At 72.4% G+C, this 111,972-nt stretch carries 94 protein-coding genes and 3 pseudogenes (1 of these 97 only partly in view); 56 read left to right on the top strand and 41 right to left on the bottom strand.

All coding sequences use genetic code 11. The annotated features are described in order from the left end of the window. Nucleotides 1-61: 61 nt before the first annotated feature. Nucleotides 62-1,018, top strand: a complete 957-nt coding sequence (locus FRAQA3DRAFT_RS05220) for a D-alanine--D-alanine ligase (protein WP_009738017.1) — start codon at nucleotides 62-64, stop codon at nucleotides 1,016-1,018. Between the two features lie 114 nt (nucleotides 1,019-1,132). Here the strand turns inward: FRAQA3DRAFT_RS05220 and FRAQA3DRAFT_RS05215 are convergent, their stop codons facing one another. Then, nucleotides 1,133-1,648 (bottom strand): Hsp20/alpha crystallin family protein, encoded by a 516-nt coding sequence (locus FRAQA3DRAFT_RS05215; RefSeq protein ID WP_009738016.1) that lies wholly within the window; start codon nucleotides 1,646-1,648, stop codon nucleotides 1,133-1,135. Between the two features lie 274 nt (nucleotides 1,649-1,922). Between FRAQA3DRAFT_RS05215 and FRAQA3DRAFT_RS05210 the strand changes: the two genes are divergently transcribed. Together FRAQA3DRAFT_RS05210 and FRAQA3DRAFT_RS05205 are read left to right on the top strand one after the other, a co-directional pair. Continuing rightward, nucleotides 1,923-2,471 (top strand): hypothetical protein, encoded by a 549-nt coding sequence (locus FRAQA3DRAFT_RS05210; protein WP_009738015.1) that lies wholly within the window; start codon nucleotides 1,923-1,925, stop codon nucleotides 2,469-2,471. A 157-nt stretch (nucleotides 2,472-2,628) separates the two neighbouring features. Beyond that, entirely contained in the window at nucleotides 2,629-3,528 is a 900-nt protein-coding gene (locus FRAQA3DRAFT_RS05205; RefSeq protein ID WP_009738014.1) for an LLM class F420-dependent oxidoreductase, read from the top strand. Between the two features lie 111 nt (nucleotides 3,529-3,639). Here the strand turns inward: FRAQA3DRAFT_RS05205 and FRAQA3DRAFT_RS05200 are convergent, their stop codons facing one another. The 3 genes from FRAQA3DRAFT_RS05200 to FRAQA3DRAFT_RS05190 all read right to left on the bottom strand — a co-directional run bounded on the left by FRAQA3DRAFT_RS05200 (nucleotide 3,640) and on the right by FRAQA3DRAFT_RS05190 (nucleotide 8,679). Next, nucleotides 3,640-4,791, bottom strand: a complete 1,152-nt coding sequence (locus FRAQA3DRAFT_RS05200) for an acyl-CoA dehydrogenase family protein (protein WP_009738013.1) — start codon at nucleotides 4,789-4,791, stop codon at nucleotides 3,640-3,642. Between the two features lie 67 nt (nucleotides 4,792-4,858). Then, complete coding sequence (locus tag FRAQA3DRAFT_RS05195) at nucleotides 4,859-6,958, bottom strand: acetyl-CoA carboxylase biotin carboxylase subunit (protein ID WP_009738012.1); 2,100 nt, start codon at nucleotides 6,956-6,958, stop codon at nucleotides 4,859-4,861. A 38-nt stretch (nucleotides 6,959-6,996) separates the two neighbouring features. Continuing rightward, a complete protein-coding gene (locus FRAQA3DRAFT_RS05190) occupies nucleotides 6,997-8,679 on the bottom strand; it encodes a carboxyl transferase domain-containing protein (RefSeq protein ID WP_009738011.1) in 1,683 nt (560 codons plus the stop codon). A gap of 136 nt (nucleotides 8,680-8,815) precedes the next feature. On the opposite strand from FRAQA3DRAFT_RS05190, the gene FRAQA3DRAFT_RS35780 reads away from it, so the two are divergent. After that, nucleotides 8,816-9,817, top strand: a complete 1,002-nt coding sequence (locus tag FRAQA3DRAFT_RS35780) for a TetR/AcrR family transcriptional regulator (RefSeq protein WP_232291926.1) — start codon at nucleotides 8,816-8,818, stop codon at nucleotides 9,815-9,817. Here FRAQA3DRAFT_RS35780 and FRAQA3DRAFT_RS05180 read toward each other — a convergent pair. After that, nucleotides 9,768-10,637, bottom strand: coding sequence for a helix-turn-helix transcriptional regulator (locus tag FRAQA3DRAFT_RS05180; protein WP_009738009.1), 870 nt, complete (start codon nucleotides 10,635-10,637; stop codon nucleotides 9,768-9,770). The two genes, FRAQA3DRAFT_RS35780 and FRAQA3DRAFT_RS05180, sit on opposite strands and share 50 nt — an antisense overlap. 139 nt (nucleotides 10,638-10,776) lie before the next feature. On the opposite strand from FRAQA3DRAFT_RS05180, the gene FRAQA3DRAFT_RS05175 reads away from it, so the two are divergent. Together FRAQA3DRAFT_RS05175 and FRAQA3DRAFT_RS05170 are read left to right on the top strand one after the other, a co-directional pair. Next, entirely contained in the window at nucleotides 10,777-11,556 is a 780-nt protein-coding gene (locus FRAQA3DRAFT_RS05175) for an NAD(P)H-dependent oxidoreductase (RefSeq protein WP_009738008.1), read from the top strand. Between the two features lie 99 nt (nucleotides 11,557-11,655). Beyond that, a complete protein-coding gene (locus FRAQA3DRAFT_RS05170; RefSeq protein ID WP_009738007.1) occupies nucleotides 11,656-12,306 on the top strand; it encodes a pyridoxamine 5'-phosphate oxidase family protein in 651 nt (216 codons plus the stop codon). A gap of 92 nt (nucleotides 12,307-12,398) precedes the next feature. On the opposite strand, the gene FRAQA3DRAFT_RS05165 is transcribed toward FRAQA3DRAFT_RS05170, so the two are convergent. The 3 genes from FRAQA3DRAFT_RS05165 to FRAQA3DRAFT_RS05155 form a co-directional block, all read right to left on the bottom strand. After that, a complete protein-coding gene (locus FRAQA3DRAFT_RS05165) occupies nucleotides 12,399-13,040 on the bottom strand; it encodes a CoA transferase subunit B (RefSeq protein WP_009738006.1) in 642 nt (213 codons plus the stop codon). Further along, a complete protein-coding gene (locus FRAQA3DRAFT_RS05160) occupies nucleotides 13,037-13,783 on the bottom strand; it encodes a CoA transferase subunit A (protein WP_035922270.1) in 747 nt (248 codons plus the stop codon). The genes FRAQA3DRAFT_RS05165 and FRAQA3DRAFT_RS05160 overlap by 4 nt, the downstream gene beginning before the upstream one ends. Before the next feature lie 255 nt (nucleotides 13,784-14,038). Further along, nucleotides 14,039-15,046, bottom strand: a complete 1,008-nt coding sequence (locus tag FRAQA3DRAFT_RS05155) for an LLM class F420-dependent oxidoreductase (RefSeq protein WP_009738004.1) — start codon at nucleotides 15,044-15,046, stop codon at nucleotides 14,039-14,041. Nucleotides 15,047-15,339: 293 nt separating this feature from the next. On the opposite strand from FRAQA3DRAFT_RS05155, the gene FRAQA3DRAFT_RS05150 reads away from it, so the two are divergent. Together FRAQA3DRAFT_RS05150 and FRAQA3DRAFT_RS05145 are read left to right on the top strand one after the other, a co-directional pair. Beyond that, nucleotides 15,340-16,458 carry an acyl-CoA dehydrogenase family protein gene (locus FRAQA3DRAFT_RS05150; RefSeq protein WP_009738003.1) on the top strand — a complete coding sequence of 373 codons (1,119 nt, stop codon included), beginning with the start codon at nucleotides 15,340-15,342 and terminating at the stop codon, nucleotides 16,456-16,458. Between the two features lie 48 nt (nucleotides 16,459-16,506). Then, nucleotides 16,507-17,907 (top strand): acyl-CoA dehydrogenase family protein, encoded by a 1,401-nt coding sequence (locus FRAQA3DRAFT_RS05145; RefSeq protein WP_009738002.1) that lies wholly within the window; start codon nucleotides 16,507-16,509, stop codon nucleotides 17,905-17,907. Between the two features lie 33 nt (nucleotides 17,908-17,940). On the opposite strand, the gene FRAQA3DRAFT_RS05140 is transcribed toward FRAQA3DRAFT_RS05145, so the two are convergent. Then, complete coding sequence (locus FRAQA3DRAFT_RS05140; protein WP_009738001.1) at nucleotides 17,941-19,086, bottom strand: acyl-CoA dehydrogenase family protein; 1,146 nt, start codon at nucleotides 19,084-19,086, stop codon at nucleotides 17,941-17,943. 110 nt (nucleotides 19,087-19,196) lie between these two features. On the opposite strand from FRAQA3DRAFT_RS05140, the gene FRAQA3DRAFT_RS05135 reads away from it, so the two are divergent. Together FRAQA3DRAFT_RS05135 and FRAQA3DRAFT_RS05130 are read left to right on the top strand one after the other, a co-directional pair. Next, the gene (locus tag FRAQA3DRAFT_RS05135) at nucleotides 19,197-20,879 is read left to right on the top strand and encodes an AMP-binding protein (protein ID WP_009738000.1); all 1,683 of its coding nucleotides are present in this window, start codon (nucleotides 19,197-19,199) and stop codon (nucleotides 20,877-20,879) included. Between the two features lie 21 nt (nucleotides 20,880-20,900). After that, the gene (locus FRAQA3DRAFT_RS05130; RefSeq protein ID WP_009737999.1) at nucleotides 20,901-21,551 is read left to right on the top strand and encodes a cysteine hydrolase family protein; all 651 of its coding nucleotides are present in this window, start codon (nucleotides 20,901-20,903) and stop codon (nucleotides 21,549-21,551) included. A 1-nt stretch (nucleotide 21,552) separates the two neighbouring features. On the opposite strand, the gene FRAQA3DRAFT_RS05125 is transcribed toward FRAQA3DRAFT_RS05130, so the two are convergent. Further along, the gene (locus FRAQA3DRAFT_RS05125) at nucleotides 21,553-22,998 is read right to left on the bottom strand and encodes a DUF222 domain-containing protein (RefSeq protein WP_369809392.1); all 1,446 of its coding nucleotides are present in this window, start codon (nucleotides 22,996-22,998) and stop codon (nucleotides 21,553-21,555) included. Nucleotides 22,999-23,985: 987 nt separating this feature from the next. Then, a complete protein-coding gene (locus tag FRAQA3DRAFT_RS05120) occupies nucleotides 23,986-25,608 on the bottom strand; it encodes an FAD-dependent monooxygenase (RefSeq protein WP_198287031.1) in 1,623 nt (540 codons plus the stop codon). On the opposite strand from FRAQA3DRAFT_RS05120, the gene FRAQA3DRAFT_RS38420 reads away from it, so the two are divergent. The 4 genes from FRAQA3DRAFT_RS38420 (at nucleotide 25,595) to FRAQA3DRAFT_RS05105 (ending at nucleotide 28,406) form a co-directional block, all read left to right on the top strand. Then, nucleotides 25,595-25,798, top strand: coding sequence for a TetR family transcriptional regulator (locus tag FRAQA3DRAFT_RS38420; protein WP_198287030.1), 204 nt, complete (start codon nucleotides 25,595-25,597; stop codon nucleotides 25,796-25,798). The genes FRAQA3DRAFT_RS05120 and FRAQA3DRAFT_RS38420 overlap by 14 nt on opposite strands. 166 nt (nucleotides 25,799-25,964) lie before the next feature. Further along, complete coding sequence (locus FRAQA3DRAFT_RS35770) at nucleotides 25,965-26,252, top strand: hypothetical protein (RefSeq protein ID WP_063820782.1); 288 nt, start codon at nucleotides 25,965-25,967, stop codon at nucleotides 26,250-26,252. A gap of 541 nt (nucleotides 26,253-26,793) precedes the next feature. Further along, entirely contained in the window at nucleotides 26,794-27,525 is a 732-nt protein-coding gene (locus tag FRAQA3DRAFT_RS05110) for a hypothetical protein (RefSeq protein WP_009737996.1), read from the top strand. Nucleotides 27,526-27,779: 254 nt separating this feature from the next. Continuing rightward, nucleotides 27,780-28,406 (top strand): hypothetical protein, encoded by a 627-nt coding sequence (locus FRAQA3DRAFT_RS05105; protein ID WP_009737995.1) that lies wholly within the window; start codon nucleotides 27,780-27,782, stop codon nucleotides 28,404-28,406. Between the two features lie 90 nt (nucleotides 28,407-28,496). Here the strand turns inward: FRAQA3DRAFT_RS05105 and FRAQA3DRAFT_RS05100 are convergent, their stop codons facing one another. Both FRAQA3DRAFT_RS05100 and FRAQA3DRAFT_RS05095 read right to left on the bottom strand, forming a co-directional pair. Next, a complete protein-coding gene (locus tag FRAQA3DRAFT_RS05100) occupies nucleotides 28,497-29,249 on the bottom strand; it encodes an ABC transporter permease (protein WP_009737994.1) in 753 nt (250 codons plus the stop codon). Between the two features lies 1 nt (nucleotide 29,250). Further along, a complete protein-coding gene (locus FRAQA3DRAFT_RS05095; RefSeq protein ID WP_009737993.1) occupies nucleotides 29,251-30,207 on the bottom strand; it encodes an ABC transporter ATP-binding protein in 957 nt (318 codons plus the stop codon). Between the two features lie 108 nt (nucleotides 30,208-30,315). On the opposite strand from FRAQA3DRAFT_RS05095, the gene FRAQA3DRAFT_RS05090 reads away from it, so the two are divergent. From FRAQA3DRAFT_RS05090 to FRAQA3DRAFT_RS05075, 4 genes are all read left to right on the top strand, one after another. Continuing rightward, nucleotides 30,316-31,557, top strand: a complete 1,242-nt coding sequence (locus FRAQA3DRAFT_RS05090) for a sensor histidine kinase (protein ID WP_009737992.1) — start codon at nucleotides 30,316-30,318, stop codon at nucleotides 31,555-31,557. Next, nucleotides 31,554-32,195 (top strand): response regulator transcription factor, encoded by a 642-nt coding sequence (locus tag FRAQA3DRAFT_RS05085; protein ID WP_009737991.1) that lies wholly within the window; start codon nucleotides 31,554-31,556, stop codon nucleotides 32,193-32,195. The genes FRAQA3DRAFT_RS05090 and FRAQA3DRAFT_RS05085 overlap by 4 nt, the downstream gene beginning before the upstream one ends. Nucleotides 32,196-32,471: 276 nt before the next feature. Beyond that, a complete protein-coding gene (locus FRAQA3DRAFT_RS32445; protein WP_009737990.1) occupies nucleotides 32,472-34,145 on the top strand; it encodes a serine/threonine-protein kinase in 1,674 nt (557 codons plus the stop codon). Between the two features lie 254 nt (nucleotides 34,146-34,399). Next, entirely contained in the window at nucleotides 34,400-35,962 is a 1,563-nt protein-coding gene (locus FRAQA3DRAFT_RS05075; protein ID WP_232291925.1) for a DUF4277 domain-containing protein, read from the top strand. On the opposite strand, the gene FRAQA3DRAFT_RS05070 is transcribed toward FRAQA3DRAFT_RS05075, so the two are convergent. The 6 genes from FRAQA3DRAFT_RS05070 to FRAQA3DRAFT_RS05045 all read right to left on the bottom strand — a co-directional run bounded on the left by FRAQA3DRAFT_RS05070 (nucleotide 35,934) and on the right by FRAQA3DRAFT_RS05045 (nucleotide 42,942). Then, complete coding sequence (locus FRAQA3DRAFT_RS05070; protein ID WP_009737989.1) at nucleotides 35,934-36,854, bottom strand: SDR family NAD(P)-dependent oxidoreductase; 921 nt, start codon at nucleotides 36,852-36,854, stop codon at nucleotides 35,934-35,936. The two genes, FRAQA3DRAFT_RS05075 and FRAQA3DRAFT_RS05070, sit on opposite strands and share 29 nt — an antisense overlap. Before the next feature lie 31 nt (nucleotides 36,855-36,885). Further along, a complete protein-coding gene (locus FRAQA3DRAFT_RS05065; protein WP_009737988.1) occupies nucleotides 36,886-37,686 on the bottom strand; it encodes an enoyl-CoA hydratase/isomerase family protein in 801 nt (266 codons plus the stop codon). Between the two features lie 46 nt (nucleotides 37,687-37,732). Then, nucleotides 37,733-38,935: an ABC transporter substrate-binding protein gene (locus FRAQA3DRAFT_RS05060; RefSeq protein WP_232291924.1), complete on the bottom strand. Its 1,203-nt coding sequence runs from the start codon at nucleotides 38,933-38,935 to the stop codon at nucleotides 37,733-37,735. Nucleotides 38,936-38,987: 52 nt separating this feature from the next. Then, complete coding sequence (locus FRAQA3DRAFT_RS05055) at nucleotides 38,988-40,193, bottom strand: acyl-CoA dehydrogenase family protein (RefSeq protein WP_009737986.1); 1,206 nt, start codon at nucleotides 40,191-40,193, stop codon at nucleotides 38,988-38,990. A 212-nt stretch (nucleotides 40,194-40,405) separates the two neighbouring features. After that, complete coding sequence (locus FRAQA3DRAFT_RS05050; RefSeq protein ID WP_009737985.1) at nucleotides 40,406-41,575, bottom strand: acyl-CoA dehydrogenase family protein; 1,170 nt, start codon at nucleotides 41,573-41,575, stop codon at nucleotides 40,406-40,408. Nucleotides 41,576-41,739: 164 nt separating this feature from the next. Beyond that, nucleotides 41,740-42,942, bottom strand: coding sequence for an ABC transporter substrate-binding protein (locus tag FRAQA3DRAFT_RS05045; RefSeq protein ID WP_035922256.1), 1,203 nt, complete (start codon nucleotides 42,940-42,942; stop codon nucleotides 41,740-41,742). Between the two features lie 450 nt (nucleotides 42,943-43,392). Between FRAQA3DRAFT_RS05045 and FRAQA3DRAFT_RS05035 the strand changes: the two genes are divergently transcribed. Then, the gene (locus FRAQA3DRAFT_RS05035; RefSeq protein WP_009737983.1) at nucleotides 43,393-44,565 is read left to right on the top strand and encodes an amidohydrolase family protein; all 1,173 of its coding nucleotides are present in this window, start codon (nucleotides 43,393-43,395) and stop codon (nucleotides 44,563-44,565) included. Between the two features lie 139 nt (nucleotides 44,566-44,704). Here FRAQA3DRAFT_RS05035 and FRAQA3DRAFT_RS05030 read toward each other — a convergent pair whose 3' ends face one another. Both FRAQA3DRAFT_RS05030 and FRAQA3DRAFT_RS05025 read right to left on the bottom strand, forming a co-directional pair. After that, nucleotides 44,705-45,478 (bottom strand): acetoacetate decarboxylase family protein, encoded by a 774-nt coding sequence (locus tag FRAQA3DRAFT_RS05030; protein WP_009737982.1) that lies wholly within the window; start codon nucleotides 45,476-45,478, stop codon nucleotides 44,705-44,707. Nucleotides 45,479-45,571: 93 nt separating this feature from the next. Beyond that, nucleotides 45,572-46,783 (bottom strand): CaiB/BaiF CoA-transferase family protein, encoded by a 1,212-nt coding sequence (locus FRAQA3DRAFT_RS05025; protein ID WP_009737981.1) that lies wholly within the window; start codon nucleotides 46,781-46,783, stop codon nucleotides 45,572-45,574. Nucleotides 46,784-47,208: 425 nt separating this feature from the next. Here FRAQA3DRAFT_RS05025 and FRAQA3DRAFT_RS05020 point away from each other — a divergent pair, with 425 nt between their 5' ends. Then, nucleotides 47,209-49,941, top strand: a complete 2,733-nt coding sequence (locus FRAQA3DRAFT_RS05020; RefSeq protein WP_009737980.1) for a branched-chain amino acid ABC transporter permease/ATP-binding protein — start codon at nucleotides 47,209-47,211, stop codon at nucleotides 49,939-49,941. Next, nucleotides 49,938-50,753 carry an ABC transporter ATP-binding protein gene (locus FRAQA3DRAFT_RS05015; RefSeq protein ID WP_009737979.1) on the top strand — a complete coding sequence of 272 codons (816 nt, stop codon included), beginning with the start codon at nucleotides 49,938-49,940 and terminating at the stop codon, nucleotides 50,751-50,753. The genes FRAQA3DRAFT_RS05020 and FRAQA3DRAFT_RS05015 overlap by 4 nt, the downstream gene beginning before the upstream one ends. Before the next feature lie 44 nt (nucleotides 50,754-50,797). Here FRAQA3DRAFT_RS05015 and FRAQA3DRAFT_RS05010 read toward each other — a convergent pair whose 3' ends face one another. After that, nucleotides 50,798-51,553, bottom strand: coding sequence for a FadR/GntR family transcriptional regulator (locus FRAQA3DRAFT_RS05010; RefSeq protein WP_009737978.1), 756 nt, complete (start codon nucleotides 51,551-51,553; stop codon nucleotides 50,798-50,800). 1,253 nt (nucleotides 51,554-52,806) lie between these two features. On the opposite strand from FRAQA3DRAFT_RS05010, the gene FRAQA3DRAFT_RS31245 reads away from it, so the two are divergent. The 3 genes from FRAQA3DRAFT_RS31245 to FRAQA3DRAFT_RS04995 are packed head-to-tail and all read left to right on the top strand — an operon-like array spanning nucleotide 52,807 to nucleotide 54,548. Further along, nucleotides 52,807-53,424, top strand: coding sequence for a hypothetical protein (locus tag FRAQA3DRAFT_RS31245; protein ID WP_157467107.1), 618 nt, complete (start codon nucleotides 52,807-52,809; stop codon nucleotides 53,422-53,424). 3 nt (nucleotides 53,425-53,427) lie between these two features. Beyond that, nucleotides 53,428-53,868, top strand: coding sequence for a phage holin family protein (locus tag FRAQA3DRAFT_RS05000; protein ID WP_009737976.1), 441 nt, complete (start codon nucleotides 53,428-53,430; stop codon nucleotides 53,866-53,868). Further along, on the top strand, nucleotides 53,844-54,548 hold the full coding sequence (locus FRAQA3DRAFT_RS04995) for a DUF3618 domain-containing protein (RefSeq protein ID WP_009737975.1): 705 nt from the start codon (nucleotides 53,844-53,846) through the stop codon (nucleotides 54,546-54,548). The genes FRAQA3DRAFT_RS05000 and FRAQA3DRAFT_RS04995 overlap by 25 nt, the downstream gene beginning before the upstream one ends. A 115-nt stretch (nucleotides 54,549-54,663) precedes the next feature. Here the strand turns inward: FRAQA3DRAFT_RS04995 and FRAQA3DRAFT_RS04990 are convergent, their stop codons facing one another. Continuing rightward, complete coding sequence (locus FRAQA3DRAFT_RS04990; RefSeq protein ID WP_009737974.1) at nucleotides 54,664-55,362, bottom strand: hypothetical protein; 699 nt, start codon at nucleotides 55,360-55,362, stop codon at nucleotides 54,664-54,666. Between the two features lie 27 nt (nucleotides 55,363-55,389). Then, nucleotides 55,390-56,611: pseudogene (locus FRAQA3DRAFT_RS38415) on the bottom strand (hypothetical protein). 556 nt (nucleotides 56,612-57,167) lie between these two features. On the opposite strand from FRAQA3DRAFT_RS38415, the gene FRAQA3DRAFT_RS04980 reads away from it, so the two are divergent. From FRAQA3DRAFT_RS04980 to FRAQA3DRAFT_RS04945, 8 genes are all read left to right on the top strand, one after another. After that, nucleotides 57,168-57,485: a hypothetical protein gene (locus FRAQA3DRAFT_RS04980; protein ID WP_009737972.1), complete on the top strand. Its 318-nt coding sequence runs from the start codon at nucleotides 57,168-57,170 to the stop codon at nucleotides 57,483-57,485. A gap of 234 nt (nucleotides 57,486-57,719) precedes the next feature. Next, nucleotides 57,720-58,577: a hypothetical protein gene (locus FRAQA3DRAFT_RS04975; protein WP_009737971.1), complete on the top strand. Its 858-nt coding sequence runs from the start codon at nucleotides 57,720-57,722 to the stop codon at nucleotides 58,575-58,577. After that, nucleotides 58,577-59,524, top strand: a complete 948-nt coding sequence (locus tag FRAQA3DRAFT_RS04970; RefSeq protein WP_009737970.1) for an LLM class F420-dependent oxidoreductase — start codon at nucleotides 58,577-58,579, stop codon at nucleotides 59,522-59,524. The genes FRAQA3DRAFT_RS04975 and FRAQA3DRAFT_RS04970 overlap by 1 nt, the downstream gene beginning before the upstream one ends. After that, nucleotides 59,515-60,807, top strand: coding sequence for an iron-containing alcohol dehydrogenase (locus FRAQA3DRAFT_RS04965; RefSeq protein WP_009737969.1), 1,293 nt, complete (start codon nucleotides 59,515-59,517; stop codon nucleotides 60,805-60,807). The genes FRAQA3DRAFT_RS04970 and FRAQA3DRAFT_RS04965 overlap by 10 nt, the downstream gene beginning before the upstream one ends. Further along, nucleotides 60,804-62,264 carry an aldehyde dehydrogenase gene (locus FRAQA3DRAFT_RS04960; RefSeq protein ID WP_009737968.1) on the top strand — a complete coding sequence of 487 codons (1,461 nt, stop codon included), beginning with the start codon at nucleotides 60,804-60,806 and terminating at the stop codon, nucleotides 62,262-62,264. Before FRAQA3DRAFT_RS04965 ends, FRAQA3DRAFT_RS04960 begins: the two co-directional genes overlap by 4 nt. A gap of 125 nt (nucleotides 62,265-62,389) precedes the next feature. Beyond that, the gene (locus FRAQA3DRAFT_RS04955; RefSeq protein WP_009737967.1) at nucleotides 62,390-63,148 is read left to right on the top strand and encodes an SDR family NAD(P)-dependent oxidoreductase; all 759 of its coding nucleotides are present in this window, start codon (nucleotides 62,390-62,392) and stop codon (nucleotides 63,146-63,148) included. Continuing rightward, on the top strand, nucleotides 63,145-64,524 hold the full coding sequence (lhgO, locus tag FRAQA3DRAFT_RS04950; protein ID WP_009737966.1) for an L-2-hydroxyglutarate oxidase: 1,380 nt from the start codon (nucleotides 63,145-63,147) through the stop codon (nucleotides 64,522-64,524). The genes FRAQA3DRAFT_RS04955 and lhgO overlap by 4 nt, the downstream gene beginning before the upstream one ends. 67 nt (nucleotides 64,525-64,591) lie before the next feature. Then, nucleotides 64,592-65,452: an alpha/beta fold hydrolase gene (locus FRAQA3DRAFT_RS04945; protein WP_009737965.1), complete on the top strand. Its 861-nt coding sequence runs from the start codon at nucleotides 64,592-64,594 to the stop codon at nucleotides 65,450-65,452. Nucleotides 65,453-65,884: 432 nt separating this feature from the next. Here the strand turns inward: FRAQA3DRAFT_RS04945 and FRAQA3DRAFT_RS04940 are convergent, their stop codons facing one another. From FRAQA3DRAFT_RS04940 to FRAQA3DRAFT_RS04925, 4 genes are all read right to left on the bottom strand, one after another. Further along, nucleotides 65,885-66,766, bottom strand: a complete 882-nt coding sequence (locus FRAQA3DRAFT_RS04940; RefSeq protein WP_009737964.1) for a CoA ester lyase — start codon at nucleotides 66,764-66,766, stop codon at nucleotides 65,885-65,887. Next, nucleotides 66,756-67,355 carry a MaoC family dehydratase gene (locus FRAQA3DRAFT_RS04935; protein WP_009737963.1) on the bottom strand — a complete coding sequence of 200 codons (600 nt, stop codon included), beginning with the start codon at nucleotides 67,353-67,355 and terminating at the stop codon, nucleotides 66,756-66,758. Before FRAQA3DRAFT_RS04935 ends, FRAQA3DRAFT_RS04940 begins: the two co-directional genes overlap by 11 nt. Before the next feature lie 353 nt (nucleotides 67,356-67,708). Continuing rightward, on the bottom strand, nucleotides 67,709-68,470 hold the full coding sequence (locus FRAQA3DRAFT_RS04930; protein WP_009737962.1) for a 3-hydroxyacyl-CoA dehydrogenase: 762 nt from the start codon (nucleotides 68,468-68,470) through the stop codon (nucleotides 67,709-67,711). Between the two features lie 74 nt (nucleotides 68,471-68,544). After that, nucleotides 68,545-69,375, bottom strand: coding sequence for an SDR family NAD(P)-dependent oxidoreductase (locus FRAQA3DRAFT_RS04925; protein WP_009737961.1), 831 nt, complete (start codon nucleotides 69,373-69,375; stop codon nucleotides 68,545-68,547). Nucleotides 69,376-69,689: 314 nt separating this feature from the next. Between FRAQA3DRAFT_RS04925 and FRAQA3DRAFT_RS04920 the strand changes: the two genes are divergently transcribed. The 9 genes from FRAQA3DRAFT_RS04920 to FRAQA3DRAFT_RS04880 all read left to right on the top strand — a co-directional run bounded on the left by FRAQA3DRAFT_RS04920 (nucleotide 69,690) and on the right by FRAQA3DRAFT_RS04880 (nucleotide 76,817). Next, entirely contained in the window at nucleotides 69,690-70,082 is a 393-nt protein-coding gene (locus tag FRAQA3DRAFT_RS04920; protein WP_009737960.1) for a MaoC family dehydratase N-terminal domain-containing protein, read from the top strand. Beyond that, nucleotides 70,079-70,507, top strand: a complete 429-nt coding sequence (locus tag FRAQA3DRAFT_RS04915) for a MaoC/PaaZ C-terminal domain-containing protein (protein ID WP_009737959.1) — start codon at nucleotides 70,079-70,081, stop codon at nucleotides 70,505-70,507. Before FRAQA3DRAFT_RS04920 ends, FRAQA3DRAFT_RS04915 begins: the two co-directional genes overlap by 4 nt. Further along, nucleotides 70,507-71,301: an enoyl-CoA hydratase/isomerase family protein gene (locus FRAQA3DRAFT_RS04910; RefSeq protein ID WP_009737958.1), complete on the top strand. Its 795-nt coding sequence runs from the start codon at nucleotides 70,507-70,509 to the stop codon at nucleotides 71,299-71,301. Before FRAQA3DRAFT_RS04915 ends, FRAQA3DRAFT_RS04910 begins: the two co-directional genes overlap by 1 nt. Next, complete coding sequence (locus tag FRAQA3DRAFT_RS04905) at nucleotides 71,286-72,668, top strand: phenylacetate--CoA ligase family protein (protein WP_009737957.1); 1,383 nt, start codon at nucleotides 71,286-71,288, stop codon at nucleotides 72,666-72,668. The genes FRAQA3DRAFT_RS04910 and FRAQA3DRAFT_RS04905 overlap by 16 nt, the downstream gene beginning before the upstream one ends. A gap of 3 nt (nucleotides 72,669-72,671) precedes the next feature. Next, the gene (locus tag FRAQA3DRAFT_RS04900) at nucleotides 72,672-73,025 is read left to right on the top strand and encodes a hypothetical protein (protein WP_009737956.1); all 354 of its coding nucleotides are present in this window, start codon (nucleotides 72,672-72,674) and stop codon (nucleotides 73,023-73,025) included. Next, nucleotides 73,022-74,170 (top strand): TIGR03857 family LLM class F420-dependent oxidoreductase, encoded by a 1,149-nt coding sequence (locus tag FRAQA3DRAFT_RS04895; protein WP_009737955.1) that lies wholly within the window; start codon nucleotides 73,022-73,024, stop codon nucleotides 74,168-74,170. Before FRAQA3DRAFT_RS04900 ends, FRAQA3DRAFT_RS04895 begins: the two co-directional genes overlap by 4 nt. Before the next feature lie 149 nt (nucleotides 74,171-74,319). After that, on the top strand, nucleotides 74,320-75,480 hold the full coding sequence (locus FRAQA3DRAFT_RS04890) for an acyl-CoA dehydrogenase family protein (protein ID WP_009737954.1): 1,161 nt from the start codon (nucleotides 74,320-74,322) through the stop codon (nucleotides 75,478-75,480). 221 nt (nucleotides 75,481-75,701) lie between these two features. Beyond that, entirely contained in the window at nucleotides 75,702-76,427 is a 726-nt protein-coding gene (locus tag FRAQA3DRAFT_RS04885) for a Phenylacetic acid catabolic protein (protein WP_009737953.1), read from the top strand. Between the two features lie 78 nt (nucleotides 76,428-76,505). Next, nucleotides 76,506-76,817 (top strand): hypothetical protein, encoded by a 312-nt coding sequence (locus FRAQA3DRAFT_RS04880; protein ID WP_009737952.1) that lies wholly within the window; start codon nucleotides 76,506-76,508, stop codon nucleotides 76,815-76,817. A gap of 18 nt (nucleotides 76,818-76,835) precedes the next feature. Here FRAQA3DRAFT_RS04880 and FRAQA3DRAFT_RS04875 read toward each other — a convergent pair. Then, nucleotides 76,836-77,362, bottom strand: a pseudogene (locus FRAQA3DRAFT_RS04875) (hypothetical protein). Nucleotides 77,363-77,680: 318 nt separating this feature from the next. Next, nucleotides 77,681-79,009, bottom strand: coding sequence for an ABC transporter substrate-binding protein (locus tag FRAQA3DRAFT_RS04870; protein ID WP_157468002.1), 1,329 nt, complete (start codon nucleotides 79,007-79,009; stop codon nucleotides 77,681-77,683). A 372-nt stretch (nucleotides 79,010-79,381) separates the two neighbouring features. Here FRAQA3DRAFT_RS04870 and FRAQA3DRAFT_RS04865 point away from each other — a divergent pair, with 372 nt between their 5' ends. Further along, a complete protein-coding gene (locus FRAQA3DRAFT_RS04865) occupies nucleotides 79,382-80,554 on the top strand; it encodes an amidohydrolase family protein (RefSeq protein ID WP_035922238.1) in 1,173 nt (390 codons plus the stop codon). Between the two features lie 393 nt (nucleotides 80,555-80,947). On the opposite strand, the gene FRAQA3DRAFT_RS04860 is transcribed toward FRAQA3DRAFT_RS04865, so the two are convergent. From FRAQA3DRAFT_RS04860 to FRAQA3DRAFT_RS04830, 7 genes are all read right to left on the bottom strand, one after another. Next, the gene (locus FRAQA3DRAFT_RS04860) at nucleotides 80,948-81,295 is read right to left on the bottom strand and encodes a hypothetical protein (protein ID WP_009737949.1); all 348 of its coding nucleotides are present in this window, start codon (nucleotides 81,293-81,295) and stop codon (nucleotides 80,948-80,950) included. Next, nucleotides 81,292-82,422, bottom strand: coding sequence for a phosphotransferase family protein (locus FRAQA3DRAFT_RS04855; RefSeq protein WP_009737948.1), 1,131 nt, complete (start codon nucleotides 82,420-82,422; stop codon nucleotides 81,292-81,294). The genes FRAQA3DRAFT_RS04860 and FRAQA3DRAFT_RS04855 overlap by 4 nt, the downstream gene beginning before the upstream one ends. Continuing rightward, entirely contained in the window at nucleotides 82,422-83,639 is a 1,218-nt protein-coding gene (locus tag FRAQA3DRAFT_RS04850; RefSeq protein ID WP_009737947.1) for a CaiB/BaiF CoA-transferase family protein, read from the bottom strand. The genes FRAQA3DRAFT_RS04855 and FRAQA3DRAFT_RS04850 overlap by 1 nt, the downstream gene beginning before the upstream one ends. Nucleotides 83,640-83,812: 173 nt before the next feature. Further along, nucleotides 83,813-85,048 (bottom strand): acetyl-CoA C-acetyltransferase, encoded by a 1,236-nt coding sequence (locus FRAQA3DRAFT_RS04845; RefSeq protein ID WP_009737946.1) that lies wholly within the window; start codon nucleotides 85,046-85,048, stop codon nucleotides 83,813-83,815. Further along, nucleotides 85,045-85,863: an ABC transporter ATP-binding protein gene (locus FRAQA3DRAFT_RS04840; protein ID WP_009737945.1), complete on the bottom strand. Its 819-nt coding sequence runs from the start codon at nucleotides 85,861-85,863 to the stop codon at nucleotides 85,045-85,047. Before FRAQA3DRAFT_RS04840 ends, FRAQA3DRAFT_RS04845 begins: the two co-directional genes overlap by 4 nt. Beyond that, complete coding sequence (locus FRAQA3DRAFT_RS04835; RefSeq protein WP_009737944.1) at nucleotides 85,860-86,612, bottom strand: ABC transporter ATP-binding protein; 753 nt, start codon at nucleotides 86,610-86,612, stop codon at nucleotides 85,860-85,862. Before FRAQA3DRAFT_RS04835 ends, FRAQA3DRAFT_RS04840 begins: the two co-directional genes overlap by 4 nt. Beyond that, entirely contained in the window at nucleotides 86,609-89,032 is a 2,424-nt protein-coding gene (locus FRAQA3DRAFT_RS04830; RefSeq protein ID WP_009737943.1) for an ABC transporter permease, read from the bottom strand. Before FRAQA3DRAFT_RS04830 ends, FRAQA3DRAFT_RS04835 begins: the two co-directional genes overlap by 4 nt. Here FRAQA3DRAFT_RS04830 and FRAQA3DRAFT_RS34580 point away from each other — a divergent pair. Next, the gene (locus FRAQA3DRAFT_RS34580) at nucleotides 89,031-89,171 is read left to right on the top strand and encodes a hypothetical protein (protein WP_157467104.1); all 141 of its coding nucleotides are present in this window, start codon (nucleotides 89,031-89,033) and stop codon (nucleotides 89,169-89,171) included. The genes FRAQA3DRAFT_RS04830 and FRAQA3DRAFT_RS34580 overlap by 2 nt on opposite strands. A gap of 348 nt (nucleotides 89,172-89,519) precedes the next feature. Here FRAQA3DRAFT_RS34580 and FRAQA3DRAFT_RS04825 read toward each other — a convergent pair whose 3' ends face one another. Together FRAQA3DRAFT_RS04825 and FRAQA3DRAFT_RS04820 are read right to left on the bottom strand one after the other, a co-directional pair. Then, on the bottom strand, nucleotides 89,520-90,137 hold the full coding sequence (locus FRAQA3DRAFT_RS04825; protein WP_009737942.1) for a TetR/AcrR family transcriptional regulator: 618 nt from the start codon (nucleotides 90,135-90,137) through the stop codon (nucleotides 89,520-89,522). A 78-nt stretch (nucleotides 90,138-90,215) separates the two neighbouring features. Further along, complete coding sequence (locus FRAQA3DRAFT_RS04820) at nucleotides 90,216-91,880, bottom strand: long-chain-fatty-acid--CoA ligase (protein ID WP_009737941.1); 1,665 nt, start codon at nucleotides 91,878-91,880, stop codon at nucleotides 90,216-90,218. A 104-nt stretch (nucleotides 91,881-91,984) separates the two neighbouring features. Here FRAQA3DRAFT_RS04820 and FRAQA3DRAFT_RS04815 point away from each other — a divergent pair, with 104 nt between their 5' ends. From FRAQA3DRAFT_RS04815 to FRAQA3DRAFT_RS04805, 3 genes are all read left to right on the top strand, one after another. Next, on the top strand, nucleotides 91,985-92,935 hold the full coding sequence (locus FRAQA3DRAFT_RS04815; protein WP_009737940.1) for a hypothetical protein: 951 nt from the start codon (nucleotides 91,985-91,987) through the stop codon (nucleotides 92,933-92,935). Continuing rightward, entirely contained in the window at nucleotides 92,932-93,876 is a 945-nt protein-coding gene (locus tag FRAQA3DRAFT_RS04810) for a 3-hydroxyacyl-CoA dehydrogenase family protein (RefSeq protein ID WP_009737939.1), read from the top strand. The genes FRAQA3DRAFT_RS04815 and FRAQA3DRAFT_RS04810 overlap by 4 nt, the downstream gene beginning before the upstream one ends. A 72-nt stretch (nucleotides 93,877-93,948) precedes the next feature. Beyond that, on the top strand, nucleotides 93,949-94,743 hold the full coding sequence (locus FRAQA3DRAFT_RS04805) for an SDR family NAD(P)-dependent oxidoreductase (RefSeq protein WP_232291920.1): 795 nt from the start codon (nucleotides 93,949-93,951) through the stop codon (nucleotides 94,741-94,743). Nucleotides 94,744-94,803: 60 nt separating this feature from the next. Here the strand turns inward: FRAQA3DRAFT_RS04805 and FRAQA3DRAFT_RS04800 are convergent, their stop codons facing one another. Further along, on the bottom strand, nucleotides 94,804-95,979 hold the full coding sequence (locus FRAQA3DRAFT_RS04800) for a thiolase family protein (RefSeq protein ID WP_009737937.1): 1,176 nt from the start codon (nucleotides 95,977-95,979) through the stop codon (nucleotides 94,804-94,806). After that, complete coding sequence (locus FRAQA3DRAFT_RS04795) at nucleotides 95,976-96,446, bottom strand: Zn-ribbon domain-containing OB-fold protein (RefSeq protein WP_232291919.1); 471 nt, start codon at nucleotides 96,444-96,446, stop codon at nucleotides 95,976-95,978. The genes FRAQA3DRAFT_RS04800 and FRAQA3DRAFT_RS04795 overlap by 4 nt, the downstream gene beginning before the upstream one ends. Nucleotides 96,447-96,559: 113 nt before the next feature. Between FRAQA3DRAFT_RS04795 and FRAQA3DRAFT_RS04790 the strand changes: the two genes are divergently transcribed. The 10 genes and pseudogenes from FRAQA3DRAFT_RS04790 to FRAQA3DRAFT_RS04745 form a co-directional block, all read left to right on the top strand. Next, nucleotides 96,560-97,474: a DUF1028 domain-containing protein gene (locus FRAQA3DRAFT_RS04790; protein ID WP_009737935.1), complete on the top strand. Its 915-nt coding sequence runs from the start codon at nucleotides 96,560-96,562 to the stop codon at nucleotides 97,472-97,474. Nucleotides 97,475-97,658: 184 nt separating this feature from the next. After that, a complete protein-coding gene (locus FRAQA3DRAFT_RS04785) occupies nucleotides 97,659-98,867 on the top strand; it encodes a PLP-dependent aminotransferase family protein (protein ID WP_035920592.1) in 1,209 nt (402 codons plus the stop codon). A gap of 43 nt (nucleotides 98,868-98,910) precedes the next feature. Next, nucleotides 98,911-99,876 (top strand): D-alanine--D-alanine ligase, encoded by a 966-nt coding sequence (locus FRAQA3DRAFT_RS04780; protein ID WP_009737933.1) that lies wholly within the window; start codon nucleotides 98,911-98,913, stop codon nucleotides 99,874-99,876. A gap of 317 nt (nucleotides 99,877-100,193) precedes the next feature. Then, complete coding sequence (locus FRAQA3DRAFT_RS04775; protein ID WP_009737932.1) at nucleotides 100,194-100,901, top strand: TetR/AcrR family transcriptional regulator; 708 nt, start codon at nucleotides 100,194-100,196, stop codon at nucleotides 100,899-100,901. 61 nt (nucleotides 100,902-100,962) lie between these two features. Further along, on the top strand, nucleotides 100,963-102,147 hold the full coding sequence (locus FRAQA3DRAFT_RS04770) for an acyl-CoA dehydrogenase family protein (protein WP_009737931.1): 1,185 nt from the start codon (nucleotides 100,963-100,965) through the stop codon (nucleotides 102,145-102,147). Nucleotides 102,148-102,198: 51 nt separating this feature from the next. Beyond that, nucleotides 102,199-103,467 (top strand): acyl-CoA dehydrogenase family protein, encoded by a 1,269-nt coding sequence (locus FRAQA3DRAFT_RS04765; protein ID WP_009737930.1) that lies wholly within the window; start codon nucleotides 102,199-102,201, stop codon nucleotides 103,465-103,467. Further along, a complete protein-coding gene (locus FRAQA3DRAFT_RS04760; RefSeq protein ID WP_009737929.1) occupies nucleotides 103,464-105,944 on the top strand; it encodes a CaiB/BaiF CoA-transferase family protein in 2,481 nt (826 codons plus the stop codon). Before FRAQA3DRAFT_RS04765 ends, FRAQA3DRAFT_RS04760 begins: the two co-directional genes overlap by 4 nt. Before the next feature lie 117 nt (nucleotides 105,945-106,061). Next, a complete protein-coding gene (locus FRAQA3DRAFT_RS04755) occupies nucleotides 106,062-108,425 on the top strand; it encodes an acetyl-CoA acetyltransferase (RefSeq protein WP_009737928.1) in 2,364 nt (787 codons plus the stop codon). Nucleotides 108,426-108,515: 90 nt separating this feature from the next. Then, nucleotides 108,516-109,176: pseudogene (locus tag FRAQA3DRAFT_RS04750) on the top strand (SDR family NAD(P)-dependent oxidoreductase). A gap of 212 nt (nucleotides 109,177-109,388) precedes the next feature. Continuing rightward, a protein-coding gene (locus FRAQA3DRAFT_RS04745) for an FAD/NAD(P)-binding protein (protein ID WP_051054156.1) crosses the window boundary here: on the top strand, nucleotides 109,389-111,972 show its 5' portion. The gene runs 155 nt beyond the window's last position; 2,584 of the gene's 2,739 nt are visible here — the first part of the coding sequence; the start codon lies at nucleotides 109,389-109,391; the stop codon falls past the right edge of the window.

Below are 111,972 nucleotides of genomic sequence, written 5' to 3'. Positions count from 1 at the left end.
ACGGGCCGGCACCGCGACCGGGCGCATCCTTCTGACCGCCGACATTGTGAGGGACGTGACGATGACGGATCTGGACCGGGTGCTCGTCCTCGCCGGTGGCATCTCCCCCGAGCGGGAGGTGTCGCTGCGCTCCGGACGCCGGCTACAGGAGGCGCTGGTGCGCATCGGCGTCGACGCCGAGGTGCGCGACGCCGACGCCGACCTGATCGATGCCCTCACCGACGACGCCCCCGCCGTGGTCTTCCCGGTCCTGCACGGGGTGTCCGGCGAGGACGGGACCGTGCGGGAGGTGCTGGACCTGCTCGGCGTCCCCTACGTCGGGGCGACCCCGGACGCCTGCCGGGTCGCCTTCGACAAGCCGACCGCGAAGGCGGCCGTGGCCGCGGCCGGGCTGTCCACGCCGGCCTCGGTGACCCTGCCGAAAGAAGCCTTCCACGATCTCGGCGCGGGGCAGCTCATCGCCCGGATCGTGCAGCGGCTCGGGCTTGCTGTCGTGGTCAAGCCGCGGGCCGGCGGGTCGGCGTTCGGCGTCAGCTACGTGGCCGCCGCCGCCGACCTGCCCGCCGCGCTGATGACGTGCGTGGGATACCACGACTGGGCCCTGATCGAGCGGGCGGTCACCGGGGTGGAGGTCGCCGTCGGCGTGATCGACACCGCGGACGGGCCGGTGGCCCTGCCCGCCGTCGAGATCATGCCGGCCAGCGGGGTCTACGACTACGCCGCCCGCTACACCGCGGGCGAGACCCGGTTCGTCGTCCCGGCCCGGCTCGATCCGCGGGCCGCCGCCGCGGCGGCCGACGCGGCGCTGACCGCCCACCGCGTCCTGGGACTGCGTGATCTTTCTCGTACCGATCTGATCGTGGACCACGCCGGGACGGTCTGGTACCTGGAGACGAACATCGCGCCGGGGCTCACGGAGACGAGCACCTGGCCGATGGGACTCGCCGGGGCGGGCCTCGACTTCGCGGTGGCGTGCCGGGACCTCGCCGCCCACGCGATGACCCGCGCGGGGCGCTGATCCGGCGCGGGGCGCTGATCCGGCGCGGGGCGGACGGCGCTCGTGGTTCGCGCTCCGCGTGGGAGCGCGAACCACGGCAGGCGGCGGCGAGGTCCTCCACCCGCGGCTGTGGGCTCAGCGGCCAGCTTCGCCGCCAGTCCCGCCCGGACCGGCACCGCTGGCACCGCTGGTGACCTCGATGCGCCTGGGCTGCCGCTGCCTCGACTTGCCGAGGCGGATGGTCAGCACGCCGTCGGCGAGCCTGGCGTCCACCGAGTCCGGGTCCACCTCCTCGGGCAGCACGATGCGATGTTCGAAGCTGCCGACCTTGCGAGTCTGGCGGCGCAGTGTGCCCTTGCGTTCCCGCTCCTTGATCTCACCGGTGACCTGCAGCTCGTTGCCGCTCAGGTCGATGGAGACGTCCTCGCGGCGCACACCGGGAAGCTCGAGCTCGATGATGTAGGCGTCGTCGGTCTCCTCGATGTCGATCGGGGCTGCGGCGACGGCCAGCGGTCCGACCGATACGGCTTCCGGGCCGACGACGTCACCGAGCAGGCTGCCCAGCCGGGACCAGGTGTCCTCGATCTCCCGGAACGGATCCCAGCTGGCGGCTGTTGCCGGACGTCGGGTTCTCAGCGCGGGCAGTGTCATGAGGTGCCTCCGCAGGTCGACGCAGCATGAAGTCACTTAAGGTAATTGGATGGACACGTACGTCGAGGTGCCTACCCGACGGGCGTCGACCGAAAAGCGTCCACCCCAGGAATCTCCCGCGCCGGTTATCCCGGGCCCGGCCGGAGACACCTACCGCAGGACGGACCCGTGGCGGCGGGACGGACCCGGCCGCGGGCCGGGCTTGTGGCCGCAGGACGGGCTTGTGGCCGCAGGACGGGCTTGTGGCTGTGAGCCCGAACGAGGGAGGCGCGGCATGAGTGACGCCAGTACCGAGACCATCACCGGCGGCCGCGTGGCCGGGGCGCATGCCGGCCCGGATCCGCTCGGCATCTATCTGAACGACCACCTGGCCGGGTCCACCGCCGGGCTGCGGCTCGCCCGCCGTACGGCGACGGCCCACCGCGGAACACCGTCCGGTGACGCACTGGCGAGGGTGGCGTCGGAGATCGCCGAGGACCGCGACGCGCTGCTCGACCTGATGCGCGCGCTCGGCGTCCCCGAGCGGAAATACAAGATCGCCGCTGGTTGGGCTGCCGAGATGGCGGGCCGGATGAAGTCCAACGGTCGACTGGTGCGCCGCTCCTCGCTGAGCACCGTGATCGAGCTCGAGACGCTGCGGATCGGGGTGGCGGGCAAGTCGGCGGCCTGGCACACCCTGCGGGCCGTGGCCGACCGGTACGACCAGATCGACCAGGCCCGACTCGACGTGCTGCTCGACCGCGCCCGCAGGCAGGCGGAGGTGCTCGACGAGCTGCGGGTCACCGCCGCCCGGGCCGTGTTCGGCGGCGCCGACCGGACCTGACCAGGGAGACCAGCCTCCCCTGGCCCGACGAGCGCCCGCGGACCTGGCCGAACGCCGGGCCCGGACGCCGCGCGCCGGTGTGCCGGGCCGCGGCGTCCGGGTAGGAAATCCGCGTCCACACCGGGGATCGCCCACGCAAGCGCCGAGGGAGCGAACCATGACGGTAGACATCGACAAGGTCGGCGTCTGGACGCCCATCACGCGATGGCCAGACGACGCGGGCGCCCGGTCGGATGCCGCCGCCGAGCTGGACGAGCTCGGCTACGGCGCCGTCTGGATCGGCGGGGCGAAGGCGGACCTCGAGCTGCCGGAGGCGCTGCTGGCCGCCAGCCGGCACCTCGCCGCGGCCACCGGCATCCTCAACATCTGGAGCGAGCCGGCAGGGGTGGTCGCGGACAGCTACGCCCGGGTGGCGAGGTCCCATCCGAACCGGCTGCTGATCGGCATCGGTGCGGGCCACGGGCCGATCGTCGGCGAACGCCACTGGCACCCGTTGCGGGCCGTGGAGGGCTACCTCGACCGGCTGGACCTGCCCCAGTCCCGGATCCCGCGCGACGCCCGCGTGCTCGCCGCGCTCGGGCCGCGGATGCTGAACCTCGCCGCCGAGCGGACCGCCGGCGCGCACCCGTACCTGGTGACCCCCGAGCACACCTGGCGGGCCCGCGACCTGCTCGGTTTCGGTCCGCTGCTCGCCCCAGAGCAGAAGGCCGTCCTGACGTCGGACGCCGCCGAGGCCCGGGCGATCGCGCGCCGCGCGCTCGCCCTCTACCTGACGTTGCCCAACTACACGGACAATCTGCGCCGGCTCGGCTTCGTCGACGACGACCTCGCCGGGCTCGGCAGCAACCGCCTGGTCGACGCTCTGGTCGCGTGGGGCACCGTCGAGGCGATCCGGGGCAGGGTCGAGCAGCACCACAAGGCGGGCGCCGACCACGTCGCCGTCCAGATCCTCACGCCGCAGGCGCAGGGGCTGCCCCTGGCCCAGTGGCGGGAGCTCGCGGACGGGCTGGGCCTGCGGTCCCGACAGCCGGGATCACCGGGTGGTCGTCGGTACTGACCGGTCTCGAGGCGCGCCGCGGTTCACCCACCGGCGGGGTCGGCGCGCTGCTCCGGTACACCCTCCCGGTCCTGGCCTGAGTGCCCCCCGGCGGTGTGCACCGTGCGCCGCCTACAGGCCGAGGTCGCGGGCGATGAGCATCTTCTGCACCTCGCTGGTGCCCTCCCCGATCTCGAGGATCTTGGAGTCCCGCCAGTGCCGGGCCACCGGGTACTCGTTCATGAACCCGTACCCGCCGAAGATCTGGGTCGCCTCCCGGGCGTTGGTGACGGCCGCCTCCGAGGAGAACAGCTTCGCCATCGCGGCCTGCTTCTTGAACGGCTGGCCGGCGAGCATCCGGGAGGCGGCGTCGTAGTAGGCCGCCCGCGCGACGTACGTCCGCGTCTCCATCTCCGCGATCTTGAAGGCGATGGCCTGGTTGCGCCCGATCGGCGCGCCGAACGCCTCCCGCTCCTTGGCGTAGCGCACGCTCTCGTCGACGCAGGCCTGGGCGAGCCCCACCGCCAGCGCCGAGATGGCGATGCGCCCCTCGTCGAGGATGCTCAGGAAGTTCGCGTACCCGCGGCCCCGCGCGCCGAGCAGGTTCTCCGCCGGCACCCGCACGTCGTCGAACGTCAACGGGTGAGTGTCGGAGGCGTGCCAGCCGACCTTCGAGTAGGCGGGCTGCGCGGTGAAGCCCGCGGTCGGCACCGGCACCAGGATCGCCGAGATCTCCTTGCGCCCAGCGGCGGTCTGCCCGGTCACCGCGGTCACCGTCACCAGCCGGGTGATGTCGGTGCCCGAGTTGGTGATGAACGCCTTCGACCCGTTGATGACCCACTCGTCGCCGTCGAGGCTGGCGGTGGTGCGGGTGCCGCCCGCGTCGCTGCCGGCGCCGGGTTCGGTCAGGCCGAACGCGCCCAGCGCCCGCCCCGACGTCAGCAGCGGCAGCCACCGCTCCTTCTGCGCGTCGGAGCCGAACCGGTACACCGGCATCGCTCCCAGCCCGACCCCGGCCTCCAGGGTGATCGCCACCGACGAGTCCACCCGCGCCAGCTCCTCGATCGCCAGGCACAGGGTGAAGTAGTCCGCCCCCTGCCCGCCGACGGACTCCGGGAACGGCAGGCCGAACAGCCCCATCTGCGCCATCTGCGCGACGACCTCGTAGGGGAACGTCTTCGCCTCGTCGTGCGCCGCCGCCGCCGGCGCCACGACCTCGCGGGCGAACTGTTCGACGAGCTTGCGCAGCGACTCCTGGTCCTCGCTCAACCGGGTGTCGGGCATGATCTTCTCCTTCGGGGCTGCGGCTTCGGGGCTGCGGCTTCGGGGCTGCGGCTTCGGGGTGCGGGGTTCAGGTTGCGGCGGGGGCCGGGTCGACGACGGCGAGCACCGCGTCGAGGGTGACCTGCTCGCCGACGCCGACGAGGACGTCCTTGACCCTGCCTGCGACCGGGGCGCCGACGGTGTGCTCCATCTTCATCGCCTCGACGACGACCAGCGGCGCGCCGGCGGCCACCTCGTCACCCGCGGCGGCATGCACCGCGATGACGGTGCCGGGCATGGGGCTGCGGGCCTCGCCGCCGGCCTCCACCGTGGCGGTGGCCGAGCGGCGGCGGTGTTCGGACACGGGCCACGCGGCGCCGTCGACGCCCAGCCAGAGCGTGGCACCGTCGGCGACCACCCGCCACCGGCGGGCACGGCCAGCCAGGGTCACCACCAGCTCGCCGCCGGCCGACAGCCGGCCCCCCGACCCGCCCGCGCCCGCCCCGGCCCCCGGATTCACCCCAGTCCCCGGGCTCGTCCCGGTTCCCGCGCTCGCCCCAGTTCCCGGGCTCGCCTCAGCCCACTCGACCGCGGCCGGGATCGGCTCGCCGCCGTCGACGGCGACCAGCGCGTCCGCGGGGGTGCCCCGGATGGTGACGTCGACCGGTCCGGCGAGGCCCGCGGCCGTGATCGTCCAGTGCAGCGACGAATGCTCGCCGGGCCGCCACCCGCTGGGGACGTCCCAGGGGTCGACGAACGGCGTGTCCGGCGTCAGCTCCAGCAGGCGGGCCAGCGCGTACACGGCCGGGACGTCGGCCGCGCCCGGGGCGGCGGCGACGAGCGCGTCGAGGTCCCGCTCGATCAGCCCGGTGTCGAGCCGCCCGGCCCGGGTGTCCGGATGGTCGAGCAGGGCCCGCAGGAAGCCGATGTTGGTGGTCACGCCGAGCACGCAGGTGCGGGCCAGGGCCCGGTCGAGCCGGTCCAGCGCGGTGTCCCGGTCGGGCCCGTAGGCGATGACCTTGGCCAGCATCGGGTCGTAGGTGGACCCGACGGTGGCGCCCAGGCGCAGCCCCGAGTCGATCCGGACCGCGGGCCCCGACGGCTCGTCCAGCCGCAGGACCCGCCCGCCGGTCGGCAGGAAGCCGCGCGCGGCGTCCTCCGCGTACACCCGGGCCTCCACCGCGTGGCCGGTCAGCCGGATGTCGGCCTGGGTGTAGCCGAGTGGTTCCCCGGCCGCGACGCGCAGCTGTTCGGCGACGAGGTCGATCCCGGTCACCAGCTCGGTGACCGGATGTTCGACCTGCAGGCGGGTGTTCATCTCCAGGAAGAAGAACTCCTCCGGGTTCGCCGCGGCGACGAGGAACTCGACCGTGCCCGCCCCGACGTAGCCGACCGAGGCGGCCGTGGCGACCGCCGCCGCCCCCATCCGTTCCCGGGCCTGCGGGGTGAGAAGGACCGACGGGGCCTCCTCGATCACCTTCTGGTGACGCCGCTGCAGGCTGCACTCCCGCTCGCCGAGGTGCACGACGGTGCCGTGCGCGTCGGCGAGGACCTGGACCTCGATGTGGCGGGGCGTCTGCACGTACCGCTCGACGAACAGGGTGTCGTCGCCGAACGCCGCGGCGGCCTCCCGGCGCGCGCCGATGACCTCCGCGGCCAGCCGGGAGGCGTCGGTGACCACCCGCATGCCCTTGCCGCCACCGCCGGCGGACGGCTTGATCAGCACCGGATAGCCGACCTGGTCGGCCGCGGCGAGCAGATCGGCGTTGGTCATCGCCGGGTCGTCACGGCCCGGGACGACGGGGACCCCCGCCGCGGCGACCGCCCGCCGGGCGGTGATCTTGTCTCCCATCACCTCCACGGCCCGCGCGGGCGGCCCGATGAAGACGATCCCCGCCTCGGTGCAGGCGGCCGCGAACTCCGCGTTCTCCGACAGGAATCCGTACCCGGGATGGATGGCCTGCGCCCCGGTGGAGGTCGCCGCGGCCAGGACCGCGGGGATGTTCAGGTAGGACTCGCGGGCGGGCGCCGGCCCGATCCGCACGGCGACGTCGGCCTCCCGCACGTGGCGCGCGCCCGCGTCGGCGTCGGAGTAGACCGCGACCGATTCGATGCCGAGCTCGCGCAGGGTGCGGATCACCCGGACGGCGATCTCCCCGCGGTTGGCCACCAGCACTGTCGAGAACATGCTCGCCCTCCCTGTCGTCGCCTTCACCTCCGTCGCGGTCACATCCGGAAGATGCCGTAGCCGGGCGGGTCCATCGGCGCGTTGGCCGCGACCGACAGCGCGAGCCCGAGCACTGTGCGGGTGTCGCGCGGGTCGATCACCCCGTCGTCCCACAGCCGGGCGGTGGAGTAGTACGGGCTGCCCTGCCGTTCGTACCGGTCGCGGATCGGGGCGCGGAAGTCCTCCTCCGCCTCGGCCGGCCAGTCCTGCCCGCGGGCGGCGTACTGCTCCCGGCGGACGGTGGCGAGCACCGCCGCGGCCTGCTCCCCACCCATCACCGAGATCCGCGCGTTCGGCCACATCCACAGAAACCGCGGCGAGTACGCCCGCCCACACATCGAGTAGTTCCCCGCCCCGAACGACCCACCGATCACCACCGTGAACTTCGGCACCCGCGCACACGCCACCGCCGTCACCATCTTCGCCCCGTGCTTGGCGATCCCCCCCGCCTCGTACTCCCGCCCCACCATGAACCCCGAGATGTTCTGCAGGAACACCAACGGAATCCCCCGCTGATCACACAACTCGATGAAATGCGCCCCCTTGAGCGCCGACTCACCGAACAACACCCCGTTGTTCGCCACGATCCCCACCGGATGACCATGCAACCGCGCCGTCCCGGTCACCAACGTCGACCCGTACTCCCGCTTGAACTCCGCGAACCGACTCCCGTCCACGATCCGCGCGATCACCTCCCGCACGTCGTACGGCGTCCGCGAATCCGTCGGCACCGCCGCATAGAGGGTGTCCGGGTCGACCGCGGGCTGCTCCACCGCGGCGACCGGCCAGGGCCGCACGGCCCGCGGAGCCAGGCTCGCGACGATCCGGCGCACCGTCTGCAGGGCATCGGCGTCGTCGTCGGCCAGGTGGTCGACGACCCCGGAGGTCTTGGCGTGCAGCAGGCCACCGCCGAGGTCCTCGGCCGCGACCACCTCCCCGGTGGCGGCCTTGACCAGCGGCGGCCCACCCAGGAAGATCGTTCCCTGGTTGCGGACGATGACCGTCTCGTCGCTCATCGCCGGGACGTAGGCGCCACCCGCCGTCGACGAGCCGAGCACGGCCGCGATCTGGGCGATGCCGGCCTTGGACATCGTGGCCTGGTTGTAGAAGATCCGGCCGAAGTGCTCCCGGTCCGGGAAGACGTCGTCCTGCATGGGCAGGAAGGCTCCGCCCGAGTCGACGAGGTAGACGCAGGGCAGCCGGTTGTGCAGCGCCACCTCCTGCGCCCGCAGGTGCTTCTTCACCGTCATCGGGTAGTACGTCCCACCCTTGACGGTGGCGTCGTTCGCGACGACCACGCACTCTCGCCCCGCGATCCGGCCGATGCCGGTGACGATCCCCGCGGCCGGGGCGTCACCGTCGTACATCCCGTCCGCGGCCAGCGGCGACAGCTCCAGGAAGGGGCTGCCCGGGTCGAGCAGCACCTCGATGCGCTCGCGCGCCAGCAACTTGCCGCGCTCGACATGCCGGCGCCGGACGGGCTCGGGGCCGCCGAGAGCCGCCGTGGCAAGCCGCTCGCGCAGCTCGGCGACGAGTGCGGCGTGGGTATCGGCGTAGCCGCGCGCCGCGGGCGAGGCCGCGTCGACGGCGCTGCGCAGCGGCGGCCCGGCGAGATCCTCCGCCGTCGCTGCCCGTGCGCGCGCGGCAGCGGGGCCGTCGCCGACGTTAACAGTCGCTAACATGGATCCAGATGTTAGCGCGCACTAACACTCCCGTCGACTGTCCGGCCTGGCCGGGACGTCCGCCACCGCCCACGCACTTCCGGCCGCCGACCCGTGGACCATGCTTGGTAGCCTCTCCCCGGAGGAGGACCACATCGTGCCGTCGCGTGCCACCCGGGGGACGCCCCCGGCGGGTCTGGCCCCCACCTTCTCCGACGCCGCCGCTGCTGCCGGACCGCCCGCCCTCGCGCGGGCGCAGGACCCCGCTCCCGCGCCGGCCCCGGTCAAGCCCGCCCCGGCGCACCCTGCCACCATCCCGCCGGCCGACATCCCGCCGGCCACCATCCCGCCGGCCACCATCCCGCCGGCCGACATCCCGCCGGCCGACATCCCGCCGGCCGACATCCCGCCGGCCGACATCCCGCCGGCCGACATGGAGCCCGCCGCCGCCCCGACCTCGGCTTTCCCAGCCGAGCCAGCCTCAGCCGACCCAGCCTCAGCCGACCCAGCCTCAGCCGACCCAGCCTCAGCCGACCCAGCCTCAGCCGACCCAGCCCCGGGCTCAGCCGACCCGGCCCCGGCTGCGGCTTCGCCGGTCAGGCGGCCTCGGACCGGGCGCCGGGACGACCTGCTGCAGGCGGCGGCGCGGCTGTTTGCCGAGCGGGGGTTCCGCGGGGTCGGCATCGAGCAGATCGGCGCCGCCGTCGGCATCCGCGGGCCCGGCATCTACCGCCATTTCGCCAGCAAGGACGCGATGCTCACGGAGCTGCTCGTGGGCATCAGCGAGCATCTGCTCCACGGCGCCCAGACCGTGCTGAGCGCGGACCCGAGCGCCTTCGACGCCCTCGACCACCTCGTCCGCCGGCACGTCGAGTTCGCCGTCGGCAATCCCGACCTGATCGTCATCCACGACCGTGACCTGCACAGCCTGCCGGCACCGGACGAGCACGAGGTCCGGCGGCTGCAACGCGCCTACGTGGAGCTGTGGGTCGGCGTGCTGCGCCGCCTGCGCCCCGAGCTGACCGGCCCCGCCGCCCGCGTCCGCGCCCACGCGATCTTCGGCCTGATCAACTCGACCCCGCACAGCTCGGGCGTCCTCGATCCCGCGGTCAGGGCAACCACGCTGCACGCAATGGCGACGGCCGCAGCCGCGGCCTAGTCTGCGCGTCGCCGCTGTCCGCGCCCAGGCCCGCGAGCAGGCGCAGCCCGTCCTCGGCGGGGCCGTCGGGGGCCGCGGACAGCACCAGCAGCTCCATGCCTGATTCGTCGGGTAGTGCGAAGTTCTCCTGGTGTAGTTCCAGCAGTCCGACCAGCGGATGCCGGAACGCCTTGCGTCCATGTGTGCGGGCGCGCACGTCCGCGCGGGCCCAGAGGCGGCGGAAGCGCTCGCTGCCCATCGCCAGCTCGCCGATGAGCGAGGCCAGGCGGGGGTCCTCGGGGTACTTGCCGGCGGCCAGGCGCAGGTGCCCGACCACGTCGAGGGTGCAGTTCTCCCAGTCCGCGTAGAGGCCGCGCTCGGCCTCCTCGAGGAAGATGTGCCGGGCGGTGTTCAGGCCCGGCATCGGCCGGCCGAACAGGAGCCCGGCGAGGCGGTTCCCGGCGAGCACGTCCAGGCGATGATCCATGATCAGCGCAGGTGCGTCGGCGACCAGGTCGAGGACGCGCGCCAGCTCCGGCCGGACCCGCCCGCCCGGCGCCTTCGCGCGGCGGCGGCGCTGCCGGGCGAGCCGGTAGAGGTGCCCGCGTTCGGTCTCGTCGAGGCCGAGGACGCGGGCGAGCGCGTCGAGGACCTGCTCGGAGGGCTGGGTCGCGCGGCCCTGCTCCAGGCGTACGTAGTAGTCGACGCTGACTCCGGACAGGTGCGCGACCTCTTCGCGGCGCAGCCCTTCGACCCGGCGGCGCCTGTCGGTGGGGATACCGACGACCGTCGGGTCGACCCGGGAACGCCGGGTTCGCAGGAAGCCCGCAAGATCGTCCATGCCCCCGAGTATGGCCTCGGTGGCGCCCGTGAAGGTGGTCCTGCCATTCCCAGGAAGTCCCGTCCGACGGATGAGGCGCCCCTGAACGGCGGGCGCCGTGGCGCCCAGGATCGAAGGCACCCGATCCGAAGGAGTTCCCGTGAAGACGCTGATCGTCTACGCCCATCCGGAGCCGAAGTCGCTCAACGGCTCGTTGAAGGACCTCGCGGTGACCACCTTGGAGACCGCCGGGCACGAGGTACGGGTGAGCGATCTGTACGCGATGAACTGGAAGGCGGTCGTGGACGCCGCGGACTACGGCCCCGACGCCTCAAGCCCGCTGAAGGTCGCCCTGGACTCGGGCCGGGCCTTCGACGCCGGGACGCTCACCCCGGACGTCCTCGCCGAGCAGGAGAAGCTGCGGTGGGCCGACACGATCATCTTCCAGTTCCCGCTGTGGTGGTACACGATGCCCGCGATCCTCAAAGGCTGGGTGGACCGGGTGTTCACCTTCCACTTCGCGTACGGCGTCGGCGAGCACAGCGACACCAGGTACGGCGAGCGCTTCGGCGAAGGCACCCTCGCGGGCAGGAAGGCTCTGCTGTCGGTGACCGCCGGCGGCCCGCAGTCGCATTACGCCGCTCGCGGGATCAACGGCCCCATCGACGATCTGCTGTTCCCCATCCATCACGGCATCCTCTACTACCCGGGCGTCGAGGTGCTGCCGCCGTTCGTGCTGTACGGCACCGACCGGATGACCAGCGAGGACTTTCCGGACGTCGCCAGGGCCTGGGAGCGGCGCCTGCTCACCCTGGCCTCGACCGAGCCGATCGCGTTCCGGCGACAGAACCTCGGTGACTACGAGTTCCCCTCGCTGCATCTGAAGGAGGGACTGGAGCCCGCGGGCCGCACGGGTTTCGGGCTGCACGTGCGCGGCTGAGCGCGCCCTCGCCCTGGCTCTCGTCCACGAGGTCGTCCCGAACGAGGTCGTCCCGGAAATCCGGTGGGCGGGGCATCGCGGCGGTGCCAGGCTGCCTGCATGGAGACTCCGACGGCCGGATCCGCGCATCTCGCCCCCACCCGGGCACGGGACCGGATTCATCACGAGACCGACCGGATCCACGCCGTTCTCGACGAGGCACGGATCTGCCATGTCGGCGTGGTCGTCGACGGCTGGCCGCACGTCCTGCCGACCCTGCACGTCCGCCGCGGCGACACCCTCTACCTCCACGGCTCGGCGGGCGCCCGGGTGCTGGCCGCCGGTCGCATCGCCCGCCTGCCGATCTGCGTCACGGTGTCGCTGCTCGACGGGCTGGTACTCGCCCGCTCCGCCTTCCACCATTCGGTGAACTACCGGTCGGTGCTGGTCCGCGGGCTCGCCTCGCCCGTGCTCGACGAGGACGACAAGCGCGCCGTGCTCGCCGCGTTCGTCGACCGGACCGCACCGGGCCGCTCGGGCGCGTGCCGGCCGGCGAACCGCCGGGAGCTGGCCGCGACCGCCGTGCTCGCCGTCGCGCTCGACGACCCCGCCACGCAGGTGACGCTGAAGGCGCGGACGGGTGGGCCGGTGGACGACCCCGAGGACATGGCCCTGCCCCACTGGGCTGGCGTGATCCCGGTGCGTACGGTCGAGGGCGCGCCCGAGCCGACCGAGGACCTGGCCGACCCGAGTGCGCCGATCGGCGCATGAGGCGGCCCACCGCCATTGTCACGGGCGCCGCTGCCGTCGGTGCTGCGGTCGGTGCCGCGGTCGGTGCCGGCGGGGCGTCGGCACCGGACGGGTCAGTCGAGCTGGACGGTCAGGTCGGGGCCGGTGGCGGCGCGGACCTCGTCGACGGTGACGCCGGGTGCGAGTTCGCGCAGCACCAGGCCGTGGCCGGGTTCGACGTCGAGGACCGCGAGATCGGTGATGACCCGGTGCACGCAGCGCCGGCCCGTCAGCGGCAGGGAACACTCCCACACCAGCTTGTGACCGCCGTCGCGGGCGACGTGCTCCATCATCACGATGACCCGCCGCGCGCCGTGCACGAGGTCCATCGCGCCGCCCATCCCCTTGACCATCCGCCCCGGGATCATCCAGTTCGCGAGGTCCCCCTGCGCGGACACCTGCATCGCGCCGAGCACCGCGACGTCGACATGCCCGCCGCGGATCATCCCGAACGACGTCGCGGAGTCGAAGTACGACGCGCCCGCCAGGACCGTCACCGTCTCCTTGCCGGCGTTGACCAGGTCGGGGTCGACCTGGTCCGGGGCCGGGTAGGGACCGACGCCGAGGATGCCGTTCTCGCTGTGCAAAACCACCGTCACATCGGCCGGCAGATAGCCGGGCACCAGCGTCGGCAGCCCGATCCCGAGGTTGACGTACTGGCCGTCGACCAGCTCCCGCGCCACCCGCGCGGCCAGCCCCTGCCGCGTCAGCGTCATGCCGTCACCGTCCTGCGTTCGATCCGCTTCTCCGGGTCCGGCGCATGCACCACCCGCTGGACCAGGATCCCCGGGGTGTGGACCTGGCCCGGGTCGAGTTCGCCGGGTTCGACGAGCTCCTCCACCTCGGCGATCGTCACCCGGCCCGCCGCCGCGCACAGCGGGTTGAAGTTGGCCGCGCTCGCCCGGTAGACGAGGTTGCCGTGCCGGTCGCCGCGCCAGGCGTGCACCAGCCCGAAGTCGCAGACGATCCCCCGCTCCAGGACGTACTCGGTGCCGTCGAACACCCGGGTCTCCTTCGGCGGCGACGCGAGTGCCACGCGGCCGGAGGCGTCGTGGCGCAGCGGAACACCACCCTCGGCGACCTGCGTGCCCACCCCCGCCGGGGTGTAGAACGCCGGGATGCCCGCCCCGCCCGCGCGCAGCCGTTCGGCGAGCGTGCCCTGCGGCACCAGTTCGACCTCCAGCTCACCGGCCAGGAACTGCCGCTCGAACTCCTTGTTCTCCCCCACGTACGACCCCGTCGTGCGCCGGATCCGCCCGGCCCGCAGCAGCAGGCCGAGCCCCCAGTCGTCGACCCCGCAGTTGTTGCTCACGGTCTCCAACCGGCTGACCCCGGCCGCCAGCAGCGCGTCGATCAGGACGGTCGGGATGCCGCACAGCCCGAACCCCCCGACCGCCAGCGACGCCCCGTCGGGGATGTCGGCCACCGCCAGGGCCGCACTCGCGACCACCTTGTCCACCCGCGCACCCGCCTCCCGCAGCAGTGGGCGGCGCCACACCGGAACCGCCCGCACGTTAGCGTTCACTAACCCAGACGAAGTTAGCCACAACTAACATCTCCGTCCAGCCCTCACAGCCCGATCAGGCTCGGGCCACGGCCACGGCCACGGCGACGGCGACGGCCACGGCGACGGCGACGGCGACGGCCGGGCCGGGCCGGGCCGCTCCCGTAGCCCGGCCGGCCCACCGTGACCCGCCGCCGCGCGGGACCGTCGCTAGCCCTTCAGGCCGGCGAGGATGCGGGAGATCACCTCGGGGGTGATGGGGGCGGGCGAGTAGAAGCTCACCCGGTCGGCGATGTCGCCGACGCGCGCCCGGATCTGCTTCGGGATGTCCTCCGGGGTGCCGCGTGCCGTGAAGACCTCCAGGACCTCCTCGGTGACGAGCGAGCCGAGATCCTGCCACCGGCCGTCCCGGGTCAGCTCGTAGAGGTCACGCTGCAGGCCGCCCCAGCCGTGCAGCTCCAGAACCGCACTGTAGGCGGGGGTGGAGGCGTAGAAGGCGAAGTGCTGGCGCAGCTTCTTCTCCGACTCGGCCAGCTCCTCCTCGGTGTCGCCGGTGGCGATGAGGGTGGGGAAGGTCAGTTCGACGTCCGAGCGCTTGCGCCCGGCCCGCGCCAGGCCCCGCTCCAGCGCCGGCAGGGTCACCTCGCGCACGAACCGCTCCGACGACAGTCCGTGCAGCAGGATCCCGTCGGAGACCTCGCCGGCGACCTCGGTCATGCGCGGCCCGAGGGCGGCGAGCTGGATGCGCGGCGTCCCGTACGGGTTGGGCCCGGGGTTGAAGAACGGCGTCATCAGCGTGTGCTGGTAGAACTCGCCCTGGAAGTCCAGGCGCTCGCCGTCGTTCCAGCACCGCCAGATCGCCTGGATCGCCAGCACGATCTCCCGCATGCGCCTGGCCGGCTCGGACCACACGGCGCTGAAACGCTTCTCGATGTGCGGCTTGACCTGCGATCCGAGCCCGAGGACGAACCGGCCCCGGCTGATGGTGTGCAGGTCGTTGGCGACCATCGCCAGGTGCATGGGGCTGCGCGGGAAGGCCACGGCGACACCAGTGCGGATCATGACGCGCTCGGTCGCCTGCGCCGCGAGGACCACGGGCAGGAACGGGTCGTGCGCGGTCTCCGGGACGTACAGCGCGTCGTAGCCCAGGGACTCGAGTTCGCGTGATCGGCTGGCGATGTCGTCAAGATCGGCCCACAGACCAACGTCGACCTTCACGTCCACTCCCTAAGTTGGATCAGATAGATGATTTGAGTAAGCTACCTTAATAGTCGCTATCGTGGCAGCGGCACGAACGGTCGGCTGCGTCACGGGCGGCCCGACGGCGGCTCCACGGCTCCACGGCCCCACGGCCCCACGGCCCCACGGCTCCACGGTGGCCCGGTCGCCCGGTCGCCCGGTCGCCCGGCTGCCCCGGCGGGCCGGCCCATGCCGCGAGCGCCGTCGGGCCGAACGGCGTTTGCTGGTCGAGGGCATGCCACCGGTGCCCCAGGATCGAGAGGAGACCGCCCGTGCTTCCGGGTGTGACAGCGGACCAGAAACTGTTCGCCGAGACGGCCGAGCGCTTCATCAGGTCGACCTGCCCCGTCTCCACCGTGCGCCGGGTGGCGCAGCGGGAGGAGGAGCTCGACGGCGGCTACTTCACCGAGATCGGCGAGCTGGGCTGGTTGGCGCTGTTCGTGCCCGAGGAGCACGGCGGCGGCAGCCCGTCCGGGCAGCCGGTCCTCGACGCCGGCCTCATCGCCGAGCAGCGCGGCCGGTACCTGCAGCCCGGACCGATCGTCGGGTCGAACGTCGCGGCGCTGGCGATCACGCTCGGCGGCACCGGCGAGCAGCGCGCCCTGCTCGACGACCTCGCCGGCGGCAAGGCCCTCGCGGCCTGGGCGCTCGGCGATCCGGTGGGCGGCTGGGGGGCGTCGGCCGGCGTCGAGGCCCGCCGCGGCGAGACCGGCTTCGTGCTGTCCGGGACCAAGGGCCTCGTCCAGGACGCCCACCTGGCCGACTGGTTCCTCGTCAGCGCCGCGGTGGACGGCCGCCCGGCGCTGTTCTGGCTGCCCGACGACGTCCCCGGCCTGAGTGTCGAGCCGCTGGCCGGACTCGACCTGACCCACCGGTATGCCGAGCTGGTCCTGCGCGACGTCGCCGTGCCCGCCTCCGCGGTGGTCGGCCAGATCGGCGGCGACGACCTCGGCGAGCGGCTGCTGCAGGTCGCCACGGTGCTGACGGTGGCCGAGATGGTGGGGGCAATCAGCGAGCTGTTCGCGATGACCCTCGAACACGCCCGCAACCGCGCGGCGTTCGGCCGCGTCATCGGCTCGTTCCAGGCGGTGAAACACCAGCTTGCGGACCTCAGTCTCGCGGTGGAGTGCAGCCACGCCATCGCGACGGGAGCCCTCACCGCCGTGCAGGAGCGGGCGCCGGACGCCGCGGAGCTGGCCAGCGCGGCCAAGGCGTTCGTCGGCGACGCCGCGATCGACGTCTCCCAGGGCTGCCTGCAACTGCACGGCGGCATCGGCTACACCTGGGAGCACGACCTGCACCTCTACCTGCGCCGGCTGGCGACCGACCGGGTCGTGTTCGGCGACCCCGCCTGGCACCGCGAGCGCATCTGCCGGCTGCACGGCCTGTGAGGAAGGACGACGACCGTTGAACACATCACGGCGACCGGGAGAAGGGCGATGAGCGGGCAGACGGCGGACGGGCAGGCAACGGACAGCGCGGCAGCAGACAGCGCGGCAGCAGACAGCATGGCGACGGACAGCGCGGCAGCAGACAGCGCGGCAGTGAACAGCGCGGCGACGGACGGGCGGCCGGCGGACCGGCGGCCGGCGGACGGGGGGCCGGCGCGCGATCTCGACGCCTACCGGCGCGAGGTGCGTGCCTGGCTCGCGGCGAACCTGGAGCCCCGCAACGACGACGCACCGGTCCGCCTGCGCGGCGGAGACGCCGCCAACCTCTCCCCCGAGCGGGTCGCACAGCAGCGGGAGCTGCAGCGCCGGGTCTACGAGGGCGGGTACGCGGGCATCACCTGGCCCGCGGAGTTCGGTGGGCAGGGCCTCACCCCCGCCCACGAGGAGGTCTTCGCCCAGGAGAGCCGCGGCTACGTCGTGGCGGACCTGGGCATCGCGGGCCTGACGACCACCCGGGTCTGCGGGCCGACGATCCTCGCCCACGGCACCGACGAGTTCCGCCGCACCCACATCCCGCGGATGCTGTCCGGCGAGGAGATCTGGGTGCAGCTGTTCTCCGAGCCGGGCGCGGGTTCCGACCTCGCCGGGGTGTCGACCCGGGCCACCCGCACCGACGCCGGCGACTGGGTGATCAACGGGTCGAAGGTGTGGACCAGCGGCGCCTACTACGCCGACTACGGCCTCTGCCTGGCCCGCACCGATCCGACCGTGCCGAAGCACCGCGGGCTGACGTGGTTCGGCGTGCCGCTGACCGGCGAGGGGGTGACGATCCGGCCGATCCGGGAGATCAACGGCAGCTCGGAGTTCTGCGAGGAGTTCTTCGACGACGTCGTCGTCTCCGACGCCGACCGGATCGGCGCCGTCGGGGACGGCTGGACGGTCGCCCGCACGATGATGGTCTTCGAGCGCCTCGGCGGCGACCCCGACGAGACGCCCCGCCACTCCGGCGCCCGCGAGCTCGCCCCCGACCTCGTCGCCCTGGCCCGCCGGGTGGGCCGCCAGGGCGACCCGGTGACCCGCCAGCTTATCGCCCGCGCCCACGTCATCGACCTCGTCAAGGAGCAGCTCGACGCCTACGTCGCCACCCTGACCGAGTCGGGGGCGGCCAACCCGAACCTCGGCTCGTACAGCAAGCTCGCCGCCGGCACGCTCAACCCGGTCCGCGCGGCGATCGGCCTGGAGATCGCCGCCACCGCCGGCGTCGCCTGGCATCCGCAGGACACCGAGGCGTCGACGACGGCGCTGAACTACCTCAACGGCCGGATCCTGTCCATCGCCGGCGGCACCAACGAGATGCAACGCAACGGGATCAGCGAGCGGATCCTCGGGCTGCCCCGGGAACCCGCCCACGACCTCGACCGCCCCTTCAACGAGCTGCGCCACAACTGACCCACCGGCCGCCTGAAGCAGGTCGTCGGCCGCTCAGCCCAGCTGCATCGAGCGGCCGATGATCTCCTTCATGATCTCGTTGGAGCCGCCGAGGATGCGGCTGATCCGGCTGTCCCGGTACATCCGGGCGATCGGGTACTCGTTCATCCAGCCGTAGCCGCCGTGCAGCTGCACCCCGGCGTCCACCGCGGCATCCTCCAGCTCGGTGGCGCACAGCTTCGCCGCCGCCGCCTCGACCCCCGTCAGCTCGCCCGCGACCAGGGCGGCCAGGCAGGCGTCGACGAAGGACCGGGCCATCCAGGCCCGGGCCTGCAGGTCGGCGAGGACGAAGCGGGTGTTCTGGAAGCTGCCGATCGGCTTGCCGAACGCCTTGCGCTCGCGGACGTAGGCGGTCGTGAGCTCCAGCGCGCGAAAGACGTTCTGCACCGAGGAGACCGCGATCGACAGGCGTTCGGTCGCCAGGTTGCGCATCAGGTAGTGCAGGCCCTCGTTCTCCTCGCCGAGCAGGTTGGCGACCGGGACGCGGGCGTCGGTGAAGAACAGCTCGGCGGTGTCCTGCGAGCGGGCACCGACCTTGTCCAGGCGGCGGCCCCGCTCGAAGCCGGGGGTGTCGCGCTCGACGACGATGAGGCTGATCCCCTGCTCGCCGTCCGCGCGGGTCGTCTTCGCGCACAGCACCACCAGGTCGGCAAGGATGCCGTTGCTGATGAACGTCTTGGACCCGTTGACGACGTAGTGGTCGCCGTCGCGCACCGCGGTGGTGCGCATGCCCCGCAGGTCGCTGCCGGCGACGGGCTCGGTCATCGCGATCGCCGTGATCAGCTCGCCGCGGACGTAGCCGGGCAGCCAGCGCGCCTTCTGCTCGTCGGTCGTCAGCTCCAGCAGGTAGGGGCCGATGAGGTCGTTGTGCAGCTGGATGGCGAAGCCGCCGATGCCGGCGGTGGCGAACTCCTCGGCGACGACGGCGCCGTAGCGGGGGTCGTCGATGCCGGCGCCGCCGTACTGCTCGGGCACGGCCGGGCCGAGCAGGCCCACCTCGCCGGCCCGCAGCCAGGCGGCCCGGTCGACGATGCCCTCGGCCTCCCACCGCTCGTTGTGCGGCAGGCACTCCTTCTCGACGAAGGTGCGGGCCAGCCGCCGGTACTCCTCGTGGTCGGGGGTGAAGACGGAACGCTGCATCTCGTGACCTCCGCGGGAATCGTCTGGCAGCATCACAGGGCAGACGGTAAAGAGAATCTAATCATTTGAAGGATATAGCTTGTATAGGTGATGGCGGCTACAGTGCTGCCATGACCGGTCTCCTGCGCCGCGCGCCGGCGAACGACCACTGGTACGCCGCCGGGTTGCACACCACCCAGACCCTGGTCGACGCGTTACGGGACGGCGCCGCACGGCATCCCCGGTCGTTGATGATCTTCGACTCGGAGACGCGTCCGGCGTCGGCCCGGCTCATCGACCTCCACCGCCGCGGCGCCCGCCTCGCCGGCGCGTTCGCCCGGCTCGGGCTGCGGCGCGGCGACGTGATCGCCTGCCAGGTCCCCAACTGGCTGGAGGGCGCGGTCGTCTACCACGCGGCGATCTCGCTGGGCCTGGTCATGGTGCCCGTCGTGCACATCTACGGGCCGGTCGAGGTCGGCTACATCCTGCGCCAGTCGGGCGCGCGGGCACTGGTCATGCCCGACCGCTGGCGCACCATCGACTACCTCGAACGGTTCTCCGCGGTCGGCGACTGCCCCGACCTCGAGCACGTGATCACCATCGGCGAACGGACGGCGGCGGGCGGGCTCACCCTGGCCGCGCTGGAGGCGCTCGACGCCGAGCCGCCGGCGCCGGCGACGCTGCACGCCGACGACGTCTGCATGGTCATCTACACCTCGGGCACCACCAGCGCCCCCAAGGGCGTGCAGCACACCCACAACACCCTGCTCGCCGAGATGCGGGCGCTGGCCGACGCCGACGCCGGCACCCCGGACGCGGTCCACCTCTCGCCGTTCCCCGCCGGGCACATGGGCGGGGTCCTGCTGCTCGGCCGGGCGTTCCTGTCGGGCCGCACGAGCATCCTCGTCGACTCCTGGAACACCGAGCGCGTCGCGCGGGTGATCCGCGAGCGCGGGGTGAGCTGGCTCGGGGCGACGCCGTTCTTCCTGAGCAGCCTGCTCGCCGACGTCCGCGACACCGGCGCGCCGATGCCGTCGCTCGACGAGATCCACCTGGGCGGCGCGGGCGTGCCACCGGAGCTCGTCCTGGCCGCCGAGGCGGCCGGCTGGCGGGCGTTTCGCTCCTACGGCTCCACCGAGCACCCGACGGTGACGGTGTCCGCCGTGTCGGACCCGGTCGAGGTGCGCGCCTACACCGACGGCGTCGCCTTCGGCGCCAACCGCCTCCGGATCGTCGACGACGACGGCCGGGACCTGCCACCCGGCACCCCCGGCGAGGTCGTGACCCTCGGCCCGGAGCTGTTCGTCGGCTACACCGACCCCGCGCTCAACGCCGAGGCGTTCCTCGACGGCGGCTGGTTTCGTACCGGCGACATCGGCACCCTCGACGAGGCCGGCCACCTCACCATCGTCGACCGCAAGAAGGACATCATCATCCGCGGCGGGGAGAACATCTCCTCGACCGAGGTCGAGGGCGTCCTGCTGCGCCATCCCGCGATCGTCGAGGCGGCGGTGACCGCGATGCCCGACCCGCTCTACGGTGAGCGGGTCTGCGCGTTCGTCATCGTCGAACCAGGCCGCGAACTCTCCCTCGGCGACCTCGTCGAGCACTTCGTCGCCGTCGGCGTGGCCAAGCACAAGACCCCCGAACGCCTGGAAATCGTCACCGACCTGCCCCGCACCGCCGCCGGCAAGGTCCGCAAGGCGGACCTGCGCGCCCGACTGCGCGCCCCCGACCCCGACGCCCCCGACCCCGACGCCCCCGACCCCGACGCGCGCCATGACAGCCGCGGCTCCCAGCGCGCCGGCATCTGAGCGGCCGGGCGGATCGGCGCGATGGTGCGTGGACTCGACCGCGGCGAGCGCGCCGCGCTGGTCGTCAGCGAGTGCCTGCGCGGTACCCTCGACCCGGAGCTCGCGATCTTCGCCGGGCTGGCCGAGCAGGCCGCCGACCGCGGCATCCTCGCGCGCATCGCCGCGCTCGCCGCGGACTTCCGCGCTCTCGGGCTACCGGTGATCCACATCCATGTGGCGCACCGGCCGGACTTCGGCGCGTTCAGCGACACCAACCCGGTGTCGGCGAAGGTGCGCCGCGAACGGCGGGTGCTCGCCGGCACGCCGCAGGCCGAGCCGATGCCCCAGGTCGCGCCCCTGCCCGGCGACTACGTCAGCACGCGCCGCTCGGGCCTGGCGATGTGGTACGGCACCGACCTGGACTCCACCCTGCGCAACCTGCGGGTCGACACGGTCGTCCTGACCGGCGTGTCGACGAACATGGCGCTGCTCGGCGGCGCCCTGGGCGCGACCGACCGCGGCTACCGCAGCATGCTCGTCGAGGATGCCGCGGCCGGGGCGAGCGCCGAGTCGCACGGGTGGATCGTCGCCAATCTGCTGCGCCTGCTGTCGACGGTCGTATGCGCCGACGACGTCCACGCCGACCTCGCCCGCCGCCGGGGCGCCGCGACGACCACGCCCTCGCGCCATTGACTCAACACCCACCCTGAGGCTGGCTCCCGACCGAGGTGACGAACGGGGTGGGGTTGAGGAGAATGTCGAGAGGTTGGCTGTAGGGGTTTCGGCGGGGAGTCTGGGTGTGGTCGACCCAGGGGGGTGGGATGAGTTCGGGTCGGCGGTCGGCGCCGAGTCGGATGGTCCAGTGGTGGTGGTGCACATGGCGGTGATGCCAGGGGCAAAGCAGCACGAGATTGTCGAGGCAGGTAGGACCCTCGTCGATCCACGAGATGATGTGGTGGGCCTGGCACCAGCTTGGTGGCCTGCTGCAACCCGGGAAGACACAGCCCTGGTCCCGGGCGACCAGCGCACGGCGGAGGTCGCCCGGGACGGTGCGCTGCGTGCGGCCGACGTCGAGGGGGACGCTGGCGGGGTCGAGGATGATGCGGCTGACGGCGGCGTCGCAGGCGAGGCGCCGCACGGTGGCGCGTGACAGGGGCTGGCCCCAACTGGTGGACGCGGCCGGCCCGCCGCGGCCGACCAGGGTGGGCCAGGGGATCGTGACGGTGAGGTGCGGGCGCACACCGCCGGAGATGGGAACGGCGGAGGCATCGAGTGCGCGGTGCACAAAGTCGACGAGGGCGTCGGCGCGGCGGCGGGCGGGGCTGCGCGGGTCGGGAGTGCCGTCGATGGCGGGCATGGGTGCGGCGAGGCTGTCGAGCGCGGTGCGAAGTAGAGCGGCGGCTTCCGCGTCGAGTTCGCCGCTGATCCGGGTCATGCCGTCGGAGAGATCGGTGATCCACAGGCAACGTCGATCCGCTGGATCGCCGTCGCCATCTGCGGCGTCGGAGGTATCGCTCTTGCCGGCACCCTTACCGCCGTCCGGAGGACTGTCGCTGTCAACATCGTTGTCACCAGCGCCGTCGTTGTCACCAGCGCCGTCGTTGTCACCAGCGCCGTCGTTGTCGCCAGCGCCGTTGTCCTCGGGGTCGGGGTTGTCGCCGCCAGGGCTGGTATCGACGTCGGTGAGGCGTTCGCGTATATGACGGCCGAGCCGGGCGAGTTCCGCGGGGTCGAACCTGGTGGCAGAGGTGAGCAGGAACTGTTCGGCGGAACGTCGGGTGGCGACGTCAACGCCGCGCGGCAGGGAGCGAAGCGCGAGGTGGATCGTCTGGGCCTGTTCGACGCTGATCATGCCGGCGATCAGGGCGGCACCGGTCGCGGCCAGGTCGTCGTCCACGGCCAAGGCCAGGTCCACCAGCCGCTGGGCGTCGACGGGGCGGATGCGTAGCCGAGCACGGATCAGGGCGGCGGTACTCGTCGCACCTTCCCGCAGCGCGCTGCCTCGGCCATGCATCTCCCGCACCAGACCGAGACGGACCGCGGCGAGACGGGCCAGCAACGCCGAGCAGTCCAGAACCGCGCCGTCGAGCTCGGGATCGGACAGCCCCCAACCGGGCATGTGCACCGCCTGCCCGACCATCGCGTCGAGCTCCGACAGGGCGGCCAGCAGCCGCGGACAACCCGCCAGGCCAACACCGTCGGAATCGCTGCCGGTGCGAGGGGTTGAGTACGGACCCGACTCAGGAGTGACGCCGGGGACCATGCCAGCGGCTGAGCGTGAGCCCTGGCCGGTGTCAGGGTCAGGGTCGGAACGAGGGTTCGGGACGGGGCCAGTATCAGGGTCGGGGCCAGAACCCGGGCCCGGGTCGAGGTCGGAGTCAGGACCAGGTGAAGGGCATGGGTCAGGGCCGGGGCCAGGGCCGAGAGTGAAGGGGGTCACGGATCAACACTAGGCCAACCAGCCCCCAATGTCGAACAGATGTTCGCATGGGTGACCGATATGAGGAAAGGGTCCATCGACACGTGCACATCGTCGAGGCTGTGACTGCCAGCAGGAGTGGCGTCCAGTCGGCGAGAGACCGGACGCACGCCGCGAGCCAGGCTGGAGGGCCGAGCCGAAGCTCGGAGGCCGGGAGCCAGGTTCAGCCCGGAGCCGGGTTGAAACCGGAGGTGGCGGCCTGCGGAGGTAGGTCAGGGGGACGGGGCGCCGTTCAGGACTTGGCGCTGTAAGCCCGAGGTGTAATCCGACGCTGGAGCCGCAGGCAGGGATCGCTTTCTACGCAGTACCAGGCCCCGCGACGGACGAAGCTGCGAGGACTCCGGGGTGCGGGGACTCCGGACACCAGCCGCCGGGAAAGCCACTGCTCAATAGCGAGCATGGCCGAGCACCAGCTACAGCCCTTTACCCGGCAGCCAGATCCCGATGGTGACGACGAGGCGGCCGACGCATGGGCCGATCCGGAGACCCTGGGCATGCTGGAGACAGCAGCCCGCGGGAGCGGCATGCCTCCGGAGTCGTTGGCGCTTCACGTTCACCATGCCGTTTAGTGACAGTGGCGGCACTGTCACCTTGTCGCCTTGTCGCCTTGTCGCCTTGTCGCCTTGTCGCCTTGTCGCCTTGTCGCGGCTATCGTCCGAGCAGGTGGGCCAAGACCTGGTGGAGGTCGTATTCTGGCCGCCGGGGAAGGTGGAAGGCGCGCCAGGCGACGAATCCGTCTGGTCGGATGAGGCTCGCGCCCGCCCTCGTGACGCCGTACGCGTCCAACAACCGGTCGTCCGGGTCGTGAAGCCCGACGCCGACGTGGTGGATGTCCAGTTCGACCTCGAGTGACGCCGCCGCCATCCTGGCTGCCGCGGTCCAGTCCTCGCCGTCGGGGCCGACCAGCACGGTGAAGGCACCGGCGAACAGGTCGAGGGTGGACAGCCGGGTGCCCGCCCGGTCCAGCCAGACGTGTGGTGCTCGCAGACCTGGCCGCCCGCTGGGCTGGCGTGGGTCTTCGACCGGCCCGACCGGAATGGACGTCTCGGTGAGAATCGCGGCGGAGTCGCACCGATATCCGAAGATCATCGCCAGATCGTCGACTGCTGTGGCGTCGTCACCGGTGCCTTCGTGGCGGTCACGCAGGAGCCGCATCGCGGTTTCGAGCGTTATCCGCGCGACCGGGCGACGCTCGTCTTCGTAGGTGTCCAGCAGCGTGTCGCCTGCCTGGCCCTTGATGACGGCGGCGAGCTTCCACGCCAGATTGTGCGCGTCTGCGATGCCGGTGTTCGCACCGTAGGACCCCGTGGGCGGTACGACGTGGGCCGCGTCGCCGACGAAGAACACCCGCCCGGCCCGGTAGCGGCGCGCGACCCACCCACCGATCCTGGTGCTGGAGACTTTCCGGTCCCAGCCGGGCATCGGGGGGACGAGGGTGAGGTCCAGGCCGGGAATGCCGACCGCCTCGCGGGCCAGTTCGGCGCAGCGTTGGTCGGTGAAGTCGTCGAAGCTCTCGCCCCGCTCGGGATCGTAGGGCACCCCGAGCGCCCAGCGGCCGAATTTCCGCAGCGGCACCAGGGCTGTGCCCGGGGCCGGCCTGTCGAGGTAGGCCAGCAGGAATCGGCGTCCCCGCAACGCGGTGCTCAGGTCGGCGTCGAAGACGAAGTTCACGACCGGGAAAAGAACACCGGGCCCGTCCGCGCCGATGCCGAGCCGGTGACGTATGCCCGCCCGGTGACCATCCGCGGCGATCAGATAGTCGGCGTGGAGGCGGTACTCGGCACCGCTGCTGACGTCGCGCAGCATGGTCGTCACGCCGTCGCCGTCGGCGTCGCCGTCGCCGTCGGCATCGGCGTCGGCATCCGCATCGGCGTCGAAGGAGACCAGTTCGGTGCCGAACCGCACGTCGGCGCCGCTGCGTTCGGCGTGGGCGCGCACGATGTGTTCCAACTCGTCCTGGTCGATCATTGCCCAGTCGGTGGGGCTGACGGTCGCTGGCGGCCGGACCTGGGCGAGCACGTCGAGGCGGAAGCGTTCCTCGCCGGTCAGGATCTCCGCACCGATCATTTCCGGCAGGTCGGTCAGGATCGACGCGCGACCGCGGATCTCCTCTTCCAGGCCGAGGGCACGGTAGATCTCCATCGAGCGAGGGTTGAACGCCCGTGCCTGTGGCAGCAGTGCCGTCGACGGGTGCCGCTCGACCAGTACCGGCCGGATTCCCTGCCGCGCGAGGAAGAGCGCCGCGGACAGGCCGACGATGCCTCCTCCCACAACGAGGACAGCGGTCCGGTCGAAACCGCGCCGGTCACCCAAACCCCAGGAGCGACAGCGCGATCCCGACCGCACCCGCAGGCTCCTCCTGGACGCGGCGGCCGAGTTCGCCGCGCACGGGTACGCCGGCGCCCGCATCAGCGCGATCGCGGCCCGGGCGGGCGTCAACCAGCAGTTGATCTCCTACTAATTCGACGGCAAGGAAGGCCTCTATCAGGCTCTGGCAGACGTCTGGCGGCAGCGCCAGAGCGAGTTGGTGACTCCGGGCACGCCCCTGCCCGAGCAGATCCGCCGCTACGCCCTGGAGGCACTGAGCAACCCCGACGGTGTCCGGCTGATGGCGTGGAGCGGCCTGGATGTACACCGGTCCGGAAGCCGACCCCGATCACGCACCCCGCTCGGAGCGACTGCGGGGCAGCGTCGAGGAGGTCCGCACCCTGCAGTCGGCCGGCCGGCTGCCGGCCGAGGTGGACCCGGCCTGCCTGACCATCATGTTGATCGCCACCGCGATGGCCACCACCACGCTTCCCCACGTCATCGAGGGCGTGTGCGGGGTCGATCCCCGCTCACCCGAGTTCCTCCACCACTACGCCGAACAGGTCGCCACCGTCACCCGCCTCCTCGGCCTCGACACACCGGGCTAGACCGCGTATCCGCTTGTGATCCGCCGGGGGATTCGTCCTGGCCGCGATCCGATGATCCGGTGGTTCGTGGTTCGGTAATTCGTGACGCGGGTGCAGGTGACCGATGCCGAGTGGGGGTTGATCGGCCCGACCAGTGGGTCCGGCCGGCCGTGCCCGGGCAGGCCGGCTGGGTCCAGGCGGAGAAGGGGAGGCGGCGAACTCGCCCGAACCACGCTCTGACCACGACCACATTCGCGTCCCGACCGCGGCGATGAGCGGGTGACGGGCAGGAGGCCACGCCAGCCGTCACTTGCGGAGAGGGGCCCGTCCGGCACGTCCACCCGGGTGGAGTCATCTCCCTCCTGGGGCGGAGCTTCGGCCGATGGGATGGTGGTGCCAGAACCGCCCACAGCGGGTCCTTGGTCCGAGTCTGTCACCGCCCAAAGCCGGACACGCACACCGGAGACGAGGCCGGGCGAAGCCACGATGGTTGAATAATCGCCCAGGATGATCAAGTATCGGCAGAATCGAGAATATTCCCTTCGACAGAAAGCCGGACGTGATGAGCGAAAAGCGAGCCCAGCTGATCTACGGGAAAGGGCGGGATGCCTGTCCCGACGGAAGCTTCTGCCTCTATCGTGCCGTCGAGTTCAACGCCGGTCAGCAATCGGGGGTCGGGGACAAGATCCTGGTCATCCCGTTGGGCACGTACGTCGACGACTTCACCGAATACGGATTCGACCACAGCGGTGACGGGGTCAGCGCCGTCGTCAACAACACGGACGAGGACAACACGCTGTTCTCCGCGGCCAGCCAGCAGGGGCACGCTCTGCCGGTGGACCGGAACTCCTCGATCGCGAATTTGATCCGCGTCGCCATGGCCGAAAGCCCGAACGGCACCTGGAACGACCAGGCCCAGTCCGCGCGGGCCGCCCCCTTCGTGGGGAACCTGGTCGTCAAGCAGGAGTTCCGGGGCAAATGGCAGGATGCGGGGAAGGTGGTCTACTCCTACCGGATCACCGTGAGCGCCTCAACGACGCGGGTGGTGAAATGGGCCCTTGGCTTCGGTGATCTACCGGAGGGAACCTCGCTGTTCAAGGGCTTCAGCGACGTTTTCTGGGGCCAGATCCTCCGCGACGGTACCGAGGGCAGCGTCCTGCTCGCCTCCCCCCCGGGCGGGGATCATACCATCGACCCCGAGGCGGATCTCCTCATCGACATCCAGGTTCTCTACCCGACCGAGAACCCCGCTCAGGAACACCTCACGAGCCTCAACGCCCAGCAACTGGCCTGACCTACCGAAAGGTGGACCGATGACCGGGACCGCTGCCACAAGGCAGGGGTCCCGGACCGGCGGTCACCCTGCGCCCTGGTGGAGGAGACAGCAGGGCAGGTCATCGCTGACGTCGGACCGCAGGTCGCCGCGGGACTGCAGGGGCCCCGGCCGATGCCGGCGGCTCGACCTTTCTGTCCGTCGGGGCCCGTGACCCGGACAGCGGCGGCGAGCCCGTTTCTGGGCACAGCCAGGTTGTCCGAGAGGCGCACGAAGTGGACATCCAACACCGTGAAATCACAGTCTTCAACGACTCGAACCTCGATGGGGCCAAGGCGATAGTCTTCCAGAAGGACGCCGACCTGCCACTGGATATGCTGTCATTGGCCTGGTTTTCGAGTACCTGCCACCCGCGCGGCCAGGTTCGTTTCCCCTGGACCACAGAGTACGATTTCGTGTGGGGCCAGGCTGGAACACTGGCGCCCGGAGTCAATTACCTGGCCGCGCAGGTGGTGGGCGCCGAACTGTACAACAACGCCGTGACCCTTACCTACCGGAACGGGGGATTCGAGTTCACCGCGATGTCGCGGAATACCGAGGGCCGCGGCTCCCTGAGCATCAATGAAGACGCATCGGTGCCTGGCGCCGAAAGTCCCGATCGTGGCGCCGTCGGAGTAGGTATGAGCGGCTTCGCCACCTTCGTGCGACCCACCCAGCCGGACGCCGGCCTGCAATACACACCCAACCCGTCATACTATGTTGCGCTGGGGCTCTTCCGCGCCGGCGACGTGGTCGCGGAGTCTCAGCTGTATTCGCCGACGCAGGTCACGTTCAACGGATCAAGCACTGCGACATGCGTGTACAGCAATTCCGGATATTTCGACATCACTTATAGTAGCTGACGGCAGGCCGTTCGGGACCTGGGGCAGCGAGCCACACTGCCATCGCACCGCATTGTCGTCCGGCCACGTCAACGTCGTTGGCTCCGGCGGTCATGCGTCACGGCAGCGCAGCGCATACCAGCCGCCGAAGACCGCCCCCGCGGTCCATACGGCCATAATCGGCAGGCCCAGCCACGCACTGTAGACGAGGTCAGGGTCTGAATGCAGGCTCATGGCCGCGTACAGCCCGGCCCGGTCGGGCAGGAACTGGGCGACGGTCCGCAAACGGGGTACTTCCATACTCAAGGGCGATAGCAGGAAGAGGAACGGCAGGACCACGCCCATCGCCGCGGCCAGGGTACGGACCATCGCGGCAAGCCCCACGCACAGGAGCGTCAGCAGCGGGAAGTAGAGGATCAGGCAGAGCACCGCGCGCACGGTGCCGGGATCACCGAGGGACACCCCGTGCTCGCCCAGCAGGCGTTGGGTCAGGAAGAACGTCAGCAGCGCGGCCGGGATCGCGATGGCCAGCGACAGGCCCGTGGTGACCAGGCACTTGCCGACGTAGAAGCGGTTCCTCCGGGGAACAGCGACGAGGGAGGTCGCGATCCTTCCCCTGTCGTACTCACCTCCCATGGCCAGCATCGCGAAGACAGCCACCGCGACCTGGGCGAAGTTCACCCCCCAGAAACCCAGCGCCAGCGGATCGAAATCCGCCTGGGCAGCCTCACCATCGCCGTAGTCACCGCAGGCGACGGAACCGAAGGCAACAGGCAGGACGGCGGCCACCGTCAGCGACCCGACGAGAGCCCGAACCGATATGATCTTGGTCAATTCCGAATACAGAACGGGTTGCAATCTCACGTCAGCGCGCCTTTCGTCCGGCGACGGCGGCGAACTCGGTGGAGCGCAAGGTCATGCGAAGGAATGTCTCTTCCAAGGAGTCCTCGCTCAGGTAGAGCTCCTGGAGCGGCACGCCTTCGCGCGCTGCGACCGCGCCGATCCGGTCCGGCAGGGCTTCGAGCACCTCCCACGTCCCGCTGTTCACCGGCCTGAGGGTGAACCCGTCCGCAGCCAGGGCCCTACCCAGCCGCTCGGGCCGCGTCGTGCGCAGTCGTACTCGTCTCCGACCGTAACGGGCGCTGAACTCGGTCATGCCGACATCGGCCAGCAGCCGGCCCCTGCCGATGATGATCAGATGGTCGGCGGTCACCGCCATCTCATTCATGAGATGGCTGGAAACCAGGACCGCCCGGCCGTCCTCGGCGAGTTCCCTGAGCTGGTCCCTCATCCAGCGAATGCCCCCCGGGTCCAGGCCGTTGAGCGGTTCGTCCAGGATGAGCACCTGAGGATCGCCGAGCAGGGCGGCCGCGAGCCCGAGCCGTTGGCGCATGCCCAGGGAGAAACCGCCGACCCGGCGCCTGGACACGGAGGCCAGGCCCACCCGGTCGAGCATCTCGTCGACCCGCGCGTCCGGGATGCTGTTGCTCCTGCCCAGAACCAGCAGGTGGTCACGAGCCCGCCGCCCGGGATGCACGGCGGACGCGTCGAGCAACGCTCCCACCTGCCGCAACGGCTCCTGGATCTGCGCGTACGGACGGCCGTCGACGAGGACCTCGCCGCTCGTCGGCCGGTCGAGGCCCAGCATCATCCGCATGGTGGTCGTCTTGCCCGCCCCGTTGGGACCGAGGAAGCCGGTCACTCGACCCGGTTCGACCCGGAAGGTGAGCCGATCCACGGCGAGAGAACGCCCGTAGCGTTTGGTGAGATCCCGGACGTCAATACGCACCGCCCGGGGCGGTGGTTCCGCCTTGGTCGTCATTGCCTCAGGAAACGACAGGGAACGACGTGACCGGATCCCCCAACCGTCGTTGATGCGCTCCCTCCTGCGAGGGAGGTGCGCGAGGGACGCCGTAGGCATCATGGTGCAGTGCCGATCTTTGTCTCTGGCCTGTTCCGAGCCGCTGTTTACACGCGCTGGCTGCACCTGGCCACAGGCGGGGTCTTCGCCGGCGTCTGTGTGATGGTGGCACCCGGCTTCGATGAATCCCTGCCACGTGCCCTGCTCGCCTGCCTGATCTCTCCGCTGCCGGTGCTGGCGCTCGCCGCGCTCGTGCCCGGAACCCGCCAGGCGGAAGGCGTCCAGGCGCGATGGCTGCTGAGGCCCCGGCACGACACCGAGATCAGCCTCGTTCCTTCGCGCACCCCGTCCGACCGGTGGCGGACCGGGCTGTGGCTGCTCGCCCGCGTCTGGTTCGGGGTCGCCGTCCTGGCACTGACGGTCAACGCCGCCGCCCTCGCCTTCCAGCTCGGGTCCGCCCCGTTCCGACAGGAACCGCTGCGGGTCGCGGGACTCCGGGTACTGGACAGCGACCGTCTTCTCCTTGGCCCGATCCTGGTCCCCCCGCTGATCCTCGCTCTGCTGTGGACGATCGTCGGGGCCGGCGCGCTTGAGTTGCGCGCGGCCCGGGCCCTGCTCGGCCCATCTCCGGCCGAGCGGCTGGCGGAGGTCGAGCGTCGGGCCGAGCAGCTCCTGGAACGCAATCGACTCGCCGCGGAGCTGCACGACTCCATCGGCCATGCGCTCACCCTGACCATCCTGCAGGCGGGCGCGGCCAGGCAGCTCGCGGCCACCGATGCCGCGTTCGTCGACCGTGCCCTCACCGTCATCGAGGAGACCGGACGGCGCGCCATGGACGATCTCGATCGGACCCTGGGGATTCTCCGGGACGCCCCGCTGGGACCGCGCGCCCGCCCCACGCTGGCCGAACTCGACGCCCTGCTGGACGTCGCACGGACCGCGGGCACCCCGGTCATCGCTGACGTCGGGCCACGGATCTGCGACATCCCCGGTGTCGTGTCGCGCGAGGCCTACCGGATCCTGCAGGAAGCGGTGACCAACGCGCTGCGGCATGCGCCGGGCTGCCCGCTGACAATCGAGGTCGCCGTGGACGACGGATGCCTGGGGCTGCACGCCATCAATCCGCTGCCCGCCGGGTCCGCCGCCCTGCCGCGGCAGGGCGGCAAGGGCCTGCGAGGATCGGGAGAACGTGCCGTTCTCCTCGGCGGCGAGTTCAGCGCGAGACCCCAGGAGAACCACTGGATCGTCGAAGCTCGCCTTCCCCTCGGCGTAGGATCCGGATCTCTACGCGCGCCCGGGCTGGCCCGGTGACGGTTTCGGTCCTCCTCGTCGACGACGACGAACTGGTTCGCGTGGGGCTGCGGGTCATCCTGGAGGCAGGCGGCGAGATCAGCGTTGTCGGGGAGGCCTCCGACGGCTCGCAGGTCGTGCCGCTGATCCGGGAGACGACCCCCGACGTCGTGGTCATGGACATCCGCATGCCGAAGGTCGACGGGCTGGCGGCCACCCGCGCCGTCCTCGCGGAAGTCGCCGAGCCCCCCAAGATCCTCGTGCTCACCACCTTCGACCTGGACGACTACGTCTACGAGGTGCTCCGCAGCGGGGCAAATGGGTTCGTGCTCAAACGAGCCCGACCAGCGGAGATCGTTCAGGCCGTCCACGTCATTGCATCCAGCGAGATCCTGCTTTTTCCCGAGGCGATCCGGTCCCTGGCGAGCAGACGACCGAACCAGGAAGCCCACGAGACGATGCGACGGGCCATGCTCACCGACAGGGAGACCGAAGTACTCCGGCTGATCAGCCAGGGACTGTCCAACAAGGAGATCGCCGGCCGGCTCTACCTCGGGGTCCAGACCGTCAAGACCCACGTCAGCAGCGTCCTGGCCAAGCTCGGCGCCCGTGACCGCACCCAGGCGGTCATCATCGCGTACGAAGCCGGCCTCGTGTAGGCCGAAGCTCCCCGAATCCGCACTGTCATTCCGTTGAGCAGGGCGACGGTGATGTAGCCGGACCTCGCGCCGCGCAGAAGAACGATGGCGACGACGGTCACCCAATGACGGCGGCATGTGACCACGAGCAGTCCACCCGCAGCATCACTGTCACGCAAACAGGTGGCCGAGATCAGCCATAGCACCGAACATGGCGTGGGGGAGCAGTGCGCCTGCGCTGGGTGGCACAGTCCGCCCGCGATCGTCGTGGCAACGCCGCGCCTACTGGAGGGCCTGATGAGCAGCACGCCGTGGGGAACGGACGCCGCCGGTACCGGCGAGTCCGGGCCACGGCCACCGGTGAGCGGCGGGTCCGCGGCGCAGGGGAACCCCATCCTCACTCCCCTGACACCGCGGGATCCCCGCGAGATCGGGGGGTATCTGCTGCGGGCCCGGATCGGAGAGGGCGGCATGGGAGCGGTGTACCTGTCCTACACGCCCGGCGGCCGGCCGGTGGCGGTGAAGATCGCCCGTCCGGAGTTCGCCGCCGATCCCGAGTTCCGCCGGCGTTTTGCCACCGAGGTGGCGCTCGTCCAGCGAGTGCAGGGCCTGTACACGGCGCCGGTCATCGACTGCGACGCGCAGGCGACGCTGCCCTGGCTCGCCACTGCCTACGTCGCAGCACCCTCGCTCGCCGCCGTCGTGGCTCGCCAGGGTCCGCTTCCGCCGGAGACCGTCCTGGTCCTGATAGCTGGGATCGCGGAGGCACTGGCAGCCATCCACGGCGCCGGGGTGATCCACCGGGATCTCAAGCCCGGCAACGTCATCGTCGCCGCGGACGGCCCCCGAGTGATCGATTTCGGCATCTCGCGCGCAGTCGAGGCGTCCTCGGGAGCGATCACCCGGGCCGGCGCGCGCATCGGCACGCCCGCGTTCATGGCCCCCGAGCAGGTCCAGGGCGGGTCGTTCGGCGCGGCCGGCGACGTCTTCGCCCTCGGCTCGACGGCGTACTACGCGGCGACCGGCGAGATGCCCTTCGGCGCGGACGCCGCCGTCTTCCACCGCATCGAGCATCACCAGCCCGACTGGGACCGCATTCCCGACAGGGTCCGCACCGTGCTGCACCACTGCCTGGCCAAGGAGCCGGCTGTCCGCCCGACTCCCGCGGCCCTCATCGAGCTGTGCCGCCTGGAGTCCACGGACGAACGGCTGCGCATCGGCGAAGGCTGGCTGCCGCCGACCGTAGCGGCCGAGATCACCCGGTACAGCCTCACCCCGCCGCCCCCGGTTCCACCACCCTCGCCAGCGCCCGGGGGCCGGATGGGGATCCCGTCGGGTCGACTGATCGGCGCGGTCGCGGCGATCCTCATGGTCGGCGCGCTGGCCGCCGTGCTCGCGGTCGTCCTCGCCGGTAACGGCGACGGCTCGGGACGCGACGCCGGAACAGTCACGCCGCAGACGACGGTCTCGGCGGCGGACGGCAGGGCCATCGCCGCCGCGTCGGCCGGCCCGACCCGATCGCCATCGCCATCGCCGTCCCCGCCATCGTCCTCGCCGACAAGCGCACCGTCGCCCACCAGGGCCTTCGAACCCAGGATCCTGTATTCGGGGCGGGTCACCCTCTCCGACTCGAGCGACGATGCAGAATTCTTCGACGCTGACAGCCCGAACACCCCCAATCCCGCGTTCGTCGGCGGTGACTTCACCATCGATCTCTCCGGGACCTTCACCGGTGAGAAGGGCTCGTTGGCCCCAACCTCGGCCGTGGACTACCCGACGTGCCACAAGGCCACGGGCTTCGGCCTGGCACTGCGACCCGCGGATCTGCGCGCGGGCATGCTGCTGTGCGGAAACACCAGCGAGGGCCGAACAGTGGGGATCACCGTCGACGGGTTCCACGGCAACGAGCGGGGGCGGGTAACGAGCGTGACCTTCAGCTACACGACGTGGGCGAGACCCGACGAAAGCTGATCGTCCGGCCGGTCAGGTCGGCCTAGACGTGTCTTCCGCATGTGCGTGCGGTGAGTCAGTTACTTGATCGTTTGTTCGGATCGGGTCGGGACGATCGAGATCTGTAGTGGCGGGTCTGAGACGGTTCGGGGCCGTGTCGGTCGCTATGGACTACGGGCCGCCGAGTGTGGAGAAGCCGCTCGGCGCGCTCCCTGTCGTGCGGGATTTCCTGGCTCGCCTCGATGTGGCCGCCACGATCGACCGGCTCTGCCCGGATGCGGGAGATCGGCCGGGTCAGCCACGGGCAGGTCATCGCCGTGCTGGTCGCCAACCGGCTGACGTCGCCGACCCCGCTGCTGCACGTCGAGTCGTGGGCGCGCCAGTGGGCGGTCGAGGAGATGTTCGACATCGCCCCGGACGCTTTGAACGATGACCGGGTCGGCCGGGCGCTCGACGCGCTCGCCCCGGTCTGTGAGGCGGGCGTGGGCTCGGTCGGCGCCGCGGCGATCGCCGCGTTCGGCGTCGATGTCTCCCGCATGCACTGGGACATGACCTCGATCTCGCTGCACGGCGCCTACCCCGAGGCCGACGGCGACTACGCCACGCCGCGCAACGGCCATCCCAAGGACCGCCTGCCCGACCTCAAGCAGGTCCAGACCGGCCTGGCCACGGCCGCCGACGGTGAGATCCCGCTGGTGGCCCGCGCTTATGACGGCGGCGCCGGCGAGGTCAGCCAGGTCACCGGCGCGATGCGCGCCCTGACCCAGCTCGCGGGCCCCCGGCCGTTCCTGCTGGTCGGGGACACCAAGCTCGTCTCCTACGCCAACCTGACCGCGCTGACCTCGACGCCCGGGGTCACCTTCCTTGCCCCGGCGTCGAAGGCGGTCGTGCCCGCCGACGTCCTGGCCAGCCAGGACCGGGCCACCGCCGCGATCATCGACCAGGTCGCGGCCCGCGACCACGCCAAGCCCGCCCACGAGCGCGCCATCTACCGCGCCCGGGAAGGCATGACCACCCTGCGCGGGCCCCGCAAGAAGGACCCGCCGGTCACCGTGCGCACGGTGTTCATCTGGTCGTCGGCGAACACCCAGGCCGCGCGGACCGCCCGCACGCGCAAACTCGACCGCGCCCGCGCCGACCTCGATACCCTCACCCGCGCCGCGGGCAGCCACCACCTCTACCGCACCGAGGCCGCAGTGAAGGCCCGCCTGGCCCTCCTCGCCACCAAACACCGCGTCTCCCGCTACCTCGTCGCCGAGACCAGCACCGACGCGGACACCGGGAAACCAGCGCTGACCTGGCACTTCGACCAGGCCACCCTGGACGCCGAGACCGCCACCGACGGCTGGTACGCCCTGCTGACGAACCTGCCCGACACCATCGGCCCGGCCCCGCTACAAAGGCCAGGAAGTCTCCGAACGCCGCTACGGCACGTTCAAGGGCCCACTCGCGGTCGCACCGATGTTCCTGCACTCCAACCAGCGCATCCACGCCCTCATCCACGTGATCTGCCTGGCCCTGCTCATCTTCTGCCTGGTCGAACGCCAGACCCGGCTCAGCACCGGAACCGACGGGAAGATCCCCGGCCTCTACGCCGCCCGCCCCGCCCGCCCCACCGGCGCGCTCGTCTTCTCCACGCTCGCCAGGCTGCGCCTCGTGCCAGCCCACAACGGCCGACCCGCCTACATCCCCCGCCCACCACACCTGCACCAGCACCTCCTCAACATCCTCGGCGTCGACCCGACCCGGCCACCTTGAGGGGAAAACGGGCCGGCCAACGCATCGAAACCCCATGTGCGGAAGACGCGCCTAGAAGTCGGAGCCGCCGTCGACGTTGAGCAGGGCGCCGGTGATGTAGCCGGCGCGTGCGCTGCACAGGAAGACGATGGCGGCGGCGATCTCCTCGGGGCGGCCGGGGCGGCCGAGGTCGGGGACCAGGCCGCGGCCGGCGCCGCCCATGTCCCGGGAGATGGCGAGGAAGACCTCCTCGGTGCTCGGCGCCACCGGCGTTCCCGGCGCCGTCGGCGTTCCCGGCGCCGTCGGCGTTCCCGGCGCCAACGGTGTGCTCGCCGCGCCCACCGAGGCGGCCAGGGCGTCGGGCGCGACCCAGCGCTGCGGCCCGAACTGCTCGATCTTCTCGCGGACGCCCTCGGTGAGGATCGCGCCGGGGCAGACCGTGTTCACCCGGATGCCGTCCGGTCCGAGGGCGCGGGCGAGGTTCTTCGACACGCTGGCCAGCGCCGCCTTCGCCGCGGTGTAGGCGACCATCGTCGGGTACTGCTTGCGGATCGACATGGCGGCCAGGTTGACGATGGCGCCGCCGCCGCGGGCGCGCATCAGCGGGATCGCCGCCCGGCAGGTCCGCACCCCGGCCATCAGCCCGATCTCCAGATGCGCCCGGAACAGCTCGTCGGAGGTCTCCGCCAGCGGCAGGTAGTCGTACTCGTCGCTGCCCAGGGTGTTGACGAGCACGTCGCAGCCGCCGAAGACGCCGCGCACCCGGTCGAACAGTTCCTCGGTGCCGGCCGCGGTCGCGAGGTCGGCCGGCACCGCCAGCGCGCGCACGCCGAGCGCCTCGATCTGCGCGGCGACGCTCGCGAGGGCCGCGGCGCCGCGGGCGACGACGACCACGTCCGCGCCCTCGCGGGCGAACTCCAGCGCCGTCCACCGGCCCATGCCCTTCGACGCGCCGGTGACGACCGCGACCTTCCCGCGTAAACCGAGATCCATCTCGTCGTTCCCCTCGAACAGTTGCAGCGGGCTACTCGCGCGGGGCGGCGGCCCGCTGCTGGAAGGCACGCACCTTGGCCAGGTGCTCCTCGGAGGTCAGCAGCAGGGTGTTGGCGACCCGGTCGAAGTCGCGGGCGGTGGTGCGGTCGACGCTGGCGGCCGCGTCGATGGCGAGCTTGGCCAGGCCGAGAGCCTGCGGGGACAGCGCGACCAGCGAACGGGCGAACTCCCGCACGCTCGCCGCGAACTCCTCGTCGGTGAAGACGTCGTGGACGAGGCCGATCGTCAGCGCCCGCTCGGCGTCGACCGGCCGGGCGGCCATCGCCAGCCACCGCGCCCAGTGCGGGCCGACGAGCCGGGTCAGCCGGCTGATGCCGCCGGAGCCGGGCAGCACCCCCAGGTTGGGCACCTCCGGCAGGGCGAAGGTGGTCCGCGGCGCGGCGAAGCGGAAGTCGCACGACACGGCGAGTTCGACCCCGAAGCCGCGGCAGGGCCCCTGCGCGGCGAGGATCACCGGCTTCTCGATCGCCTCGATCTCGTCCATGAGCAGGTGCAGCGCCCGGTAGGTGCGCCGCACCGAACGGCCGTTGACGCTGCCGTCGGGCTCGAAGCCCATCGAGGTGTCGATGGTGGTGATGTCCATGCCGGCGGTGAAGTGCCGGCCCTCGGCGGTGATCACCAGCACCCGGACGGCATCGTCGTCGCCGAGGTCGGCGACGGCGCCGCGCAGCGCCGCCAGCATCGGGGCGCTGACGGCGTTGAGCTTGTCGTCGCGGGTGAAGGTGATCGTCAGGACGCCGTCGTCGAGCTCGCGCCGGAAGTGCTCGCTCATCCGACCGACGCCCCGCTTCGCCGCCCGGCCACTGGGAGGTGCTCCGTCACTGAAGGCGCTCCGTCACTGGAGGCGCTCCGTCACTGGGTGGGCTCGGTCGCTGGGTGGGCTCGGTCGCTGGGTGGGCCGCGATGCCGAGCCGCTCGCTGCGGGAGCGGGCGGTGTAGCGGTGGCGCAGGACGCTGCCCGGTCCGGACGTGAGGTCGGCGACCTCGGCGGCCGGGTCCGGTTCGCGCAGGACGATGAAGTGCGGCGTCAGCCAGGCGCGCCGGGCATGTGGGCCGAAGCTGAACACCCCGCCGGGGCCGCCGGTGGCCGCCGGGACCATCTTCACCTTCTCCAGGCCCTCCTTCACGCCATCCGGCGACAGCGGCGTGGCCTTCGACAGGCCACGGGCGATGACGACGCCGAAGTCGTAGCACAGCACGGAGAAGAAGTTCGCCGGCCGGTAGCCGAACCGCGCCTCGAACCGGTCCAGGAAGTCCTGGCCGACGACGTTGTCCTCGTCGTACTGGTCGACGCCGACCCAGCCGGCGATGCTCTTCAGGCCGCCGGGCAGGAACGGCGCCGCCATGAACCCCGAGCTCATCACCTTCACCGGGTTCCAGCCGGTGCCGTCCAGGGCGGTGTTGAGGTGGGTGGCGGTCAGCCCCCAGCCGAGGTAGGCGATCGCGTCGGCGCCCGATGCCTGCAGCCGGGCCAGCGCCGGGCTCAGGTCGGTGTCGAGCATGTTGATCGGTTCCTCGATGGCGATCTTCACCCCGTCGAAGGCGCAGGCGTCACGGAAGAACCGGGTGTACTCCTCCCCCGGCACGCACTTGTCGTAGACGACGGCGACGGACTCGACGCCGCGCACCCCGAGGTAGTTCGACAGCAGGTACGGCTCCTCGGGTAACGACCCGTTGTTGATGCAGAAGCACCACTCGCCGTACCAGCGGTCGGTGCCGCTCATCGACAGGGTGGGGATGTGGCCGACGTCCTCGACATAGTTGCGGATCGCCAGCACGTTGTCCGACGCCCACGGACCGAAGATCACCAGGACGCCCTCGGCCTCGAGCTCCTTCCAGGCGTTGAGCACGTCGAAGCTCGTCCCGCGGGGCAGGCCGTCGACGGCCCGCAGCACCAGCTCGACGGGGCGGTCGATCTCCCCGTCGGCGTAGGACTCGTCGAACGCCAGCCGCAGCGCGTCGAGCATGACCTGCTGCGACGCCTGCGGCATCAGGAAATCCTGCAGGACTCCCACCTTCATCGACGACACGGTGGCCCCTCTCTCGATGGTTCGGCCGGACGGCCGGGGATGATCACAGATCCAGGGCGCGGGCGACGCGTTCCCGGTGCCACGTCGACCCGCCGTAGCTCAACTCGAAGGTCTTGCCCCGCCGGGAGTGCAGCTGCAGGTCGTGTTCCATGGAGAAGCCGATGGCGCCGTGCACCTGGTGGGCGTGGGTGAACACCCGGCGGATCGCGTCGTTGGCGAACGACTTCGCCGCCGCGACCTCGAAGTCGGCCCCGCCCGGAGCGTCGAGCTGCCCGGCGGCGTCGAGCTGCCCGGCGGCGTCGAGCTGCCCGGCGGCGTCGAGTTTCCAGGCGGCCTGGTAGCACAGGTAGCGGCAGGCCTCCAGGTCGGTGAACATGTCGACGCAGCGGTGCGCCACCGACTGGAATGCGCCGATCGGCTGGCCGAACTGGCGGCGGCTGCGGGCATGCTCGACGCTGAGGTCCAGGGCGCGCTGGGCCCCGCCGATCGCGTAGGCCAGGCTCGCCACGGTCATCCGGTCCAGCGCCGTGGCCAGGGCCGCTCCGGCGACGGCCGGCGCGGCGGGCAGGTCCGCGGCGGCCGGCGCGGCGAGCAGGTCCGCGGCGGCCACCTCGACGTCGCGCAGGACGACCTCGAACACCGGCTCGCCGCCGCCGTCGTGCTGGCGGCGCAGGGTCACCCCGGGCGCGCCGGGGTCGACGAGCACGAGACCACGCCCGCCGTCCGCAGCGCCCGCAGCGACCACGACGACGAGGACGTCCGCCACCTGCGCGTACGGGACGAGGATCTTCGTGCCGGTCAGCCGGTGGCCGGCGCCGTGCGGGGTCAGGGCGGCGTCCGGTGCGCCCCACTCGTCGCGGGCGCCCGGCTCCAGCACGGCCACGGTGGCGATGGCCGTGCCGGCGCCGATCGCCGGCAGCCAGCGGGCTCGCTGCGCCGCACTGCCGGCGAGGTCGATGAGGCTGGCGGCGAACACGGCCGAGGCCAGCAGGGGGGTGGGCATCGCGCCCCACCCGAGCTGCTCGGCGACCACCGCCAGGTCCAGCACGCCCTGCCCGGCGCCGCCGTGCTCCTCGCCCAGCAGCAGGCCGGTCAGGCCGAGGTCGGCCAGCGTCTTCCAGTGGCCGTCGCCGAAGCCCCGCTCGGACTTCTCGATCTCGCGGACGAGATCCGGCGGGCACTCCCGCTCGACCAGGTCGCGCACCGTGTCCGCGAGCAGGCGCTGCTCGGCGGTCAACGTCAGATCCACACCCGCACCTCCTTCTGCCGTTGCCGGGGGCCTTGTGCCGTGGCGGGTAGTAGCGCCGCGCGCAGCGCCGTGGTGGAGCCAGTGCTAGTCGCGAAACGGGCGCCAGTGGCGGATGCGCGGCAGAGCGCCTACCTGTTCCCCTGCGCACCCCCTCCTCGCGGGGCGGGATGGCGGTGCCAGTGGGCCGTCCGGAGAGGGACCGTGCGGCTGCACTAGCGTGAGCGCGGCAGACCGAGGGCGGTCTGGGCGACGATGTTCTTCTGGATCTCCAGCGTCCCGGCGCCGATCGTCGCCGGGATGTTGTGCACCCACTGCTGCTTGACCAGCCCGTGCAGCGGGGCGTGGTCCTCGGCGGGGGAACCGAGCCGCCCGCTCGCGCCGAGGATCTCCAGGCCCACGTGCCCGACGTCCTGCTCGAGCAGCGTGGCGTGGATGCGGGCGGTCGAGGCCTCGGCCACCGGGTTGGCCCCGGCGGCGACCAGCGAGATCGCCCGGTAGGCCAGCAGCTTCGCCGCCTCGCAGCGCACCCGCAGGTCCGCGAGCTTCTGGCGGACGTCGGGTTCGCCGGCGCGGCCGGTCTCGCGGACGTGGTCGCACAATCGCTCGACGACGCGCTGGGCGCGGGCATAGCGGGGGATGCCGATGCGTTCGAGGGTCAGCCCCGAGCCGATCACCCCCCAGCCCTCGTCGAGCGGGCCGAGCAGGCAGTCGCGCGGCACCCGGACCTCGTCGTAGAAGACCTCGTTGATCTCGTGCCAGCCGCCCATGCTCTCGATCGGGCGCACCGTGATGCCCGGCGAGGTCATGTCGACGAGCAGGACCGACATTCCCCGGCGCCGGCCGGCGTCCGGATTCGTGCGCACGAGCAGCAGGTTCCAGTCCGCCGGCGAGTCGGCGTAGCTGGACCAGATCTTCTGCCCGGTGACGACGAAGTGGTCGCCGTGGTCGACGGCGCGGGTGCGCAGCGCGGCGAGGTCGGAGCCGGCGTCCGGCTCGGAGAACCCCTGGGTCCAGATGACCTCCCCGCGGGCCATCGGCGGCAGGAAGCGGGCCTTCTGCTCCGCGGTGCCGAACTTCATGATCAGCGGACCGATGTAGTTGAGGTTCATGTACTGCGGGCCGCGCGGCTCGCCGCTGGCCGTCATCAGCTCGCGCAGCAGCGTCTGCTTCCAGAGCCCGGCTCCCTGGCCGCCGTACTCCGCCGGCCAGCTCACCGTGAGCAGGCCGGCGCGGCCGAGGTCGCGGCAGAACTCGCGGGTGAAGGCCAGGGCCTCGCGGTCCTCGGCGAAGAAGCCCTGCCAGTCCGGCGGCAGCTTCTCGTCGAGCAGCTCGGCGAACCGCCGGCCGAACGCGCGATCGTCCTCGGTGAACGCGAAATCCATGTCCCTCGATCCCTCCAGTCCCCGCTCGCCACGCGGTCCCTCGCTCGCCACGCGGTCCCTCGCTCGCCCCGCAGTTCCCTCGGCCACCCGCCGTGCCGGTCGGCGCTCATCGTCACACCCCGACCGGCCTCGGCGTCATCGCTCGGCGCAGGTCGCCCGGCCGGCTACGGCAGGACGCTGGAGACGTCGAGCGGCTGCTCCGACGTCGGCTTGCCCTTGCTGTCGAGGGTCTGCACGAGCCCGCCGGTGGAGCAGACCGCGGGGGTGATGGAGACCTGCCTGCCGTCGCACTGGAAGGTCGCGGTGCCGCCGAGGGGCAGTTTGGTCTTCGGCATCGTCGCGAACGTCTTCTCGATCCCGGCGGGGGTGACCGGCGTGGCCAGGCCGGCCATCGCCCGGCTGAAGCCGAGCACGACCACCCAGCCGCCGGCGGTGAGGCTCTTGGCGGTCGGGTCGGTGTCGGGCTGGTACTTCTTCATCGCCGCCAGGTACAGCTTGTACTCCGGGTCGTCGACGTTCGTCGTCTGACCGCTGACGACCTTCATCCCGTCGTAGCCGCCGGGGATGCCGGACGCCGCCCCCGGGCTGACGCACTGCGACTGCAGGACGACGCTGCCCGAGTAGCCCAGCGTCTTGAGCGCCTTGAGCACGCCGGTGCAGAACGTCGGGTCGCCGACGAGGTTCACCTGCTCCGGGTTGCCGGCGAGCACGGTCTGCACCTGCGGGGTCGCGTCCGCGGTGCCCGGCGGGATCGGCTGGATCGTCAGGCCGATGTTGGCCTTGGCGTAGAAGATCTTGTCCAGCGAGTTCACCGGCCCGGTCGCGCCCGGCACGTCGAGCACGAAGATCGCGGCCTTCTTCACCCCGGCGTCCTTCGCGACCTGGGCGGGCCCGGCCAGCGCCGCGGTCAGCGGGCTGACCAGGATGTAGGCGCCGGACTTGGCGCCGAGCGTGGACTCGTCACCGTTGATGTCGAGCACGAGCGGGACCTTGGCCGCGCTGAGCACCCGGAAGACCGGCGTGACGTTGCCGGAGTTGTTCATCAGCACGACCGGGACCTTGGCGGCGGTCATCTGGTTGGCGCAGTCGGTGGCGCCCGCGGGCGTCTGCTTGGTGTCGCAGACCGTGAGCGACAGGCGGTGGCCGGCGACCCCGCCCTGGTAATCGTTGACGTAGGAGGTCGCGGCCTGCGCCGCGGCCACCTCGGTGGAGTTGTCCAGCGTCGTGCCCGAGCCGTCGGTGATGAAGCCGATCTTCAACTCGTCGCCGGTGGCGGGCTTCGACGGGCCCAACGACTGCGCGGCGGCCGAGTCGGTCGAGCCCGGGCTGGACCCGCCGTCCGAGCCACAGGCGGCTGCGCTGACCATCAGTGCCGCCGACATCCCGAGCGCAAGAACGCCCCGCTGTCGCCATCGAGTACGCGGTCGCATCCGAACGTCCTCCCCACATGTGCGTGCTGCACGGATGGCCACGCGCACCGGGCAGCACACAGGTCCGGCGCGCCAGCGGAATATAGCTTAAGGATACGACTGAGGTAAATCAGCCAGCGGGAGACGGGTGTGCCGGCCCGGCCTCCGACCGACCTCGACCCGACCCGACGCGCGCGGCGATGACCTGGTCACTGGGCGCATCCAGGGCCATGAGGTCGCCACCGGCCGCACCCACAGCCGCAGCCTCGTCACCGGGCGTCCACAGGCACGACCTCGCCGCCGGACGTCCACGCTCGGCCGGCAGGCGAGCCGTCCCGACGCCGAAAACCTGGCCCCGAATTAACTAACTGATGTAACGTCGGTTACATCCGTTTAGGAGGAGAAGTCATGCCGCTGCGGGACACTCACCAGATCGTGTCCGTCGATGACCACCTCGTGGAGCACCCCAAGGTCTGGCTGGACCGGCTCCCGGCGAAGTTCGGCGACCGGATTCCGCGGATCGAGGAGCAGGACGGCAAGCACGTCTGGGTCTACGACGGCGTTGTGTTCCCCACGATCGGCCTCAACGCCGTCGCCGGGCGCGAGCCGCGGGACTGGGGGTTAGACCCCATGCGCTTCGAGGAGATGATCCCCGGCTGCTACGACCCGGTGGCGCGGCTGAAGGACATGGACCTCGACGGCGTCCACGCCGCCCTGTGCTTCCCGTCGTTCCCCGGCTTCGCCGGCGGGGTGTTCCACCGGGCGCAGGACAAGGAGCTGGCGCTCGCCTGCATCCAGGGCTGGAACGACTTCATGGTCGACGAGTGGTGCGCCGCCGCCCCCGACCGCTACATCCCGCTGTCGCTGCTGCCGGTGTGGGACGTCGCGGCCTGCGTCGCCGAGGTCGAGCGGGCGGCGGCCAAGGGGTCGCGCACCGTGTCCTTCCCGGACAGCCCCGTCCCGCTGGGCCTGCCCTCCTTCCACAGCAACCACTGGGAACCGCTGTGGGACGTCTGCGAGGCGACCGACGTGTCGGTCTCGCTGCACTTCGGGTCCGGATCCTTCGTGCCCGGGTTCTCCTTCGCGGCGAGCAAGCCCGTCCCCGGCGGGATGACCGTGCCGGACGCGCCGTTCGCGGTGGCGATCGCCTCGTTCGCCACCAACCTGATGTGGACCACCATCGACCTGTTGTTCTCCGGCGTCCTGCAGCGCCACCCCAAGCTGCAGTTCGCGCTGTCCGAGGGCGGCATCGGCTGGCTGCCCTACATCCTGGAGCGCTGCGACCAGACCTGGGAGAAGCACCGCTGGTACCAGAAGGACATCGACTTCGACACCCGGCCGTCCGACCTGTTCCGCAAGCACTTCTGGGGCTGCTTCATCGAGGACAAGAGCGGTCTGCGCAACCGGCACGAGATCGGCATCGACCGGATCATGCTGGAGATCGACTACCCGCACTCCGACTCCACCTGGCCCAACAGCCGTAAGATCGCCGCCGACCTCATGCAGGACATCCCCGACGACGAGGTCGCCAAGATCGTCGAGGACAACGCGCGCACCCTGTACCGCTTCCCGCGCTCCTGACGGCACGCACACAGGCGGCCCCCGTCTCCATCCCTGGAACCCAAGGGGCGGAGACGGGGGCCGCGGTGCGTCGGGTGGCGGCCGGTCGGCGCGAGACCGAGCCGGGCCCGGCCGCCGGCCGGCCGGGGCCGCCGGCCGCTCAGGCGAGCCGCTCGGTCCGGTTGCGAAACAGCTTCGCGGTGCCGACGCCGACGAACGCCGGGCGCGGCTGGACCTGCGGAACCGCGGCCAGCGCCCGCAGCACCACCGCGGAGTAGGGGGCCTGGTCGTCGGTGGGCGTGGCGAACTCGACCCGCCCCACCCCGCTCCAGCCCTGCTCGAACGAGGTCGAGCCGTGGATGAGCGTCGGGTAGTCGGCGTCCGGGGCGTCGCGGCCGGGAATCGACTTCCAGCCGAAGATCTCCGAGTCCACCGACGCCCGGTTCACCCGGGCGAGCCGGTCGGCCGGCAGCGGGCGCAGCTCGCCGATCTCGCCGCGCAGCAGCAGCGTGCCGTACTCGCGGCAGTCCCACGCGGCGGTGTCGCCGTCGCGGGTGAGGCCGGAGACGTCCCCGTAGATCTTCGGGTTGCCGTGCAGCTCCCGGCCCGCGATGATCGGCATCGTGTTGTTCTCCCAGATGACCACCGGGCAGGCCCGGGTCAGCGGGCCGTCGTCGGTGGCCAGCACGGCGGTCACCGAGACGTTGACGAGGTTGTAGCCCCGCCCCCGCATGTAGTCGACGTTCTCCAGTTGCTGGTAGGTGACGCTGAGCACCGGGCGTTCGGCGGGCTCGAAGCAGGGCGGCAGGAGGTGGGCGGCCGCCTGCGGCGTGGTGACGAAGGAGACCACCACCGTCGACTGCCGTTCGACCTCGGTCACGGGGGGCAGGATCGTCGGCCCGAACCGAAGCCGGTCACCGATCTGCGTGGGCACGCTGTTCTCCTAACTGCGGCGCATCTCCGGACTGCGGCGCATCTCCAGACTGCGGCGCATCTCCGGACTGCGGCGCGGGGCCTGCCGGCACGGTCAGAGGATGGCCGACTTCTCCTTCAGGGCGATGATCTGCTCCCAGTCGAGGCCGAGTTCGAGCAGGATCTCCTCGGTGTGCTCGCCGTGCTCCGGCGCGGGGCTCAGCGCCGGCACCCGGTCGTCGTACTGCACCGGGTTCGAGGCCAGGGCGTAGCTGGTGCCGGCGGCGTTGGTCACCTCGGTGACGTAGCCGTTGGCCTGCACCTGCGGGTCGTCGTGCAGCTCCAGCGGGGACTTCACCACCGACCAGACCCCGTCGATCTTGCTGAACCGCTCCTCCCAGTGGGTCAGCGGGTGGGCCGCAAAGGCCTCCCGGATCGTCGCGATGCACTCCCGCCGGTTGTCGAAGCGGACCTTCGCGTCGACGTAGCGGGGGTCGGCGAGCAGGTCCGGGCGCTCGAGCGCCGCGCAGAACTCCGGCCAGTGCCGGTCGGCCTGCAGCAGGGAGAACCACAGGAAGCGGCCGTCGCCGGTCCGGTAGACGTTCGTCAGCGGGTTCGGCATCTCGGTGATGTCGAAGCGCTGCATCGTCGGCTGGCCCAGGATCTTGGAGCCGACGACGTCGAGGGACATGCCCCACATGGCCGAGGCGAGCAGCGAGACGTCGACGGTGCTGGCGGTGCCGGTGCGCTCGCGGTGGAACAGCGCGCCGACCACCCCGGCGGCCAGGTTGAACCCGGAGGTGTAGTCGCCGAACGCGGGGCGCATGAACGGCGGGTAGGACTCCGGCGACGCCAGCGCGTAGGCGATCCCGCCGCGGGCCCAGTAGGAGGCGACGTCGTAGCCGCCCAGGTTGGCGTCGGGGCCGTGGGCGCCCTGCCCGTGCCCGCGGGCGTAGATGATGTCCGGATTGGCCTGTCTGATCTTGTCGACCCCGACGCCGAGGCGCTCGCAGGAGTCCGGCAGCAGGTTGGTGAGGAAGACGTCGGCGCCCTGCACCAGCTTGTACAGCAGCTCGAGTCCGTCGGGGGTCGCGACGTTGAGCCCGATGCTGCGCTTGCCGCGGTTGCACTGCTCGATGAGATGGTTGACCCCGTCGAGACCGGCGAGCATCCCGGAGGCGATCAGCCCGCGCTGCGGGTCGCCCGTCTCGGGATGCTCGATCTTGATCACGTCGGCACCCCAGTCCGCGAGCACGGCGCCGGCGGCGGGTACGAAGGTCCACGCCGCCAGTTCGACGACCTGGATGCCTTCCATGATGCCTGTCATGTCTCCTCTTCCCCGGCTCGCGACCGGCCCCGGCGTCCGTCGCCGTGGCCAGGCCGGCCCACAACCGCCCGGCGCCACCGGGCCGCGGGCCGCCCCGCTCGTCCCCGATCGCAAGATGACGCGATCCTACGCTTAAGTCAGATGATTTTATTCCTCTTCGGACAGTCGCGGGCGGCGGTCGGCCGCGCGAGCGTACCCGCTGGTCAGGTACGCGGACCTCGGTCGACCCCGAAGAGGATCTCCGTGACTCATCCCACAAGGTGCGGTAAATTCATCTAACTCAGTCAGACCTATCCGCGGGCGGCGCCGGCCAGTCCCGGTTCCTGCGGCCCGATCGCCCCCGCCTGCCCGCGCCGACTCCCGCAGCCCGCTGCCCGGGGCCGGTGCGCCCCGGCAGACCCGGGGTGCGCGTCGAAAGGACGGACATGGTTCAGCATCTGGTCTTCCTGTGCCTGGGCATCGGGAACGGCTCGGTGTTCGCCGCCCTCGCCCTCGCGCTGGTGGTGACCTACCGCAGCTCGGGGGTCGTCAACTTCGCGACCAGCGGGCTCGCCCTCTACGCGGCCTACACCTACGCCCTGCTGCGCCAGGGCAAATTCATGATCCTCATCCCGGGGTTACCGAAGACCGTCGACGTCGGTTCGCAGCTCGGGCTGGCCGCGGCGATGGCCGTCTCCCTGGCGATCACCGGCGTGCTCGGGCTCCTGCTGTACCTGATCGTGTTCCGGCCGCTGCGAACCGCCCCGCCGGTCGCGCGGGCCGTCGCGTCGATCGGCGTGTCGGTGGTCCTCACCGGTCTCACCGCCGCCCGGCTCGGCACGACCCCGCTGTCCGTCGAGCCGATCTACCCGTCCACGCTGTGGACGCACGGGTCGTTCCGGGTCCCCTCCGACCGCGTCTACTTCGCGCTGACCATCCTGGCCGTCGCGCTGGCGCTGGGCGCGCTGTACCGGTTCACCCGGTTCGGCCTGGCGACGCGCGCCGCGGCCGAGACGGAGAAGGGCGCCTACCTCAGCGGCATCTCCCCCGACCGCATCGCCGCCCTGAACTGGATCATCGGCGCGCTGGTCGCCGGGCTCGCCGGCATCCTCATCGCCCCGATCGTGCCGCTGGTGCCGGTGGCCTACACGCTGTTCATCGTGCCGGCACTCGCCGCCGCCATCCTCGGCCGGTTCCAGTACCTGGTGCCCGCGGTCGTCGGCGGGCTGGCCATCGGCATGCTCCAGTCCGAGACGCAGCACCTGGAGAACCTGCACCACTGGCTGCCCTCCTCCGGACTGGGAGAGCTGATCCCCCTCGTGCTGATCCTGATCGTGCTGGTCGTCCGGGCCCGGGCGCTGCCGGAACGCGGGGCGGTGATCCTGAGCTCGCTCGGGCGCGCCCCCCGGCCCGCGCACATTCGCCTGAACCTGCTGGTCTTCGGCGCCGTCGCGGTCGTCGGGCTGGTCGTGCTCTCCGGGCAGTGGCTGACCGCGCTCATCACCAGCCTGGTGTTCGGGGTGATCGCGCTGTCGATGGTCGTGGTCACCGGCTACGCCGGCCAGGTCTCGCTCACCCAGCTCCCCCTCGCCGGCGCCGCCGGCTTCCTGGTCGGCCCGCTGACCGAGGACTGGAACCTGCCGTTCCCGGTGGCGCCGCTGGTCGCCGCACTGTTCGCCATGGTGCTCGGCGTGGTCATCGGCCTGCCGGCGCTTCGGGTGCGGGGCCTGACGGTCGCGGTCGTGACGTTCGCGCTCGCCTACGCGCTGGAGGCGATCTGGTTCCGCAACAGCGACATCGTGCCCAGCAGCGGGGTCGACGTCCCCAGCCCGTCGCTGTTCGGCTGGGACCTGGGGATCGGCTCGGGACCGTCGTATCCCCGGGTGCGCTTCGGCCTGCTGTGCCTGATCGTGCTCGCGCTGACCGCGGTCGCCGTGGCCCGGCTGCGCACCAGCCGGCTGGGCTCGCAGATGCTCGCTGTGCGGGCCAACGAGCGCTCGGCGGCCGCGGCCGGCATCAACGTCACCCGCATCAAGATCGTCGCGTTCGCGATCGCCTCGTTCATCGCGGGCATCGGCGGCTGCCTGGTGGGCTACCAGCAGGGCAACATCACCTTCGACCCGGTCAGCGCGTTCTCCGGGCTGGCCCTGTTCACCACCGTGTACATCGCGGGCATCACGTCGGTGTCCGGCGGCGTGCTGGCGGGCTTCCTCGCCGTCGAGGGCCTGTCCTACCTGATCATCGACAAGATCTTCTCCACCGGCCTGTGGTACGACGTGCTCAGCGGCGTCGGCGTCGTCCTCACCGTGGTGCTCAACCCGGAGGGCATCGTCGGGCCGGTGCACTCCTACACCGACCGCCGCCGGCGCCGCGGCCTGGGCGAGCCGGCGCTGGGCTCGCACGCCGCCCCGGTGCCCGCGCAGGCCCGCCCGGCCCCGGTGCTCGGGCCGGACGTGCTGACCGTGCGCGGGTTGACCGTCCGTTACGGGGGCGTGGTCGCCGTCGACGACGTCTCCTTCGCCGTGCCCGAGGGGGCGATCGTCGGGCTGATCGGCCCCAACGGCGCCGGCAAGACCACGCTGATGGACGCGATCAGCGGCTTCGTCTCCTGCTCGGGCTCGGTGGAGCTCGCCGGCACGCCGGTCGGGCGCCTGGCCCCGCACGACCGCGTCCGCGCCGGCCTCGGCCGCACCTTCCAGGCGATCGAGCTGTACGAGGACCTCTCCGTCGCGGAGAACGTCAGCGTCGGCACCACCGCGCTGCGCGGGCGCGGCGACGGCGCGCACCGCGACGTCGAGGCCACCCTGGAGCTGCTGGGGCTTGCGGGGGTGCGCGACCGCCCCGCCGGCGAGCTGTCCCAGGGCCAGCGCCAGCTCATCTCCATCGCGCGGGCCCTGGCCGGCAACCCGCGGGTCCTCCTGCTCGACGAGCCCGCCGGCGGCCTGGACACCACCGAGAGCCAGTGGCTCGGCGAACGGCTGCGCGACCTTCGCGACAGCGGCGTCACCATCCTGCTCATCGACCACGACATGAGCCTGGTCCTCGGCCTGTGCGACCGCATCGAAGTGATCAACTTCGGGTCGGTCATCGCGTCGGGACCACCCGCGGAGATCCGCTCCGACCGCCGCGTCGCGGCGGCCTACCTGGGCAGCACCCACGCGGAGGACGTGCCGGCATGACGACGACCCTCGACCCCACCGGACCCGACCCCACCGGACCCGGCCGCACCGGACCCGGCCGCGGCGCGGCCGCCGGGACCGCGGTCCTGCGCACCCGCGGCCTGATCTGCGGCCACGGGCGGGTGCCGGTGGTCCGCGGCCTCGACCTCGACCTCGACCGGGGCTCGGTGCTCGCGGTCCTCGGCCCCAACGGGGCCGGTAAGACGACGTTGATGACGACCCTCGCCGGCCTGCTGCCGCGCCTCGGCGGGGAGGTACTCGTCGACGGGCAGCCGCTGGCGAACGCCCGACCCGCCGCGACCAGCCGGGCGGGGATGGTGCTGGTCTCGGACGACCGGGCGCTGTTCTCCGGGCTGTCGGTCCGGGAGAACCTCACGATCGCCCGCCGCCGGGGCGGGCCGACCCTCGGCGAGGCGCTGGACCTGTTCCCGGCCCTCAACCGGCGGCTGTCGGTGAACGCCGGCGCCCTGTCCGGCGGGGAGCAGCAGATGCTCGCCGTGGCCCGCGCCCTGGTGCAGAACCCGCGGATCCTGCTCGTCGACGAGATGAGCATGGGCCTGGCCCCGGTGATCGTCGAGGAGCTGCTGCCGGTCGTGCGGCGCATCGCCGACGACACCGGCGCCGTCGTCGTGCTCGTCGAGCAGCACGTGCACCTGGCGCTGGAGGTCGCCGACCGGGCGATCGTGCTGGTCCACGGCGATGTCACGCTCAGCGGGGACGCGGCCGTGCTCGCCCGGGACCCGCAGCAGCTCGAGGCCGCCTACCTCGGCGCCACCGATCCCGCCCCCGGCTCCCCCGCCACCGGTTCCTGACCGTCGGGTGCGGACCGGTCCCACCGGTCCGCACCCGGGCCCGGTCAGCTCATCATCTCCACGACGGTGGTGGCCAGCGGGCCTTCCAGGTAGTGGCGGGTGGCCTCGTCGAGGTGCTTGACCCACAGCCGGTGGACGAGGTCCGGCCGGCCCCGCCTGATCAGGTCGACCAGGCGCACGTGGCTGCGGTGCACCTCCACGGTCTCCTTGCGGGTCTGCGTCTGGTCGACGTTCAGCGCGTAGCGACGGCGGGCGGTGCCGACGATGTGGTACATCATGTCGAGCATCACGGCGAGGGTCTGGTTGTCGGCGAGCTCCGCCATCAGCCGGTGGAACTCCTCGTCGTGCACGATGAAGGCCGACGGTTCGTCCAGGTGCGCCTCGGCCTTGGCCAGGCACTCCTCGAGCCGGGCGATGTTCTCCGGCGTCGCCGAGGTCGCGACCAGCCGCGCCAGCGGGGCTTCCACCTCCGCGCGCGCCCGGTAGACGTCCGCCATGGTGGTCCCGCGGTACTCCAGCACGTAGCCGACATAGCGGGCGGCGACGTCGCCGTTGGGGATCTGCACCCGAGCCCCGCCGTGCACGCCGCGCCGCACGGTGATCAGCGACTCCGACTCCAGGATGCGGAACGCCTCGCGCAGCGTCGGACGGCTGACGTGGAACTGCTCCATGAGGGCCGACTCCGAGGGCAGGAGGTGATCCTCGAGGAGCTCGCCGGTGATGATCTGGCGGCGGATCGTCGCGGCCACGAGCTCAGCCGCCTTGGGTACCCGTATACCGGCGGTCGTCACAGCCGTCATCCCTCGTCTCTGCGGCTTCACCGGCGCCTGCCCGCGAACGGGGCGGTGCACCCCTCGGCGCGTCCGGAAGCCAACCTGGCCCGAATCAGCTAATAGAATTATCGATTATACATCTTTAAGGTCAGCGTCGATCGCACCGGGGCCCGACACGCTGTCGGTCCTGACACCCCCCGGTTCAGCGGGCCCCCCGCCCGCCGACCGCATTTCCCCTGCTGCGGATGCGCCAGTGGCGATACGCCGCCCCTCGGCATTTTAAGGCCTCCGGCCGCACACCCCGCGACGACCCGGGGACTCGAAACCGTTAGAAGAGTCACACAATTTGACCTGCGTTGCCGGCTCTACACCAGGCGGCTTCGGCTGCACCGTGGGCTGCCGTCACCCACCGGCCCGCTGGACATCGACTCGAACGCGAGCTCCTCAGCGCACCAGCCGCCGCGTTCGCCGCCGACACCGCAGCCGCCCGTCCCGGACGCCACCGATGAGCACGCACCGGCGATGCCGACGCGCGGCCTTCACGTCCGCCGATCCAGGCAGTCCCCCTCGGGGGTCGCACGACAGGACCACCCGGCGTTCGTCAAGTTCGATCCGCGCCGTGACCTGACCGGCTTCGACGGCGCACGGCACCCCTCACCGAACGTCAACAGCGGGGCGACCCCACACCCTGCGGCAACCCAGAAGTCAACCCCGCCCGTGACACCCGGACAATAAAATGATCATAACATCCCACGGAAAGCAAAAAGGCCGGACGTGGCACGAACTACCACGGTGAAACGTATGCAGAAATTATAGCAGGCCCCTCGTTTCGCCCTGGTTTCGGGGCGCAGTCCGCGGCGCGGGGAACCGCGGGCTGCACGCCTACCAGCCGGGCGTTTCCCAGGTAGACGGCCCGTAACCTGAGGCGGAGCGTGTCGCTGTAGGCGATGTGGATCAGACCCGGCGAGCGGATATATGCGATGGTTTCGGGCCCGTGGTCCGCCTGTTCTTTCCCTTCCCGGACGGTCTTGGTTCCGCCGGTTTGTCGGCGCTCGGTGGGGTAGGACGGGCGACGACCGACCATGGAGGCGAAATTAACGATGACGACACGACAGCCGGTTACTAACAGTATCGATGGGACGGGCCCGGCCGCAGCGCGGCCGGCCGTCCCGCCCGCCGACGCTCGGCAGGGATCCGAGGGCCGAGTGTCCCAGGTGGCGAGTGAAGCTCAGGGACAGGCCTCGCAGGTCGCAGGGGAGACCCGGGCGCAGGCGTCGCAGGTGGCCTCGCAAGCGCAACGGCAGGCGGCGGAGGTGGCCGGAGAGGCGAAGCGGCAGGCCCGTGACCTCGTCGGTGAGACCCGTGGTCAGATCTCCCAGCAGGCGTCCGACCAGCAGAAGCGGGCGGCTTCCAGCGTCCGTCAGCTGGCGGACGGGTTGTCCCGGATGGCCGAGCAGGCACCGGCCGAGGCCGGCCTGGCCGCCGAGTTGGCGCACAGGGCCGCGGACACCCTGCACACCGTCGGCGGTCATCTCGACAGCCGAGAGCCCGGCGAGCTGCTGGACGACGTGCGGTCCTTCGCCCGGCAACGACCCGGCGTCTTCCTCACGGCAGCGCTGGTGGGGGGCTTCGTGACCGGACGTCTGGTCAAGAGTGCGACGGCGCGTCCGTCGGCGGCCGACCACCGTGGGGAGGCGAGCGCGGCGACGTCGGACCGCACGCCGATCGACGAACTCCCCGCCCCGGCGGGCAGCTTCGCCGCCCCCGGGTCCGGCGGTGGCGCTTTCACCGTGGCCGACAGGCCCGACCCGCTCGTTGCGGTGGACGCGGTAGCGGAACCCGTTCCGGTTCACGGGCCGAACGCCGCCAACGGTCTGGCCGCGGGCGACAGGAGTTAGATCATGTCTGACACCTATTCGTCCACGGGGGTGTCCGCGGGCTCGCCGGACGTCCGGGAGGCCGAGGTCCGCCAGGCGTCGGTCGGCGAACTGACGTCGAAGGTCACGACCGACCTTTCCGAGCTGGTTCGCAAGGAGATCGAGCTGGCGAAGGTCGAGGTCCGCGAGGAGGGCCGCCGCGCCGGGCGCGGCGCCGGAATGCTCGGCGGAGGTGGGTTCGCCGGCTATCTGGCGCTGCTCTTTCTCTCGGTCGCGCTGATGTTCCTCCTCAACCGGGCGATCGCCACCGACTGGGCGGCTTTCGTGGTGGGGATGCTGTACCTGTTCGTCGCCGTCCCCCTCATCCTGCGAGGCCGACGGGAACTGAAGACGATCTCCGGTGCGCCGCGGACCGTCGAAACTGTCAAGGAGGACGCGCGATGGGCCGCGAACCGGACGAAGTGAAGGCTGACATCGAGGCGACCCGGGCCCGCCTGGGCACCGACCTCGACACGCTCTCGGAGAAGGTGACGCCGTCCAAGGTCGCCGAGCGGCGGGTGCAGGACGCCCGCCGGGCCGCATCTTCGGTGCGGGACAAGGTCATGGGGACCGCGCAGCAGACCCGAGGTCAGATCGGTGACGCCGGGAGCGGACTGCAGGGTCAGGCGTCCGATGCCGCTGTCGCGGTGAAGGACCGGGCGTCGGCTACCGTGGACACGGTCAAGGACCAGGCGTCCGATGCCGCCGACGCGGTGAAGGACGCCGCCGGTAGCGCGCGGGACACCATCGTCGCGGCGCCGGGCACGGTCCGTCGAGGTACCGAGGGCAGCCCGCTCGCCGCTGGGCTGATTGCCTTCGGCGTCGGCGTCCTGGCCAGCTCGCTGATCCCGACCAGCCGGGCCGAGCGGCAGGCCGGCGCGGAGGTGAAGGAACAGGCGGGGCGAATCGTCGAGCCGCTGAAGGACAGTGCTCGCCAGGTTGCCGACGAGCTGCGTCCCAAGGCTCAGGAAGCGGCGGAATCGGTGCGCGGAAGCGCCCAGCAGGCGGCGACGGAGGTGCGGGAGACGACCGCGCAGGGCGCCTCCGAGGTGCGGGATACCGCCTCCGACGCCGCGGGCAGCGTCAGGCAGACCGCCCAGCGGTAGCCGGGGCCCGGCCACCGAACGGTCCAGCGGGACGGTTCGGCGGGACACCAGGGGGGCCGTCCATCGCCCAGGGGCCCGGGCCGGACTCCCGTTCGGCCCGGGCCCCTGGCGGTGATCAGCCGGAACTCACCGCGCCGCGCACCTTGTCCACCACCTTTTCGGCGGCCTGGCCGATCTTCTGCGCGACGGGGTGCCTGGCCTGGGTCACAGCCGTCGTGCGCAGCATCTGCGTGGCCCGGTCGGCATGAAACCGGGCGGCTGCGAGGAGCATGCCCGCGGTCGCGGTCATCTCCTGTTTCGCCGGGCCGTCGTCGGCCTCCTCGGCGAAGGCGGCCAGGAGCGTGGCGTTCGCGACGCACTGGTTCGCGCCGGTCAGAAAAGCCTGCAACCCGGCCTGTTCAAACGTCATCGGATCGCTGGAGCCCGACAGCAGAAAGGATTCGATGATCTTACTGTCGAGTCCTTCGATGGCCCGGCCGGCGGGGCTGGCGTACTGCGGGTTGCCGCCGAGCGCGACGATCAGCTGTTCCCAGACGGCGACCGCGTCGAGAGTCTCGTCCTCCAGGTCGGCATAACGCGACCGCAGGGCGGGATTGTCGGTGCGGGCATGCACGGTGCGCAGCAGGTTCACGCCCATCCGCTCGTGGGCGATGAACGCGGAGAGCTGGTCGGCGAGAAAGGGCGCGTTCAGCCCGCTGCCCTCCGCGAAACCCGCCGGCTGGTCGTCGGGGACCTCCAGCTCGGGCGGGACGGTGACGGTCGGGCCCGGTTTGATCGTCGCCCCGGTCTCGGGACGTACGACGGTTGTCACCATGATCGTGCCTCTTTTCGGAAGGTCGGGTCAGCGGTGGCCAACGAGGGAGTCCTCGCGTAGCCGCTCGACGGGGTGGGGTCCTTCGGTCTGCAGCCGGTACTCGGCTCCGAACCGGTCGCGGTGGGCGTCGATGACGTCCTCGCTGAAGGTGCCGCCGGCGTTGACCTTCGCGAGGTTGGCCTGCAACCGCCGGTGGGCGTCCATGACGTAGCCGGTGCCCAGGCTGGTCAGGTCGATCTGGGCGGCGAGCACCTCGCGGACGTAGGCCTTGTTCGGCTCCAGCAGCACCGGCTCCGGCAGCGCCGCGGGAAGGACCTCGGCGGCTTCCCGGCCGTCGTAGCGCTTCATCACGCTTCATCAGGTCGGCGGCGATCCGGAGCTGCTCGATCTCCATCGCCAGGTGCAGCTCCCAGAGCCGGGCGATCCGCGGGTCGGTCTCCTGCCCGGCGAAGGAGTGGTACATGTAGCACTCGTTGTACTCGTGCAGGACGAGCTGCTCGAACCAGCTCTCACCCGGGTCGAGCATCGACCCGTACTGGGTGACATGCTCCTCCTCCACCATCGCGATCTCCGCGTACAGGCCACGCGCGATCGGTTCGAGATAGCGGTTCCCGATCGTCATGTAGAAGTTCATCGTCTGCTGCTCGGCCGCGATGATCGTGAGCGCGTGAAGCCGGCTCAGGGGATCCACCGTGTGCTTGTCGTAGTGCTTGCGGATGTTGTCCGCCGGGTGGCGGTGCTCGGTGAAGGTGGGCCGGCCGGGCATGACCTCGGTGAGCCGGTGGATCACCTGTTCGGCTTTCTTTCCTTCGAGCAGCTCGTACAGGTTGGCGTACCGGTAGAGGTGATCGAAGTCCTCGAGCAGGCCGAAGTCGTAGGTCTGCTTCAGATACGGGTCCGGTTCGCTGCGGGCCAGCCAGGCGGTGAGATCCACCGCCTCCTGCTCGTAGCCCAGTGTCACCTCGAGCGTCGACTCCTCCCCGGGAGCGAGCCAGTTCACGACCTTCTGCTGCTGCTCGATCCGCCGGATCTCCGCCAGCGCCGACTTCACTTCCGGAATGTCGGTGTGCCGGGAGAACTGGTGGCTGAACATCACCGCCTCGACCTCGAGGCCGTTCATCGCGATCACCCGGCACCGCGTGTACGGATCAACAGCCAGCCTGTCGTACGGCTTCACGTTCGACTCCGACCAGTTCCGCACCTGATCGTCCAGCGAAATTCCCTTTTCCTCGAGCGGATCGAAACTCACGCGCCCTACTCAGGGAGCCGACAGATCCGGACAATCGCCGCCCCACCCCCGGTCGATGGCGTAACACCGTCCAGGCAGGAGGGAAAAAGCCGCGGCATCGGCGTGGGTGCCGGCGAAAACAAGGCGGACCGGAGTGAGCAGTATCACGAGTACAGAATCCTCGGGCGCCCTGGCGAGGATGAGAATCGGGCGGCCGCGCGGGTCCCGCGCCCGCTGCCGATGCAGGTTTTCGGTCGCCCGTCCGACGAGGCGGCAGGCCCCAACGGCGAGCCAACGCCCGGCGGTTGAGGACTACACTCCCAGATGGCATTCGTAGATCAGCGGGTCGAGAAATTTCGGTCGAATCTCAAGATCTTTGCACCGGACCGACCCCTGGACGTGATCCTTGGGCCGCACCGTTTCACCATCGCCCGACCCGGACCGTTCAGCTCCGATTTCTTTGTCACCGATGGTTATCACGCTCCGCACAGGGCATGTTCCTACCGCCTGCTCTTCGGAGACAGCCATAACAGGCCCACGGTCGCATCGCGGCCCTTCGTTCCTACTCAGGAGCATCATGACCACCGGCAGCAGCACCGGGCCCGTTCTCAGAACGAATGACGCCGCCAGCAACGGTCATACGCGGGCCGAGTACGACCGCCCCGGTTCCCGGCCGAGCACGGAGACGAAGGCCTCCTACAAGACCACCGAGCTGTTCGTCTACGTCGCCGCGGTCGTCGGGGTTCTCATCGCCTCCTACCTCGTCGACACCACCGGCGGCCACAGCGACTACTTCCGGGCCGACAAGGCCTGGTTCTACATCGTGCTTCTCACCCTCGGCTACCTCGGCAGCCGTGGGCTCGCGAAGTCCGGCAGCCGCGAACACCACGACTGACGCAGGTGCAGACGGAGCAGCCGGCGCCGGGCGGGACGAGCCGGCCGGGCCGGGATGAGGCGGGCCGAGCCGAGTCGCGAGGCGGGCACGCGACGGCGCCTGGAGCCGTCCCCGCGGCGTCCCCGGACGCGGTACCGGTGGACAGCGGGATCGCAATAAAGTTAGATGAATGAGCTCCATAAGCTGATGTAGGGATTTTGAACGAGCCGGCGGACGCCGGGTCAGAGGGACGATGTGAAGATCACGGGTCTCGCACTCGCGCTGCTGGACATCCCGGCGCGGTACACCCAGGAGTACAACCGCTGGTACGACCTCGACCACCTGCCCGAACACGTGGCCAAGGCCGACGTCGTCGCCGGCCGGCGCTACGTGGCGACCCCGGCCACCCGGGCCACGCCGGGGGCGCTGGCGGGCGAGCTCACCCACGGTCACCCGCCCTACGCGACCATGTACCTGTTCGGCGGGCCGCTCGACTTCATGTCCGAGCAGGCGTTCGCCGGCTGGCGCGACACCGATCGGGCGATCACCCGGGCGGGGCGCTTCTGGGTGCACGGCCGGCCGGTCTTCACCAGCTGGTGGCGGCTGACCGCGGCACACACCCGCCCGTCGATCGACGTCTCGGCCGACGCGGTGGCGCACCTGGCGCACCAGGGGGTCGTCGTCAGCATCGGTCGCGCCGGGCCCGGCGGCCGCCCGGCGGCGCTGGCCTGGTGGGAGCGCACCCAGCGCGACGACCTGTACGAGCTGCCCGGCCTGCTGGGGACCCTGCAGCTCGAACCGGTCCAGACCGGGGAGCAGGACCTGGTGCTGCACGTCCTACTGTGCGCGCAGCCGGCGGCCGAGGTCCTCGCCGGACTCACCGCGGTCCGCGACCGCCAGCGCCTCACCGGCCGCTTCCCCGCCCACGGCGGCGCCTACGACACGCTCGCGCTGCTGCCGTACGAGCGGATCATCCCGCTCCAGTACGACTTCGACATGGGCGCGTCCGCCGCCGACCCCACGCCTGCACCTGCCCCCACGCCCACGCCTGCACCCACGCCTGCGCCTGCGCCTGCACCCACGCCTGCGCCTGCGCCTGCGAGCCGGCCGTGATGCGCTTCATGGCCGAGTACAACGTCCGCAGCGACCCGGACGAGGGCTGGCTGGACCCGGACAACGTGGCCTGCTTCGCGCGGACGCTGGAGGAGGTCGGTTTCGGCGCACTGGCGTTCACCGACCACCCGGCGCCCAGCGCGAAGTGGCTGGCGGCGGGCGGGCACGAGACGTTCGACCCGTTCGCGGCGCTCACCTTCTGCGCCGCCGTCACCCGGCGAATCCGGCTGATGACGCACCTGGCGGTCGTCCCGTACCGCAACCCCCTGCTGCAGGCCCGGTCGATGGCCACCGTCGACGTGCTCTCCGGCGGGCGGGCGGTCTTCGCGCTGGGCACGGGCTACCTGCGCTCCGAGTTCGCCGCCCTCGGCGTCGACGCCGACGAGCGCAACGAGCTGTTCGACGAGGCCGTGGAGGTCATGCGCAAGGCCTGGACGCAGGACGTCGTCGTCCACGCCGGCCGGCACTTCCACGCCACCGGGCAGGCCATGCTGCCCCGGCCGGTGCAGCGCCCGCACCCCCCGCTGTGGCTCGGCGGCAACAGCGGGCTCGCGCTCGACCGGGTGGCCCGCTTCGGCCAGGGCTGGGCCGCGCTCGTCGGCTCCCCGCAGCTCGCCCGCAGCGCCCGCACGGCGTCGATCACCTCCACCGAGGAGCTCGCCGCCCGCATCCGCGAGCTCGCACGCCGCCTGCACGCCCGCGGCCGCACGCTCGACGAGATCGACATCCTCGCCCCCACGCCGGCCGGCGTGCTCGCGAACGGATGGTCGCCGGCGCGACGCCTCGACGAGCTGGCCCGGCTGCGCGACATCGGGGTGACCTGGGCCGGCGTCGTGCTGCCCGGCGGCGGGTTCGCCGCGGCCATGGACAGCGTCCGCCGCTTCGGCGCCGAGGTCATGGCCACCCTGCCGCCATCTGACGACCATCGGAGGACAACGTGCTGCTAGATCTCGCCGGCACCGGCACGCCGGCCTTCCTCGCCCCCCGGCAGGTGGTGACCGGCGCGGGGTCCGCCGCCACCGCGGGGGCGGCCCTGCGCTCCTGGGGTGTTGCCCCGGGGCGGGTGCTCGTCGTCGCCGACCGGGTGGTGTCCGAGGCCGGGCTGCTCGGCACCGTGGTCGGCGGCCTGGCCGACGCCGGCTTCGGGGTGACGGTGTTCGACGACGTGGCCGGCGAGCCCACCGACACCGTCGTCGCCCGCGCCGCCGACGTCGCCCGCGCCCACGCGGTGACGGCTGTCGCCGGCGTCGGCGGCGGCAGCGCGCTCGACCTCGCCAAGGCCGTCGCCCTGCTCGCGACGAACCCGGGCGGGATCGCCGACTGGGTCGGGGTCGTCGAGCCGCAGGTGCCGGTGGCGCCGCTGCTGCTCGTGCCGACGACCACCGGCACCGGCGCGGAGGCGACCCGCATCTCGATGATCACGATCGGCGGCGCGAAACGCATCCTGAGCTGCGCCCAGTTCGTCCCGCTCGTCGCCGTCCTCGACGCCGACCTGGTGGCCGACCTGCCCGCGGCGGTGGTGGCCTCGACCGGCATGGACGCGATCGCCCACGGCGTCGAGTCGATGCTGTCGACCACCCGCACCGCGCTGACCCTGGCGGTGGCCACCGAGGCGGTGGCGATCCTCACCGCCAGCCTCGAACGCGCCGCGCTCGACGGCGACCGGGCCGCCCGCGGGCGCGTGCTCTACGCCTCGCACCTGTCGGGACTCGCGCTCAACGCGGGCGTCGTGCTCGGCCACAGCCTGGCCTACGTCATCGCCCGGCACGCCCCGATGCCGCACGGGACGAGCTGCGCGCTGGCCCTGCCCTACTGCCTGGCCTACGACCGCGACGTGCCCGAGGCCCTGGCCGCGCACATCGCGCGGACCGTCACCGCCGGCGAGAGCACGCACCTGCGGGCCGCGGCGGAGCGGGTCGACGACCTGGCCCAGCGGCTCGGCCTGCCCCGCTCGCTCGACGCCGTCGGCATTCCCGCCGACCTGCTGGCCCAGATGGCCGCGGAGACCGTTCGCGACTTCCCGCGCCCCACGAACCCGGTCCCGATGGCGACGGCGCCGGTGCACCGCCTGCTCGCCACGATGCACCGTGGCAGCGTCGCCGAGGCGTGGGAGCTCGACCTCACCCCCGACCCGAACCCGAAATCCGGCAAGCGCTCGGATCCCGACCCGAACTCGGACCTCGACCCGACCCCGGATGCTGACCCCACCTCGGATGGAGTGGCCGCGTGAACACGACGAACGATCGTCCCGTCCTCGTCGCCGGAGCCTGGGACGCCGGCGCGCACGACGCCTGGATCCCCGTGCTCGACCCCGCGGACCTGCGCCACGTCGTCGCCCGGGTGCCCGCCCTGGACGGCGCCGACATCGCGCGGACCTACGACGCGGCCGAGGCCGGCGCCCGCGCCTGGCGCGCCACCGGGGCCCTCGACCGCGGCGCGGTGCTGCTGCGCGCCGCCGGCCTGCTGCGGCAGCGGGCCGCCGACATCGCCCGCGACCTCGTCCTGGAAATGGGCAAGACCCTCACCGAGGCCGCCGGCGAGGTGGCCAAGGCCGCCGACTTCTTCGAGTACTACGGCAGCCTGGCCCGTTCGCCCCACGGCTACGAGCTGCCCGACGGCCGGCCCGGCACCAGCACCGCCGTGCGCTACGAACCCGTCGGGATCGTGCTGGCCATCACGCCGTGGAACGACCCGCTACTGACCCCGGCCCGCAAGCTGGCCCCGGCACTCGGCGCCGGCAACGCGGTGGTGCTCAAGCCCGCCACCGACACCCCGCTGGTCAGCCTGCACCTCGCCCACGCGCTGCTCGACGCCGGCCTGCCCGCGCACGCGCTGTCCGTGGTGACCGGCCGCGGCCGCGACATCTCCGGGCCGCTGCTCGCCGACCGCCGCCTCGCCGCGGTCACCTTCACCGGCAGCAACGAGGTCGGGCTCGACATCATGCGCACCGTCGCCGGGCGCAACCTGCGGGTCCAGACCGAGATGGGCGGGAAGAACGCCACCGCGGTGCTGGCCGACGCCGACCTCGACCTCGCCGCCGACACGATTGCCGCGGCCGCCTTCGCCCAGGCCGGGCAGCGCTGCACCGCGACGAGCCGGCTCGTCGTCGACGCCGCGATCCGCGACGACCTGCTCGCGGCGCTGGGCCGCCGCGTCGCCGCGCTGCGGGTGGGACCGGGCATCGACGCGGACACCACCATGGGCCCGGTGGTGAACACCTCGCAGCGCGACTCGGTGCTCGACCATGTCCGCCGGGCCCGTGCCGAGGGGGCGACGCTGCTCGCCGGCGGCGGCACCCCGGCGGACACCGGGTTGTCCCACGGCTGCTTCGTCGAACCCACGATCCTCGGCGACGTGACCCCGGCGATGTCGATCTGGCGCGACGAGGTCTTCGGCCCCGTCCTCGCGGTGCGCACGGTCGACGGCTTCGACGAGGCCGTCGCCGCCGTCAACGACTCGGTCTACGGGCTGTCGGCGGCGCTGTTCACCCGGGACCTGCGCGCGGCCCACCTGTTCCTCGACCGGGCCGACGCCGGCCAGGTCGCGGTGAACCTGCCCACCTCCGGCTGGGACGTCCACCATCCCTTCGGCGGCTTCCGCGAGTCCGGCTCGCCGTTCAAGGAACAGGGCCTCGAGGCGCTGCACTTCTACCGCCGGGCCAAGACCACGGCCATCCGGTTCAGCTGATGACCGCCGTCCCGAACGATCCCAGCCCTCCGAGCGATCCCAGCCCTCCGAGCAATCCCAGCCCTCCGAGCGATCCCAGCCCTCCGAGCGATCCCGGCGCTCCGGGCGGTCCGGCGGCGTCGCCGGTGTCGGCGGAGGGGGCGCTGGCGGGGCGCACGGTGCTGGTCACCGGGGCCGGGCGGGGCCTGGGGCGGGCCATGGCGCTCGGCGTGGCGGCGGCCGGGGCCACCGTCGTCGCGGTGGCCCGCACCGCGGGCGAGCTCGCCGAGACGGCGGCGCTGGCCGACCCGGGCCGGATCCACCCGCTGCCCTGGGACCTCGGCACGCCCAACAGCGCCGACGACCTCGTCGCCGGTGCCGAACGGCTGGCCGGGCCGCTGCACGGCGTCGTCCACGCCGCCGGAATCCAGCATCGGGCGCCGGCCGAACGCTTCCCCGCCGACGCCTGGCAGCGCATCCTGACGGTCAACCTGAGCGCGCCGTTCTTCCTGAGCACCGCGGTGCACCGGGTGCAGGCCACCCGGGGCGGGTACGGCAGCCACGTGTTCATCGGATCGCTGGCCAGTTCGATCGGGCTGCGTGACGTCGCCGCCTATGCCGCCAGCAAGGCCGGCGTGCTCGGCGTCGTGCGCACGCTCGCGGTGGAGTGGGCGGCCAGCGGCGCCCGGGTCAACTGCGTCGCCCCCGGCTACATCCGCACCGCGCTGACCGCGGACCTGTTCGCCGACGCCGAGCGCGCCGCCTGGGTCGCCGGGCGCATCCCCATGGGCCGCCTCGGCGAACCCGCGGACCTCGCCGGCGCCGTCGTGTTCCTGCTCGCCGAGGCGTCTGCGTACATCACCGGACAACTGATCAACGTCGACGGAGGGTGGCTCGCCGGATGAGCGTGTCGGAGGATCGCGGTGCCACGACGCCGAGCACAGTCGCGGACGTGACGGCGGCGGACTCGGCGCCGGCGGACTCGGCGCCGGCGGACTCGGAGCCGGCGGACTCGGAGCCGGCGGACTCGGCGCCGGCGGACTCGGCGCCGGCGGACGGCCCGGGGACGGTCGGGCGGGCTACGTACGGGGTCGTGGGCGGCGGCATCATCGGGCTGGCCGTGGCCCGCGAGCTCGCGCTGCGCCACCCCGGCGCCGAGGTCGTCGTCGTCGAGAAGGAGCCGCGGCTCGCCGCCCACCAGACCGGGCACAACAGCGGCGTCATCCACGCCGGGCTCTACTACCAGCCGGGTTCGCTCAAGGCGACGCTGTGCACCCGCGGCGGCGCGCTGCTGCGGGAGTTCAGCCAGCAGCACGGCATCGGCTTGCAGGAGCTCGGCAAGCTCGTCGTGGCCACGAACGGCGCCGAGCTCGACCAGCTCGCGGTCATCGAGGACCGCGCCCGGCGCAACCGCGTGCCCGGCCTGGTCCGGCTCGACCGTGCCGGGATGGCCGAGATCGAGCCGCACATCACCGGGATCGCCGCGCTGCACTCCCCGCACACGGCGATCATCGACTACCGGGCGGTGTGCGAGGCGCTGGCCGCGGACCTCACCGCGCGGGGCGGCCGGGTGCTGCTGTCCAGCCCCGTCACCGCCATCCGGGACCAGGGCGACCGGGTCGCCGTCACCGCCGGCGGGCGCACCCTGCGCGTCGACCGGCTCGTCGCGTGCGGCGGGCTGTCCAGCGATTCGCTGGCCGCGATGGTCGACGACCCGGGCGACGTGCGGATCATCCCGTTCCGCGGCGAGTACTACCACCTGCGCGCGCAGCTGCGCGACCGGGTGCGCGGCCTGGTCTACCCGGTGCCCGATCCGCGTTACCCGTTCCTCGGCGTGCACCTGACCCGCGACCTGACCGGCGGCGTCCACGTCGGCCCCAACGCCGTCCTCGCCCTCGCCCTGGAGGGCTACCGCTGGCGCGACGTCAACCCGCGCGACCTCGCCCGGGTGCTGACCTGGCCGGGGATGCGGCGGCTGGCCCGCGAGCACTGGCGCAACGGCCTGGCGGAGATGGCCGGCTCGCTGTCCCGGCGCCGCTTCGCCGCCGCGGTGCGCCGCTACCTGCCCGAGGTGCGGGCCAGCGACCTCACCCGGGCACCGGCGGGAGTCCGGGCACAGGCCGTGCGCCGCTCCGGCGAGCTCGTCGACGACTTCGTGATCCGCTCCAACGGGCGGGTCACCGTGGTGCGCAACGCCCCGTCCCCGGCCGCCACGTCGTCGCTGGCGATCGCCGAGCACATCGTCGGCCAGCTCGCCGCCGCCGAGGGCGCCCGACCCTGACCCGGTCAGTGACGTTCCGTTGCCGCCCGGACGCGCGTCTCGCCCCGATGCGCGGCAGGATGGCGACATGACGGGAACCAGCACCGCGGGGCCGAGCGCCCCCTCCGACCCGACGGAGAGCCGCGCGCACGTCCGAGGCGCCGAGCTCGCCTACACCGACGCCGGCGCGGGTCCCCTCGCCGTCTACGCCCACGGCCTCACCCAGAGCCGTGCGTCGGAGACGGCGTCGGGCCTGTTCGACTGGGCGCCCGTCGTCGCCGCGGGCCGGCGCCTGGTGCGCTACGACGCCCGGGGCCACGGGCAGTCCACGGGCGAGGCCATCCCGGCGCAGTACGCCTGGCCGCAGCTCGCCGACGACCTGCTCGCGCTGCTCGATCAGCTCGCCGGGGCGGCGCCGGTGGCCGGGATCGGCTCGTCGATGGGCACCGCCACCCTGCTGCACGCCGCCGTGCGCGCCCCGGGCCGCTTCGACCGGCTCGTGCTGACCGCTCCCCCGACCGCGTGGGCGTCGCGGGAGGCTCAGGCAGGCCTGTACCGGCAGGGCGCCGACCTCGTCGAGACGCGCGGTCCGGGCCTGTTCGCCGAGCTCGCCGCCAGCGCGCCCGTGCCTGCGGTCTTCGCCGACCTGCCCGGCTACCCGCCGGCCCCCGACGTCAGCGAGAAGCTCTTCCCGTCGGTCCTGCGCGGCGCCGCCGACTCCGACCTGCCCCCCGAGGCGGCGCTGGCCACCATCGACGTACCCGTCCTGATCCTGGCGTGGGCCGGCGACCCGGGCCATCCCCTGTCCACCGCCGAACGGCTCGCCGCGCTCATCGACGGGGCGCGCCTGCAGGTCGCGGAGACCGGCGCGCAGCTCGCGCGCTGGGGCGCGCTGACCGCGGAGTTCCTCGGCTCGGGCGAACAGGCCCGGGGCGCGGGCGGCGCCTGATCGCCTCCCCGACACCGAGCCCCGCGGGCAGATGCTCCCGCGGGCAGATGCTGCAGTCGGAACTGCTAACCATGCGCCGGTCGTGAGCCACCGACCTCCAGCACTCCGCCCAGAAACAGCACTCCGCCCAGAAACAGCACGCCACCCAGAAGCAGCACGCCACCCAGAAGCAGCACGCCGACCGCAGGTCCCTGCTGCGCCGGCCACGAGCAACCCCTCGTCGTTACCGCCCACCCGTCCGACGTCCGTCTTCCCGGCCAGATCGCGGCCAGATCGTGCCGAGGCCTAAGCACGGTTTCAGACCCGAAAACCGTCAACAAACCTCGGCACGATTCTGTAACCAGAAAATGGCGCATGGTGAACAGCTGGCGGTGAGGTCCAGAACCCGGACGGAAACCGGCAGGCGGCAGCGCAGAATTCGGACTTGCTCGTCTAGTTCCGCCCGGCGGGGGCCTCCGGGAGGCTCTCTGCGGCGCCGAGCAGATGCTCGGCATGGCGCAGGACCGGTGCGTCGATCATCCGACCCTCGAAGGCGAAGACGCCCACGTCCGCCTCGCGCGCCGCCGCCAGCACGCGCCGCGCCCAGGCCACCTCGCCGGCCGAGGGCGCGAACGCCGCCCGCACGACCGGAACCTGGGTCGGGTGGATGCAGGCCTTGAGACCGAAGCCGCTGGCCGCCGCGTCCCGCGCCTCGGCGGCCAGCCCGTCCAGGTCGGCGATGTCCAGGTAGACGGCATCGATCGCCTGGCGGCCGTGCGCGCCGGCGGCCAGCAGGACGGCCGCGCGGGCGTACCGGGCCACGTCGCGGTAGCGCCCGTCGTCGAAGCGGCTCGACCGGCCGCCCAGCCCGGCGACCAGGTCCTCCGCGCCCCACATCAGGCCGACGACGTTTGCCGCCGCGGCCAGCTCCGGCGCGGCGAGCACCCCACGGGCCGTCTCGCACAGCGCGATGACCGCGAAGCCGGCGAGCCGCTCGACCTGCGCCGCCGACTCCGCCTTGGCCAGCATGACCAGCCGCACGCCCGTCCCGTCCAGCGCCGCGAGGTCCGCGGCGAAGTCCGGCGTGTCGGCCGGACTGACCCGCACGACGGTGCGGGCCGGGTCGAGGTTCGGCAGGGCCGCCACCAGCGCCTTCCGGGCCGCGGGCCGCGCCGCGGGTGCGACTCCGTCCTCCAGGTCGAGGATGACGAGGTCCGCGGTGCCCGCCGCCCGGGCGAAGCGGTCCGGGCGGTCGGCGGGGCAGAACAGCAGCGTCGTGCCCGTGAGCTCAGTCGTGCCCGTGAGCTCGGTCGTGCCCGTGAGCTCAGCTGACATCCGAATGCACCCCGTCCCGTTCCGCCGCGCCAGCCCCGGCCGCCCGTGCCCCAGCTACGTTCGTCGGGCCGGGAGAGTCCGTTCCCGCGGGGCGCAGGAGCATCAGCGCCGAGCGGGTCGCGGTGGCGACCACCACGGCGTCCTGGTTGCGCGCGGTGTGCTCGAACTCGACGACGCCCGTGTCCGGGCGGCTGCTCGACAGCCGCCGGCTGCGCACGACCGTCTCCGCGTAGAGGGTGTCGCCCACGAACACCGGGGCGGGGAAACGCACGGCGCCGAAGCCGAGGTTCGCCACCGTCGTGCCCTGCGTCAGCTGCGCCACCGACAGGCCCACCAGCGTCGAGAGCGTGAACAGGCTGTTGACCAGGCGCTGCCCGAACGGCTGGGTCGCGCTCCAGGCCTCGTCGAGGTGCAGGGCCTGCATGTTCATCGTGAGCGTCGTGAAGAGGGTGTTGTCCGCCTCCCCCACCGTGCGGCCCGGCCGGTGCCGGTACACGACCCCCTCGGCCAGCTCGTCGTAGTAGAGCCCGCGCTGCTCGATGACGGGCCGGCCGTCCGCCGCGGGCCGGCCGTCCGCCGAGCCCGCCATCAGCAGGCACCCGGTTTGGCGGGCAGCCGACCGACGTGCGGCGTGCCGGCGCGGGAGGCCGAAGCGCGCATGACCACTCTCCTCTGGTCCACGGCGGGCGCACGCGGTTGCACGTCGTCGACGACGACGCCCCGGGCGCCCTGCCCACGGGACCGCCGCACCGTCCCGGCCGGCGTCCGTATCCCCCATGGAAGACGAAACGGGGCGAGCTGACCGAACGCCCGCTCACCTGCCCGTCAGGGCGAATCCTAGCCGCAGACGGCGCCAGGCGACGCCCCGCGCACAGCGGGCGTCGAGGATGTCCAGGCCGGTATCGGAGCTGGCGGCGAGGCGGGCCGGCAGACCGGGCACCGTCAGCGGGGAGACATGCGGATCGCGCCGTCGAGGCGGATCACCTCCCCGTTGAGCATCGGGTTGGCCACGACGTGCTCGACGAGCGCCGCGTACTCGTCCGGGTCGCCCAGCCGGCTCGGATGCGGGACCTGCCGCCCCAGCGACTCCCGGGCCTGCTCGGACAGTCCGCCGAGCATCGGCGTCTCGAACAGGCCCGGCGCGATGGTGACCACCCGGATCGCCCGGTCGGCGAGGTCGCGGGCGATGGGCAGCGTCATGGCGGCGACGCCGCCCTTGGACGCCGAGTAGGCGGCCTGCCCGATCTGCCCCTCGAACGCGGCGACCGAGGCGGTGTTGACGATGACGCCGCGGTCGCCGTCGACCGGTTCGACCGTGGCGATCCGCTCGGCGGCGAGCCGGATGACGTTGAACGTCCCCACCAGGTTGACGTGGACGACCTTCGTGAAGGCCTCCAGCGGGAACACGCCGCCCCGCCCCAGCACCCGGATCGCGTTGCCGGTGCCGGCGCAGTTGACCACGGCCCGCAGCGGACCGAGGGCCTCGGCGGCGTCCAGCGCCACCCCGACCTCCTCGGGGCTGGTGACGTCCGCCGCGACGAACCGGGCGTCGTCGCCGAGTTCCTTGGCCACGGCCTCCCCGGCCGAGCTGGGCAGGTCGAGCAGCACGACCCTCGCCCCGGCCGCCAGCAGGCGCCGCGCCGTGGCGAGGCCGAGTCCGGACGCGCCGCCGGTAACCAGAGCGATGCTGCCTGAGATGTTCATTGCCTCGATCTCCTTCGCGGGTCGGGGTCAGTTCGCGGGCCGCGGTGGGGTCGCGGTCGGTGCACGGGTCGCGGTCAGAAGGCGGCGTAGCCGCCGTCGAGCAGGATGCTGTCGCCGGTGTGGAAGACGGACGCGGGCGAGGCGAGGTAGACGGCGATGCCGGCGAAGTCCTCCGGGCGGCCCCAGCGGCGCACGGGCATGCGCGGCAGCACCCGCTCGGTGAACCGTTCGTCGTGCAGGCCCTGGTGGGTCATGGGCGAGTCCGTCCAGCCGGGCAGGATGGCGTTCGCCCGGATGCCGTGGCGCGCCAGCTCCACCGCGGCCGCCCGGATCATGGCGGTCAGCCCGGCCTTGCTGGCGCCGTAGGAGTAGGCGCGGGCCTGCCCCTGCAGGACCGCGAGGCTGGCGGTGGCGACGAGGCTCCCCCCGTTGCCGAAGCGCACCATCGCGCGGGCCGCCTCCCGCAGGGTCACGAATGCCCCGTCGAGGTCGACCCGCGTCACCTCGCGGAACTCGGCGAGCGACGTCTCCAGCAGCGGGTGGAACTGGGACGCGACACCGGCGTTGACGAAGCAGGAGTCCAGCCGGCCGAACGACGCGGCGACCTCGGCCATCGTCGCGACCACCTGGTCCTCGTCACCGACGTCGCAGAGATGGCCGGTGGCCAGCCCGCCCGCCGCGGCGATGCGCGCGACGGCGGCGGCGTTCTTGGCCGGGTTGGTCCCCCAGACGCAGACGTGGGCGCCGGCGGCGGCCAGCCCGCCCGCGATGCCCAGCCCGATCCCGCCGTTGCCGCCGGTCACCACGCTGACGTGACCGGTCAGGTCGAACGGGTTGCGCGCCGAGGGCGCGTCCGCCGCGGCACCGCCCGGCGGCCGCCGGCCCGACTCCCGCACGATGCTCATCGCCGATCCCTGCTCATCGCCGATCCCTGCTCATCGCCGATCCCTCCTGTGCCGGAACCGCTTCCGAGCGCGGTGCCGACCCGACCGTAGGATCATCGCAGCATTTTAGTCAACCATCGCGTCGGTCAAATAAACTCTTGACTGCGAGCCCCGCGATGGGGGACGGTCGGCTCAGTCCCGACGTGACCCACGCCACGGCCCAACCCCCGCGAACCGCCCCACCGGCGGTCCGCTCCCATGTCCGCCCCGGCCCGTGGACCAGCCACGTCCCCCGCCGCGCCCACGGGCCGCGGACAGTTTCGACGGAGGTCGAGATGGACGAAAGCGCCAAGGGCAGAACCCTGGTGGAGGACGACCTCACGGTCTCCCCCGACGTACTCGCCGCGCTGGCCCGGGCCGTCGGCAGCCCCGCGGGCACGGCGACGGCCACCCTCGTGCCCTACTTCGGGGCGGCGGTCGGCGGCGAGTCGACCGCCGTCGACGGCCTCGGCCTCGACCTGTCCCGCGCGCTGCTCGCCGGCATCGACTACGACTGGCGCCGGCCCTTCACCCCCGGCGAGCGGGTGCACGTGCGGGTCACCGTGGAGGACGTCTTCCGCAAGGGCGCCAACCAGTTCGGCCTGCTCGCCGCGGAGTTCACCGACGCGGCCGGCGACCTCGTGCAGCGCCAGACCGTCACCTTCATCGAGCGCGGGAGCAGCAAGTGACCCTGGACGAGAACGTGACCGCCGACGAGAACGTGACCACCGATGAGCGCGTGACCCTCGACGAGCGCACGCGCGGGCCCGTGACCCGCGTGCAGATCGCCCGCTACGCCGGCGCGGTGGGCGATTTCAACCCGGTCCACGTCGACGACGAGTTCGCCCGCGCTTCCGGCCTGCCCTCGGTGATCGCGCACGGCCCGCTCACCGTGACGCTGGCGCTGGACGCCGTGGTCGAGCAGCTCGGCCCCCAGGCCCTGCGCTCCGCCAAGGCCCGGCTGTCCGCGCCGGTCTTCCCCGGCGACGAGCTGACCGTCGTGCCCACCGCCGACGGCGTCGAGGTGCGCAAGGCCGACGGCACGGTGGCGGCGACGGTACGCCTGGAGACGGGGCGGCCGGGGACGGCGGCCGAGGCTGCGGGGACGCGCTGATGGGGCACGAGTACATCACCCTGGACGACGAGCCCCGCGGCGTGCGGGTGCTCACGCTGAACCGGCCGGACCGGATGAACTCCTGGCACGCGGCGATGCGCCAGGAGCTGCGCGACGCCGTGGAGGACACCGCGCTCGACCCGGGAGTGCGCGTCCTGGTCATCACCGGCGCGGGTGGGCGCGCGTTCTCCGCCGGCGAGGACGTCGGGGGCATGGGCGACCTCACGGCGCTGGGCACCCGCGGGTTCCGGGCGCACGCCCGACGCATCCACGAGGTCTTCGACACGATCGAGGCGATGGAGATCCCGGTGATCGCCGCCGTCGACGGGGTGGCCGCCGGCGGCGGGTTCGAGCTGGCGCTGTCCTGCGACTTCCGGGTGGCCGGCGAGAACGCCCGGTTCGTCATGCCGGAGGCGAAGGTCGGCCTCATCCCCGGGTCGGGGGGGTGTTCGCGGCTCGTCACGTACGTGGGGCGGGGCCGGGCCAAGGAGCTGGTCATGCTCGGTGGCACCCTGCGTCCCGACGTCGCGTTGCAGATCGGCCTGGTCACCGAGGTCGTCCCGGCGGGGACGGCGCTCGACGCCGCCCGGGCGATGGCCGACCGGCTCGCCGCGATGGCGCCGCTCGCCCTCGGCATGGCCAAGCTCGTGCTCAACACCTGCGCGGACGTCGACGGCGAGACCGGCCGCCGGTTGGAACGCCTCGGCCAGAGCGTGCTCAAGACCACCGAGGACCACCGCGAGGGTGCCGCCGCGTTCATCGAGAAGCGGGCCGCGCAATGGCAGGGGCGTTAGCCAACGCCGTCGACCAGCGGTTCTGGAACCGGGCGACGCAGACCGCCGATCGGGAACGGCTCGACGCGCTGCACCTCGCCCGGATCCGCCATCTGGTCGGCTGGGCCTACGACCACTCCCCGCTGCACCGGCGGATCTACGACGCCGCCGGGGTGAAGCCCGCCGACATCCGCACCTGGGACGACTACCACCACCGGCTGCCGTTCACCGACAAGCCCGACTACGTCCGCGACCAGGAGAGTTCGGAGTCGGGGTTCGGCGGTCTGGCGCTCGGCCCGGAGCACTGGCAGCAGTACTTCCACACCACGGGCACCACGGGCCGGTTCCTGCACGAGGCCTTCAGCCAGTTCGAGATGCACAAGGCGGGCACCCAGCTCTGCTACGGCCTGTGGAGCCAGGGTGCCCGACCGCGGGACTCGATCTACTTCTGCTTCGACTTCGGCATGTGGGTCGGGCTGTGGACCTACTACTGGGGGGCGCGCAACCTCGGCCTGACCATCGTCTCCGGCGGGGGCTCCACCGGGGAGCAGCGGGTCCGCCACATCCTCGAACGCCGCCCCGCCATCGTCTGCGGCACCCCCACCTACCTGCTGCACCTGGCCGAGATCGCCGAGCGCGAGGGCCTCGACCTGCGCCGCGCCGGGGTGCGCATCCTGGCCGGCGGCGGCGAGGCGGGGCTGTCGGTGCCGCGCATCCGCGCCCGGCTCACCGAGGCCTGGGGCGCCGAGCGGATCCACGACGCCTACGGCATCGGGGAGGCGCTGTTCATCGGCCAGTCGTGCGACGTGTGGGCCGGCGGGGTGCACGCGATCGAGGACGTCTGCCACTCGTACTCGGTGGACCCCGCCTCGGGCGAGCCGGTCACCGAGGCCGGCGGGGTCGGCGAGCACGTCGTCACCAGCTACACCCACCTCGTGCAGCCGTTCATCAAGTACCGCACGCACGACCTCGTCCGCATCGACGACCGTCCCGACCACGGCTGCGGGTGGACGTGGAAGCACTTCCCCGGCGTCGTGCTCGGCCGATCCGACTTCATGGTCACCATCCGCGGGGTCAACGTGTACCCGACCGCGGTGGAGAACCTGATCAGCGAGGTCCCGGGCCTGACGCACCACTACGAGCTGCACCTGTCCCGCCGCGACGGCATGGATCGGATGCTGGTCCGGGCCGAAGCCGCGGCGGGGGTCGGCGCGCTGGCCGACCTGGCCGCGCGGCTGTCCGCCCACCTGCGCGACAACCTCGGCGTCCGGCTGGAGACCGAGATCGTCCACGCCGGGACGCTGCCGCGCTACGAGCTGAAGACCCGACGGATCTTCGACGCCCGCGAGCCGGGCGCACGAGCCGCCACCACCCGAGAGAGGCGCTGAACCATGGCCGGCGTGGTGCAGGGAACACGGACCCGCACAGATCTCGGCCCACTCCCGCCCCCCGAGCCGGAGCTGGGTACCGGACCGCAGCTGGGAACGGGGGCCGGATCGGGGCTGGGCGCCGATGTCGAGCGGCAGCGCGCCCGCCTGCTCGCGGTGCACGCCCACCTGGCCCGGGAGCGGGAGGCCGCCCTCTCGCCGGCGATCGAGCGGGCGCTGGAGACGGCCCAGATGTACCTGTTCCTCGCTCTGGGCTACGTCGGCCACACCGACGCGCTGTTCCCCGACGAGCTCCAGGGCGCCCCGACTGCCTCCCCGTCGACCGATCCGACCGAAGCCGAGGGAGTCGAACCGTGACATCCGCCGACCACAGCGATGGCGTGCACGACGCCCCCGGCCTGCACGACGCCCCCGGCCTGCACGACGACCTCAGCGTGTACGTGTTACCGGGGCGGGCGAGCGATCCCGGCCGCGCCATTCGGGAGGCGCGCGACGCCGAGCGGGCCGGGTTCGGCGCGGTCTACGTCAGCGAGCGGCTCGACCTCAAGGAGGCCGGGGTGGTCTGCGGGGCGCTCGCCGCAACGACCGACCGGTGTCGCGTCGGGACCGCCGTGATCCATCAGGGCACCCGGCATCCGCTCACCATCGCCGCGCTGGCGGCGACCGCGCACACGATGAGCGGCGGCCGGTTCATCCTCGGGCTCGGCCGGGGACTGGGGGCGCTGGCACCCTCGCTCGGCGTCCCCCCGCCGACGCTGCGCGGCCTGGAACACCTGGTGGGCGTGCTGCGGCGGCTGTGGACGGGTGAGGCGATCCGGGAGGAGGGCGCGGCGGGGTCGTTCCGCGGGATGCGCTTCTCCGACCTGCCCCCGCACGGCGCCCCGCCGGTCGTCCTCGGCACCATCGGGCCACGCGGGCTCGACCTCGCCGGGCGCGTGTTCGACGGCGTCATCCTGCACCCGTTCCTCACCGTCGACGCGGTGGCCGCCTCGGTCGCGGCGGTGCGCGGCGCCGCGGAGCGGGCCGGGCGCGATCCCGCCTCGGTCCGCGTCATCACCACCCTCGTCGCCGCGCCCGACCTGCCGCCCGACCGGGCGGACCTGGCCGTGCGGGCACGGGCGGTCAGCTACTTCCAGGTCCGCGGCCTCGGGGAGCTGCTGGTCGAACGCAACGGCTGGGACCCGGCGGTGCTCGACCGGCTACGGGCCCATCCCACCCTGACTGGGCGCGGCATCGCGGACACCGCCGTCACCCGCGACCGGCTGGTCGACTCCGCCGAGCTGATCCCCGCGAAATGGTTCGACACCGGCGCGGCGATCGGGTCCAGCGCCGCGTGTGCGCGCCGGGCGGCGGACTACCGGGCCGCGGGCGCCGACGAGGTGCTGGTCCACGGCGCCTCCCCCGCCGAGGCCACTGCCATGGCCGCCGCCTGGGGTGCCCTGCGCGACCGTCCGACCACCGCACCTGCCTTCGCCGCCGCAGGGGGCGCGGCCGCCGGCTGACCCGCCCCGCCAGCGGCGACCACTCTCGCGCGAAGTCGCCCGTCCCGCGAGGAGCAACCAGCCCCGCGACGACCAACCAGCCCCGCGAGGAGCTAGCCAGTCCGCGAGGAGCTAGCAGGCCCCGACGAGCACAGACAGGAGCCGCCGTCATGCAACGCACGCTCTTCGAGGCCGAACACGAGGAGTTCCGCGAGCTCGTGCGGACCTTCGTCACCAAGGAATGCCAGCCGCACCACGAGGAGTGGGAGCGCGCCGGCGTCGTCGACCGCAGCGCCTGGCGCCGGGCCGGCGAGATGGGCCTGCTCGGGCTCACCGTGCCCGAGCAGTATGGCGGCGCCGGGCTGAGCGACCCCCGCTTCGACGTGATCGTCACCGAGGAGCTGGCGTTCGGCGGCATCACCGGGCTCGGGCTGTCGCTGCACAACGAGCTGCTCGCCCCCTACCTGGTCGGCCTGACCGATGACGCGCAGAAGGCGCGCTGGCTGCCCGGCTACTGCTCCGGCGAGACCGTCACCGCCATCGCGATGAGCGAGCCCGGCGCCGGCAGCGACCTGCGCGGCATCCGCACGACCGCCCTGCGCGACGGCGACCACTTCGTCGTCAACGGCGCCAAGACCTTCATCAGCAACGGCCTGCTCGCCGACCTCGTGGTCGTGGCGGTCAAGACGGACCCGGGCGCCGGGCGGGGCTCGCTCAGCCTGCTCGCGGTGGAACGCGCCACCCCCGGCTTCGCCCGCGGCCGCAAGCTCGACAAGGTCGGCCTGCGCGCGCAGGACACCGCCGAGCTGTTCTTCGACGACGCCCGGGTGCCGGCGGCCAACCTGCTCGGCGAGGAGCATCGCGGGCTGCACTACCTGATGCGCAACCTGGCGGCCGAGCGGCTGTCCATCGCCGTCGGCAGCGTCGCGAGCGCCCGACGGGCCCAGGAGCTGACCAGGAAGTACGTCCGCAGCCGCACGGCGTTCGCCACCACGATCGGCAGCTTCCAGAACACCCGGTTCGTCCTGGCGGCCCTGCATGCCCGCACGCTCGCCGTCCAGGCGCTCGTGGACGGCTGCGTGCAGGCCAGGATCGCCGGCACCCTCACCCCCGAGGACGCGGCCGCGGCCAAGCTGCTCGCCACGGAGCTGGAGTTCGACGCGGTCGACGCCGGGGTGCAGCTGCACGGCGGCTACGGCTGGATGGAGGAGTACCCCATCGCCCGGATGTACCGCGACGTGCGGATCACCCGGATCTTCGGCGGCAGCAGCGAGATCATGAAGGAGGTCGTCGGCCGCGCGCTGCGACTCGACGACCCCACCGCACCCTGAGCCGCCCGCCTGGTCCGCCTGCCCGCCTGCCCGCCTGCCCGGCTGGTCCCGGCCGCGTGCCTGCCCCCTTGGCCCGTCTCGCAGGCTGACTTTCTAGCAACCTTGCCACCTAGCTGCTTATCCAGAGGCTTCTGCGTCCGATTCATCCCTCCGGACAAGCAGGGGTGATTTCATTCGACTCGCGAGTTGACAATAATGGTGGACCTTCCTACGATGAGGTCATGGCAGATGCGATGGTGGGCGAGCGTCGGGTGTACCGGGAGAACGACGCCGACATCCCGAGCGAGTTCTCCGACCTGCTGGTGCGCATGCTCGTGCACCACCTGGAGAACTCGACGAACCGGTACTACACCGAGCTGCTGAACCACCTGTGGGAACGCTGCATGACGCTCGCTCCCGAGGAGCGGCTGAAGACGACGTTCGCGAAGCTCATGCAGCAGGAGGTCGAGCACGGCGTCATCACGGCGCGAATCCTGGCGGGCCTGGGCGTCGGGGTGGTCGAACAGCCGATCAAGCAGTACCTGTTCCACCTGCCCATCGACACGTTCTGCGACATGGCGTACTTCAACGCCCTGGGTGACCGGGTGGGCTGCTACATCGGGGAGACGTGGGAGGACGTGCCCTACGAGCCTCTGTTGAACGTGGCTGAGCGCCTGCACAAGGACGAGGTTTTCCACGCGACGTTCGGCCTGTCGAACCTGCGCCGGGTGTGCGCCGACCCGGCCGGGCTGGCGGAGGCCAACGAGAAGATAAAGATCTGGTGGCCGGCCGCGCTGGACATGTTCGGCCGGTCGGACTCGGAGTTCAGCGACGCCTACGTCCGCTGGGGCCTGCGCAAGCTCAACAATGAGCAGCTCCGCCAGCAGTACATCGCCGACACCCGTCCGCTGCTGGAGGAACTCGGCATCACCGTTCCCGCGGACACGGCGAACCGCCGTTTCCTCTGATGGCGCGGGCGCGAGTGATGGCGCGGGCGCGAGTGATGGCGCGGGCACGAGGCAGGCGGGCATGAGGCAGGCGCGGGCATGAGGCCGGACGAGGCGCTGCCCCCCGCCGATCCCGCACCGGGTCCCGCAACGCCGCGCAGCCGGACGGTCGACGTCCACCGCTACGGCCCCGACGCCGTCGTCCTCGACGTCCACCTCGGGCAGTACCGCGAGGTCTTCTTTGTCCTCACCGGCGACAAGAGCGTGACCATCACGATGCTCGACGGCAGCGACCCGACCCATCACGAGGCCCAGGTCTTCGTCTTCGCCAAGCCGTGGCAGTGGTCGCTCGACGCCCCCGACGACGAAGTTCTGCTCCGGGTGTGGCAGTCCGTCGGCGTCCAGCGCTGACCCACCCGCGAACCACCGTCAGCGTCGCATCAGCGCGAAGACCCCCCAGCCGAGGTATTCGCGCTGGTACCTGACATAGCGGGCCGGCTCTGTGGCGAGTTCGGCCCGCAGCTCGGCGGCCAGCTCGTCGTCAGGATGGCGGTCAAGCCAGCGGCGGATGTTGAGCCACTGCGCCGCCCTGTACCGGTCCCAACTGTCCTGATCGGCGAGAACCATCTCCACCACGTCATAACCGAGTTCACCGAACTGGTCGATCAGTTCGGGAAGCAGCCGGAAATCATCCCTGCTGCCGGCCTGGCTGCCCTCGACGGCGTCCCGGTCCGGGGGTTCGTGGCCCAGTACGGCTCGCCGATCAGCATCAGGCCGTCGGGCCGGAGGCTGCACAGCATCTCACCCGACCCGCTCGCGAGGTCGAGCACCCGAGTTCCCGGCGCCAGACCCAGCGCCCGTCCCAAAGCGGCCAGTTTGTCGCTGCCGAACGGGTTGTGGATGCGGTGGGTGCTCTCGCGGATGGTGAAGCTACGCGGAAGATCTACTTCTGGGATTCCTTACGTCCAAGGAGGTCATGGCGGTCATGGCGGTTACGAAAAGCCGCCGGGCGGAGCTGGCCGTAACTGTTTGGACCGTCATCACATGCACCTCATAGGACGTGGGGGCGTCGGACCCGGGTGAAGGTACGACGCCCGTGGCCAGGGCGTCCACCGGTTTTGCCCTGCCTGCTACTCGCCCCGGCTCCGGGGAGCATGGTGTTCCGCGCAACCGCCCCACGCGTCCGGGTGGATTCCCGGGCCGCGGCGATCGCCGCCCCGGGACCTGCCGGCCGGCGGGGGCGGGGCCGGCCGGGAGCCCGGGGGTCGGCGGGGTCAGCTCACCGGGGCCAGCAGGTTGACCGGCTTGCCGTTGAGGCCGTCGCGGACGCTCGTCCACTTTCCGCCGGCGTACTGGGCGACACCGATCTGGTGTCCGCAGACGGCGACGAACGGCGCCTGGCCGCACTTGAGCGGGCCGACCTGGAGCATCGCCGGACCGGTGAAGGCGCGCAGTGCCCGGTCCACGACGTCGAAGGACGTCGCCTTGTCCACGCCGAGCTGATTGACGATCTTGGCAGCGGTCATCACGGTGCCGAACGTCGGTCCGCTGAAGCCGCGCAGCTCGACGGGGGCGCTGCCCAGCGGCTTGGCGTACTTCGCCGCCGCGTACTGGTAGGTCTTCATCCCGGAGTCGACGTCGGGCAGGTCGAAGTTGTAGCCGTAGTTCGCGTAGTACCAGCCGTCGGGGACGGTGTCGGTGGCTCCGACGCTCTTGAGGTGCGCGCGCACGGGCACGTCGGCGCACTGGTCGGTCGTGATCACCTTGGGCTTGATGCCGAGCGAGCGGATCGCGTCATACATGCTGATGCAGCTGCTCGGAGGGAAGGCGGTGATCAGCGCGTCGGCGCTGCCCGCGCCGCTGGCCTGCAATGCCGTCGTCAGGTCCGGGGTGGTCGCCTGCAGGCTGATGAACACCGGGCGGAACTTCACCTTGGCGGCGTCCAGGATCGGCTTCACGAGCTGCTGGGCGGCCGCGCGGCCGGCGGGGGTGTCCGGGACGATGCCGGCCACCGTGCGGGCCTTGAGCTCCTCGACGGCGAAGCGCGCCATGCCCATCAGCACCCCGGGCGAGCCGGCGGTGTAGGCGACGCCGCGGGTCGTCACGAAGTCCTCGCTGGCCAGGGCGTTGCCGATGAGGATCGCCTTGCGGCCGCCCACGGCGTCGTAGAACTCCTTGTTGCCGACGCTGAGGCCGCCCACGATCACCAGTGACAGCGACGCGTCGTTGGCCATCTGAGCGCCGCAGCGGGCGGCGTCCTCCGGCACGTTGACCGAGCAGGAGACCAGCTCGATCGGCCGGCCGCCGACGCCGCCGAGCTCGGCGTCGACGTAGGCCACCGCAGCCCGCGCGCCCTGCGTCGCGGACGGCAGGAACGTGTCCTGACTGACGAATCCGATCTTGTACGGCGTGCCCTTCGCCGGGCCGGCGGTGCCACCGGTGTAGCGCAGCGCCCAGGCGTTGTTGTCGCTGTTGGCGACGGGCGCGGAGCTCACCTCCCCGGTGCCGGCACCGCCGGCAGCGTTCGCGGCGCCCCCGGACGAACCCGACGACGAACACGCCGCGGCTAAGAGCAGGGAACTGAGCGCCAGCGCCCCCGCCACAGAACGACCTCTCACCGATACCGCCTCCCACCAGCGCCGGCCCCCGTGGCCGACGGGTGGGAGCACCGTACGACCCCACAATAATTTAGTCCACCAGTCGTTCGAATTAATCGACGGACCGATCGGCGGGCCCGCCGACAGCCAGCTCGACGGTCAGCTCGACGGCCTGGCGACAGCCCGACCCACGGCCCGACTCGCGGCCCGACCGTCGGCCCGCCCGATGAAGGAAGGGCCGCCGAACGGCACCCGAAGACCGCGGCCGAATTTATTCGACCGACGGGTTGACTGTAATCTACGTCTCACCTATGGTCCGTGCAGGTAGTGCGCACCGTCTTGACCGGGGCGTTCCCGGTCCCGCGTGAGGGGTACATCGTGGATCTCATCGACGAGCTCGACCTCAAGGTCATCGACTGCGACACCCACGTCGTCGAGCACTACGACCTCTGGACGTCCCGGGTCCCGTCGAAGTACGGCGACCGTGTGCCCCACGTCGAACGTGACGCGAACGGCATCGAATGGTGGATCGCCGGCGGCAAGGTGCTCAGCCCGGCCGCCGGTCTCGCCATCGCCGGCTGGAAGGAGCCGCCCCCGAAGTTCCCCGCCCAGCTCGACATGGTCGACCCGCGCATCTGGCAGCCCGAGGGCCGTCTGGAGATCATGGACGAGTACGGCATCCACGCCGAGGTCCTTTACCCGAACGTCGCCGGCTTCGGCGCCGGGCGCTACACCGACTTCGGTGACATGGAGCTGGCGCTGCTGCTGTTACAGGCGTACAACGACTGGCTGGCGGACTTCCGCCGGGTCTCGGACCGCTACGTCCCGGTCATGGCGGTGCCGTTCTGGGACATCGACCTGTCGATCGCGGAGATGAAGCGCTGCGCGGAGCTCGGCCACAAGGGCCTGGTGTTCTCCCAGGCGCCCGAGGACTTCGGCTCCCCCATGCTCACCGACCCGCACTGGGACCGGCTGTGGGCCGCTGCCCAGGAGATGGGCCTGTCGGTCAACTTCCACATCGGCAGCGGCGACACCACGATGCCGCAGCTGCTGCACCCCTCCGCCGGCGTCCACGCCAACTACGCCACCTTCCCGATGACGTTCTTCCTCGGCAACGCGCGCACCGTGGGCAGCCTCATCGGCGCGGGCGTGTGCCACCGCTTCCCCGACCTGAAGTTCGTCTCGGTGGAAAGCGGCGTCGGCTGGGTGCCGTTCACCCTGCAGGCGCTGGACTGGATGTGGACCGAGTGCGGCGTCGCCAAGGAGCACCCCGAGTACGACCTGCTGCCCAGCGAGTACTTCCGCCGCCAGATCTACGCCTGCTTCTGGTTCGAGCACGGTCCCACGCTGCGTGCGGCGATCGACTACGTCGGCGCCGACAACATCCTCTACGAGACCGACTTCCCGCACCCGACGAGCATGTCGCCGGGGCCGGTGAGCTCGGCGCTGCCGCCCCGGCAGTTCATCAACGACAAGCTCGGCGACCTCCCGCACGACGTGCTGCGCAAGATCCTGCAGGACAACGCCATGAAGCTCTACGACCTGACCTGAGCCACCCGACCCGGCCTGAGCCGCCCTACCCCGGGCGGCCTGAGCCGGGCGACCCAACCTCAGCCGCCGCCCGCTGGCCAGCGCTACCGGAAAGGCCCGGGCACCGTACGGTGCCCGGGCCTTTTGCCGTCCTGCCGGCTGGCGGGCGCGCCTGAGCCCCTTGATCCAGATCTTCGAGGCGGGATGCAGGGGAGCGCCATGATCGCTGACAGGGAGGTCGAGGCCGGTGGCCTGGCGGCGGTTCCGCGGAACCGCGTTCGCGACGGGCCGCCTGCACACCCCTCCTCGCGGGGCGGCGTGGCGGTACCGGTGGACCGGCCTGCGGCGCAGGCGGGCACAGTCCGACGTCACGTCCCGTCCCGAAGGCCGGGCAGGATCCGATCGACAGCTGCACTAGCGGGCCGGGCCGCCCGACGGCCTGGGCCGCGCGGGCGTCGTCACCTGGACGACCCGGTCCAGGGTGCGGATCACGAGGGCAAGCGCGGACTCGGGATCGTGCACCGTAGGCGCGACCGCGGCCCCGCCGGCCCCACCGACCCCGTCAACCCGAAGCTGAAAGGGGTCGCGCAGGGACACCGCGACGAGATCGGCCTCGACCTCGACGAGGTCGATGGTGGGCGGGTCGCCGTCGAACCTGCCCCGGTCCCAGACGACCGTGACGATGCTGCCATTGCGCACCCCCCGCACCTCGAACGACTCCGTCCCGGGCCCCACGTCGGCCCCCCGTCCACCATCGGTCATCGCCGGTCTCCTTGCGTCGAGGGTCCGGTGGGATGCCGGACGGGGGGATGCCGGACGGGGGGGAGCAGGCGGCGGTCGAGTTCGGCGCCCAGGTCGGCGAAGAGGCGCTCCAGCAGGGCGCGCTCGGCGGGTGCGGTGACGGCCTCGGCGGCCCGCCACACCAGGCAGGCCATCTTCACCGAGCCGAGCACCTCCCACCACCGCAGGGCCGCGAGGTCGGGCGCCCAGCCGGCGGCGGCGCCGTAGAGCTCCGGCCAGCGAGCGAGGTCCACCAGGCCGCCGGCCCGGTCGGTGCCGACCCGCCAGCAGACGAGCTGCGCCCAGGCGAGGTCCTCCAGCGGGTCCCCGACGTGGGCCATTTCCCAGTCCAGCACCGTGCGCAGCCCGCTGGGGCCGCCGTCGCCGTGACCGTGCAGGATGTTGCCGGTCCGGTAGTCGCCGTGGAGCAGGGTGACCCGCGCGGGCGGGGGTGGCGGGTTCGCGGCGAGCCAGCCGAGCGCCCGGTCCAGCACGGCGGTGTGCGCCTCGGGGGTCGCGCGCAGCTCGCCGCTCCAGCGAGCCAGCTCCGCGCCGGCGACCCGCGCCGGGTCCGGGCGCACACCGCCGAGGACGTCCGCCGGCACGTCGGCGGCGTGGATCGCCGCCAGCGTCGCGGCGAACCAGTCGGCAAGCTGCGCCCGGTGCCGCACGTACCAGGGGTCGCGGTGCAGCGGGCCGATCGCGGCCGTGCCACTGCACCGCTGCATCACCAGGTACGGACGGCCGAGTTCGCCGCCGGGTCCGCCGGTGGCGCCGTCGCCGCTGGCCACCGCGTCGGGCACCGGCAGGCCCGCGGTGTGCAGGCTGTGCAGCAGGGCGGCCTCCGCGGGCCGGCCGAGGGTCTGCCCGCCCGCGCCGACGACGCCGGCGGCCGAGTCGGCGCACAGGATCAGCGGATGCACGACGCCGTCCCGGGTCACCGCGTCGAACGACCACATCTCGCGGGAGTAGCCGCCCTTGAGCGGGTGCAGGTCGAGAATGTCGGCCTCGGCGAGGGCGGGGTCGGCCTCGGCGAGGGCGGGGTTGTGTCCCGCGGCCAGCAGCGCGCGCAGCACGTCCGCGTCGACCCCGTGGGTGACGGCGGTCATCAGGAGATCACACCGGCGATCTTGAGGTTGATGAGCTCCTCCTCGGAGCGACCGAGCGCCAGGACGACCTCGTCGGTGTGCTCCCCGAGAGTCGGCGCCGGGGTGAGCACCGGCAGGTCGCCGTCGACCCGGGCGGGCACCGGGACCAGCGGCAGCCGCGCGCCACTCGGGTAGTCGACCTGCTGGACGTAGCCGTTCGCCAGCGCCTGCGGATCGGTCAGCGTGTCGCCGGGGACGGCGACCGGCGCCCACTGGCCCTCCTGGCTGTCGAGGGCCTTGACCAGCTCGTCGTAGGTGATGGCGGTGAAGATGGCGTCGAGGGCCGCGACGCACGCCTCGGCGTGCTCGGTGCGCAGGGCCAGGGTGGTGAACCGCTCGTCGGCGGCCAGCTCCGGGTGACCGAGCGCCGCGCACAGGCCGGACCAGTAGCGGTCGGCCTGTAACATCCCGAGCACGAAGAAGTGGCCGTCGGCCGTCCGGTACAGGTTCGTCAGCGGGTTCGGCGGGCGGCGCCGGTCGAGCTGGACGATGTTGTCCGCGCCGATCGCCGCGGCGCCGGCGATGGTGGCCTGCATCGCCCACAGCCCGGCGCCGAACAGCGACACGTCGACCACGCTGCCCTGGCCGGTCCGCTCCCGCTGGTACAGCGCCCCCGCGATGCCGCCGGCCAGGAACATCCCGCTCTGGATGTCGCCGAAGGCGGGGCCGGGCAGCAGGATCGGGAAGTCGTAGCCCGGCGGGACCGAGGCGGTGCTGGCGCCCGACCGGCTCCAGTAGGAGATGCCGTCGAACCCGCCCTTGTCCGCGTCGGGACCGTCGGGCCCCTGGCCGGTGCCGCGGCCGTAGATGATGCGCGGATTGCGCGCCCGGACCTGGTCGACGTCGATGCCGAGGCGCTCCCGGGCCGACGGCATGAAGCTGGTGATGAACACGTCCGCCTCGTCGATGAGGCACATCAGCAGTTCCAGGCCGTCGGGGGTGGCGATGTCGATGCCGACGCCCCGCTTGCCGCGGTTGAACACCTCCCACAGCGTCGTGACGCCGCCGTCGCCGGGGCCGAAGCCGTAGGACGACAGCGCCCGGACCGGGTCGCCGGTCTCGGGATGCTCGATCTTGATCACGTCCGCGCCCCAGTCGGCGAGCGCGGCGCCGGCCGACGGCACGAAGCCGAACAGCGCCACTTCCACGACCTTGATGCCCTCGAGGATCCTGCCCATCGCCTGCCTCCACACCCCGGGACGGGCGGATCCCCGCGGACCCGCCCGCCGCCCTGATCGCCGTCGCGGCTGTGATCGCCGTCGCGGCGTTGTTTGTCCGGACCTGATCCGCGCGTCCGGACCTGATCTGCGCGTCCGGACCTGATCCGCGCGTCCAGAGCTGCTCGACGCGGTCAGAGCCGCTCGATGATGGTCGCGGTGCCCATGCCGCCGCCGGTGCACATCGTGACGAGCGCGGTCGACAGGTCTCGGCGCTCCAGCTCGTCGAGGGCGGTCTGCAGGAGCATGCCGCCGGTCGCGCCGATCGGGTGGCCCAGCGCGATCGCCCCGCCGTTGACGTTGACCTTCTCGGGATCGAGGTCGAGGTCGCGGATGGTCTTCAGCGGGACCGCGGCGAACGCCTCGTTGATCTCCCACAGGTCGATGTCGTCCACCGTCATCCCGGCCCGCGCCAGGCAGCGGCGCGAGGCCGGGCCGGGCGCGGTCAGCATGATGACCGGCTCCGCGCCGACGACCGCGCTCATCACCACCCGGGCCCGCGGGCGCAGGCCGTGCGCGCGGGCGAACTCGGGCGAGGCGAGCGCGAGTACGGCCGCGCCGTCGACGATGCCCGACGAGTTGCCGGCGTGGTGGACGTAGTCGACCTCCTTGACGTCGGGGTAGACGTCGCGGACCATCTCGCCGAAGGCCCGGTCGTAGCCGTAGTCGGTGAACACGGCGCGCCCCAGGGCCGCGAACGACGGTGCCAGCTTCGCCAGCGTCTGCGGGGTGGTGCCCGCCCGGGGATGCTCGTCGTGGTCGAGGGCGACGGAGCCGTCGGCGTTGACGATGGGCACCACGCTGCGGGCGAAGTGGCCCTGCTCGATCGCGACGGCGGCCCGCTGCTGGCTGCGGGCGGCGAACGCGTCGACGTCGTCGCGGGTGAACCCCTCGATCGTCGCGATCAGGTCGGCGGACACCCCCTGCGGGACCTGCGGGAACCGGGCCCGCACCGCCGGGTTGCCGGCCGAGAAGTCCAGCGGCCCCTCCTCGGCGGGCCAGCGCGACATCATGTCCACGCCGCCGGCGAGCACGAGCCCCTGGTGCCCGGACGCCACGCCCATCGCGGCGAAGGTGACGGCCTGCTGACCGGACCCGCACCACCGGTTCAGCGTCACGCCCGCCACCGTCTCCGGCCACCCGGCCGCGAGGACCGCCATCCGGGCGATGTCGCCCCCGTGGTCGCCGACGGCGTTGCCGTTGCCCATCACCACGTCGTCGACGAGCTCCGGGGCGAAGCCGACGCGGTCGGCGAGCGCGCGCAGGAGCTGGCCCAACAGTTCCTGCGGATGCAGGTGATGCAGCGCCCCGGTGGGCCGGCCCTTGCCGCGGGGGGACCGCACGCCGTCAAGAATCCAGGCCTCGCTCATCGTGATCCTTCCGGGTCGGCATCCAGGTCGGGTTCCGCGTCGGCGTCGGGGACGGCGTCTGGCGCGGCCTTCGGGTCGTCGGTTCGGTCGTCGGTTCGGTCGTCGGTTCGGGCGCCGGCGCCGAAGTAGGTCGATTCGAGGGCGGCGGCGCGCCCGGCGATCTCCGCGGTGGTGCCGCTGGCCACCAGGTCCCCGTGGACCAGCACGGCGGCCCGGTCGGCGACCTCCAGGGCGAGGTGCACGTGCTGCTCGACGAGCAGCACCCCGGCGCCGGTGTCGTCGACGATGCGGCGCAGCACCGGCAGCAGGCGTTCGACGATGACGGGGGCGAGGCCGAGGCTCATCTCGTCCACCATCAGCAGGCGTGGCTTCGAGGTCAGGGCCCTGGCCATCGCGAGCATCTGCTGCTCGCCGCCGGACAGCAGCCCCGCCCGCCGGCCCAGCAGCGGCTCCAGCGCCGGGAAGTACGACAGCGCCCGATCGAGGTCACCCCGGCTGCGCGCGGCGGCGAGCCGGAGGTTCTCGGCCACCGTGAGCTGGTAGAACAGCGAGCGGTCCTCCAGCACGTGGGCGAGCCCCTCGCGGGGTGCCCGGTGCGCCGGGCGGCCGCGGACCGAGCGGCCGAAGACCCGGATGTCGCCCTTCATCACCGGGTTGAGCCCCGAGGTGGTCAGCAGCGTCGTGGTCTTGCCGGCGCCGTTCGGGCCCAGCAGGGCCACGATCTCCCCGGCGTGCACGGTCAGGTTCAGGTCGCGGACCATCGCGACGCCGGCGTAGCCGGAGTACAGCCCGTCGATCTCCAGCAGCGCGGTCATGATGCCGCCTTCGTGCCGAGGTAGGCCGCCCGGACCTTCTCGTCGGCGACGACCTGCGCCGGCGTGCCGTGCGCGATCCTCGTCCCGAACTCGATGACGTAGACCTCGTCGCACACCCCCATCACCAGCCCCATGTCGTGGTCGACGAGCAGGATCGACACGCCGGCGTCGACGATGCGCCGCAGCCGGCGGCCGAACTGCTCCGACTCGGTGGTGTCCAGGCCCGCGGCCGGCTCGTCCATGCAGATCAGCGCGGGCCGGGCGGCGAGGGTACGCCCGGCGCCGACCAGCTTGCGCTGGCCGTGGCTGATCTCGGTGGGCAACCGGTCGGCGAGGTGGGCGATGCCGAGGACGTCCAGCGCCCAGTCGACGTCGGTCTGGTCGCGTTGGCGGCCGGGCCGGACCAGGTCGAGCAGGAACCCGCCGACCGTCTGCCGTTCGGCGCCGACCTGGAGGTTCTCCCGCACGGTGAGGTCCTCGAACAGCTCCAGCGACTGCCAGGTGCGGCCGAGGCCCAGGCGGGCCCGGCGGTGGGCCGGCTCGCGGTCGACGCGCCGCCCGCGGAAGTGGATCGCACCCTGGGTGCGGGTGAAGCCGGAGATGCCGTCGATGAAGCTCGTCTTGCCGGCGCCGTTGGGGCCGATGAGCCCCACCAGGCGGCCCTCGTCGACCCGCAGGTCCAGCCCGTTGACGGCGTGCAGGCCGCCGTAGACGACGCTCATCGCCTCGGTGCGCAAAAGCTCGGTCATCGCGCCTCTCCCGCCACCGCGGGCGTCGCCCCGGCGGATCCGCTCACGTGGGAACCGGCAGCGGACCCGGACGCAACCGGGGTGGGCGCTGCATTCGGGGTGGGCGCTGCATTCGGGGTGGGCGCGGCGGATGGGACAGTCGGGGTGGGCCCGGTGGTCGGGGTCGCCGTGTCCGCCGGGATGAGTGGCTCTGCCGGGGTGGATGAGTCCGCCATAGTGGCTGAATCCGTCGAAGTGGGTGGGTCCGCCGGGGCGGGCGGTCGGAGCCTTCGGCGCAGGGCGAGCAGGTCCGTGCGGGCCTTCCCGGCGACGCCCTCGGGGTTCAGCACCGCGGTGACGACCAGGCCGAGTCCGCCGAGCAGCAGTACGAACTCGTCGGGCAGCCCGAACACCTGGTTGAGGACCGTGAAGCCGAGCCCGCCGCCGACGAGCAGGCCGCCGGTGACCGCGCCGGTGACGCTCGCGATCCCGCCGAGGTAGGCGAACGCGAAGAACATCAGCGACTTGTCGTAGAGGAACTTGTCGGGGGTGACGTTGCCGGTGCGGTAGGCGATGACCGCGCCACCGACCCCGGCGATGAACGCCGACACCCCGAACGCCAGCACCTTCACGGCGGCCACGTTGACCCCCGCGGCGGCGGCGGCCCGCTCGTTCGAGCGGATGGCCAGCATCTGGCGCCCGGTCAGCGACCGGCGCAGGTTCGCCACGAGGTAGCCCAGCGCCACCACGACGACGAGGCAGAACACCAGGGTCAGCGGGTTGGGCTGGGTGCCGTCCCCGATCGTGACGCCGAGGAACTCGTGGGTGGCGGTGTCCTGGGAGCGGAGGAGATCCGGCGTCGTCACGGTCGCGCCGTCGAACCCGCCGTTGATCCAGGAGTTGGCGAACACGACCTTGTCGACGGCGACGGCGAAGGCGAGCGTGGCGATCGCGAGGTGCACCCCGCGCACCCGCAGCGCGGGCAGCGCCACGAGCACGCCGGCGACGACCGCGACCGCGGCGCCGGCGAGGATGGGCAGCGGGAACGGCCAGCCGTGGTGCGTCGACAGGCTCGCGACGGTGTAGGCGGACAGGCCGGCGAAGCTGGTCTGGGCCAGCGAGATCTGCCCGATGAAGCCGGTGAGGACCACGATGGACAGGCAGATGACGATGCCGGTCAGCGTGTTCGTCAGCCCGTCGCGCATCGCCGGTGACAGGAAGAACACGCCGGGGATCAGCGCTACGACGGCCAGCCCCGGCCCGCCGTAGCGCAGCGCCCACGGCCGCGCCGACGGCGAGAACGGCAGCCGGCCCGGCCCCAGCACCCCGCGCGTCGGCAGCGACTGCCCGCGCAGGGCCAGCACCGCCACGATGACGACGAGCGGCACGAGCAGGTCGACCCCGGGCACCGGCAGCCCGCCGGCCTTCGGAAACCAGCTTTCGTTCGCGCCGAGGAAGGTCACCAGCGAGACCTGCATGCCCAGGCCGAAGGCGGCCAGCGTCGTCCACCCGAACGAGGTGAAGCCGCCGACCAGGGCGGCGGTGACGGCCGGGACGATCAGCGCCGGCATCGTGTTCGGGTCGACGGCGGAGTTCACCGAGGCGACGAAGATGCCGAGCAGCCCGGTGACGACGGTGGACAGCACCCAGGTCGCCGCGGCGAGCCGGTCGGCGGAGAAGCCGAGGACCGTGGCGCCCTTCTCGTTCTCGGCGGCGGCCCGCACGGCGAGGCCGAAGCGGCTGCGCCCGAACAGCGCCCAGAGCGCCACGGCGAGCACGAGCACCAGGCAGACGACGAAGAGCTGCTCCTGGGTGATCTTGAACAGGCCGAGGTCGACCTGCGTCTTGTCGACGAACGGTAGCGGCCCGACGACCTGGGTCGTCGTGGAGAACCGCCGGACGACGACGGCCTGCAGGAACAGCAGCACGCCGACCGAGGCGACCACCTTGGCCAGGACGGGGGCGTGGCGCAGCGGCCGGAACACCGCGACGTGCAGCACCAGCCCGAACAGCGCGCAGAACACCAGGGCGAGCACGAGGGCCGGCCAGAACCCCATCGCGGTGCCGAAGGACACCGAGGTGGGCCAGTGCGGCACCGCGAAGGAGTCGTCGCCCGCCAGGTGCACGAGGCCCTCGATGGGCGCGAGCGGGTTGGGCAGCGGGGGGAGGAACAGGTCGCCGTGGGCCCGCAGGTCGGCGTAGACGTAGGCGGCATACATCGCCACCGCCGCCCCCGCCAGGTTGACCACCCCGGACCCGCGGTAGGTGACGACCACCCCGAGGGCGATCGCCGCGACCAGCGCGCCGAGGGCGAAGCCGCCGCCGGAGAAGAAGTTGGCCCGGTAGTCCCCCTTGGCGAGGATCACCGCGAGCAGGGCCACCACCACGAGGGCGGGAACGCCCGTGCGTAATCGTGCGGAGGGAGTTCGGGGTCGCGTCATGTCGTCCAAGCTCCTGTTCCCGGCGGGCTGGCAGGCCCCGGTCACCGGCGGCGGTGCGACGCGGCGCGCGGGTGGGCGGGCCGGTGGCGTCGGCCGGCCCCGCGAGCAGGCCCGCCGGCGCGTCGACGGCCATCCGTGACCGCCGGGACCGACCGCCTCCCCGGAGCGCCGATCGCGTTCCCGGCGGGGCCGCCGACCGCTGCGGCCTGCGAGGTAGGAGCAAGGTATGCGGGCGGCAGATTTATGTCAACCCACGAGTAGAAATTAATCTGCGTCACACTGGCGCGAGCTCGGACGCGCACGCGCGCAGGCCAGGGGATGCACTGGCGAGTGGCCCCGGCAGGGCGGACCGGCCGGCGGAGCGAACCGGCCGGCGGAGCGAACCGGCCGGCGGAGCGGATGGCGCGGCGGGGCGGGTGGCCGGGGGGCGGATCGGACGGATCGGCCGGCCGGGCGGGTGCCCCGGCGGGGACTGGCCCCGCCCGGCTCAGCGCAGGACGAGGGCGACGCAGGTGTCGGCGAACGCCTCCGGCGAGTCGCGCCGGGCGTCGAACCACTTGTAGGACCAGCTCGTCATGCCGATGATCGCGTTCGCGACGAGCCTGGGGTCGCCCGGCCCGATCACCCCGGCCGCCATCGCGGCCTCGACGGCGAGGATGAACTGGCGCAGGTAGAGGTGCTCCTTGTGGCCGACGTCGGCGAGGTCGGCGTGCTCCAGGCCGGCCCGCTGGTCGAAGAACACGGCGAACAGGGCGGGATCGCGCGTGACGAGCAGCGCCTGGTGGCGGATGAGCGCGGCGAGCCGTTCGCGCGGATCGGCGAGGTGGGCCAGCGTCTCGACCTCGGTCAGCGCCACCGTGATGGCGCGTTCGAAGACCAGGCGGAGCAGGTCGCTCTTGCGCTTGACGTAGTAGTAGAGGCTGGCCTTGCGCAGGCCCATCGCGGCGGCGACGTCATCGAGCGAGCCGGCCTCGTACCCGTGCGCCTGGAAGACGTCCGCCGCCACCCGCACGATGTTCTCCAGCCGATCGCGGTACTCCTGGCTGGGCTCGAGGTTGCGGGGGCGGCCACGCTTGCGCGGCGGGTCGGACTGAGTCGTGTTCATGCGTTCCTCCGCAGGGCTCCGCACGCCCCGAGACGATATCGACCATCCGACCAGCAGGTAGATTGCGGTCGGCGAGGTCTAGCTTACGGACCGCCCGCGTCCGGACCAGTAAGGGTTACGCAGCTCACGCTTGAGCACCTTCCCCGCGGCGTTGCGGGGCAGCGCCTCGACCAGATCGATCGAGGTCGGGCACTTGTAGGCGGCCAGCCGGGCGCGGGCGAAGGACACGACGTCGGCGGTCGTCGGGGTCCGGCCCGCCTCGGCGACGACGACGGCCTTGACCGTCTCGCCCCAGCGTTCGCTCGGCACCCCGATCACCGCGACGTCGGCGATGTCGGGATGGGACATCAGGACGTTCTCGACCTCGGCCGGGTAGACGTTCTCCGCCCCGGTGATGATCATGTCCTTGACCCGGTCGTGGATGAACAGGTAGCCGTCGGCGTCGAGGTAGCCGGCGTCCCCGGTGCGCAGCCAGCCGTCCTCGAGCAGCACCGCGGTCTCGCGGGGGTTGTGCCAGTAGCCGGGGGTGTTCTGCGGCGAGCAGATCCAGATCTCGCCCACCTCCCCGGCGGCGGCGTCGGCCCCGGTATGCGGCGGGACGATGCGCACCCGGGCTCCGGGCACCGCTCGCCCCGCCGAACGTAACCTTCCGACCGCCCCCGCGACCCCGGCCGCGGCCGTCCCGGCGGCCTCGATCGCACCCGGGTCGGTGGCGCCCCCGGCGGCCTCCAGAGCCCGGCGATGATCCTCCGGCGTCAGCATGGTCACGGTGCCCGCGGTCTCGCTCAGCCCGTAGACCTGCACGAAGTCGCAGTGGAACGTCGCGATCGCTCGGACCAGCACGTCCACCGAGATCGGCGAGGCCCCGTAGACGATCGTGCGCAACGACGACAGGTCCAGGTCCGCGATGCCGGGCACGCCGAGCATCGTGCGCAGCACCGCGGGCACCGCGAACAGGTTCGTCACCCCGTGCTCGGCCACCGCGCGCAGGATCTCGCCGGGATGGGCCTCGCGCAGCAGCACCGTGTGACAGCCGGCGTGGAAGCCGCTGAGCGAGTAGCCGCTGCCGGAGATGTGGAACAGCGGCATGGCCACCAGGTTCACGGTGTCGGGCCCGAGGTCGAGCGTCTCCCCGCCCATCCGCAACAGCGAGAGCAGGTTGTGCTCGGTCAGCATCACGCCCTTCGGCAGGCCGGTGGTGCCCGAGGTGTAGAGCTGGATGCGCACGTCGTCGGGCTTCGCGCACAGCCCGGGATCGACCGCGGGCGCGGCGGCGACCCACTCGTCGTAGTCCTGGTAGCGGGTCGAGTCCTGGTAGCGGGTCGAGTCCTGGTGGCCGGTCGAGCCGCCGACCACGATGATCTTCTTGACGCCGGGCAGCTCCGCCTCGACCGCCTCGACGGCCGCCGCGAACGCCGCGCCGACGACGAGGATCCGGGCCTGCGCGTCGGCGACGATCGCGGCGATCTCGACCGGCGCCAGCCGCCAGCTCACCGCGACGTTCACCGCCCCCAGCTTCGCCCCGCCGAAGAGCAGCTCGTAGTACTGCGCGGCGTTGGCGTCGAGGTAGGCGACCCGGTCGCCGGCGGCGATCCCCTCACCGGCGAGGGCCTGGGCCACCTGGTTCGAGCGGGCGTCGAGCTGGGCGAAGGTGACGGTGCGGCCGTCGGCGGTGAGCGCGGGCTGGCCACCGCGCCCGGCGCCGTGGGTGCGGATCAGGTCGGCGATGGAGCTGATCGGCATGTCATTCCTCGATCCTCGCGGCGACGACCCGCAGACCGTAGGAGCCCCGCCATATTATTGTCAACCCGCGAGTCGAAGAAACATGCGTCCCCAGGGGGTTCCTCGTGATCACTCTCCTCGGATCCGCGACCTGGCACAACGGCCACGTCGACGGCGTCATCCGGGACATCCGCCGCCCGGTGCCCGAGGACGGCCTGCTGAGCGGGGCCGTCGCGCGCATGGGTGACTCCGACGCGGGCCCCGTCGTCGCGATGTCCATCGAGGGCCGGATCTTCCCCCGCAAGGCCCCCGTCCACCTGCACAAGAGCGACAGCTTTCGGATGGCGCTGGGCGAGCCGATCCGGGTGGGCGGCACCAGCTACGCCCACGGCGAGTTCCGCCTGCAACAGGCCGACGCCTTCTACGGACCGGAGTACTGGACCGACGAGGTCGGCACCAACCAGCTCCTGCTGATGGCCGACCGGCGCGGGCTCAAGCCCTACCTGACCGACGCGCAGCTCCAGCGGCTCGCCGACACCGCCCTCGCCGACGACGTCAGCCTCGAGGGGGTGGCGATGCTCCCCCGCGACGCCGACGTCCCGCACGCCATCGCCAACAGCTTCGGCGCCGCCCCGCGCCCAAGCCACGTCGACGCCGGCTTCACCGACACGACGGGATGGCCGGTGCTCTCCGACGGCAGCCGCCTGGCCACCATCGCGTTGGGGCACCGGAAGTCCGGGGTGCTCCTGCTGTGCTGGGACCGGCCACCAGGCGCCGCCGCGCTGCCCGCCTTCCGGCTGGGCGCTGACCTGGTCCGGCTCGTGGTCGAGGGATCCTGCCGGATCGGCGAGCCGGGCGCCGACGTCGAGCTCGGCCGGCTCGGCTTCCGGCTCCAGCAGGAGGGCACCTGGCACGGGGCGTCGCGATCCGGGCCGACCGGGTCGAAGGAGCTGTGGATCGTCGCCGACCGACGGGCGTGGCCGCCGATCACCGCGGCCGGACCGGCCGAGGGGCCGCTGGCCGAGGTGGGCGCCGAGGTGGCGGCCCTGGCCTCCCGGCTGGCGGCAGCGGCATGACCGCCGGCGACAACCCGGCCGGCACCGCGGGGACCTCGGTGACGCCGAAGACCTCGGTGACACCGAAGACCTCGGTGACGCCGGAGACCTCGGTGACGCCGGGGATCTCGGGAGCCGCGGGAGCCGCGGGAGCCGCGACGACCGCGGCAGCCGTGGGGACGGTGGGAGCCGTGGGGACGGTGGGAGCCGTGGGGACGGTGGGAGCCGTGGGGACGGTGGGGGTGATCGGCGCGGGGGTGATGGGCGCGGGGATCGCGCAGGCGGCGGCGATGGCCGGCTGCGCGGTGGTCTGCGTCGACACCAGCGCCGCGGCCCGCGCGCGCGCCCGCCACCAGCTCGTCGAGGGCCGCTTCGGGCTGCGGACCGCGGTCGAGCGCGGGAAGCTGGACGCCGCGGACGTCGACCGGGTGACCGCGAGGATCGCCTGGGAGTCCGAGCTGGCGGCCGTCGCCGGCGCGGCGGTGGTCATCGAGGCCGTGCCCGAGGACCTCGCGCTGAAGATCCGGGTGTTCCGCGACCTCGACCGGGTCGCCGCCGCCGGCGCCGTCCTCGCCACCAACTCCAGCGGCTTCCCGGTCGGCGCGCTGGCCGCGGCGACCGACCGGCCCACCCGGGTCCTCGGCTGGCACTGGTCCTCGCCCGCGCAGATCATGCGCTTCGCCGAGATCGTCGTGACCGAGCAGACCGACCCGGACGCCGTCGAGACGGTGACCCGCCTCGCCCGCGGGCTGGGCAAGAACCCGGTCGTCGTGCGCGACGCCCCGATGTCCTGGGGCTACGTCGCCAACCGGGTGTACTGGGCGGCGGTGGCCGAGGCGCGCCGGATCGTCGCCGAGGGGATCAGCACCGAACGCGACGTCGACCAGTTGCTGGTCGACTGCTTCCGCTGGCCCGTCGGGCCGTTCACGATGATCCAGGGCGCCACGGCGGGCTGGACGTAGCCACGCCGGCGGACCCCGCGCGGCCCGACCCTCACCCCGGACGCCCCCCACCCGGACTATTTGCAGGAGCGCATGATGCCCGGTCTCACCTTCGATCTGTCCGGCCGCGCCGCCGTGGTCACCGGCGCCAGCCGAGGCATCGGCGCGGCGTGCGCGCGCGCCCTCGACGCCGCGGGCGCGCGGGTCGCCCTCGTCGCCCGCACCAGCGCGGACCTGGACGCCGTGGCCGGCGGGCTCGCCAACAAGCCCGTCACGATCAGCGCCGACCTCACCGTCGAAGCCGACGTCCGGCGGGCGGCCGACCAGGCCCTGGCGGAGCTCGGTGACGTCGACATCCTGGTGAACAACGCCGGGCTCGGCTGGCACCAGCCGCCGGAGGCCATCACCGCGAAGCCGCTGGACCTGCAGCTCGACCTCAACCTGCGCAACGTCATCCTGCTGACCTCGTGGCTCGCGCCGTCCCTGCTGCGGCAGCGAGGATGCGTGGTCACCATGTCGTCGGCGGCGGCCTACGGCGGGGACGTCGAACAGGCCGTCTACGCGGCGACCAAGGGCGGCCTGAACACCCTGACCCAGAACCTGGCCACCGCCTGGGGCGATCGGGGGGTGCGGGTCAACGCCGTCGCGCCCGGCTTCGTCGACACCGACATCTGGCAGCCGCTGGTCGCCGCCCTCGGCGACGAGGGCTACCAGCGGTTTCGCCGGGCGACGGCGGCCGGCATCCCGCTGCGGCGCTGGGCGAGCGCCGACGAGATCGCGACCGTCGTGCTGTTCCTGTGCTCCGACGCGGCGTCCTACCTCACCGGCCAGACACTCGTCGTCGACGGCGGCGGCGCCCCGCTCCCGAGCCGGCACCTCCCGGCCTGACCCGAGCCGTCAGGCGGCGGCTCGGCGGCCGACTTCCCAGCCGCTCAGCCGCTCAGCCGCTCAGCCGCTGACGAGGATCGTCGAGCGGTTCGTGCCGGCCATGCCGCCGGTGATCACGGCGGTGCGGGCGGCGTCGACCTGGCGCTCCCCCGCGTCGCCGCGCAACTGCTGCACCGCCTCGATCACGGAGCCGAACCCCTGCGTGGCGCGCCCCTCGCTCAGGTTGCCCCCGTGGGTGCACACCGGTACCCGGCCGAACAGCCGCAGCCGTTGCTCATCGTCGGACCACGACTCGCGCAGCAGCGCCGGGCCCTCCCCCGGCCCGGTGTACAGAGCCTCCAGCCACAGCATGGCCAGGATCGTGAACCCGTCGTACGGGTAGGCGAGGTCGATGTCGGCGGGGGTCAGGTCGCTGCGGGCGAACAGGTGGCCGACGGCGCGGCGGGCAGCCAGCCCGTCCGCCTCGGGCCACAGCAGCCCGTCGTTGCGCTCCGGCAGGGCGCTGGCGAACGCCTCGACGAGCACGGGCGGGTGCGGCAGGTCGCGGGCGCGGCGCTCGGTGGTGACCACGACGGCGAGCGCGCCGTCGATCGGCGCGTCCATGTCGAGCAGGCACATCGGATCGTCGATCATCGGGGCGGCGAGGTAGTCCTCGACGGTCATCGGGGTGCGGAAGACCGCCCGGGGGTTGCGGGCGGCGTTCGTCCGGTTGTTGACGGCGATCCGGGCGAAGTCCGCCCGGGTGCTGCCGTGGCGCGCCATGTGCTCCCGCATCACCCGCGCGGCCCACAGCATCGAACCGCCGTGCTCCACCAGCGCGTGGTCGAGGCCGGGGTCGAACTCGTGCGCCGGGGCCTGGCGCAGCGGGTCACCGCGGCCGACGACCGAGGTGTTCGCCCACCGGTACTTGCCGTGGTAGCACAGCGCGTAGTCGCAGTTGCCGGTGAGCACCGCGTTCGCTGCCGTCGACAGCGCCGTGACCGACGGCGGCTGCGCCGTGTCCCACCAGCGGACGTCGGGTAATCCCAGCGCGTCGACGACGTACCCGGGCCACAGCGTCGGAGAGTCCGTGCCGTACACGCCGACGACCCCGTCGATCGCGTCCCGCGCGACCCCGCTGTCGAGCACGGCCGCGCGGGCGGCCCGGGCGACGAGGCTGCCCGGCCCCACGCCGCTGTCACGCGCCAGCTCCGACCAGCCGATCCCCACGATCGCGGCCTGTTCCAGCCCGCTCATGCCCCCGCCTTCCCCGCGCCGCCGTCCGCGGCACCGCCCGCTGTGCCGTCCGCGGCGCCGGGCGGCCGGGCCGGGTTGGCGTCGACCGGCCCGAACTGCGGGTACACGCCGCCGGCGTCCTCCCACCAGCCGAGTGCCAGCGGCATCCCGAGCGTGACCCGCTCCGGCTCGATCCCCACGATGCGGGTCAGCAGCCGAACGCCCGGCGCCTCCGTCAGCGCCACGACCCCGCTGACCACCGGCGGCGACCCGGGCGCGACGCGGGGCAGGGAGTACGACACCAGCCGTCCCGCCCCGGCGAGCACCGTTCCCACCAGGGCGTCCGACCAGCAGCCGGGGCAGAACGGCCGCGGCGGGAAGACCCAGGTGCCGCAGTCCTTGCAGCGGTCGACGCGCAGCTCCCGCCGCTGCCACCCCTGCCACAGCTCGACGGTGTCATGGTTGATCCGAGCCATTCCGACCCCCAACCGCCCGGAAACTTTTTCTCGACTCTCGGGTCGAGCATATATCTCGGGCCTGGTCGACGACCCCGCACAGGGATGGAGGAGAGATAGCGGCGTCGACCGTTAGGGTCGTACGGGTGACGGTCTCGATCGTGGCGCGTGATCCCGAGACCGGGCGGCTGGGAGTCGCGACCGCGAGCCGCGTTCTTGCCGTGGGTGTGGGTGTCCCCCACCTGCGTCCGGGAGTAGGCGCCGTGGCGGTGCAGGCGGGGGCGCCGCGGCGATGGGGGACGCTGGCGCTCGACGCGCTGCGCGCGGGTCTGTCAGCCGAGGACGTCGCCGCCGTGGTGGGCAGGCTGCCCGGCGCCGATGCGGCCCAGCTGGGGATCGTGGCGGCCGACGGCGGGGCCGCGGTCGTGTCGGGGCCGCGGGTGGAAGTCGAGGTCAGCGCCGCCTGGCAGGAAGACGTGTGCGTCGCGGCGAACCTGATGGAACATCCCGGCGTCGCCGAGCGGACCGTCGCGGCCTACGACGCCTCGTCGGCGCAGCCGTTTCCCGCGCGGCTGGTCGCCGCCCTGGCGGCGGCGGACGAGATGGGCGGCGATCTGCGTGGCCGTCAGTCCGCCGCGCTGCGCGTCGTCGACCCGGCCACGTCGTCGGGCGAGACGCGAAGTGGGCGGCCGCTCGGCGGCGAGGTCGACCTGCGCGTCGACGACGCCCGCGACCCGGTCGGCGAGCTGCGCAGGCTGTGGGACCTCCACCGGTCCTTCCAGCATCTCCTCCGCGCCATGAACCCCGACGGCCTCTACGAGGACCTGGCCCACATCGAGGCCGCACTGGCGATCACACCCGACGACCTGACCACCGTGGGCGCCGCCGCGCTCGCCCTCACCCGGGCCGGCAGGCTTCACGACGCCACGCCCTTCCTGCGCCGCCTGGCCGCGGAAGAACCCCGCACCGCCCTGCGCCTACGCCGGCTGGCCGCCTCCGGACGCCTCGACTCCGCAGCCGCCGGCGCCGCACTCCAGCTCCTCGAAGACCCGCCCGGCTGAGGTGCGCGCCTACTTGTGATCAAGAGATGGTATGCGGGAGCACCCCGTTGGCTTCCCGCGCGCCGCGACCCTGCCGGACAGCGCGGCCGGCCGCTGACAGCGTCATCCGATGCGGGGCAGGGTAGTGTCGCGGGGCGTGACTCTGGATCGGTGGCGGGAGCGGTACGCGCAGCGTGCCCAGGGGATGATCGCGAGCGAGGTTCGGGCGCTGTTCGCGGTCGCATCCCGTCCCGAGATCGTGTCGCTCGCCGGGGGCATGCCGGCGGTCGACGCGCTGCCGCTGGAGGCGGTCGCGGCGACCGTGTCGGAGCTGGTGCTGAGCCGGGGGGCGGTGGCGCTGCAGTACGGCTCGGCGCAGGGCGATCCGGGGCTGCGGGCTCGGATCTGCGACGTGATGGCCATGGAGGGCATCAGCGACGCCCATCCCGACAACGTGGTCGTGACCGCGGGTTCGCAGCAGGCGCTGGACCTGCTCACCCGCGTGTTCGTCGATCCCGGTGACGTCGTCGTCACCGAGGGGCCGACCTACGTCACGGCGATCAACACGTTCGCGGCGTACCAGGCGCGGATCGTGCACGTGCCGATGGACGGCGACGGCCTGTCGCCGGGCGCGCTCGCGCAGACCCTGGGGCGGCTGGCCGCCGAGGGCGCCCGGGTGAAGCTGCTCTACACCGTCCCGACCTTCCAGAATCCCGGCGGGATCACCCTGACGCCGCCGCGGCGGGCCGAGGTGCTGGAGATCTGCCGGCGCGCCGGGGTGCTGGTCGTCGAGGACAATCCGTACGGGCTGCTGTCGTTCACGGGTGAGCCGGTGCGGGCGATGCGCGCCGACGCCCCCGACGACGTGGTGTACCTGGGGTCGTTCTCGAAGACGTTGGCGCCGGGCCTGCGGGTCGGGTGGGCGCTGGCCCCGGCGCCGGTGACGGCCCGGCTCGTGCTGGCCGCGGAGTCGGCGATCCTGTCCCAGTCGATGTTCACCCAGCTGGTGGTCGAGCGGTATCTGGCGACCCAGCCGTGGGCGGAGCAGGTGAAGGTGTTCCGGGAGATGTACCGGGAGCGTCGCGACGCCATGCTCGACGCCCTGGCCGAGTCGATGCCCGCCGGCGCCACCTGGACCCGGCCGGACGGCGGGTTCTTCGTCTGGGTGACACTGCCGGGCGGGGTGGACACCAGGGCGATGCTGCCGCGGGCGATCGCCGCCCGGGTCGCCTACGTCCCCGGCGCCGGGTTCTACGCCGACGGGTCGGGTGGCAGCAGCATGCGGTTGTCGTTCTGCTACCCACCACCCGAGCGCATCCGCGACGGCGTCGGCCGGCTTGGCCGGGTCGTACGGGACGAGCTGGACCTTCGTGAAACCTTCGCCGCCCGTGACGACGTCGCCCACCGCCCATGATCCGCCCGTCCCTGATCCGCCCGACACCGTGAAGGACGCGACGATGACCGATCTGGGCCGGGTGCTGATCCTCGCCGGCGGACTGTCGCCCGAGCGGGAGGTGTCGCTGCGATCGGGCGGGAGGCTGCGCGACGCGCTGACCCGCATCGGGGTCGAGGCCGAGCTGGCCGACGTCGATGCCGCGACGCTGCCCGCGCTGGCCGCCGACCCGCCCGACGTGGTGTTCCCCGTGCTGCACGGGACGTCGGGTGAGGACGGCACGATCCGTGAGGTCCTGGACCTCTACGACCTGCCCTACGTGGGCGCCGCGCCGCCGGCCTGCCGGGTGGCGTTCGACAAGGCGACGGCGAAGGCGGCCGTCGCCGCCGCCGGGGTGGCGACGCCGGCGGCGGTGACGCTGCCCCGCGAGGCGTTCCACGACCTGGGCGCCGCCGCGCTGATCGAGCGGATCGTGGCCCGGCTGGGCCTGCCGGTCGTGGTGAAGCCCCGCGCGGGCGGATCGGCGTTCGGGGTCAGCCGGGTCGACGACGCCAGCGGGCTCGCCGAGGCGCTGATGGCCTGCTTCGGCTATCACGACTCGGCGCTGATCGAACGCGCCGTCAGCGGAGTCGAGATCACCATCGGTGTCGTCGACACCGGCGACGGGCCGGTCGCGTTGCCGGCGGTCGAAATCGAGCCGGCCGGGGGGGTGTACGACTACGCGGCCCGGTACACCGCGGGCGCGACCGCGTTCTTCACCCCGGCGCGCCTCGACGACGCGGTGCTGTGCGCCGCCGCCGAGACCGCCATCACCGCGCACCGCGTGCTGGGCCTGCGCGACCTGTCCCGCACCGACCTGATCGTCGACGCGGCCGGTACCGCGCAGTTCCTGGAGGTGAACGTGGCCCCCGGCCTGACCGGCACGAGCACCTGGCCGATGGGCCTGCACGCCGCCGGCCTCGACCTCGCCGTGATCTGCCGCGACCTGGCGGCCCGAGCGCGCACTCGCCGCGGCACCCCTCACGGTTGACCGTGGCGCCGGCTCGGCGGCGACAGGGTGAGGTGCAGGCGCTCGGCCGCCCGGCTGAAGGTCGACGGGTCCGTTGCCGCGGAGCATAGCCGGGCAGGTCCGTTGCGCCGACCGGCCCCGGTTCACGATCTTCGGTAACCGCTTCCCACCCGGATGTGGATCTTTGTTGTGCGGTTAGCCTTGGGTGATGCTGGCGGTGCGCTTCGGGTCGACCGATCGAAGGTGGGGTCGACTGATCGGCTGTGGGAGGGCGTGATCGCCGGGTGCGCCTTCAGGAGGTCGGTCGCCGCTGGTCGCGGTGGCGCTGAGGCGGTGCCGTGCCGGCGCAGGTGAACGGTCGGCTGCCGCGGGGGTCTCTCGACGCCGAGGTGATCCTCGTGGCGGCGGAGCGGCTGGCCGCCGAGTCGGGCCTGGCCGAGGTCACCATCCGCAAGGTTGCCGCGGTCCTCGGTGTGCAGCATCCCGCAGTTCACTACCACTTCCCTCGGCGGCACGATCTTGTCGGTGCGCTGCTGGGGCGAGCGGTGCGACGCTTCAACGAGGCCCTGCCGGTGATCGACTCCGACGACTGGGAGACGCATCTGCGCGGCTACTGGGAAGGTTACCGAGCGGTGCTGCGTTCCGATCCGGCGCTGTTCGAGCTGGTGGTGGGCCAGTGGGCGACCATGGGCCGGTCGCAGCAGGCGCTCGACTCCAGTTACGGGCGGATCGACGCGCAGCTCGGGGTGCTGTTGCGGGCGGGCTTCACGCCCGAGCAGGCGGGGTATGCCTATCACCTGCTCTCGACCTACACGCGTGGATGTCTGGCGAGCGAGCACCAGTTCGCGCGGTCCCTGGGATCGGACCGGGCCGACGTGCTGGAGGGGTCGACGGTGAACCTGCCCGGCGACCTCGACCGGTTCCCGAACCTGCATGAGGTCACGATGCGCGGCTGGTCCTACACGTTCGCGACCGACGCCGACTTCGACCACGGCCTCACCGTGATCATCGCGGGGCTGCGGGCCTGGCTGCCGGCGTCGGACTGACGAGCCGAGCCGAGCCGAGCCGGCACGGCCGTCCGCTGGACATCCTGACCATCGGTCAGTAATGTCCGCCCCGAAGATGCTGACCAGTGGTCAGTACCTGGGTTCGACCGGTCGGCTGGAGGCTGCCGTGGGCACGTTCGAGTTCACCGACGATCACGAGGCCCTGCGGTCGACGGTGCGGGCGTTCGTCGAGGAGACCTTCTCCGAGGCGCAGGTGCGTCGACTGATGGCGGCGCCGTCGGCGCTGGAGCGTCCAGTCTGGGAACGGATGGCCCGCGAGCTGGGGCTTCAGGGTCTGGTGGTGCCCGAGGAGTATGGCGGCGCGGGGGCCGGCCCGGTCGAGTTGGCGATCGTGCTGGAGGAGTTCGGACGCCGGCTGGTGCCGGTGCCGCTCCTGTCGACGGCGCTGGCCACGGTCGCGCTGGCCGGCGGGGACCCGGCGGTGACCGCCGGCCGCCTGGAGGCGGTCGCCGAGGGACGGGTGGTGGCCACGGTCGCCCTCGCCGAGGATGACGGCGGCTGGGACGCGGCCGGGGTGCACTGCGCCGCGGTCGGTGGCGACAGGGACGGCGACGGCTGGCGGCTGACCGGAACGAAGTCCTTCGTGCCCGACGGCCTGGACGCCGATCTGCTGGTGGTGGCGGCGCGCACCGACGCGGGTGTCGGGTTGTTCGCCGTCGACAGCGCCGCGGACGGATTGTCGCGCAGCGCACTGGAGGTCTTCGACCTCACCCGGCGTCTCGCCCGGGTGCGACTGGACGGCGTGGCCGCGACACCGCTGGCGGCCCCGGCGGACGAGGCCGCGTTCGACCGCTTCCTCGACGCCGCCCGGATCGCGGTGGCCGCGGAGCAGGCCGGCGGCGCCGACTTCGCGCTCGCGATGGCCGTCGGGTATGCCAAGGAGCGGGTGCAGTTCGGCCGGGCGATCGGCAGTTTCCAGGCGATCAAACACCTGTGCGCCGACGCCTTCGTCGACGTCGAGTCCGCCCGATCGGCCGCCTACTACGGCGCGTGGGCCCTCGCGCAGGACAGCCCGGAGGTCGCCACGGTCGCGCCGTTGGCCAAGGCGTTCTGCTCCGAGGCGTTCTTCGCCACGGCCCAGACGAACATGCAGGTGCACGGCGGAATCTCCTTCACCTACGAGCACCCGGCACATCTGTACTACCGGCGCGCCAGGTCCGGCGCGCAGCTCTGGGGCAGTCCCCGCACGCACCGTGACCTACTGGCCACCCGGATCGGGCTGTGATCGCAACGACGATCGACACCACGGGTGAACGCGAACGACGAGGAGGAACCGTTGACCGCGACAACAGGGGCGGACGCGTCGGCGCAGGCGTCGGCGGAGCAGGTGCGCGCGCAGGTGGCGGCGTGGCTGGCCGAGAACTGGCAACCCGGCGGTGGGGGCCCGCGGTGGCGGGAGCGGCTCGTCGACTCGGGGTGGGCGGCCCCGACCTGGCCGGTCGAGTGGTTCGGGCGCGGCCTGCACCGCGACCTGCGCCGGGTGGTCGCCGAGGAGTTCACCCGGGTGGGTGCGAAACCGGCCGCGCTGGACGTGACGCAGCTGTTCGCCAACACGATCCTGGCGCACGGCACCGACGAGCAGAAGAAGTCGTTCGTGCGACCGCTGGCCCTCGGTGAGCACCAGGGCTGCCTGCTCTACAGCGAGCCCGGTGCCGGCTCCGATCTCGCGGCGCTGCAGACCCGGGCCGACCGCGACGGCGACACCTGGGTGGTCAACGGCCAGAAGGTGTGGACGTCGGGAGCCCGCGAGGCCACCCACGGCTTCCTCGTCGCGCGCACCGACTGGGACGTCCCGAAGCACCGCGGACTGACGTTCTTCTGGCTGCCGCTGGACCAGCCCGGGGTCGACATCCGGCCGATCCACCAGGTCACCGGCGGGTCGGAGTTCAACGAGGTGTTCCTCACCGACGCCGTCGTGGCGGACTCCCACCGGCTCGGCGCGGTCGACGACGGCTGGCGGGTGCTGCAGACCGCGCTCGGCTTCGAACGGCTGATCATGGGAGCTGCCGCCGGCGGCAGCTCCCGTCAGCGCAGACGGGCCGACGGTGGCGAGACGACCCTGGCGGACCGGCAGTCGCCGTGGACCCGCCAGATCGGCGGCGCCGACTACGTCGAGCTGGCGAAGAAGGTCGGCAAGGCCGACGACCCCGTCACCCGCCAGGAGATCGCCCGGCTGTACACGCTGGAGAAGGTCAACGCCTGGAACAGCCTGCGGGCGCGGGCGGACGCCGGGCGCGGCGCGGCGTCACCGCTGGCGTCCATCGGCAAACTCGCCATGTCCCGCATCGTGCACACCGGCGTGAGCGTCACCACGAACCTGCTCGGCGCCGCCTCCGTGCTCGACGGCGACACCGACCCGGTCGCCGCGGAGGTCAACCGCTCGTCGTTCGCCGCGTTCGTCACGTCGATCGGCGGCGGCACCGACCAGATCCAGCGGAACATCATCGGCGAGCGGGTCCTGGGGCTGCCCAGGGAACCAGAGGTCGACAAGTTCGTTCCGTTCCGCGAGGTCCGCAAGGCCCAGGCCACCAGGCGGTTCAGTTGACCACCGCCGAGCCCGCCGCGACGGGCGAGCCGCTCGACCTGCCCCTGTCCGGCGTGCGGGTCCTCGACCTGACCACCGGGCCGCTGGCGGCGATCGGCCGTCACCTCGCCGAATGGGGCGCCGACGTTCTCCGCGTCGAGTTACCCGGCGGCGGCGCCGACCGCCGCACCGGCCGCCGGGTCGCCGGGGTCTCGCTGGGCTTCGCCGCCGCGAACCTCGGTAAACGCGCCGTAACGCTCGACCTCGCCCGGCCCGCCGACCGCACCAGGTTCACCGCCCTGCTGGCCGGAGCCGACATCCTGCTGGAGAACACCCCGCCCACCGCGCCGGAGGCGGCGGCGCTCGACGTCGAGGGCATCCGCCGGGAGCACCCGTCCCTGGTCATTCTGTCCGCCACACCGTTCGGCCGGACCGGTCCCCACGCCGGCTGGCAGGCCACCAGCCCGGTGTTCCACGCGTTGTCCGGTGAGCTGTCCCGCTCGGGCATCCCCGGCCGGGAGCCGCTGCTGCCGCCCGGCGACCTGCCCTACGACTGCGCCGCGGCGCAGGCGGTGTTCGTGGTGCTCCTCGCCTACCTCGAACGCCTGCGCACCGGGCTGGGCGACCACCTCGACTTCGCCGTCCTCGACGGCGCGGTCGCCGCGCTCGACCCCGGCTACGGCATCGCCGGCAGCGCCACCGCGGGAGTACCCGCCAGCAGGCTTCCCCGGGGACGCCCCGAGGCCCGCCACCAGTACCCGATCATCCCCTGCGCCGACGGCTTCGTCCGCCTGTGCATCCTCGCCCCGCGGCAGTGGCGCGCCATGTTCGCGTGGATGGGAAGCCCCGCGGAGTTCGCCGACCCCTCCTACGACAAGCTGACCACCCGCTTCGCCTCCACCACCCTGCTGCCCGCGATCGCACGGTTCTTCGCCGACAGGACGCGAGCGGAACTCGAACAGGCCGGGCAGAGCCACGGCGTCCCCACCGCCGCCGTTCTCGACCTCGACGAGGCACTGGAATCCGAGCAGATCCGTGCCAGGGGTGCCTTCACCCCCGTCGAACTCGCGCCGGGGACAGCGGCCCCCTTCCCGAACGGCGTGCTCGAACTGGACGGACACCGCGCCGGAATCCGAGGCCCCGCCCCGACGCTTCCCCCGCACTCAGCGGCACCGCCGAGCTGGGCCGCCCGACCGGCCCCAAGCCCACGAGACAGCTCCGCCGGTCAGGACAGCTCCGCCGATCAGGACAGCTCCGCCGAGCCGAACGGCCCCGACGCCACCGACGGCCGGCCGCTCGCCGGACTGCGTGTCCTCGACCTCGGCGTCATCGTTGTCGGGGCCGAACAGGGACGCCTGCTCGCCGACCAGGGCGCCGACGTCATCAAGGTCGAGAACGACGCCTTCCCCGACGGCAGCCGCCAGGCCCGCGACGGCAGCGCCATCACGGTGACCTTCGCCGCCGGCCACCGCAACAAGCGCAGCCTCGGCCTCGACCTGCGTTCGCCCCGGGGCAGGGACCTGTTCCTGCGGTTGATCGCCGATACCGACGTCGTGCTCACCAACTACCGTCCCGGCACCCTGGAATCCCTCGGACTCGGCTATGACGTCCTCAAGAAGGCCAACCCGGCCGTCATCGTCGTGGACAGCTCGGCGTTCGGCACCACCGGTCCGTGGAACCGCCGGCTCGGCTATGGACCGCTGGTCCGCGCCTGCGCCGGCCTGACCGCGCAGTGGCGCTACCCCGGCGAAGCGGACGGATTCTCCGACGCGCTGACCGTCTACCCGGACCACGTCGCCGCCCGCATCGGCATCGCCGGCGTCCTCGCGCTGCTGATCCGCCGCCGCCGCACCGGGATCGGCGGAACCGTCAGCGTCAGCCAGGCCGAGGTCATGCTCGGCCATGCAGCTGCGGCAGTCGCCGACAAAGCCCTCGTCCGCACCGGCGCCGAGGTCGAAGGACCCACCGGACCCGACGCGCCCTGGGGTGTTTTTCCCACCGCCGGTGACGATGACTGGTGCGTCGTCACCGTCCGCGGCGACGACGACTGGCAGGCCCTGTGCCGAGTCCTCGACCGCGATGATCTCGCCACCGAACCCGCTCTCACCAGCGCGGACGGACGCGCCACGGCCCGAGATCGGATCGACGCCACCCTCGTCGACTGGCTCGCCCGGCACGACGCCGTCGAGGCCATGAACCTGCTTCAGGCGGCCGGAATACCCGCCGGAGCGATGCTGCGGGTCTCCGAGCTACCCTCGTTCCCCTACTACGCCGAGCGCCGCCTGTTCCGGCTGTCCGGACACCCACACATCAGACAGACCTTCTACCTGGAGAACGCACCCGTCCGTTCCGGACGACTACCCGACCCACCCGACAATCCCGCGCCTCTACTCGGCGAACACACCGAACAGATCCTGCGGGAAACACTCGGCCTCACCGAGGCCGAAACAGCCGCGCTGATGTCCGACAACGGTCGAACAGCCGGCGCAACCCGCTGATTCCCGCGTCGATGCGGGGGATCCACGGCTGCCCGGCCCGTTCCGGCCCGCCGGGCACACCGCCCGAAGCCGTCGCACCCCTGCACGGTCACCCCTCCAGCGAGGTCAGGCAGACATATGAGCACACCGGACGGTCTCGATCCCGGCACTCCGGTTCTGGTGGGAGCGGGTCAGTACGCGGAGCGGGTGAGTAGCCCGGACTACCAGAGGTTGTCCGCGGTGGAGCTGGCCGCGGCGGCGGCCCGGCGGGCGGTCGCCGACGCCGGCATCGAGCCGGCCGAGATCGACACGGTCGCCGGGGTCCGCCAGTTCGAGACCTCCGGCCCGCGGGCGAAGGCCCCGCTGGGCCGGTCGGACAACTACCCGCGCTCCGTCGCCGCCCGCCTCGGCGCCGATCCGGCCCGCGCCGTGCTGGAGGTCGTCGGCGGCCAGTCGCCGCAGCACCTCGTCAACGAGTTCGCCGCCGCGATCGCGACCGGCGCCGGCCCCGAGGTCGTGCTGCTGGTCGGCTCGGAGGCGATCTCCACCGCCCGGGCGCTCGCGGACGCCCCCGACCGGCCCGACTTCACCGAACACGTCGGCGGCCAGCTCGACGACCGCGGCTACGGGCTGGCCGGGCTGTCGTCGCGCTACCACGCCGCCCACGGCCTGCTCGGCGCGCCGAGCCAGTACGCGCTGTTCGAGAACGCCCGCCGCGCCCGGCTGAAGCTGTCCCGCGCCGACTACGCCCAGGCGATGGGCGCGCTGTTCGCCCCGTTCACGAAGGTCGCCGCCGCCAACCCGTATGCCGCCGCCCCCGTCGAACGCGATGCCGCGGAACTCGCCACCATCACCGAACGCAACCGGATGATCGCCGACCCCTACCCGCGGTTCGTCGTCGCCCGCGACCAGGTCAACCAGGGCGCCGCCGTCCTGCTCACCTCGGTCGCCACCGCCCGCCGCCTCGGCATCCCGCCGGAGAAGTGGATCTTCCTGGCCGGTCACGCCGACCTGCGCGAACGCGACCTGCTGGCGCGCCAGGACCTCTCGGCCAGCCCCGCCGCGGTGATGGCCATCCGCCACGCCCTCGCCGTCGCCGGCCTCACCCTCGACCAGATCAGCACCTTCGACCTGTACAGCTGCTTCCCGATCGCCGTGTTCAACATCCTCGACGGCCTCGGCCTCGCCCCCGACGACCCCCGCGGCCTCACCCTCACCGGCGGCCTGCCGTTCTTCGGCGGCGCCGGCAACAACTACTCCATGCACGCCATCGCCGAGACCGTCACCCGGCTGCGCGCCACCGGCGGCCACGGCCTCGTCGGCGCCAACGGCGGCTCCCTGTCGAAGTACTCGGTCGGCGTCTACACGACCACCCCGACGCCGTGGCGGCCCGACGCCGGCGCCACCCTGCAGGCGGAGATCGACTCCTGGGAGCCCGTCGAGGTCGCCACCCACGCCGACGGCCCGGCGACGATCGAGACCTTCACCATCACCCACGGCCGCGACGGACGCCGCACCGGCATCATCGTCGGCCGCCTCGACCGCGACCACCGACGCTTCCTCGCCACCACCGTGCGCGGCGACACCGACCTGCTCGACCTGCTGGCCGGCGAGTCCCCGTTCGGCGAACGGATCTTCGTGCGCGCCACCGCGGACGGCAACCGGGCCGCCGTCAGCCGCGCCGCCCTGACCGCGCTGCTGCCCACCCGCAGCCCCGGTTTCCGCGACGGCTACGAGCACATCGGCGTCCGCCGCGACGGCCACCTGCTCGAGGTCACCATCAACCGGCCGCAGGCCCGCAACGCCCTGCACCCCCCGGCCAACACCGAACTCGCCGAGGTCTTCGACGCCTACTTCGCCGACCCCGACCTGTGGGTCGCGATCATCACCGGCGCCGGGGACAAAGCCTTCAGCGCCGGCAACGACCTGACCTGGACCGCCAGCGGCAGACGCGGCTCCGTCCCCCTGACCGGCTTCGCCGGACTCACCGGCCGCCGGCACATGACCAAACCCGTCATCGCCGCCGTCAACGGCTACGCCCTCGGCGGCGGCTGCGAGATCGCGCTCGCCTGCCACCTCGTCGTCGCCGACACCACCGCCCAGTTCGCCCTCAGCGAGGTCCGCGTCGGCCTCGTCGCCGGCGCCGGCGGCCTGGTCCGCCTTCCCCGCGCGCTGCCACCGAAGCTCGCCACCGAGATGATCCTCACCGGCCGCCGCCTCGACGCCACCGAGGCCCACGCCCACGGCCTGGTCAACCGGGTCGTCCCCGCCGGCACCGCCCTCGACGGCGCCCGCGCGCTCGCCACCGACATCCTCGCCGGCTCACCCACCTCGGTACGCGTCGCACTGCAGATCATGAACGAGACCGCCGGGATCGCCGACCCCCACGACGCCGTCGCCCACGACTCCCCCGCCCTCGACGACCTCCTGCTCAGCGAGGACATGCTCGAAGGCCTCGCCGCCTTCACCGACAAACGCGCCCCCCACTGGCGCAACCGCTGACCCCGACGGCCGACGGCGCGGCGAGCGGAATCACCACCGTGCCCGCCACGCACCCGATCCGGGCTCAGCCCTGTCATGAAGGAGGAAATCATGTCGGTGTTGGACCGGTTCCGGCTGGACGGTCGGGGCGCCGTCGTCACCGGAGCGTCAGCCGGCCTCGGGGTCGACTTCGCCCGCAGCCTCGCCGAAGCCGGCGCGGACCTGGTCCTGGGCGCCCGGCGGGTGGACCGGCTCGCCACGACCGCCAGGCTGGTCGAGAAGGAAGCCCGCCGCGCCCCGGCGTCGCCACCGACGTCGCCGACCCCGCCTCCTGCGACGCCCTCGTCGCCGCGGCGATGGAACAGTTCGGCCGCGTCGACATCCTGGTCAACAACGCCGGAATCGGCGACACCGTATCGGCGCTGAAGAAAACCCCCGAACAGTTCCGCTCCGTGATCGACGTCAACCTGAACGGCTGCTACTGGATGACACAGGCCGCCGCCCGGACCATGAAACCGGGCAGCAGCATCGTCAACATCGCCAGCGTCCTGGGCCTGACCACAGACGGGCTCCCCCACGCCGCCCGCACCGCAGCGAGATGACGAACGGTCTGACCGACGCCCTCCTCGGCCGACAGCTGGCGCGAGTCCTCACCGGACGTCCCGGCGACGGCGAGGAACTGGCCGCGGCGCTGCTCTTCCTCGCCTCCGACGCCGGAAGCTTCGTCACCGGCCAGAAACTCGTCGTCGACGGTGGTTACACCATCACCTGAAAGAGCTGTGCGTCGGACGAAGTCACCGCCCGGCCGTGTCACACGCCTTCCCGCCACCCCTGCGAACTCGGCCGACGGCGACGCCGAACCATCCAGTGAACGAGAGCCTCCTCGGCAGGCACTGGTCGCAGACGGACCTCACGGCCACCCCAACGTTCTGTCGATCTGGGCCACGGCCTGTCCCACCTGCGCCTAACCTGATGTCGATCGGAATGGACGGGGAAGGAGATCTCTATGCCCAGGTGTCCGCACGCATACTGTCGACGGTCCCGATGAGTGCGCCGGTGGTCGTCGCGGTGGTGGGTGGTGGGGCAAGCGGTTGCCTCGCCACCGCCCAACTGGCAAGGTCCGTGGCGGTTACCGGCCGAAGGTTCACGATATTGCTCGTCGAACCGGACGGCGTCGGTGAGGGTCTGGCGTATCTGACCCGGGATCCGCGGCACCGGCTCAATGTCCCGGCCGCGAAGATGAGCGCATTCGACGATGACCCGCAGCACTTCCTGCGCTGGCTTCGTCGGCATGTCGCGGTCGACTTTCCAGCCGGGGGTTTCGCGCCCCGCCAGTTCTATGCCGACTACCTCCGCCACACGCTGGAGGAGACGCTGCGCGCCGCGAGCGGGGTGCTCTGCGAGCGGGTGTTCGCCCGCGCGACGGACGTCCGCCGGCACGGCCGCCGGCTGCGCCTCACGCTCGACGACGGCACCAGCCATCCGGTCGACGGCGTCGTCCTCGCGCTCGGGCACGGCGCCGCGACGACGTCGTGGGCCCCGCCGGCGCTGGCCCGCTCGCCGCGGTTCGTCGCTGATCCCTGGCGGGCGGATTCCCAGCCCCGCGTTCCGGCCGGTAGCGACGTGCTGCTCGTCGGCTCGGGCCTGACCATGGCCGACATGGCCCAGCGCTGGAGCCGGGCCGGCGTGCGCCTGCACGTGGCCTCGCGCCACGGGCTGCTTCCACTGCCCCACGTTCTGGACCCGGCGCCGCCGCTCGCCGCCCCGGAGCTGCCCGACGGGCCGCTCAGCCTCGCCCAGGCCCGCCGGCTCGTCTTCGATCACATCCGCGCGGCCGGTGGCGACTGGCGCCGCGCCGTGGACGCGATGCGCCCCGTGACGGCCGAGCTGTGGGCACGCCTGGACCCGGCTGCCCGGTCGAGCTTCGTCGCCACGACGATGCGGCGCTGGGACCAGGTGCGCCACCGCGTCGACCCCGCCATCCACGCCTGGCTGGAGCAACGCCGCACCGAGGGATCGCTGGTCGTGCACGCCGCGCAGGTCGTCGACGCCTGTGACACCGCGGCCGGTGTCGAGGTCTCGCTCAGTGACGGCTCTCGGGTACTCGCCGCGGCCGTGGTCAACTGCACCGGTGCGGGCGCTGGCGTGCGGACCAGCCATGATCCCCTGGTCATGAACCTGCTCGCCGCCGGCCTGGCGACCCCGGACGCCCTGGATCTGGGCTTCGCCACCGAGGCGTCCGGGCGGCTGGTCGCGGCCGACGGGCCCCGGCCGGCGATCTGGGCCATCGGCCCGTTGCGGCGCGGCGAACTGTGGGAGAGCACGGCGATCCCCGAGATCCGCGGCCAGGCGGCCGCGCTCGCCCGCGCCGTCGTGGCCGCCCTGCCCGGGCCACGGGTCGTCCGGCGGGTGCGCGACCCCTACGGCCTGCCCCTCACCGCCAGCCCGCAGGCGGCCGGTCGCTATGTCGCCGGACTCGGACGGATCCTGCGGGTGCGGTCCGGAGCCGAGACGCTGGTGGCCGAGGCGGTCGCGGCCGACCCCCGGTTCGCCCTCGGGCAGGCGGTGCTGGCGCTGCTCGGTGCCGAGTGGGGCGCCGACGTCGACGTGGAAACGGCTCTGCGGGACGCGCAACGCCACGCCGGCCGGGCCGACGAGCGTGAGCGGCGCTTCATCGAGGTCGTCGCCGCCCGCATCCGCGAGCCGGGGGGAGCCGGCTCGGCCGCGGCGCTGCTCAGCTACATCCAGGCCTACCCGGAAGACGCCCTGGCCGTCAGCATCGCCGTGCCGACGATCGCGTTCAGCGGCGCGACGGAGATCCCGGCCGAGGCCTGGGCCCTGGTCGAGGGACTGGCCGCCGTCTACCGCGACGACTGGTGGTACCGGGGGCTGCTCGCCTTCACCCGCCAGGAGCAGGAGCGTTGGGACGAGGCGGCCGAACTCGCCGCACTGGCGCTGGCCGTCGAACCGACCGCCGGCCACGCCGTCCACGCGAAGACCCACGTCCACTACGAGACCGGCGACCATGAGGCGGGGCTGGCCTGGCTGGACGCCTGGATCTCGACCTGCGGGTCGGACTCGTCGCAGCGGGCGCACTTCTCCTGGCACGCGGCCCTGCACGAACTCGCGCTCGGTGACGACGACGCGATCCGGGCGCGTTTCTCGGCCCAGCTCTCGCCGCCGGCCGTCTCCGGCGTCCGGGCGCTGATCGACTCGGCGTCGCTGCTGTGGCGCGGCCTCGCGGCCGGCGCCTGGACGTCGGTGGAACTCGGACCGGTGTTGGAGACCGTTCCCGGCGCGTTGCTCGTCGATCCGCCGACACCCTTCGTCGGGCTCCACTCGGCGGTCGCCCTCGCCGCCGCGGGGGACTGCCGCCGACTCGCGCAACTGCGCCGGTCCGCGGCCGCCCGCAGCAGCGCGGTGTTCACCGACACCGTCGCGCCGCTGGCCGACGCCCTGATGCACCTCCTGCACGGTGATCCCGACCGGGCGACCGACGCGCTGATCGCGTTGCCCGGCGTCGAGCGGCTCGGGGGCAGCGCCGCCCAGCGCGAGATCGTCGAGGACA

The sequence above is a fragment of the Frankia sp. QA3 genome (assembly GCF_000262465.1).
Lineage (GTDB): Bacteria > Actinomycetota > Actinomycetes > Frankiales > Frankiaceae > Frankia.
Note: the sequence above shows the minus strand (reverse complement) of the source record. Positions and strands in the feature narration are given on the sequence as shown.

What these genes read in the sequence shown, in the direction of transcription:
- FRAQA3DRAFT_RS05220 (WP_009738017.1), top strand. Translation starts at nt 62, where the DNA reads ATGACGGATCTGGACCGGGTGCTCGTCCTCGCCGGTGGCATCTCCCCC.
- FRAQA3DRAFT_RS05215 (WP_009738016.1), bottom strand. Translation starts at nt 1,648, where the DNA reads ATGACACTGCCCGCGCTGAGAACCCGACGTCCGGCAACAGCCGCCAGC.
- FRAQA3DRAFT_RS05210 (WP_009738015.1), top strand. Translation starts at nt 1,923, where the DNA reads ATGAGTGACGCCAGTACCGAGACCATCACCGGCGGCCGCGTGGCCGGG.
- FRAQA3DRAFT_RS05205 (WP_009738014.1), top strand. Translation starts at nt 2,629, where the DNA reads ATGACGGTAGACATCGACAAGGTCGGCGTCTGGACGCCCATCACGCGA.
- FRAQA3DRAFT_RS05200 (WP_009738013.1), bottom strand. Translation starts at nt 4,791, where the DNA reads ATGCCCGACACCCGGTTGAGCGAGGACCAGGAGTCGCTGCGCAAGCTC.
- FRAQA3DRAFT_RS05195 (WP_009738012.1), bottom strand. Translation starts at nt 6,958, where the DNA reads ATGTTCTCGACAGTGCTGGTGGCCAACCGCGGGGAGATCGCCGTCCGG.
- FRAQA3DRAFT_RS05190 (WP_009738011.1), bottom strand. Translation starts at nt 8,679, where the DNA reads ATGTTAGCGACTGTTAACGTCGGCGACGGCCCCGCTGCCGCGCGCGCA.
- FRAQA3DRAFT_RS05180 (WP_009738009.1), bottom strand. Translation starts at nt 10,637, where the DNA reads ATGGACGATCTTGCGGGCTTCCTGCGAACCCGGCGTTCCCGGGTCGAC.
- FRAQA3DRAFT_RS05170 (WP_009738007.1), top strand. Translation starts at nt 11,656, where the DNA reads ATGGAGACTCCGACGGCCGGATCCGCGCATCTCGCCCCCACCCGGGCA.
- FRAQA3DRAFT_RS05165 (WP_009738006.1), bottom strand. Translation starts at nt 13,040, where the DNA reads ATGACGCTGACGCGGCAGGGGCTGGCCGCGCGGGTGGCGCGGGAGCTG.
- FRAQA3DRAFT_RS05145 (WP_009738002.1), top strand. Translation starts at nt 16,507, where the DNA reads ATGAGCGGGCAGACGGCGGACGGGCAGGCAACGGACAGCGCGGCAGCA.
- FRAQA3DRAFT_RS05140 (WP_009738001.1), bottom strand. Translation starts at nt 19,086, where the DNA reads ATGCAGCGTTCCGTCTTCACCCCCGACCACGAGGAGTACCGGCGGCTG.
- FRAQA3DRAFT_RS05135 (WP_009738000.1), top strand. Translation starts at nt 19,197, where the DNA reads ATGACCGGTCTCCTGCGCCGCGCGCCGGCGAACGACCACTGGTACGCC.
- FRAQA3DRAFT_RS05130 (WP_009737999.1), top strand. Translation starts at nt 20,901, where the DNA reads ATGGTGCGTGGACTCGACCGCGGCGAGCGCGCCGCGCTGGTCGTCAGC.
- FRAQA3DRAFT_RS05125 (WP_369809392.1), bottom strand. Translation starts at nt 22,998, where the DNA reads ATGGTCGGGCAGGCGGTGCACATGCCCGGTTGGGGGCTGTCCGATCCC.
- FRAQA3DRAFT_RS38420 (WP_198287030.1), top strand. Translation starts at nt 25,595, where the DNA reads ATGCCTCCTCCCACAACGAGGACAGCGGTCCGGTCGAAACCGCGCCGG.
- FRAQA3DRAFT_RS35770 (WP_063820782.1), top strand. Translation starts at nt 25,965, where the DNA reads ATGTACACCGGTCCGGAAGCCGACCCCGATCACGCACCCCGCTCGGAG.
- FRAQA3DRAFT_RS05110 (WP_009737996.1), top strand. Translation starts at nt 26,794, where the DNA reads ATGAGCGAAAAGCGAGCCCAGCTGATCTACGGGAAAGGGCGGGATGCC.
- FRAQA3DRAFT_RS05095 (WP_009737993.1), bottom strand. Translation starts at nt 30,207, where the DNA reads ATGACGACCAAGGCGGAACCACCGCCCCGGGCGGTGCGTATTGACGTC.
- FRAQA3DRAFT_RS32445 (WP_009737990.1), top strand. Translation starts at nt 32,472, where the DNA reads ATGAGCAGCACGCCGTGGGGAACGGACGCCGCCGGTACCGGCGAGTCC.
- FRAQA3DRAFT_RS05075 (WP_232291925.1), top strand. Translation starts at nt 34,400, where the DNA reads ATGCGGGAGATCGGCCGGGTCAGCCACGGGCAGGTCATCGCCGTGCTG.
- FRAQA3DRAFT_RS05070 (WP_009737989.1), bottom strand. Translation starts at nt 36,854, where the DNA reads ATGGATCTCGGTTTACGCGGGAAGGTCGCGGTCGTCACCGGCGCGTCG.
- FRAQA3DRAFT_RS05065 (WP_009737988.1), bottom strand. Translation starts at nt 37,686, where the DNA reads ATGAGCGAGCACTTCCGGCGCGAGCTCGACGACGGCGTCCTGACGATC.
- FRAQA3DRAFT_RS05060 (WP_232291924.1), bottom strand. Translation starts at nt 38,935, where the DNA reads ATGAAGGTGGGAGTCCTGCAGGATTTCCTGATGCCGCAGGCGTCGCAG.
- FRAQA3DRAFT_RS05050 (WP_009737985.1), bottom strand. Translation starts at nt 41,575, where the DNA reads ATGGATTTCGCGTTCACCGAGGACGATCGCGCGTTCGGCCGGCGGTTC.
- FRAQA3DRAFT_RS05045 (WP_035922256.1), bottom strand. Translation starts at nt 42,942, where the DNA reads ATGGTCAGCGCAGCCGCCTGTGGCTCGGACGGCGGGTCCAGCCCGGGC.
- FRAQA3DRAFT_RS05035 (WP_009737983.1), top strand. Translation starts at nt 43,393, where the DNA reads ATGCCGCTGCGGGACACTCACCAGATCGTGTCCGTCGATGACCACCTC.
- FRAQA3DRAFT_RS05025 (WP_009737981.1), bottom strand. Translation starts at nt 46,783, where the DNA reads ATGACAGGCATCATGGAAGGCATCCAGGTCGTCGAACTGGCGGCGTGG.
- FRAQA3DRAFT_RS05020 (WP_009737980.1), top strand. Translation starts at nt 47,209, where the DNA reads ATGGTTCAGCATCTGGTCTTCCTGTGCCTGGGCATCGGGAACGGCTCG.
- FRAQA3DRAFT_RS05015 (WP_009737979.1), top strand. Translation starts at nt 49,938, where the DNA reads ATGACGACGACCCTCGACCCCACCGGACCCGACCCCACCGGACCCGGC.
- FRAQA3DRAFT_RS05010 (WP_009737978.1), bottom strand. Translation starts at nt 51,553, where the DNA reads ATGACGGCTGTGACGACCGCCGGTATACGGGTACCCAAGGCGGCTGAG.
- FRAQA3DRAFT_RS05000 (WP_009737976.1), top strand. Translation starts at nt 53,428, where the DNA reads ATGTCTGACACCTATTCGTCCACGGGGGTGTCCGCGGGCTCGCCGGAC.
- FRAQA3DRAFT_RS04995 (WP_009737975.1), top strand. Translation starts at nt 53,844, where the DNA reads ATGGGCCGCGAACCGGACGAAGTGAAGGCTGACATCGAGGCGACCCGG.
- FRAQA3DRAFT_RS04990 (WP_009737974.1), bottom strand. Translation starts at nt 55,362, where the DNA reads ATGGTGACAACCGTCGTACGTCCCGAGACCGGGGCGACGATCAAACCG.
- FRAQA3DRAFT_RS04980 (WP_009737972.1), top strand. Translation starts at nt 57,168, where the DNA reads ATGACCACCGGCAGCAGCACCGGGCCCGTTCTCAGAACGAATGACGCC.
- FRAQA3DRAFT_RS04970 (WP_009737970.1), top strand. Translation starts at nt 58,577, where the DNA reads ATGCGCTTCATGGCCGAGTACAACGTCCGCAGCGACCCGGACGAGGGC.
- lhgO (WP_009737966.1), top strand. Translation starts at nt 63,145, where the DNA reads ATGAGCGTGTCGGAGGATCGCGGTGCCACGACGCCGAGCACAGTCGCG.
- FRAQA3DRAFT_RS04945 (WP_009737965.1), top strand. Translation starts at nt 64,592, where the DNA reads ATGACGGGAACCAGCACCGCGGGGCCGAGCGCCCCCTCCGACCCGACG.
- FRAQA3DRAFT_RS04940 (WP_009737964.1), bottom strand. Translation starts at nt 66,766, where the DNA reads ATGTCAGCTGAGCTCACGGGCACGACCGAGCTCACGGGCACGACTGAG.
- FRAQA3DRAFT_RS04935 (WP_009737963.1), bottom strand. Translation starts at nt 67,355, where the DNA reads ATGGCGGGCTCGGCGGACGGCCGGCCCGCGGCGGACGGCCGGCCCGTC.
- FRAQA3DRAFT_RS04930 (WP_009737962.1), bottom strand. Translation starts at nt 68,470, where the DNA reads ATGAACATCTCAGGCAGCATCGCTCTGGTTACCGGCGGCGCGTCCGGA.
- FRAQA3DRAFT_RS04925 (WP_009737961.1), bottom strand. Translation starts at nt 69,375, where the DNA reads ATGAGCATCGTGCGGGAGTCGGGCCGGCGGCCGCCGGGCGGTGCCGCG.
- FRAQA3DRAFT_RS04920 (WP_009737960.1), top strand. Translation starts at nt 69,690, where the DNA reads ATGGACGAAAGCGCCAAGGGCAGAACCCTGGTGGAGGACGACCTCACG.
- FRAQA3DRAFT_RS04910 (WP_009737958.1), top strand. Translation starts at nt 70,507, where the DNA reads ATGGGGCACGAGTACATCACCCTGGACGACGAGCCCCGCGGCGTGCGG.
- FRAQA3DRAFT_RS04905 (WP_009737957.1), top strand. Translation starts at nt 71,286, where the DNA reads ATGGCAGGGGCGTTAGCCAACGCCGTCGACCAGCGGTTCTGGAACCGG.
- FRAQA3DRAFT_RS04900 (WP_009737956.1), top strand. Translation starts at nt 72,672, where the DNA reads ATGGCCGGCGTGGTGCAGGGAACACGGACCCGCACAGATCTCGGCCCA.
- FRAQA3DRAFT_RS04890 (WP_009737954.1), top strand. Translation starts at nt 74,320, where the DNA reads ATGCAACGCACGCTCTTCGAGGCCGAACACGAGGAGTTCCGCGAGCTC.
- FRAQA3DRAFT_RS04885 (WP_009737953.1), top strand. Translation starts at nt 75,702, where the DNA reads ATGGCAGATGCGATGGTGGGCGAGCGTCGGGTGTACCGGGAGAACGAC.
- FRAQA3DRAFT_RS04880 (WP_009737952.1), top strand. Translation starts at nt 76,506, where the DNA reads ATGAGGCCGGACGAGGCGCTGCCCCCCGCCGATCCCGCACCGGGTCCC.
- FRAQA3DRAFT_RS04860 (WP_009737949.1), bottom strand. Translation starts at nt 81,295, where the DNA reads ATGACCGATGGTGGACGGGGGGCCGACGTGGGGCCCGGGACGGAGTCG.
- FRAQA3DRAFT_RS04855 (WP_009737948.1), bottom strand. Translation starts at nt 82,422, where the DNA reads ATGACCGCCGTCACCCACGGGGTCGACGCGGACGTGCTGCGCGCGCTG.
- FRAQA3DRAFT_RS04850 (WP_009737947.1), bottom strand. Translation starts at nt 83,639, where the DNA reads ATGGGCAGGATCCTCGAGGGCATCAAGGTCGTGGAAGTGGCGCTGTTC.
- FRAQA3DRAFT_RS04845 (WP_009737946.1), bottom strand. Translation starts at nt 85,048, where the DNA reads ATGAGCGAGGCCTGGATTCTTGACGGCGTGCGGTCCCCCCGCGGCAAG.
- FRAQA3DRAFT_RS04840 (WP_009737945.1), bottom strand. Translation starts at nt 85,863, where the DNA reads ATGACCGCGCTGCTGGAGATCGACGGGCTGTACTCCGGCTACGCCGGC.
- FRAQA3DRAFT_RS04835 (WP_009737944.1), bottom strand. Translation starts at nt 86,612, where the DNA reads ATGACCGAGCTTTTGCGCACCGAGGCGATGAGCGTCGTCTACGGCGGC.
- FRAQA3DRAFT_RS34580 (WP_157467104.1), top strand. Translation starts at nt 89,031, where the DNA reads ATGTCGTCCAAGCTCCTGTTCCCGGCGGGCTGGCAGGCCCCGGTCACC.
- FRAQA3DRAFT_RS04830 (WP_009737943.1), bottom strand. Translation starts at nt 89,032, where the DNA reads ATGACGCGACCCCGAACTCCCTCCGCACGATTACGCACGGGCGTTCCC.
- FRAQA3DRAFT_RS04825 (WP_009737942.1), bottom strand. Translation starts at nt 90,137, where the DNA reads ATGAACACGACTCAGTCCGACCCGCCGCGCAAGCGTGGCCGCCCCCGC.
- FRAQA3DRAFT_RS04820 (WP_009737941.1), bottom strand. Translation starts at nt 91,880, where the DNA reads ATGCCGATCAGCTCCATCGCCGACCTGATCCGCACCCACGGCGCCGGG.
- FRAQA3DRAFT_RS04810 (WP_009737939.1), top strand. Translation starts at nt 92,932, where the DNA reads ATGACCGCCGGCGACAACCCGGCCGGCACCGCGGGGACCTCGGTGACG.
- FRAQA3DRAFT_RS04805 (WP_232291920.1), top strand. Translation starts at nt 93,949, where the DNA reads ATGATGCCCGGTCTCACCTTCGATCTGTCCGGCCGCGCCGCCGTGGTC.
- FRAQA3DRAFT_RS04800 (WP_009737937.1), bottom strand. Translation starts at nt 95,979, where the DNA reads ATGAGCGGGCTGGAACAGGCCGCGATCGTGGGGATCGGCTGGTCGGAG.
- FRAQA3DRAFT_RS04785 (WP_035920592.1), top strand. Translation starts at nt 97,659, where the DNA reads ATGATCGCGAGCGAGGTTCGGGCGCTGTTCGCGGTCGCATCCCGTCCC.
- FRAQA3DRAFT_RS04780 (WP_009737933.1), top strand. Translation starts at nt 98,911, where the DNA reads ATGACCGATCTGGGCCGGGTGCTGATCCTCGCCGGCGGACTGTCGCCC.
- FRAQA3DRAFT_RS04770 (WP_009737931.1), top strand. Translation starts at nt 100,963, where the DNA reads ATGTCCGCCCCGAAGATGCTGACCAGTGGTCAGTACCTGGGTTCGACC.
- FRAQA3DRAFT_RS04755 (WP_009737928.1), top strand. Translation starts at nt 106,062, where the DNA reads ATGAGCACACCGGACGGTCTCGATCCCGGCACTCCGGTTCTGGTGGGA.